Genomic DNA, 115,343 nt, shown 5'->3' on the forward strand with positions numbered 1-115,343 from the left:
GACCTTGCCCCAGCCGAGCGGATTGCCCCGGCTGTCCTGCCACTCACCGCCGATCGCCGGGGCGGTCGGCTGACCGGCCCGGCCGCCGCGCGCTCGGCGGGGCCGGTGACGGTCCGTCAGCCGAAGGACTTCTTGGCGCTCCATCCTCCGCTGATGACCTCGGTGCCGGTTCCGGCCGAGGTCTTGGTACCGGCGTAGAACCTGACGGTGCCCGTGCCGGTCAGCGCCCAGATGTCGGGGATTCCGTCAGCGTTCACATCAGGTGTGCCGGTCAGCAGCGGGAAGTTGGCAGCGCTCCATCCCGTGCCGTACTCGGCGTCGGTGCCGTTCAGAGAGTTCGCGGCGCTGGCGAGCGATTCGAGGGTGGTGCCGCCGCCGGCGTCGGGCCTGCCGAGCCGGAGCAGCAGCCGGTCGCTGGCGAAGGTCCGATAGACAAGGTCCATTTCCCCGTCGCGGTTGACATCGCCGACGGTCACCAGATCACGCACGTCCCAGGAAGTGGAAGTGAGCTGTGTGGCGCTGGTGAAGGTGCCTCCCGTGTATCCCAGAAACGCCCACAGTGCGGTTCCCGAGGTCACGAACAAGTCGGGCCTCTTGTCGTTGTTCACGTCTCCTGCGGCAAGAATCTGGGTGAAACTCGACGGGTCCGGGGCGTTGTCCGGCAGAAGGAGTTCCGTGCGCTGGGAGATGTCCACGCTTCCGTAGCCGTCACCTCGGTAGGCATACAGTTTTCCGTCAGGCATCCGGGCGACGAGATCCTGGACCCCGTCGCCCGGCAGGAAGTCGCCGTTGTGGGTGATGAGGGCGGGATCGCCGTCGGCGTTCATCCAGTAGCCGGGATGGTCGGGCTGTTCGTCGCCGTCGGTGTCGGCCGTCAGGTTGATTCCCTTGTCATGCGCGGCCGGCAGGGACACGTGGATGTCGCCCGCGGCGCGATTGCCGGGATAGAGGCGCAGATTCCCGCCCTCGTCGACGACGAAGAGGTCCGCCTGGGCGTCTCCGGTGACATCGCCCGCGGTGTCGGCGGTGTCCCTGGGTGTCACGTAGAAGACGTACTTGGTCGCGGCGGACGGGTTGCCGCCGGCGTCGACGGACCGGGCGTACAGGACGTTGGGACCCGCGACGGGCGGCTGGAGTGAGCGAGTCACATCGGCCCCGGCGGTCACCGGGGCGCTGGCGCCGTAGGTACCTCCGTTGAAGGAGTATTCGATCTTGGTGACGTCCTTGGCGCCCTCGGGGCTGAAGGTGAAGGAACCCGCGGTGCCGAACTTGATGGCGGACCACTTGCCGCCGCTCCCGTCGTCCTCGGGGAAGCCGGCCGAGGTGACCACCGGAGAATTGGGCGCGGCGCTGTCGTAGACGAAGCGGCAGGCGGTGGCTCCGGGCGGGGCATAGGTGGAAGCGGCGCCGGTGGAGTCCAGTGAACGCACCTGCCAGACATAGGTCTTGCCGTTGGCGAACTTGGTGCTGTCCACCGTCACACTCGCGTGCCCGGAGGAGTCCACGGACCTGTTGGAGTCGAGGATCTTGGTGCTGGAGCCGTCCAGCCAGACCTCGAAGTCCAGGTATTTCAGGTCGCCGTCGGGATCGGAACCGGTGGCGGCGAAGGTGAGACTCGACTTGCCGACGGACTGGTAGGGAGACGCGGTGTCGCAGTCCGGTCCCGGTGTCATCGTGTACTTGACCGGCTCCTTCGGCTTGCGGTTGTACGTCGCCTTCAGATAAGGCGCACCCGAGCCGTCGGCCTGGAACTTCTTCCACGCCTTGGCGGACTCCTCGTCGGCCGCGCGCAGACCCACCGTGATGTTCGGCCAGGCGCCGTCGGCAGCCTGCTGGGCCACTGATGTCGCGGTGAACTTCACATAGTTGTCCGGACATCCACTGTTGTAGCCGTGGGCGACGTCCTGGGAGTCGATCGGCGTCCGCCAGGCCGGCTGATTGTTCCAGGTGGTCTTGGAAGTGACGCTGCCGGTGAGCCAGAGCTCCACCGTGCGGCCCTCGCACGACCAGGCGTAGGTCTCCTTGGCGTAGAAGGACGCGGAGGAGACGTGCGCGCCTTTGAGCGCCGGGTTCCAGTCGAGTTGGAAGAACGAACGTGACAGACCGCCGGTTGTGGACTCGTAACCGACGCGCGCGGTGTCGGTGCCGTCGTTGAAGTTGGTGCCGTTCCAGAAACTGGACGAAGGGAACGTCCTGTAGGCGGTGGTCCAGTTGTCCGTACCGGCGGTGAAGGACGGGTCGATGAAGACCGGGAAGACCGTCGACGAGGCTTTGAGGAGCCTGGTGTCAGGAACGATGGCGAGCGTGCCGTCCTTCAGGTCGGCCTCGGCGATGGCGTCGTGGGTGCCGGGCTGCGGCCCGGCGAGGCCGGGCCGCGAGAGGGTCGCCGGAGCGTCGCCACTGCCCTCCCGGGAGAACAGGACTCGGTGCGCGAGGGACGGGGCGCCGGTGTCCGGTGCGTCGGTCTCCGGTGTGGGGCCCGGTGTCGGTGCCGCGGTGTCGTCGGACTCGGAAGGACCGCTGCCGGTCGGCGCTTCACCAGGCTCCTCGGAGAAGTCCGGTGCCGGTTCCTCGGCGGGCGGCGCGGGCTCCGGGTCGTCGCCCTGCGTCACGGCGGGCTTGCCGGCGGAGTCCCACATGTATGGACTCGGCGAGACAGCCGCCTCGTTCCCCAGAGAGTCCTTGGCGGTGACGGCCTGGCTGACGGGATCGAGGAAGAATGTGAGGTCGGGTGAGGTCAGCCCATAGGAGAGCTGGGCCAGCGCCGGGTCGGCCGCCGCCTGTGCGTCCTTCACGACCAGCAGGTGGGAGAAGCCTGAATCCCGGGCCGTCAGCAGGAGATCGACGCCGGGCAACACCTCTTCGTAGAGCGCGCGCGGGCCCGCGATGACCGGCTCCGGCAGTGTGCCCGGCCATGTCACAGTGAGTTCATGGCCGCCGGTGGAGAGAGTGACCAGCGGAGTCGTCGGTGCGGAGGCATCGCCGAAGGCGGCGCGGCGAGTTGTACGCGAGGACCGGTGAGCGCTTCCCCCGGAGAAGACGGCCGGGTGGTTCACGGCGGCGGCTGCCCAGCCACCACCCTTCACCGGTTTGAGGGTGGTGTCTATGTCCTTCCAGACACCGTGGACCTTCGCGCGGACCGGCAGGCTGTGCGCGGTCAGTTCGAAGGAACCGTCGGGGCGAGCGAAGGTGGTGTCGGTCGCCGTACGCAGCGCGGTGACTTCGACAGGCTTCCCGCTGTGGCGCGCCTTCTCCTGGGCGCCGTCCTCGTCGAGGACCCTCGGCGACCGAGCTGTAGGCGGCTTGGCTGAGGCCGGTTTCTCGGAGGAACCGACAACGGTGGTCAGCGTGGCGCCCAGAGCCAGCGCCGCCACTGTGGCGGTCACCGCGGTGGCGGTACGTCCTGGCCTTCGGCGGCCTCGCCAACGTCCCACTTCTTACCCCTCCCCAATTCGCCGGCGTATGCCGGTGTCAAGTCCCACCTTGCAAAGAATTCGTAGAGATTTTTTTGCTGCTATGAGCGCGTGCGGCGTGAGATGTGGGCGCGGCCCAGATCATGGTCCATTGCGTTTCCCGAGCCAAGCGCCATACGGGCGCGAGGTGCCGGCCCGGTTTTTCTGAGCAGGGCTCGTCGACGTGCTGAACGGTGCCATCTTCCCTGGTCAGCCGTGTGATCAAAAAGGGCGTAACGCGCCAAAGGGTGCCGTTGGCGGTGCCTCTCGGGGGCTCTTGATCCGCTTTTCCGTTCTGTGTCACCAATGGGTTCCAGTATCCGCTTGGGGAGATCATTTTCATGTGTGTGATGGTCGCTGCCCATTGCGCACCTTTTCATTTCCTTTACGTCGTGATCAAGATCTCATCACGGAATCTTCATTTGACGTTCAGGTCCTTCACGTTCAAGGATTCGCTCGATCTTGCTGTCTGTGGAGCGTGGGCGCATCGTGCGTTGCCGCTGGTGGGCTGGGGGGCTTTGGCGTGATTTCTTCGCTGTCGTGGTGTGGCAGGGGCTCATTGCTCCGGACGTCTGCCGCGCGCCTACGTGCCCGGCGGACGCGACTCGCTCTGGGCACGGCCACCGCTGCCGCACTGCTGGTCGGCCTGCTGCCCGCGCAGGCTGTCGCCGCTCCACCACCGGCTCCCAGGGCCGATGTCGGCCTGATCGACCTCCAGACAGAGAAGATCGCGGAGGACGCGGACGCGGGTGACCTCTCCGAACTGACCGGGGAAGCGTCCGTACCGGTGACGGAGTACGAGCCCGCCAACACGGCCGCTCCCGAAGGTGGCCCGGGAGCCGCGGCCCTGAGCGATCCGGCGGCCGGAGTCCTGGTTCGTGCCGGCGATCTGCCTGTGCTGATCGGACCGCCGGAGGACGCCACGGCCGCTGAGGCCGATGCCCTCCAGGGCGACTGGCAGGTGGAACTGGCCTCCCCGGAGCAGACGTCCGAGGCGGAGGTCGACGGCATGCTGCTCAGTGTCGTCCCACCTGCCGGTGCGTCCGGTGATGTGGAAGTGGCCCTGGACTATTCCGAGTTCAAGCAGCTCTACAGCGCGGACTGGGCCGACCGGCTGCGGTTCGAGCAGTTTCCCGAGTGTTTCCTGACCGCGCCGGATGACGAGGCGTGCAACGGCTCCGTACCGCTGTCGACCGACAATGACGACCCGAGCGGCCGGCTGACGGCCACCTTCGACGTCTCGGGCCTGGCCGCGGTGAACGCCGCGGCCCGTAAGGCTTCCGCCTCGTCGGGAGGCTCATTCCGCGACGCGGTCTACCGTCCCTCGGGTGGCGCGGGCCCGCTGCGGGCTTTGCTTCCCGCGGCCGCCGGAGGCGCCGTCGGCGTCCTCGCGGCGGTCGACTCGGGTTCCGGCGCCAAGGGTGACTACTCCGCGACCCCGCTGGTCAGCGCCGGAAGCTGGACGGCGGGCAGCAGCGCGGGCGGCTTCAACTACACCTACAAGGTCACCGTTCCGCCGGTGCCCGCAGGACCCGTCCCCGATGTCACCTTCCGCTACAACTCGCAGATCGTGGACGGCCGCACGTCGGCCACCAACAACCAGGCCTCCTGGCTCGGTGACGGCTGGGAGTACAACCCCGGTTCCATCGAACGCACCTATCGTGGCTGCGCCGACGACACGGACGGCGGAGCGAACAACGCCTCACACAAGACTTCCGACATGTGCTGGGGCAGCTACAACGCCGTTCTCAGTCTCGGCGGCTCCACGACGGAACTGGTCAAGGACGACAAGACCGGCCAGTGGGACACCGCCTCGGGGGACGGTTCGAAGGTCGAGCTGATCAAGGACACTGTCCGGGCCAACGGCGACGAGGACGGGGAGTACTGGGTCGTCACCACTCGGGAGGGCACCCGTTATTACTTCGGCCTCAACAGGCTGCCCGGCTGGAGCAGTGGCGATCCCACCACGGGCTCGGTACTCACCGTGCCCGTCGCCGGGAACCAGACGGACGAGCCGTGCCACGCCGCGACCTTCGCGGCCTCTTTCTGCGACCAGGCGTGGCGCTGGAGCCTGGACTACGTCGAGGACGTTCACGGCAACGCGATGTCACTGTGGTGGAAGCAGGAGTCCAACCACTACGCCAAGAACGCGAAGTACACCAGTCCCGCCGACTACCAGCGCGGCGGGTACCTCACACGCATTGACTACGGCCAGCGCGCCGGCACCCTCTTCGACGCCGCTCCGGTGGCCCGGGTCAACTTCACCACAGCGGAGCGGTGCTTCGCCGAGGGCGATCTGAAGTGCACCGACGAGGCGTTCGCCTCACGGGACTACGGCCAGTACCGCATCTGGTACGACACTCCGGCACATCTGTACTGCTCCGGCGAGAGTGGCAAGCGCTGTCCCGTGGGGTCTCCCACCTTCTGGACCCGGAAGCTGCTCTCCTCCGTCACCACCGAGTCGCAGCGCACCAAGGGATCGACCGCTCTGTCCAAGGTCGACAGCTGGAATCTGGAACAGTCACTGCCGAGGACCCTCACCGACGGCTCGCCGCCGCTGTGGCTGGAGTCGATCACCAAGACCGGCTACGGGCCCGACGAGGACGCGCCGGACGGGGACTCGCTGCACCTCAACGCCGTTGAGTTCTCCCACAACAACGAGGCCATGCCCAACCGCGTGGTCGAGGGCGCGTCCGACCCCCGGCCGGCCTTCGACCGGCTGCGCATCCGCCGTGTCGTCAGCGAGTACGGAGGCGAGACCGACGTCACCTACTCGACGCCGACCGGAGCCTGCGCCACCGGCAGCGGGCATCCCGCTCCCGAGAGCAACACCAGCCTCTGCTATCCGGTCTACTGGAGCCCGGACCCGGACGAGGAGACGACTGACTGGTTCAACAAATACGTCGTCGACAAGATCGAGGAGAAGCCGCGCATCGACGGCGTTCCCGACGTCCTGACCCAGTACCAGTACGTGGGCGGCGCCGCCTGGGCCAAGAACGACACGGAGTTCTCCAAGAAGAAGACCCGCGGCTACGACCAGTGGCGTGGTTACGGAGAGGTGGACGTCCTCACCGGCACGACGGACCCGGTCGCGGGAACGGTCCAGGGCAAGTCGGCCACCCGCTACTTCCGCGGCATGGACGGCGACCCGTTGCCCGGCGGAAGCCGGTCCGTCGAGGTCAAGGACTCCACCGGAGCGAAGATCGCCGATGACCATCCCGCGCTCCAGGGGACGGCCGCGGAGACCATCACCTACACCCGGGCCACGGACGGCCAGGTCGCGTCCCGAACGGTCAGCTATCCGTCCGCACACCTGCTCGCCACCAGGGCACGTGAGGGAGATCTGCCGCCGCTGAAGGCGTACAGGACGCAGGTCGACAGGACCAGCACGACCACCCCGGTCAGCGGCACGGGTGACGACAACCGCGCTTTCCGGACGGTGGACGTCCGCACTGAGTACGACTCCGACGGTCTGCCCACACAGATCGAGTCCCTCGGTGACACCGGCGCAGCCGGTGACGAGTCCTGCACCCGTAACGAGTACGCGAACAACACCTCCGCTTACCTCATCGGCGTCGTCAAGCAGGTCCGCACCACGGCCGGCACGTGCGACGCGGCGGCGACGGCCGACGTGGTGACGGCCACGCGCAGCTATTACGACGGCGGCGGCTACGGGGCGACGCCCACCAAGGGACTGGCGACCGAGGAGTACGCGGTCGACGACACGGGCAAGAACTGGATCCGCACGGCGAAAACCGGCTACGACACCTACGGTCGTGTCAGATCGGTCGAGGACGCGGCCGGCAACACGGCCTCCACCGACTTCTCGCCGTCCACTGGCCAGGTCTTCTCAACCACCGCGACCAACGCTCTCGGCAGCTCTTCGACCACGGCTGTCGAACCGGGGCGAGGTACCGCGCTGACCGTCACCGACGTCAACGGCAGGGTCACGACGTACGCGTACGACGCCCTCGGACGCAACACGGCGATGTGGACCCCGCCACAAGATCCGTCGCACGACGATCCGATGACGAAGATCGCCTACCGCACCACCTTCGGCAAGCCCACCGCGGTGACCACTTCCGGCCTCCGTGACAACGGCACCTACGCGGACAGTGTGGCTCTCTATGACGGGCTCGGCCGCGAACGGCAGTCCCAGACCGAGGCCGTCGGCGCCGGCCGGCTGATCACCGACACCCTCTACAACGCCAACGGCACGGTCTCCCGGACCAACAACGGCTACCTCGCCGACGGGGAGCCGCAGACGGAGATCTTCGAGAAGAAGAGCGACTTCGCGGTTCCCAACGCCACAGTCACCGTGTATGACGGACTGTCACGCCCGCTGGCCATCACGCCCTACTACGCCGGTGCCCCGCAGGCCGACAAAACCACGACCTACACCTATGGGTGGGACTACACCACAACCGTCCCGCCGCGCGGGGCCGCCGCAGTGCGCAGCTTCACCGACGCCCTGGGCAGATCGGTCCGCCTCGATTACTTCACTGATCCCGGACGTACGGCGTTCACCTCCACGAAGTACCGCTACGACACCCGGGGCAACCGGATCGGCGCAGACGACACCAAGGGCAACTCCTGGGCCTGGACCTATGACGCGCGCGGCCGGCTGACCAGTACGACGGACCCGGACACCGGTACCTCATCCATCACCTACAACAATCTCGACCAGCAGGTCACCACAACCGACGCCCGGGGCGTCACCGTCTGGACCGGATACGACAAACTCGGCCGCACCACCGGCCAGCGTCTGAACAACGCAACCGGCACCGTGCTGACATCGTTCGCGTACGACAACGTCATCGGCGCGGTGGGGCAACCGTCCTCGTCCACCCGCTACACCGACGGAGTGGCCTATACCACCACCGTCACTGGTTACGACGCCGAATACCGGCCCACCGGCAAAAAGATCACCATCCCGGATCTGGCCGCGACCAAGGGCATCTCCGGCACGTACGACTACTCCTACGCGTACACGCCCACGGGCAAACCGAAGTCGGTCACCGTACCCGCGGCGGGTGGTCTGCCGGCTGAGAAAGTCGTCACCCGTTACAACGCGGACGGGCTGCCCACCTCCAACTCAGGTCTTGACTGGTACACCGCCGAGACCACGTACAGCCCTTACGGCGAGGTCCTGCGGGCGGTCACCGGTGAACAGCCTTACCGCGTGTGGACAACCAATGTCTTCGACGAGAGCAGCGGCCGTCTGGCCCGCTCGCTGACCGACCGTGAGACGGCCAGTGCGCACCGGGTCAACGACCGCTCCTATGCCTACGACTCCGCCGGAAACATCACCGGCATGGCTGACGCCGTCCCGGCCTCGGACGCCACAGGCGCCCCGATCAGCACGGACCGGCAGTGCTTCACCTACGACACGCTCGGCCAACTGACTCAGGCATGGACATCGGCGTCCACTACCTGTGCGACGAAGACCGACGGCACACCGGACGCGGTGACGGCAGGCGACGCGGCCGACGGTTACCGCCAGACCTACCGGTACGACTCGATCGGCAACCGCACCGAGTTGGTCGAGCACTCCGTGGTACTCCAGGGCGGTACCACCGTCCAGGACCCGTCCAAGGACGTGACCACCACCTACACCTACGGCATCGATCCAACCGGCTCAGGCCGGACCGTGCAGCCGCACACGCTCACCGGCATAGCGAGCGACAGCCAGGCGATCGACACCGACGCCGACCTGCGCTACGACTCGGCGGGCAACACCACCACCAGGACCTACGGCGGCGACACCCAGACGCTGTCGTGGACCTGGGACGGCAAGGTCGAGAAGGTCTCCGGCTTCGGCCAGGACGGCGCGGGCCAGGTGACAGGCCCCGCAGGCAAGTGTCTCGACCTCGCTGGAGCCTCCACGACGGCAGGCAATCCGGTGCAGCTCTACGCGTGCAACGGCACCAAGGCGCAGAGGTTCCAGTTGGACCCCGCCACCACGACCGATCAGACGACCGGGGCTCTGAAAATCCTCGGTAGCTGTGTGATGCCGTCGGCCGGCGCGTCCGCGGATGGCACGGCTATCACGGTCGGGGCGTGCACGGGCGTGGCCAACCAGAAGTGGACCGAGACACCGACGGGCACTTTGAAGCACGTCGCCTCCGGTAAGTGTCTGACGCTTCCAGGTGGCAACACCGCCGACTCGACGGATCTCCAGCTCGCTGTGTGCACCACGGGCGGCTCCGACCAGAAGTGGGCGTTCGCCGACGAGACGTCATATGTGTACGACGCGGCAGGCAACCGTCTGATCGCTTCTACGGCGGGCTCCCGCACGCTCTACCTGGACGAGACCGAGCTGAGCGCCGACGCCAACGGGGCCGTCGCGTACTGCCAGCGCTACTACGGCCTCGCCGGCGCTCCCGCCGTGCTGCGTCATTCCAGCCGGGGTTCGGCGGCCACCACTCTGGTCGCGATGGTCACGGACCAGCACGGCACCGCTGTCGCCAGTGTCAATCTCGCCGCAGGACAGACTGTCCAGCGGCAGAAGACCGACCCGTTCGGCGTCGAACGCGGCAGTGGCTCCGGAACGTGGCTCTCGCACCGTGGCTATGTCGGAGGCGGGGACGACAACGGGAGCGATCTGACCCATCTTGGTGCCCGCGAATACGACGCCTCCACGGGCCGGTTCATTTCGGCCGACCCGGTACTCGACATCGGTGATCCGCTGAGCCTCAACGGCTACGCGTATGCCAAAAACAATCCGGTCACACTGAGTGACCCGACCGGCCGCACCATCTGCGACGTCAATCCCGAGCTCTGCAATCATCCGACATCGTCCGGATCTTCCAGTGGGGACAGTGGGGAAAGTGATGGCGATGCGGGCAACGGCAGCAGCAGCGCCGCGCAGACAATTACCATCACCGTCACAAAGACGATCACGGTCACCAAGCCTCCGCCGGACTGCAACTGGTTGTGCAAGGCAAAGGGCTTTCTGGTAAAACACCGGGAAGTTGTCAGCTTCACCACCGAGATCATTGTCGGCGCCACCTGCGTCGGCGCCGCCACTGCCACCGGCGTGGCCACGGGTGGAGCGGGTTTCGCCCTTGCGGCGGGCTGCGGCGCAGTCGCCGGAGCGGCGGGCGCGGCCGTCAATAACGGACTGGACCCCAACGCCGATCACAGTGCGCTCGGCACCTTGCAGGCCTCGGCCGAGGGAGCTGTTGTCGGCGCGGCGGAAGGCGTCATCGGCGTGGGCGTCGGTCACCTCGCGGCCAAGGGTGCCGAAAAGGTCGCCGGCAAACTCCTCGGCAACAAGGCCGCGAAGACGATGCGTTCCGAAGGCGATGGCGGTGGCGGCGGTGGTGGCGGCGGTTCCTGTCCCATCAAGCACAGTTTCCTGCCCGGCACCGGAGTTCTTCTGGCCGATGGGACGCACAAGGCCATCGAAGACGTGACCACTGGCGACACTGTCCTCGCCACGGATCCGGACACCGGAAAGACGACCAAGAAGAAGGTCGTCGCCACCATTACGACAGAGGACGACAAGGACTTCACCGAGCTCACCATTGCCGTTGGGGACAGCAATGCCTCAATCGTGGCGACGGACACCCATCCTTTCTGGGTTCCGGAACTGAAGGACTGGATCGACGCCGGCGACCTTCACCCGGGCCAGTGGCTTCGTACCGGCACCGGTACACATGTCCAGATCACCGCGGTCGAGCACTTCACCAAGCTCCAGCGGACGCACGACCTGACCGTCGAAGGCATCCACACGTACTATGTGCTGGCGGGGCAGACGCCGGTCCTGGTTCATAACTCTGGCGGATGCCCGACGGTGGGCCTCGGGAGCCCGTCGCACCAGGCCATCGGTGATCCCAATGCTAGGGGCGGCGTCTATGCGTTGGTATCGGAGAACGGAACGGTGATGCGCACGGGTATGGCCACGAACCTGCAGTCTCGTCTCGCCACGCACCGACGGGACTATCCCGGTCTGACGGGCGTGGTCCTCTATAGGACGGATAATCGGGCTGCAAGGCGAGGCTTGGAGGAGATGGCTGAGAATTGGTACACGCCAATCTTGGCCAATCAACGGGCAATACGTCTCGACAATCCGCGACGCCAAGAATACTTGCAATCTGCGCGTGACTTTCTGGATCAATGGAGGTGAGTGGGCGACATGAGCGCTTCCGGTGTAGGCCCCTTCGAGAACGACTCTGCGATGGATCTCCTCGATGAGCTGCGAGAACTTCATGAGGGCGAGGTGATCGATGCGCTGCGTGAGGCGCTATCGGCCACGACTGACGTGGAGCCCGGGGGGTATCTGGATCGCGATCTGGGTGAGCCGGCGGTAGCTGCTTCGGCAGTTGCTTTGGCGAAGATCAAGGGAAGAATTGACGTCCTCGAAAAGGTAGAACTGGCGGATGTCATTCCCGAGATTCCATCGCCCTTCTTCTCGCTGGTTGTTTCAGCTCTTTCCAGGGTGCTGCAAGAGGATTCCGAGGCGTATGGCCTGTGGATCGATGCAGGCCGCGGAGATGAGTGGAAGGCAGAAGTGGAACGTCTCCTGAACGAAGCTGGCGAGGTTACTCAAGGCGCATCAAGCTGATGGCGTTCTAGGTTCTCCTGCCGCCTCCTATTGGGATAGTCGCGCAGAATACAGAAGCCCCACCGAAGAATTTCGGTGGGGCTTCCTGCGCGTTTGACGGCAACGCTGACGGCAACGTCAGCGGACGACGGCTGCGGTGGGTGGGTCGTCGGGGACATCGTCGGCCTGGCCGAGGGCGTTGCCAAGAGTGTCGATGGCCTGACGCTGGAGGCGGAGGCGGAGTCGGACGTGGGCGTAGACGCCGGCGGTGACGCCGATGTGGGCGTGGCCGAGGAGTTCCTTGATGACGACGAGGTCGATGCCCTGTTCCAGGAGCAGGGTCGCGGTCGAGTGTCGAAGGTCGTGGAAGCGGATGGTCCGGAGCTGCGCGCGGTGGAGGAGACGGCGGAAGCGGCGGGTGAGGTTGGTGGGATCGAGCGGTCTACCGGTGGGGGTGGTGAAGACGAGCCCGTTGTCTGTCCAGCCTGTTCCCGCTGCCCCGCGTTCTTCCTGCTGTAGTTCCTGGTGGGTCTTGAGGGAGTTGATGCATTCAGAGGGGAGGGCGATGCGGCGTTCGGAGGCGCGGGTCTTCGTGTGAAGGATCGTCAGGCCACCGGTGGGAGTGCGCTGGAGGGAACGGTGGATGCTGGCGGTGCCACTGTCGAGGTCGAGGTCTTCCCAGTGCAGCCCGAGGAGTTCGCCCTTGCGGAGTCCGGTGCGCAGGGCGAGTTCGTACAGCGCGTGGAGCCGATCGCCGTTGGCAGTATGGAGGAACTGCCGGGCCTCGCTCGCGGTGAAGGGCCTAAAGCGCCGAGGGCGGGGTGCGGGGGTCTTGATGTTCCGGGCGACGTTGCGGGGCAGGTCGTCTTCGCGGACGGCGTGTTCCAAGGCGGACTTGAGGACCGAGTGGACGTAGGTCACGGTCAGCGGGGAGAGCCGCTTGTCACAGCACTGGCCGATGGCGCAGCACTGCCGCCGGGCCGTATCCCGTTTCTGGGCGCAGCACTGGCAGGTGGTGCGGAGTCCGTCGAGGAAGGTGCGGACGTCGCGGGCGGTGAGGCGGGCGAGCTTCTTGGCCCCGAGGCCGGGGTTGAGATGGAGGCGGACGCAGGCGGCGTATCGGGTGTGGGTGTTCTCCCGTACCTGGTGTGCGGCGACGCCGTTCAGCCAGTACGTCAGGTACGTGCTGACGGTGCTGTCGGCCGCTGCGACAGGCAGGCCGAGATTGCTGGCGGCGATCTTCTCGGTGAGCTTGGCGAGGGCCTCCTTGCGGGTGGCGCCGTAGACACGGATGCGCCTTCGGGTGTTGCCGGGGGCCAGCACGTATCCGGCGGCTTCCCAACGGCCGTCCTTGCGCTGGTAGATGGTTCCGTCGCCGTTGGCGCGTGAACGGGTGCGGCGGGATGAGGCGGGGCGCGGTGTGGTCATCAGGCGGCGGCTTCCTGTTCGAGGCGGGCGTGGATGAAGTCGGTGAGCGCATGGGTGGGGATGCGGCGGGCGCGGCCGAGGGTGATCGAGGCGAGCTGGCCGGTGCGGAGCAGGTCGTAGACGGCGGAGCGGCCGAGCTGGAGGCGGGCCATCACCTGGGGCACCGTGAGCAGATCCAGGACAGGGGTCGCCTCCTTGCGGAGGACGGTGGGCGGGGGCGAGATCATCAGCAGCCCCCTTCCGCGATGAACTGCCGTTTCAGTTCCTTGCGGTGCCATACGCCGGCCGCGAGGAGCGCGGCGCCGGGGCTGTAGCCCGAGCCGAGGTAGTCCCAGTGACCGACGACGAGCGTGGTCGTCGTGTCGGACTCGGGCAGGCCGGCGTGGGCGCGGGCCTGTTCGGTGAGCCAGGCTCGGCGGGCGTCGCGCAGCGCGCCCAGGGTGGTGGAGTAGCTGCGGGACTTGGTTGAGAAGTGGCCCGGAAGCCGAGCATGTGCGCCCACTTCCAGAGCTTGAGGTGGGCGAACTCCGGCAGCCTGCCTAGTTTCCAGCAGGTGTGGATCATCTGCCGGACGTGCCGGGCGACGGCGAGCCGGGTCGGCGGCCGGGCCTGTCCGGTGCCGTCGTAGGCGGTGCACGGGAGTGGGGTGCCGTGGGGTAGGAGGGTGGCGCCGCGTCCCTGGCAGCGGCGGCAGTACAGGGCGCGGTCGAGGGCGCCGAAGGCGTCGGCGGATTTGGTGGCGTACTTCGCCACGTAGGTGGCCACGGCCTGGTCGGTGAATTCGGCGTCGGTGCCGAAGGCGGCGATCTCGCGTACGTCGAGCTGTTCGCCCCAGGCGAGTTCGCGTTCCCCGACAGCGTCCGATGCCACGGAGATGCGGGCGCGGGGTGCGGCGGCGCGGATGGCGTCGGTGAGCGCGGTGGCGGTGGCGTACGCGGGTGGCGGCTGGGCGCTGCCGTCGGGGCCGTCGAGCCGGATGACGGCGTGGAAGTGGACCAGGCCCCGCTTCTGGTATTCGGCGACCTTGGCGAAGGACATGCGCAGGACCGAGCGGGCGGCTTTCTGGGGCATGCCGAGCCGGGCGGCGAGTTCCCGGCGCAGGTAGGTGGTGAAGCGGGCCCACAAGGCTCCGGCGTGGGCATTGAAGAGGACTTCCCCTGCGTAGTCGTACGTCGCGGGGTTCAGCGGCGTGCCGAGCAGCGGGTCCGTGGGGTCGTGGAGCTTGCGGCAGCGGCAGGGCCGGATGTCGCCGCTGGGGGTGGTGGGGCGGTTGTGGACGGGGCCGAAGGAGGGGGCGGTGAGGGTGGCGAAGACGCGGGGGTGGGCGCGGACGGTGTCGGGGACGGTCTTGCCGCCGGTCAGGCTGGCGCGGATGAGGTGGTAGGTGTCGGCGGCGTAGAGGCGGGAGCAGGCCGGGCAGCGGGAGGCGCGGCGGTTCCCGCACGTGGTGAGCAGGCTGCCCGTGGGTTCGGCGGAGGAGGTGTAGGAGCGCAGTACCTCGCCCGTTGTGGTGTCGACGGTCGTGCTCTGGCTGGTCAGGCGGACGGGTTCGGTTCAGCCGCCGAGGTGCTCGATCTGCTGCTGTGCGCGGTCGAAGTCGGGGTGATTGACGAGGTGGATCAGGTCCCGCACGGCGGGGCTTGCCACGTGGCGCAGGTCCAGGGTGACCATTCGGGGCGTGTCCCTTCTGTTCGGGTGGGCAGCCCCGAGCAGCAACCAGCGGGTCAGGGAGGCGTGTTGGTGCTGCTCGGGGCATGACGAACTAGGCCCAGGGGCGGGCGTGGTTTCAGCGAGGGGGATTCGGCCGGCGAGGGCCGGGGCTCAGAGCTGAGCGAGCGCGGCGGTGGCGATTGGCAGGGCGACGCCCATGCGGGTCCCCAGCTGGGCGGCGGTGATGGGCTGGCCGTGCTCGGCGTGGTGGGTGTCCGCGATGCGCCGGGCGGCGTTGAGCAGGGCGGCGGGCAGGGCCGGGCGGGAGGCGGTCACGTTTGTTTTGGCGATGGCGACCGGGGCGGTGGCCTGGGACGGAGCGGGGTTGGGCTCTGGTGCTTCGATGGTCGGGGTGACCGGAGCTGGATCAGGGGCCGGGATGGGGTCGGTGACCGGTGCAGGGGTTGGGGATGGTGCGGCAGGGGTGAAGGCCCCAGCGGGTCTCAGCGGCGGGGATGCGGCCCTTCTTGACCAGGTCTTCGACCAGGCGCGCGTTGTCCGCCGTCAGCGCCGCCAGGCGCTTGGTCTCCGGGTCGGTGCCCTTGTAGTCCCGGAAGTAGGTGTGGGCCTCGTCGATGATCAGCACGGTCAGCGGCCAGACCTCCGAGGGACCGACGTGCCACATCTTCTTCACACCGAGCACGTCACGGATCGCCGAGGACCGGGTACGCCGCAGCGCGACCAGGCGCTTGAACAGGGCGTTCGCCTCGTCCAGATCGTCACCGACGAACGCAAACAGACGGGTCCGCAGGTCGGCGTAGTCACCCTCATGGGCGGCCGACACCTTCCCGTCGGCCCCCGCGAACTGCACCGCGCGCGACGGCGCGAGGTCACAGACGAGCCAGTTGATCAGCGAGGTCTTGCCCGCGCCGGGGACACCAGCCACGGTCACGCCGGGCACGTTGGCCAGCGACACGCACACGGGGGCGGCGTACTCGTCCACGCCCAGTTCCCACCGAGAGAGGTCGGCCGGTGGGCGGCCGGTGGGACGGTGCTCGGTCTGCGTGACCAGCGGATCCAGGCGGACGCCCCGGATCACCACCCGGCCGGGGCCGTCCGGCAGCACGGACACCCGCGTGCACCGCCACGAGTCGGCCAGGAACCGGGCCGCCCGCTGGAACTCCTCCAACCCGACCTTCGGCAGGCACTTGGCCCGCACGACCACACCGAACTGATCAGCCGTCACCTTGATCCTCGGAGTCAGCACACGCGGCGGGGATGTCGTGCCTTTCGGCGCGGCCATCTGCCCCAGCAGGCCGGGGGTCTTGTCAGTGACAGTCAGGCGCGCCATCCGCGCCAGGCGCATCCAGCCACAGCGCACCCGCACGGCCTGACGCGGGCCGCCGCGCGCCGGCGGCCGGTGCCCGCCGCCCGCTCCTGTCTACCGCCCCGCTGGCGACGCCCACCGTCCACTCGCCGCGCACCCCCGGCACCCACGGACCTGACCGGCAGAGAAGCGAAACCCCGACTCGGCCGAACCACCGTTCCGTACGCCTGGGCCCGTCGCTGCCTCAGGCCGTGACGGCATGGACAGCGTGTCTGGTGCCGGTGGGGGCTGAGGGCTGAGCGAGACATACGTGACAGGTGACCGTCCGGCGCACCCGCCGCCGTGGCTGACGGTCGGCGGCTGAGGCCCGACCACCTGCCATTGGGCGGGCCGAGGAGCCGAGGGCTTGCTACGGGAGCAGGGTGAAGGCGGGCACGTGGATGGGTCGGACGATGTTGAAAGTGGCGGCGGTCCAGCGTCGCGATGTTGACCGCGCGGAACTTCTCCGCCACGGCCACGACGAAGGCGTCCGCCGTCCCGAGGGGGAGATCTGCGTACCGTTCCACCAGGTCGGCGGCCCGCGCGGCTTCGGAGGAGGTGACTGGGACCAGGTCGTACACGCCGTCGGCCACATCGCGGAGGAAGTCGGCTTCGGCCTTCACTCCTGCCCTGCTGGAGAGCATGTAGCCGATCTCTGCCACGAGCGGGGACGGCAACAGCAGCGGTCCTGGGTGGTTCTCCAGTAGGCGCACACAAGCGGCGTGCTGATCATCCTTGCGGTTGGCCGCCGCGACGACGGGGCCAGTGTCGATCACGATCACGCGCTGCGCCGCTCCTGATCATCCCACGCCTCACGCACGATGTCCTTGGCGCGCGCTCCGAGGTCAGGGTCACCGTCGAAGGAAGCGGTCGTGCGGAAGCGCCGACGCGGGCGCTCACTACGCTCCACCTCGGCCCACACGCGCAGCAACTCTATGGCGTCCATCAGCCGGTCCTCCGGCAGAGCATCCAGCAGGCGGTGCGCTTCGTCGCGAACGGTCATACCAGCCAGTGTACGGTCCGCGAAGCCGCCCAGCCCGGGTCTTTCAGGCGCTTCGGCAGCCTCGGGAGAGATGGAATCGGCTGACGGCAGTAGCTGACGGCAACAACCACGCACAACCACGGACACACACGCACCTCCCCGGACGGGAAAATGTGACCTGACCTGCGAAAACGCAGGTAGAGGGGTTCGCGTAGCACACGTACTACGTGCTGGCGGGGGCCACGCCGATCTTGGTGCATAACTGCGATGGTGGAACTGCTCCGAATGGAGCTGCCTGCTCCTGCAATGGCTCGACGAACCCTTCAAATGCGGAGCTGGCCCAAGCCATCGCCACTCGTGGCCATCGCCACTCGTGCTCAAGCTCGATTGGGTGGCAGCGGGGCGGTCTCGGGAACCGCTAAGCATGCGTATGCCGATACTCTCCTTACTCGCTACCAGGGCATCTACGGGAATCGTGGTTTGATTACCGAACAAAGCTACTTGAGAGGATTGCCCATCCCAAGAGGCACGGCGGGAAGCGCACGGCCAGATGTCTTCGATCCGGCTGGGGGTATGGTGTTATGACTATAAGTTCGTCAAGAACCCCGGCCTGGGGATTGGGAAGTGGCAGGCGGATAAAAACGCCCTAAACGTCCCAGGTGTGATTCTGACGGTCGAGGTGAACCCCGTGAGCAAGGTAGATGCAGCGACAGTCAAGCGGGTTACAAAGGACTGGGCAAGTGTGTACTCAGAGTTCGATGTATGGCGGCCTCTGAGACTGCTCAGGCGCATCGGCCCGGTGCTCCAAGGCGTCACGCTCGACCGATCTACCTCGGGTGATGCGTACTTCCCGACCGTGCACATCCATGCGCTGACCCGAGAGTTCCCCGTCATCTCCCTGGCTCTTGGTCAGCGTCTCGTCACGAGTTCTGGGGTGCAGGAGGCTGTCAAATTCTCTCGTCATGTGGAGGATTACCCCGACGCTTCTAGGCGTCTGGCCGAGCAGGCTGGCCTGAGCCTAGATGTAAGGCCGACGCTCAAGGACATTGTCCGGGAGCTTCGCGCCTTTTCTATCTCTCGGCAGGCCCAAGGTAACCCACCTGCAGTGAATGAAGTTGAGGACAGCGTCCTGATCCCTGCTGCAAATGGATCTGTTGGTATTGCCGAGGAGGGCTTGCAGCTAGCCCGGGACCTTCTGGATAGTTGGCCCAAAGTGCGACTTCCGCTGAATTGGACTTCGGGGGAGGAATGGTTTGATGGGCTAGTTGCAAAGGCGGGGAATGTTGATTCTCTTTGTGAGACCGTAGATAGCCAGATCGCCTTTCACAAGCTTGCAGAGGTTCGAGATGATTAGCCGGTAGGGATATGAAGTTGGTCCCACCGGATTTTATTCCGGTGGGACCTCTTGGGTGTCTGACGGCAGTAGTTGACGGCAACGTCAGCGGACGGGTGCGGCACAGAGGGGTGATTCGTCGCCGTCGTCGGGCCTGCCTGTGGTCTCGGGGGAGTTGCGGAGGGCGTTGCCAAGAAGGTCGGTGGGGTCGCGCTGGAGGCGGAGTTGCGAGCGGGTGTCGTCGGCCGTGGAGGTGGATGCGGCGGGCTCCGGCGCTCTCGATGAGGCGTCGGAGGCAGGTGATACAAAGAGTTCTTTTGCGTGTTCCATGCCTGTGAGAGAAGAAGGTCGAAGTGTCAGTCACCACCGGTGTGATTTCTGAAAGATCGAGTCGCTTCCTGGAGGAAGGCGAAACGGTCAGGCGCGTCTATCTGGCGCAGGGCGGTATCAAGCCCTGGGCCCAGGTCGGGTTCTTCGTCGCCGGGCTGGTGCTCGTACGCGTGGTGGCCATGGCCGCCGGAGCGGATGGCAATCTCGGGCTCTTCGGCGGCGTCCTCGGCGGTGTGCTGGGCGCGGCCGTGGCCGCCGCGCTGACGACCCGTCGCGTTGTCGCCGTCACCGACCGGGCCGTTCTGCTCCTGTCGTACGGCCGCTTCGGCGCCGTGAAGCCGAACTCGGTGGTCGCCAGGCTCCCCAAGGGGACGCGGATCGGGGAGCTTTCAGGCACATGGGCCAAGACCGAGATCGCCGGAGAGAAGCTGTGGATCCACAAGAAGTGGCACGGTGACGCCGCCGCCTTCGAGCCGCGCATCGGCTGAGCTTCCGACACGTGAGCGCCCGGCACCCGGGCCGGCCGACGCGTTCGCGCGGCTGCCCGGAGTGCGGTACGGGACAGCCCTGAGCCCGGGCCGGGCGGCGGCCGGGGCGGTCGCTGACGGTTCGTCAGTGGCCGCGCCCGCGCCGGGGCCCCTACAGCCGTTCCGCCACCCGGAACCTCTCCACGACGACCAACGTCCCGTCGTGGACCGTGAACTCCGGGTCGCCCAGCGCCTCGCGCATCTCCTCGCTGTGCCAGAACCTCTCGTGCGCCGCGCGCCAGTCCGCCACCGTGGTGTGGCCCTCGCCTTCGTCCAGCGCGTGCCGGAGGTCCACCTCGCCCAGCGGCAGCACCCGTACCTCCGTGAGTTCGATGACCGCGACCTCGCGCCCGGCCGAGTCGATCAGTGCCAACCGCTCACCGACCGGGGGCAGTTCCTCCCGCTCCGCCTCGTACTCCGCGAGCAGTCCGGTCGTCGAGACCTTCTTCCCGGCGAGGACGGCGGCGACCAGTCCGTCCCGGAGCGGGCCGGGAAAGGCGAGCAGGAACGGCGGCAGCGGTTCGCGGTTCTCCATGGGGCCACCTTACGAGTCACGGTGGCCGAAACGCGTCCGAGCTGGGGCGCGGCAGCCGCACGCGGTCCTCCAGCGGTACGGGACGGCTCAACCACGGCCGCTTGCCTGGACAGTTGACCGCATCGTGTAACAAGTCAGCTCTTGACGGGAAGCCTTGCCTACCGATTGGCTGTGCGCGATCATCGCTCATTCGTGCCCTGGAGGATTTCGCGGATGTCTCCGCCTCCGCCACCCCTGGGCCGCTCGCGAAGACGTGGTTCTCGTTCCGACCAGTTCTTCGATCCGGCCCTCGATGACGCCGAACTCGGCGCTGTAAGAGATCAGCTCGCTCAGGGCCGCTGGTCCGAGGCCCGCACGCTGCTCGCGGACACCGGCGACGACTGGGACCGGCGCGGCCACCGCGTTGTCGTCCTCGCGCAGGCCCCCGGCGCCCTCGCCTGGACCCGCGACTGGCTGCTCGTCGAACCGGAGAGCCCCGACGCGGCCACCCTGCTCGCCTGCGCCACCGTCTTCGGCGCCCTGCGCGGCAAGGAGCGCGAACAGCAGGCGCGGGACACCTGCCGCGACGCGATACGCCGGGCCCCCGCCGACCCCACGCCCTGGCTCGGACTGCTGCTTCTGGCCCGCACGCTCGGTACGGAGGAAGAGACCTCGCAGCTCTTCGACGAGGTCAGGACCCGGCACCCGCACTATCACCACGCACATCATCTGATGGCGGCGCGGCTCGCCGAACGGCACGCCGAAGCCGGACAGGACCCGCTCCACGAGGTCTACGACTTCGCGGCCTGGGCCGCCGAACAGGCGCCCGCCGACTCGCCGCTCGCCATCCTCCCCGTGGTCGCCCACGCCGAGCGGTACCGGGTACTGGCCGCCGCGGGCCACGAACCGGCGGACCCCGCGGCCTCCGCCCACTGGACCGGCCGCCGCGCCCGCCAGGTGCTGAAGGCCGCCTTCGACTGGTGGCTGGAATGGGAGAGCGAAGACCATCCGCGTAATCGCGTCGATCTCAACTTCCTCGCCCACGCCCAGTTCTACGACGGGCGGATCGCCGAAGCCGCCGCGCTGTTCCACCGGATTGGCCCTCACCTCACCCGCGCCCCCTGGTCATATCCCGACCGGGACCCCCACAAAGCCTTCCTCGCCGCCCGCGAAGCGGCGCTCGGCTCCGGCTGAGCGACTCGTCCGCCGATGCGCACCGCCCCCAGGACAGCACCATCGATGCGCCCCACCGATTCCCGAAAGGAAACCCCTGTCATGTCGACGGGCAGTTCGAGTACGAGCGAGATCAATACCTACAAGGGGCAGGAACGGGCACTGCGCGCGAACCGTCTCGGCACAGTGGGCCTCCTGCTGTCCGTGCTCGCCGCGAGCGCGCCGATGCTGGTCGTCGCCGGCGTCATGCCCACCGTCTTCGGGGTCATCGGAGTCGTCGGTCAGCCCCTGCTCTATGTGATCCTCGGCGTCGTCCTGGTGCTGTTCAGCTTCGGCTACGCGGAGATGAGCCGGCATGTGCACAACGCGGGTGCCTTCTACGCGTACATAGCGCGCGGGCTCGGTCCCACGGCGGGCGCCGGTGCCGCGCTGGTCGCCCTGGTCGCGTACAGCGCCATGCAGGTGGGCATCTACGGCATCCTCGGCTTCGAGATCTCCGGGCTCTTCGCCACGTACCTCGACCTCACCGTCGCCTGGTGGGTCCCGGCCCTGGTGGCCGCCCTGGCCGTCGGTCTTCTCGGCTGGCTCAAGATCGACCTCAATGCCAAGGTGCTCGGCGTCCTGCTGCTCATCGAGTGTCTGCTGGTCGTGATCTTCGACATCGCCGCTGTCGCCGATCCGGGCAAGGAAGGCGTGTCCCTGGCGGCGTTCAACCCCGACACCCTGGCGGGCGCCGGCCTCGGTACGGCCCTCTGCTTCTGCATCGCCGCCTTCGTCGGCTTCGAACAGGCCCCGGTCTACGCCGAGGAGACCAGCCGCCCCCATGTCGTCGTCTCCCGTGTGATGTTCCTGGCCGTCGGCTACGCCGCGCTGTTCCTGGCGTTCAGCGCCTGGGCGGTGACCGTCGCCACCGGTCCGGGCTCCGTGGTCGCCGAGGCCGGAAAGCAGGGCCCCGGGCTCCTCTTCGGACTCACGGAGAGCCGTCTCGGTACGACGTTCACGGACGTGCTGCATGTCCTCTTCGTGACCGGCATGTTCGCGGCGCTGCTCAGCTTCCACAATGTCGTCGCGCGCTACGCCTTCGCGATGGGACGGGAAGGTCTGCTGCCCGCCGCCTTCGGCCGGACCAGCAAGTCGAGCGGCGCGCCCGCCTCCGGCTCCGTCCTCCAGTCCGTGGTCTCCGTCGCCGTCATCCTCGCCTTCGCCCTCACCGACGACAAGCCGACCGGTGATCCCACGGCGCCGGTACTGCGGCTGTTCACCTGGATGGGCAACGTCGGCGCGCTCGGGGTCATCCTGCTGATGGCCGCGGCGGCGTTCGCCGTCATCGCCTTCTTCGTACGCCGCGGAGCCGGCGGCCCGCAGGCGCCGCGGCTGGTGGCGTCCGGCCTGTCCGGTGTCGCGCTCGTCGCGATCGCCGTCTACACGGTGAAGGACTTCGATGTGCTCGTCGGCGCCGGCCCCGGCTCCGCGCTGAACTGGGTGCTGCCCGGGATCATCGTCCTCGCCCTGGCCGGCGGTGTGGTCTACGGACTGGTGCTGCGTGCGGTCAAGCCGGAGGTGCACGCCCGCATCGGGCTCGGCAACGAGGCGTTCCAGCTCGAAAAGGCCGCCGAGTCGGAGACGGCCGCCGTCTGACGACAATGTGGCGAATCTGACGAAAGCCCGGCGAACACCCGCGGCCCCTGGCTTCTGGAGGCCGCGGGTGTTCGAATCAGTAGGTGAACCCTCAACAGAATGAGCCCGAGGGCACGCCGGTCGGGCGGCGTGTGGTGCTCTCCATGCTCGGCCTCGGCGCCGCCGGACTCGTCACGGCGCCCTATCTTCAGCGCGGCCTCGAAGCGTTCCTCGGTTCGGCCGCCGACCGGGACCCGACGGGCCTGACCGGACTGCTGCCCAACGGCGGCGGCTTCCGCTACTACTCGGTGACGGCGTCCGTACCGCGCAAAGGCCCGGACAACTACCGGCTGACGATTGACGGCCTGGTCGACTGCCCCGCCACCTACACCCTCGACGCGCTGCGGAGGCTTCCGCAGACCCGGATCGTCCACGACGTCCAGTGCGTCACCGGCTGGCGCGTCCCCGGTACGCCGTTCGAAGCGTACGGCTCTCGCAGCTCCTCGACGCCGCGGGGGTGCGCCCCGGCGCCAAGGCGATCCGCTTCACCTGCTTCGACGGCGCGTACAGCGAGAGCCTCACGCTCCAGCAGGCCCGCAGGGACGATGTCATGGTGGCGCTCAAGATGCAGGACGAGCCCATCGGGCACCCGCACGGCGGCCCGGTCAGGCTCTATGTGGCCCCGATGTACTTCTACAAGTCGGCGAAATGGCTCTCCGGGATCTCCGTCACCTCCGACGTCCAGCCCGGCTACTGGGAGGAGCGCGGTTATGACGTCGACGGCTGGGTCGGCCGGTCCAACGGACGCAGTGACACCCCCACCGTCTGACCCCACCGACCGGACACGGCGGCGCTTCAGCCGCGCCGAGCGCTGGGTGCACCGCACCACCGGCGTCCTGATGCTGGTGTGTGTGGTGAGCGCGGCCTGTCTGTACATACCGCAGCTCGCCGAACTCGTCGGCCGCCGCTATCTCGTCGTCACCGTGCACGAGTGGTCGGGGCTGCTGCTTCCGGCGCCCGTCCTGCTCGGTCTCGGCTCCCGCGCGTTCCGCGCGGATCTGCGCCGGCTGAACCGCTTCCTGCCGCACGACCGTGAGTGGCTGGGCGCCGTACGGCGGCGCGACGCCCGGCCCGGCTCCCGGCCGGCCGGGAAGTTCAACGCCGGGCAGAAGATCTACGCGGCCTGGATCGCGGGCGCCGTGCTGGTCATGCTCGGTACGGGTCTGCTGATGTGGTTCACCGGGTTCGGGCCGCTCCTGTGGCGTACGAGCGCCACCTTTGTGCACGACTGGCTGGCCCTCGCCATCGGCATCGTGCTCATCGGGCACATCGGGATGGCGTACGGCGATCCGCAGGCGCGGCGGGGGATGCGCACCGGGTCCGTGGAACGCGCGTGGGCGGAGCGGGAGCACTCCCTGTGGAAGGAGGAGGACTGACCCGCCCCGCCCGGCGCGCGTGCGGCGCCGTACCGCCCGCCCGCGCTACAGGATCAGCGAGAGCAGCAGGACAAAGCCGAGGCCGACCACGGAGATGATCGTCTCCATCACCGACCAGGTCTTGATCGTCTGACCGACGTTCATGCCGAAGTACTCCTTCACCAGCCAGAACCCGGCGTCGTTGACATGGCTGAAGAAGAGCGAGCCGGCGCCGATCGCCAGGACCAGCAGCGCGGCGTGCGTGGTGGACATGTCCGCGGCCAGCGGCGCCGCCAGACCCGCCGCGGAGATGGTCGCTACCGTCGCCGAGCCGGTGGCCAGCCGGATCGCGACGGCGATCAGCCAGGCCAGCAGCAGGGCCGGGATCGACCAGTCCTTGGAGATGTCGAGGATCATCTGGCCCACACCGGCGTCGATCAGCGTCTGCTTGAAACCGCCGCCCGCGGCGACGATCAGCAGCACACTGGCGATCGGAGCGAGGGACTTCTCGACGGTCGAGGAGATCCGCCCCTTGGTGAACCCGGCCGCGCGGCCCAGGGTGAAGATGCCGACGAGTACGGCGGCGAGCAGCGCGATCAGCGGCGATCCGACCACGTCGGTGACCCTCTGGAGGGTGTTCTCCGGATCGTCGACGACGATGTCCACGAGGGCCTTGACCAGCATCAGGACCACGGGCAGCAGGACGGTCGCGATGGTCGCGCCGAAGCTTGGACGCTTCTCCAGATCCTCCGAGGCGCGCTGCGGGATCATCCGGTCGGGGGCCGGGATGTCGACCCAGCGCGCGGCGTAGCGGGAGAACAGCGGCCCGGCGATGATCACGGTCGGAATGGCGACGACCACACCCAGCGCCAGCGTGATGCCCAGGTTCGCGCCGATGGCGTCGATCGCGACCAGCGGTCCGGGGTGCGGCGGGATCAGACCGTGCATCACGGAGAGCCCGGCCAGGGCGGGGACGCCGATCCGCATCAGGGAGTAGTTGCCGCGCTTGGCGACCAGCAGCACCACCGGGATCAGCAGCACGATGCCGACCTCGAAGAAGAGGGGCAGCCCGATGACCGAGGCGATCAGCACCATCGCCCAGGGCATGGCCCGTCCGCTCGCCTTCGCGAGAATCGTGTCCACGATCTGGTCCGCGCCGCCGGAATCGGCGAGCAGTTTGCCCAGGATCGCACCGAGCGCGATGAGCACGCCGACGCCCGCGACCGTGGAGCCCAGACCGGCGGAGAAGCTGGTGATGACCTTGTCCAGCGGGGCACCCGCGAAGGCACCGAGCGCCAGTGAGCCGATGGTCAGCGCCAGAAAGGCATGCAGTTTGAAGACGGTGATGAGGACGACGATGACGGCGATGCCGGCGAGGACCGCTATGCCCAGTTGCGCGTTGCCCGCCGAGGTGATCGGTTCGGCGGCGTCCGCTGCCAGCGTCTCGACGCTGAGACTGCTCACGGAGACTTCCTTCAGTTCTTGAGCCGGCGCAGCGCGGCGACGGCCCGTTCGGTGATTTCTTCCGGGGTGCCGGACACATCGACGGCGACGCCCGCCTCGTCGGCCCCGAGGTCCTCCAGCGCGGCGTACTGCGAGTCCAGCAGCGCGGTCGGCATGAAGTGCCCCTTGCGTTCCGACATCCGCCGCTCGATCAGCGCCCGGTCGCCGGTGAGGTGGAGAAAGACCGCGTCGGGCGCGGCGGCCCGCAGCCGGTCGCGGTAGACGCGCTTCAGCGCGGAGCAGCTCACCACCCCGCCGAGCGTGGCCCGGCCGTGTGCCCAGGCGCCGATGGCGTCCAGCCAGGGCCACCGGTCCTCGTCGCCGAGTGGTGTGCCGGCGGACATCTTGGCGATGTTCTCCGGCGGGTGGAAGTCGTCGCCCTCGGCGTACGGGACGCCCGTCGCGGCGGCGAGCAGGGGGCCGACGGTGGTCTTGCCGGTCCCTGCCACGCCCATCACCACAACGACGTGGTGGGTGCTCATTGCTGCCTCGCTGTCCTCGTCGACATCGGTCCGTCGCGCTACTGAAACGCATTAGGTACGACTTATTCAAGGGACTGTGATGAAAACGTCGTACTTTTTGGCGGTGATCCACGCACCGTAGGCTTGCCCCATGACCACAGAAGGCCGGGGCCTGCATACCCGTGTGCTGGACACCCTCGGTCTCGCCATCACGGCGGGCGAATACCCGCAGGGCAGTGTTGTACGGACCGACGAGGTGGCTCAGCGCTTCGACGTCTCGCGCACCGTGGTCCGCGAGGTGGTCCGCGTCCTCGAATCGATGCACCTCGTCGAGTCCCGGCGCCGGGTGGGCGTGACCGTACGGCCCACCGAGGAGTGGAACGTCTACGATCCGCGGGTCATCCGCTGGCGCCTCGCCGGCACCGACCGGCCCCGCCAGCTCCGCTCGCTGACCGTGCTGCGGTCCGCCGTCGAACCGGTCGCCGCGGGACTCGCCGCCCGCCACGCCACGCCCGAGCAGTGCGCCGCCCTCACCGAGCAGGCACTCGGGATGGTGGCCACCTCACGCGGCCGCAGGCTGGAGGAGTATCTGGTCCATGACATCGCCTTCCACCGGGTGGTGCTGAACGCGTCGGGCAACGAGATGTTCGCGCGGCTCGGCGATGTGGTCGCCGAGATCCTCACCGGCCGGACGCACCATCAGGTGATGTTCGACGATCCGGATCCGGCCGCCGTGACCCTGCACGTCGGGGTCGCCGAGGCCGTCCGGGAGGGCGACGCGGCCCGGGCCGAGGAACTCACCCGGGAGATCGCCGTCGGCGCCCTCCAGGAACTGGACGTACTGGCCCCCTGACGGGCCCCGCCGCACCCGCTCGGCTCTACCCCGCGCGTACGTTCCGTCACTCGGTGGTGCTCCGGCACGGGATAGTGGGGGTCGACGAACCGTATGACGAAAGGCAGGTCCTGGCATGGCGCAGCAGGTGCGAGGGGTCATCGCTCCCGGCAAGAACGAGCCGGTGCGGGTAGAGACGATCGTCGTGCCCGACCCCGGCCCCGGCGAGGCCGTGGTGAAGGTGCAGACGTGCGGCGTCTGTCACACCGATCTGCACTACAAGCAGGGCGGTATCAACGACGACTTCCCCTTCCTCCTCGGCCATGAGGCCGCGGGCGTGGTGGAGTCGGTCGGCGAGGGGGTCACCGAGGTCGCGCCGGGCGACTTCGTCATTCTCAACTGGCGTGCGGTGTGCGGTAGTTGCCGGGCCTGTCTGCGCGGCAGGCCCTGGTACTGCTTCAACACCCACAACGCGCGGCAGAAGATGACGCTGACCGACGGCACGGAGCTCTCCCCGGCGCTCGGTATCGGCGCCTTCGCCGAGAAGACCCTGGTCGCCGCGGGCCAGTGCACCAAGGTCGACCCGGATGTCTCGCCGGCCGTGGCGGGCCTGCTGGGCTGCGGTGTGATGGCCGGCATCGGCGCGGCCATCAACACGGGCCAGGTCGGGCGCGGCGACTCCGTCGCGGTCATCGGCTGCGGCGGCGTCGGTGACGCGGCCGTCGTCGGCGCACGCCTCGCGGGCGCGGCCCGGATCATCGCCGTCGACATCGACGACCGCAAGCTGGAGACTGCCAGGGCGATGGGCGCCACCCACACCGTCAACTCCCGCTCCACGGACCCGGTCGAGGCGATCCGCGAGCTGACCGGAGGGTTCGGCGCGGATGTCGTCATCGAGGCGGTCGGCCGCCCCGAGACGTACCAGCAGGCTTTCTACGCCCGCGATCTGGCCGGGACCGTCGTCCTGGTCGGCGTCCCCACCCCGGAGATGAAGCTCGAACTGCCGCTGCTCGACGTCTTCGGCCGCGGCGGCTCCCTCAAGTCCTCCTGGTACGGCGACTGTCTGCCGTCCCGCGACTTCCCGATGCTCGTCGACCTCCATCAGCAGGGCCGTATCGACCTGTCCGCCTTTGTCACCGAGACCATCGGCCTCGGCGATGTGGAGAAGGCCTTCGCCCGGATGCACGAGGGTGACGTCCTGCGTTCGGTCGTGGTGTTCTGATGACCGCTCGTATCGACCATCTCGTCACCTCCGGTACGTTCTCGCTCGACGGCGGCACCTGGGACGTCGACAACAACGTCTGGATCGTCGGCGACGACTCCGAGGCGATCGTCATCGACGCCGCCCATGACGCCGAGGCGATCGAGGCCGCCCTCGACGGCCGTACCCTGCGCGCCATCGTCTGCACCCACGCGCACAACGACCACATCGACGCCGCTCCGGCCCTCGCCGCCGCGACCGGCGCGCCCGTCCTGCTGCACCCCGCCGACATCCCGCTCTGGAAGCAGACCCATCCGGAGCGGCTCCCGGACGGTGAGCTGGCCGACGGCGCCACGCTCACGGTCGCCGGGATCACCCTGACGGTCCTCCACACACCGGGGCACGCGCCGGGCGCGGTCTGTCTCCACGCACCCCGGCTGACCACGGTCTTCACCGGCGACACGCTCTTCCAGGGCGGCCCCGGCGCCACCGGGCGGTCCTTCTCGGACTTCCCGACGATCATCGACTCGATCCGTGACCGGCTGCTTGTGCTGCCGCCGGAGACCGTGGTGCGTACCGGCCACGGCGACACGACCACCGTCGGCGCCGAGGCACCCCATCTGGCGGAGTGGATCACCCGGGGTCACTGAGGAACGGGCCGCTCCGGCCACCGGGCGAGCCGCAGCCGGCTCTCGAAGCGGAACGGCTCGCCCGTCACCGGATCGGTGAACTCCAGCACCTTAGCCAGCAGTTGAAGCGGCCGGGAGTAGTCCTCCGGCCCGGGCGGCAGGACGACCGGATAGACGGGGTCGTCGACAAGCGGCAGCCCCAGGCTGTTCATATGGACACGAAGCTGATGGGTGCGGCCGGTGGCGGGCAGCAGCCGGTACCGGCCGAGGCCGCCCCGCCGCTCGACCAGTTCGACACGGCTCTCGCTGTTCGGCTCGCCGGGCACCTCCCGGGCGGCCATCACCCCGGGCTCCTTCTCGATCCGGCTGCGCACTGTGACCGGCAGCGCCGCTCCCGGGTCGTACGCGGCCACCGCCTCGTACTCCTTGCGCACCCGCCGGTCCCGGAAGAGCGTCTGATACGCCCCCCGGTCACCGGCCCGTACGACAAAGAGCGCGAGCCCCGCCGTCAGCCGGTCCAGGCGGTGGGCCGGCTGGAGCTCCGGCAGGCCCAGATCGCGCCGTAGCCGGGCCAGCGCGGTCTCGGTGATGTGCGACCCGCGCGGTGTGGTGGCCAGGAAATGAGGCTTGTCGGCGACGACGATCCGCTCGTCCCGGTGGACGATCCCGATCTCGAACGGCACCCGCTGCTCGGCGGCGAAGTCCCGGTGAAACCAGAGATACCGCCCCGGGGTGTACGGCTCGTCCGCGGCGACCGGCCCGTCCGCCCCGACGAACCGCCCCTCCCGGAACATCGCCTCGACCCGCCCGGCCCCGATCGCCGAGCCGAACCGGGCCACCAGATGGTCCCGCACCGTCGGCCAGGCGCCACCGGGATCCGCCGGCAGCCGCAGGCGCACCGGATCGATCCCGTCCCGCTGGGGGAGGGGCGAGGCCGGCGGGGTTCGGTGTCTGCGTCCCACGGTCCCCGTATCCTTTCCGGCCCACCGGGCGTCGAGCCCGCCGAGTCTACCGGCCGGATCCCCACCGCCGGGGCGGGCCCGGAGCGGCGGGGTCCATTCGGCCGCCACTCGGCAGGGCGGACCAGGATGAGAGCGCCTCCAGTGCCGGGCGGTCGCATGATGGAACGGTGATCAGTGTCCTGTTCGCCGTGCTGACCGCGATCAGCAACGGCTCCGCCTCGGTGCTCCAGCGCCGGGCCGCCTCCACGGTCCCCGACACCGCGGCCATGCGTCTCTCGCTGATCGGCCATCTGCTGCGGCAGAAGGTGTGGCTGGCCGGGATCGGTCTGGTGCTGGTGGCGGCGGGCTGCCAGGCCGTGGCCCTCGCCACCGGACCGATCGCCGTGGTCCAGCCGATCTTCGTCATCGAGCTGCCCGCCACGCTGCTGATCGCCAGCACCGTCTTCCGGGTCCGGCTGCCCCGCTCCGCCTGGTACGGGGTCGCGGCGGTGACCTGCGGGCTGGCCCTGGGCATGGCCAGCGCCGCGCCCGGCGGTGGCCATGAGACCGTGCGCGGGACGGCCTGGATCCCGGCACTGATCGCCACCGGGATCTTCGAGGCGGTCCTGATCGCCTGGTCGCTGCGGCTGCGGGGCAATCCGCGGGCCGCGCTCCTCGGGCTCGCGGCGGCCTGCGGGTACGCGCTGACCGCCGCGCTGATGAAGGACGCCGTGGCACGTCTCGACGACGGTGGCGGCGCGGTGGCGCTGTTCACCTCGTGGCAGCTCTACGGCACCGCTGTCGCCGGGGTGGGAGCGCTGTTCCTGCTGCAGAACGCGCTCCAGGCGGGCTCGCTCGCGGCGTCGCAGCCGATGCTCACACTGGGCGACGCGCTGATCAGCATCACATACGGTGTGACGCTGTTCCACGAGACCCTGAACGTCGGCTGGTGGCTGCTGCCCGAGCTCGTCGCCATCGCCCTGATCGCGGTGGGCTGCATCGAACTGGCCCGCTCTCCGCTGGCTTCCGGCGCACCCATGCCCCAGCCCCGCGTCCGCTGAGGGCGCCGGATCAGCCGGTCTGCTTCAAGGGCGGCGCGCCCACGGCGGTTTCCGTTCCGGGAGTGCTGTCCGGGGCGGCGCCGGCGTTGTCCGGGTCCGTCGCGGCGGGTGCCCCGGGGACCCGTCCGGTGCGGCCCTGGGACAGGTCCAGCAGGCTGGTGGACGTCAGATGCAGCACATTCACCACCAGAATCGCCGGCGCGGCGACGGCGACGGCGTCGGGCAGCAGCGGCTGGAGCAACAGCGCGAGGATGATCGCGGTGATGCCGTTCTGCTGGCTGAGGCACAACGACACACGGTCGCGGCGGGAGAAGCCCCAGGACACGGCGGCACTCACCACCATCTGAGCCGCGAAGGTCGCGCATCCCAGCACGATCCCGACACGGAGGTCGATGCCCCGCGCCAGCAGCACCCCCACCAGGAACGTCGCCACGAACAGGGCCAGATTGGTCAGGCGCCCGATCCAGCGTCCCAGCGAGGGCCGGAAGAACAGCGCGGAAAGGGCCAGCCCCAGCATCAGGAACTGCCAGGTGGCGACGACGGCCAGCAGGGCCACCAGAGCGGCGATCTGCACGGCCCGGCGGGCTCCGCCGGCCGCCGCGCGCCGCCCGAGCAGCACCCAGACCACCGCCGCCGCGAGCAGGAACACCAGATTGCCCACCAGCGTCTGGGCGTAGGAGGCGGTGCCGGCGGCGGCGCCATCGGCACCGGTCAGCACCATCGAGCTGATGACGACCACCAGGACGGTGGTGACGGGGTCGTCGAAGGACGCCCAGGCGGCGAGGAGGGACTTCGCGCGCGGTGACATGTCGCGCCGCTGGTCGGCGGTGGGGCCCCGGAAGAACTGGCCCAGCGCCGGATGACGGAAGACATCGGCCGTGCAGGACGTGTTCGGATCGCCGTAATACGCGACGTAGTGCAATCCGCGCACATCGAGCGCGGCCTGCACTATGTCCGACGCGCCGGTAATTCCCTCGGGTTTCCGCGAGACATAGCCGGCGGTCTCCTCGGATTCCCCCGGACCCTCCTCCTCGGCCGCGGGAGAGGACCCGGGGCGCCCGGCCGGCGAAGCGGCCACGGGCCTGCTCGCCCTGCTGAAGAAAGCTCCGAAGTCCAGGGGGCTGTACCGCACCGCGGTCCTGAGCTCATTGACGCTATCCGCCAGCATCAGGTCCAGCTCGTCGAGCCGGTCCACGGCGGGTGTGGCTCCGTAGAGGTGAAATCCCTGTTCGATGAGGTAATAGAAGACCGCACCGGAGGGCACCCGCAGCACCGTACGAATAAGCGCTCCGGTGCGGAGTTCGGCGAAATCGGGTCCGAGCTCTTCGAGTATGTAGTAGAGCTGCCGGCCCGTCCGCTCGTGCGCCCTGGAGAGCGGCCGAAAACCGGGGCCGTCCCCGGCCGCCTCCGTGGCGGCGTCCAGGACGACCTTGGCCGTGTCACGGTCGTAGAGAACGAGATGAGCCAGCCCCCCCCGAGTCCAGCAACTGACGCAGTCTGGTGGCCAGATCAGTCATCTGTGGATTCTCCCCATCCGGATACCGCACAGCGGATCCCTCCGTGATCTCCGTGCGCTCAGACATCCAGCCCCTGACACTCAGACCGCGGGGTCGCCGCCGCCGACGCCCAGCATCAACTCCGGTTCCCGGACGCCCGCCAGCCGGGCGAAGCCGATCACATACTCCCGGGTGTGCGCCTGCGCGCGGCGCAGTTCCGACCGGCATTCCGCCGCGTACGGCCAGGCGGACTCGGGGAGTTCGGGATGGGCGTTCTCGAACTCCCGCAGCCGGGGGTGCCACTTGGACAGGATGGGCCTGAGCTCCCGATTGAGCAGGTTCACCGCCAGATACTCGACGGTGAGGCCGTCGCCGGGCGCGGAGGGACGCGCGGCCCTGAGGATGTCGCGGGTGGTGGTGAACAGTCCGTACAGCGAGGTGAGCGCTTCCCTGATGAGCCCCTCGTCGTCCTCCAGCCGCTGTATCGAGACGCGGGTCACCGACTCCACGAACAACTGCCAGGAGACCCGCTGCGCGTCGTCGTTCACCACGAAGGTGAGTTCGCTGAACTGCGGGATGCTGATCCGTACCTCGGTGAGACGGGCGGTCCGCCGGTAGAGGTCGATTCCCAGGGCGGTCAACGCGCCGAGGACGGCTCCGACGAGAACGAAGGCGTAGCCGCTGCCGGCTTCGTTGAGCGTGTAGAGGGCCGTCGCGCCGCCGGCGCCCAAGACCGCGGCGGCGGCGACGCGTAACGTACGCCATCTGGCGGTCCTGCTGATCATCCGGGGATTCTATCGGCGAACTCCCCTTTTAAAAAGAGGAGTTCACCCCGGTCGGAGTGGTTGCGAGGGCCCTGTCCCGGTGTGTCCGCACCGGGTGCCGGCGGAAGCGGTACCGGCGGGCGGGAGTGCGCACAGAGAAACGGGCCCCACCAGGGCTTCTCGCCACTGGATGAGACCCGTCTCACAGGCTGGTGTCCGAGGGGGGACTTGAACCCCCACGCCCGATAAAGGGCACTAGCACCTCAAGCTAGCGCGTCTGCCATTCCGCCACCCGGACAAGGTGTCTGCCGTCGGCCCTGGGCCGTTCCGACGTGGAAAACCATAGCAAACATTCGACGGTGCCCGATCACGCCCCGTCCCGGGTGACGGGCGCCCGAAGGCGGCCGGGGCCGCCCTTGGGGTACGGGGGCCGTCCGCGGGAGAATACAAGGACCACCAGCAACGACCGTGGGAGTGAGCAGCGTGAGCGAGCCGAGCGCGGGCAGGACCGTATCGGGCGAGGACGAGGTCGTGGACCTCTGCCGTGACCTGATCCGGATCGACACCAGCAACTACGGCGACCACTCGGGGCCGGGGGAGCGGGCCGCCGCCGAGTATGTGGCGGAGAAGCTCGCCGAGGTGGGTCTCGAACCGCAGATCTTCGAGTCCCACAAGGGCCGCGCGTCCACCGTGGCACGGATCGAGGGCGAGGACCCTTCCAGGCCCGCCCTGCTCATCCATGGCCACACCGATGTCGTCCCCGCCAACGCCGACGACTGGAAGCACCATCCGTTCTCGGGCGAGATCGCGGACGGCTGTGTGTGGGGCCGGGGGGCGGTCGACATGAAGGACATGGACGCCATGACCCTCGCGGTCGTGCGCGACCGGATGCGCAGCGGGCGCAAGCCCCCGCGCGACATCGTGCTGGCCTTCCTCGCCGACGAGGAGGCGGGCGGCACCTACGGGGCGCGGTATCTCGTCGACCATCACCCGGGCCTCTTCGAGGGCGTCACGGAGGCGATCAGCGAGGTCGGCGGCTTCTCCTTCACCGTCAACGAGAACCTCCGGCTGTATCTGATCGAGACGGCGCAGAAGGGCATGCACTGGATGCGGCTGACCGTGGAGGGCACCGCCGGGCACGGCTCGATGACCAACAACGACAACGCCATCACGGAGCTGTGCGAGGCCGTGGGGCGGCTGGGCCGCCATCAGTGGCCGGTGAGGGTGACCAAGACCGTACGGTCCTTCCTCGACGAACTGTCCGACGCCCTGGGCACCCCCCTGGACCCGGAGGACATGGAGGCGACGCTCGCCAAGCTCGGCGGCATCGCGAAGATGATCGGGGCGACCCTGCGCAACTCCGCCGCCCCGACGATGCTCGGCGCCGGCTACAAGGTGAACGTCATCCCCGGCCAGGCGACGGCCCATGTCGACGGCCGCTTCCTGCCGGGATACGAGGAGGAGTTCCTGGCCGACCTCGACCGGATCCTCGGCCCGCGGGTCAGGCGCGAGGACGTGCACGGCGACAAGGCCCTGGAGACCAGCTTCGACGGGAAGCTGGTGGAGGCCATGCAGACCGCGCTCTCGGCGGAGGATCCGATCGCCCGCGCCGTTCCCTACATGCTCTCCGGCGGCACGGACGCGAAGTCCTTCGACGACCTCGGTATCCGCGGCTTCGGATTCGCGCCGCTCAAGCTCCCGCCGGAGTTGGACTTCGCCGGGATGTTCCACGGCGTGGACGAGCGGGTACCTGTGGAGGGGCTGACCTTCGGTGTGCGCGTACTGGACCGGTTCATCGACCAGAGCTGAACGGGCGGCCACTGAACCGGCGGTGGTGGAAAACGGCCTGATGAATGGGCCAACACCGGTGCGGTGCAGGGCTATTCGCCAACGCGTGCGTATTTGACTGAAAAGAGTGAATGCGACCATAGGCTCGTAGCCTCATTACTCCCTCCTCGTTACAGATGTGCGGTCCGCGGCTGGGACCGTGTGTTTGCCAACAAGGAGGAATAATGATCAAGAAGGTCGTCGCTGCTGCGGCAGTCACTGGTGGGCTGGTGCTCGCGGGCGCGGGCATGGCCGTCGCCGACTCGGGTGCCCAGGGTGCCGCGGTGAACTCCCCCGGCGTGATTTCGGGCAATGCCATTCAGGCGCCCGTCAGCGTGCCGGTGAACGCGTGCAGCCTTACGGTCTCCGCGATCGGGCTGTTGAACCCCGCCTTCGGCAACACCTGCGTCAACGTGTGACGTTGTTTCAGCCCCTCAGGGGCTGAACTGGCCTGGTGGCCTCGGAGTGCGCCCCACGTACTCCAGGGTCGCCGGGCAGCCTGCCCCGGCACCGAAGCCCGGAGGCAGTCCGGAAGGCAGAAGGCAGGGATCGAAGTTATGAGGCAGGTCACGCGCAAAGGCCTGATCACCGTGGCGGCAGCGGGCGGCGTGCTCGCGCTCGGCGGCGGCTACGCGCACGCGGACTCCGAAGCCGGAGCCACCGCGGCGAATTCTCCGGGCGTGCTGTCCGGAAACAACATTCAAGTTCCGGTGCATGTCCCGGTCAATCTGTGCGGGAACACCGTCAATGCCGTCGGGCTGCTCAATCCGGCCCTCGGCGGTAACTGCGCCAATACGTCGGACAACACGTCCGACGACGGCGGATTCGCGGGAGACGGGGACGACGCGGGATACAACGGATCCCACGGCGGTGTTTCCCTCGGCGGCGGCTCGCAGGCCGGCGGGTCCCACACGGGCGGCGGCGCGGTGAATTCCCCGGGCATCGGCTCGGGCAATTCCATCGAGCTGCCGATCGACCTTCCCGTGAACGTCTGTGGGAACGGCATCAGCGTCGTCGGCCTCGGCACTTCGGCGTCGGGTGGCGACTGCGAGAACGAGTCGCCCGTGGTCACCCCGGAGCAGCCCGAAGAGCCGGTCACCCCGGAGGCGCCGCCGGCCGGCGAGGTCGTCCCGCCCGCCCCGGAACCGCAGACAGCGGCGCCCCAGGAGCTGGCCCACACCGGTGCCGGTTCGCTCGGCATCGCCATCCCGGCGGCCGCGGGGCTGCTGCTCGCGGGCAGCGTCATCTACCGTCGCAGCCGAGCCGCGGCGTAGGCGAGCGCGTACGGACAGGGGCGGGCCTCGCGACAGCGGGGCCCGTTCTGTCGCTCTCACCAGGTGGCGCGCACCTGACGGATGATGCGCCGGCGCAGCCGCACTCTGCGGCTGCCGTCCCGGTGGAGGCTCAGACGGTCCAGTTCCCAGTGTCCGTACTCGGCGTGGTCGGTCAGCAGACGCGCCGCTTCCTTGCGGGAGACCCCGCGCGGCACGTACACGTCGACAAATTCGTATTCCGGCATCGCATCTATTGTGCGGGCAGAGCCCCGGTACGGATAGCGTCTGCTCTATGTCTGATGCTGCCCAGCCCACCGCTGCCGAGGTACGCGCCGCCGCCGAGGCGGTCAAGGTCGCCCTGGACCGCCACCTCGCGGCGGTCGAACGCCGCTCGGGTGAGGACGACCCGGCTGTCTCCGAGGCGTTCAACGCCCTCGCCGTCGCGGCCGAGGTCTACGACGAGCGGCTCTACAACCGGTACGACGAAGTCACCCCCTTTGAGATCCCCGAGCCGGACGACTCGCTGCCGCCGTACAACGGCCCCGAGGAGCCCAACGCCCTCACCGTGCTGAGCAGGCGCGATTACGCGGTGGTGGAGCCGCAGCGGCTGCTCGCCCAGGCGCAGCGCATCGCCGCTGTGGAAGGGGACGCCGACACCGGAGCTGTGGTGGGCAGCAGTGTGCATGCCGCCCTCGGCGTGCTCTTCGGTGAGTACGAACCGGACGAGATCGCCTCCAGGCACAAGGAATTCGGACTCGAAGAGGGTGATTCCACCCTTTGGGTGGCGGCGGCCGAAGATCTCCCCGAACCGGGGGAGTGGCTGAGCGCCCCCTTCGACCAGGCCGACCCCCAGCAGGTGGTCTGCCGGTTCGATGTGAGTTCGGTCTTCGACGAGGACGACCTCGACGCGGATCTGGACGATCTGGAGGAGCAGGACGCCTGATCCGGGCCGCCTGTGGCCATGGCCCGCGCCGGCGGTGACCGGCGCGGGCCGTCACTCCGGCCGGGCCGCCGGGGCGAGCAGACCCTCGATCAGAGGCCGCAGCCGGGTCGTGCGCTCCTGGGAGGGGATGCCGGCCACCGCCTTCGGCAGCGCCTGGTCGACGCCGTGGACGACGGACAGATGGCGCTCTCCCCGGCTGAAGGCCGTATAGACCCAGGGGCGGCTCAGCCCCTGGGCGGCGTCGCCGGGGAGCACCACGACCGCCGCGGGCCAGCGCATGCCCGCGGCCTGATGCGCGGTGAGCGCCCAGCCGTGGCGTACCGCCGACTCGACCCGTTCCCTGGGCACGACGACCGCCAGGCCCTCGCAGTCGAGCCGGAGCCCCTCGGTGTCCGCGGAGACCACCGAGCCCTGCTGTGTCCTGCCGGGCGAGGGGACATACGCGATCCTGTCCCCGGGGTCGAAGCCCCCGAACCGGCCGGGTCCCGGATTGAGCCGCTGCTTGAGCGCCGCGTTGAGCGCGCGGGTGCCGGCGGAACCGCCATGGCCCACCGTGATCACCTGTGTCTGCCCGGCGGCGACCCCGAAGGCGCGCGGCACTGAGTCCGCGACGAGCTGCACCGTGCGGTGCACCGCCTCGCCCGCGTCCCGCACCGGGACGATCACGACCTCCTTGCCGGGCGCCTCCACCGGAATCAGCTCACCGGCGCCGACACCGGAGACCAGCTCGCCGATCGGTCCGGGGTCCGGCGTGCGAGAGGCGATCCGCGGGCACACCCGGGCACCCAGCAGATCGGCGAACACCCGGCCCGCGCCCGCGGACCACAGCACTCCGGGATCACCGCTGAGCACCAGCCGGCTGCCGTCCGGCAGCGACTCCACGATCATCGCCGCCGTCTCCACGTCGAGCTGCGGCGCGTCGAGCACCACCAGAAGATCGAGCGCGAAGGTGCCGTCCGTGTCCCGCCCCGGGCCTTCCGTGCCGGCGAGCAGCCCGGACACGGTAACCGCCGCCGCGCCCAGCCGGTCGCGGCCGTTCTCACTGTGGACCGCGACGACCGCGCGCAGCCCGAGCGCCCCGGCGGCCTCTGCCAGGGCGACCGGCTCGGCGCGGGCGCCCTCACCGCCTGTGTGCAGGACGAGCCCATGGCCGGCGGAGGCGCGGATCAGCTCGGCCGCCGACTGACCGGCGGACGCCGCGGCCTCCTCCCAGGAGTCCTCGGGACCGGTCTTGACCAGCCGCGCGAGTCCGTCGGCCAGGCTTTCCTCGGCGAGGGCGTACCGGTCGAGGCCCAGCAGCACCGGCACCGGTGCCCCGGCCGGCTCCGCGCCGCCTTCTGTGCCCTCTGTGTCCGCCGTGTCGTCCTCGCCGCCCTCCGCCTCCGCTTCGAGGCCGTCCTGGAACACCAGCACGGCGCCTTCGGCGACGGCGTGCTGCACCGCCTCGTCGGGATCGGGCACCGCGTGCCCGGCCAGCGCGCCGCGCACCGCCGACGCCTCCAGCGCGGTGTGGCCCTGGAGCGCGGCCCGCTCCAGCAGCCAGCCGACGAGCGCCGCCGCCCGCCGCTCGTCGCCCGGACCGGTCGCCGCTCCGAGCAGGGCCCGCGCGAAACCGTCCGCCTGCTCCGGCCGCACGCCGGGCACGGCGAGCAGCCGCCAGGGGTCTGCGCGCAGCGCGTCCGCGGCCTGCTCGCCGAGCGTCGCGGAGAGCGGCCCCGCGAGCGCCTCGGGCGCGCCGCCCTCGGAGAGCACCGCCCGCACCGCGGACACGGTCCCGGCCGGGGCGGTCCGGGGCGCCCCGGCGGCTTCCTGGGGGCGTGGCGAGCCCTGCGCCGGCCGGGACGGCGCGGGCCCCGGAGCGGACGCGCGCAGCAAGGACGTGTCCACCGGGGCGCCGCTCTCGACCGCGCGCACGGCGGCGAGCAGATCGGCGGCCTGACCGCTCAGCTTGGCGCCGGCGGAGATGGGCCCGGCCTTCTCGGCCTTCCGCTGTTCGATCCGCTCCCGCAGCTCCCGCTGCGCCGCCAGCTCGGCCTCGGCCTCGGAGGGCGCCGGGGCGGCGGCCTCGGCCGATTCGGCGCCGGCCTCGCCCGTGCCCGCCGGGTCGCCCTCCGCGCCTCCTCCTTCCGCGCCGCCCGAGTCGTCCCTTTCGGCGTCGGTGTCGGCGTCGGTGTCGTCGCCGGCCTCGCTGTCGGTCCCGCCGTTCCCGGGGGGCGCCGCCGCTGCGGCCGTCCCCGCGGGCTCCGAGCCCGGGTCCGGTGCCGGGGCCGCGGGAGTCCGGCCTGTGTCGTCGGCCATGGGTCCGGCCTCCTCCTCGGCGGCGGTGTCGCGGTCCGTACTCACAGCGTGCTCCAGTCCTGGTCGGGATAGCGGTGCACGGGCGCCGACACATCGTCGAGCGCCTGGCAGATCTCGTCAGGAAGACTAAGGCTCTCCACTGACAGCGCGGCCGTGAGCTGCTGTATGTTGCGCGCGCCGATGATCGGGGCCACGACCCCCGGACGGTCCCTGATCCAGGCCAGCGCCACCCCCAGGGGTGTGGTGGCGAGGCCGTCCGCCGCCGTCGCGACCGCGTCCACGATCCGGCTCGCGGACTCGTCGAGGTAGGGCTCGACGAAGGGCGCCATCTGTTCGGAAGCGCCGCGCGAGTCCGGCGGAGTGGTGTGCCGGTACTTGCCGGTGAGCACTCCGCGCCCGAGCGGTGACGACGGCAGCAGTCCGACCTCCAGATCGATCGCGGCCGGCAGCACCTCGCGCTCCACCCCGCGCTGCACCAGGGAGTACTCCATCTGAGTGCTGGCCAGCCGGGTCCGTATGCCGGGGGCGGCGAGCTGCCAGGTGGCGGCCTTGGCGAGCTGCCAGCCGCAGAAGTTGGACACCCCCGCGTACCGGGCGCGTCCGCTGGTGACGGCGATGTCCAGCGCGTGGAGCGTCTCCTCCAGCGGTGTCGCGCTGTCGAAGGCGTGAATCTGCCACAGGTCGACGTAGTCCGTGCCGAGCCGCTCCAGCGACGCGTCCAGCGCGGCGAGCAGATGCCCCCGGGAGCCGTTGAAGCGCCGGTACGGATCCGGCACACTGCCGGCCTTGGTCGCGATGATCAGATCGCGCCGCGGTATGAGCCGTTCGACGAGCTTGCCGAGCAGATATTCGGCCTCCCCGCCGCCGTATACGTCGGCCGTGTCGACCAGCGTTCCGCCCGCCTCCCAGAATGTCTTCAACTGGTCGGCGGCGTCGTGCTCGTCGGTGTCCCGACCCCAGGTCAGGGTGCCGAGCCCGATCCGGGACACGCGCAGGCCGGTACGGCCGAGTTGCCTCTGCTCCATGGCTGCTGAGATTACTGGCCAAGACCCCACGCGGAGAGAACCTGTGGACAACCCACACCTGACGAATGCCAGTTCCGCGCGCTAGAGTCCCCGGCACAGGGCGACGTTACTGATCAGTAAGGGAGTGGTTATGCGGCTCGGCATCAACCTCGGGTACTGGGGCGCGGGGATGGACGGCGACAATCTCGCGGTCGCGCAGGAGGCCGACCGGCTCGGTTACGACGTCTGCTGGGCCGCCGAGGCGTACGGCTCCGACGCCCCGACCGTACTGAGCTGGGTCGCCGCGCAGACCGAGAGCATCGACGTCGGCTCCGCCATTCTCCAGATCCCGGCACGCCAGCCGGCGATGACCGCCATGACGGCGGCCACGCTCGACTCCCTCTCCGGCGGCCGTTTCCGACTCGGTCTCGGGGTCTCCGGCCCGCAGGTCTCCGAGGGCTGGTACGGCGTGACGTTCGACAAGCCCCTGGCCCGCACCCGGGAGTATGTCGAGATCGTCCGCAGGGCGATGTCCCGCGAGCGGCTGTCGTACGAGGGCGAGCACTGGACCCTCCCGCTGCCCGGCGGCCCCGGCAAGCCGCTGAAGCTCACCGTGCATCCGGAGCGTGAGCACATCCCGCTCTACATCGCCGCGATCGGCCCCAAGAATTTGGAGCAGACCGGTGAGATCGCCGACGGCGCCCTGCTGATCTTCCCTGCGGCGGAACACCTGGAGGACACGGCGATCAGGTATCTGCGGGCGGGCCGGGAGAAGGCCGGACTGACCATGGACGGTTTCGACGTGTGCCCCACGGTGCCGCTCGCGGTCGGCGACGACATCAACGCCCTGGCCGACGGCTTCCGTCCGTACACCGCGCTGTACGTGGGCGGCATGGGCAGCCGCAGGCAGAACTTCTACAACCAGCTCGCCCAGCGCATGGGGTACGAGAAGGAGGCCGCCGAGATCCAGGACAAGTACCTCTCGGGCGACAAGGACGGCGCGGCGGCGGCCGTACCGCACCAGCTCATCGACTCGACCACACTGCTCGGTCCGGTGGAGCGGATCGCCGACCGGATGCAGGCGTACGCCGCCGCCGGTGTCACCACGCTCACCCTCGCCCCGGCCGGCCTCACCCTCGACGAGCGGCTCGCCGCGCTGCGGGTCGGCACCGGCGCGCTGGAGCGGGCGGGTCTGGTGTCCTGACCCGCCGAGGGCCGGGCGGGAAATGCCGGACAGGGCCTGGCCGCGGGAGCCCCGGCCGGAGGTTCTGGGCCGTGGTGGGGGCTCGGGGGCCTCCCCGCCACGGCCGTCAGGTACAACAACGCGACCGGGGCCGCCCGGTTACGCGCCGGACGCCCCCGTGCGCTCCTTCTTTCGGCTCAGTCGGGCGCCGTCCCTGTTGCCTGTTGCCCCGCACCCCATTTGACTCGGTTTCTGCGGATGTCTGTATGGAGGTGCCCGTGATGCTCTCGGCCCGAAGCCTGTTCCAGGAAATCCTGGACGACGATCGTTCCTTCCGGCTCTTCTGCTCCATCGCGGCCAGCGGCGAGGCCCAGGGAGGCTGGGAGAACGGCCGGATCGCCGCTCTGGTGCCCCCGAGCATGCGCGATCTCGCCCCGAAGATCACCCGGCACGGCGCCGACGAGGACAAGCACGGGCGGATCTTCCACGCCCTGCTGAGGAAACGCGGTCTGGATCCGGTGGAGGTCCCGCCGGAGACCGACTACACGATGCTGCTGGAGCGCCGGGGCATCGGCCTCGCCCACGAGAAGCTCCACCGCGACGAGCCGCTGACCGAACAGGACATCCTCATCTATCTCGCGCACAGCCGGATCACCGAACAGCGGGCCGCCGACCAGATGGTGATGCTGATCAAGTACTTCGGCGACAACGCCGAGGTCGGCCGGGCCATCAGGATGATCAGCAACGACGAGGACAACCATCTCGCCTACTGCCACGAGGAGTTGCTGAGGCTGGCCGGGGAAGGACACGGCCGGACCATCCAGCGCGTCCTGCGGGAGTGCGCCCTGGTCGAGATCCAGGTCTACCACCAGGTCGGGCTCGCGGTGATGGAGCGGATGGGCCGGCTGCTCGGCTGGCCCGCGCCCAAGGCCGCGCTGCTCGCCGCGGGGATCCACAGCGTGTACGCGTACGAACGGCTGGCCGGCTGGCGCAAGATGGTCACCCTCACGATGCCGGAGCGGCGCGACGCCCTGGGCGGACCGGCGACCGTGGCGCCGGTCATCTAGCGTCCGTGGGGGCGGAAGGGGTGCCGCGGCGTCAGAGCCAGCCGCGGCGTTTGAATGTGCGGTGCAGCCCGATGATCAGGGCGATCATCAGGCAGAGCACGGCGGGATACCCCCATACCGTTCCCAGCTCCGGCATGTGCCGGAAGTTCATGCCGTAGATTCCGGCGATCAGCGTGGGGACGGCGGCCATGGCCGCCCACGCGGAGATCTTCCGCATGTCGTCGTTCTGCCGCACGCCCATCTGCGCGAGATGCGCCGACAGGATGTCGGTGAGCAGCCGGTCGAGCCCCTCCACCTGTTCGTTGGCATGCAGCAGATGGTCGTTGACGTCCCGGAAGAACGGCTGCGAACGCTGGTGGACGAACGGCACGCCCGCGCTCGCCAGCCGGGCCATCGGCGCCGCCAGCGGTCCGCTGGCGCGGCGGAACTCCAGCACCTGCCGCTTGAAGCCGTAGATGCGCGCGGCGGTCGGTGTACCGGAGGCCGATGACGTCCCCCGGCCGCCGCTGTCGGGCGCGAAGACCTCCGCCTCCAGCTCCTCCAGGTCGACCTGGAGCTCCACGGCCACCTCGATGTAGTGGTCCACGATCGCGTCGCTGATCGCGTACAGGACCGAGGTGGGGCCGTGCTTGAGGACCTCCGGCTCCGCCTCCAGCCGCTGCCGTACGACGCTGAGCGCCGCTCCTTCGCCGTGTCTGACCGTCACGACGAAGGAGTCGCCTATGAAGACCATCAGCTCACCGGTGGTGACCGTGTCGGTCTCCGACTCGTACGCCACCGGCTTGAGGACCACGAAGAGCGAGTCGTCGTAGACCTCCAGCTTCGGCCGCTGATGGGCGGTGAGCGCGTCCTCCACGGCCAGCGGATGCAGCCCGAACTCGCTGCTCACCATGCCGAACTCCTTCTCCGTCGGCTCATGCAGCCCGAGCCAGAGAAACGCGTCCCCCTCGGCCCGCGCCTCGTCGAGGGCATCGGAGAAGTCGGCGGGTCCGTCGGTGCGGCGCCCGTCCCGGTAAATGGCACAATCCACGATCACGGCGCGCATTCTTCCCCCTCTTGGGCCCGGCCGCACCTCCGGACCGCCGGAGGCTTACGCTGGCGGGCATGGCCACGTTGATCCTCGTACGTCATGGACGGTCCACCGCCAACACCGCGGGTCTGCTCGCGGGCTGGACACCGGGGGTGGCCCTCGACGAGCGGGGCAACGCCCAGGCGGCCGCGCTGCCCGCACGACTGGCGGACGTGCCGATCGCCGCCGTCGTCACCAGCCCCCTCCAGCGCTGCCGGGAGACGATCCAGCCGCTGCTGGACGCCAGGCCCGGTCTGGAGGCACAGGCCGACGAGCGGATCGGCGAGTGCCACTACGGCGACTGGTCGGGCCGCAAGCTCGCCGAACTGACCGACGAGCCGCTGATGAAGGTCGTACAGCAGCACCCCTCGGCGGCGGCGTTCCCCGGCGGCGAGTCGATGCGCGCGATGCAGGCGCGTGCCGTGGAGGCGGTACGCGACTGGAACGCCCGCGTCGAGGAGGAGCACGGCGAGGACGCCGTCTTCCTGATGTGCTCGCACGGAGACATCATCAAGGCGATCGTGGCGGACGCCCTGGGCATGCATCTCGATCTCTTCCAGCGGATCCATGTCGACCCGTGTTCGGTGACGGCTGTCCGGTACACCCGCCTGCGTCCTTATCTGACACGGCTCGGGGACACGGGCGATCTGGCCGGACTGGCACCGCGTGAGGACGCGACCGGCGGGGCCGGGGCCGTAGGAGGCGGCGCGGGAGCACCGTGATCGCTCCGCGCAGTAGGGTGGACGCGCCGTCCGCGCGATCCAGGGTGACCTCCCGGGACACCCGGTCCGCCCCAGCCCGTTTCCGCCGATTCCCAAGGGAGACAGAACGTGTCCCGTCAGGTGTACCTCTACGACCCACCGGACCGTTTCGTGGCCGGTACGGTCGGGCTGCCTGGACGCCGTACGTTCTTCCTGCAGGCTTCCGCCGCAGGGCGCGTCACCAGCGTCGCCCTGGAGAAGACTCAGGTCGCCGCGCTCGCCGAGCGGATCGACGAACTGCTCGACGAGGTGGTACGCCGTACCGGTGGCAACGCCCCCGTACCGGCCATGGCGCCCTCCGACGTCGCTGACTCCGCTCCGCTCGACGCGCCCGTCGAGGAGGAGTTCCGGGTCGGCACGATGGCGCTGGCCTGGGACGGCGACGAGCAGCGCATGATCGTCGAGGCCCAGGCGCTCGTCGAGCTCGACGCCGACACCGACGAGGATCTCGCCGAGGCCGAGGAGCGACTGCTCCAGGACGAGGAGAACGGTCCGCCGATGCTCCGCGTGCGGCTGACCGGCTCCCAGGCCCGCGCGTTCGCCAAGCGCGCCCTGGACGTGGTCAACGCGGGCCGGCCGCCGTGCCCGCTGTGCAGCCTGCCGCTCGACCCGGAAGGACACGTATGCCCGCGCCAGAACGGATACCGCCGGGGAGCGTGACCGTGACCGATCTGCTCGCCAAGGGCGAACTGACCGTTCGCGGCCGGATCCGTGAGGCGTCCAACGCGGTGCTCTACTGCTCCGTCGCCTACGAGGGCGTGGAGGCGCACTGCGTCTACAAGCCCGTCGCCGGGGAGCGGCCCCTGTGGGACTTCCCCGACGGGACTCTCGCCCAGCGTGAGGTGGCGGCGTACGAGGTCTCCGAGGCGACCGGCTGGGCCCTCGTGCCGCCCACCGTGCTGCGGGACGGCCCGTACGGCCAGGGGATGTGCCAGCTCTGGATCGAGGCCGACACCGGCGAGGACGCCGCGCAGTTGCTCGCCCTCGTCGAGGAGGACGAGCCGGGCGAGGGCTGGAAGGCGATCGGCTTCGCCGAGGTCGAGGAGGGGCGGACGGCCCTCCTGGTGCACGCCGACGACGAGCGGCTGCGGCGCCTCGCCGTGCTCGACGCCGTCATCAACAACGGTGACCGCAAGGGCGGTCATCTGCTGGCCGCGCCCGAGGGCCGGCTCTACGGCATCGACCACGGCGTCACCTTCAACGTGGACGACAAGCTCCGCACCCTGCTGTGGGGCTGGGCCGGTGAACCTCTGACCGACGAGGTGCTGCGGGTGCTGGAGCGGCTGGAGGACGCGCTGGCGGACGGCTCGCCGCTGGCCACCCGGCTGGCCGAACTCATCACCGCGGCCGAGACCGAGGCCGTCCGGGCGCGGGTCCGTGAGCTGCGCCGGACCGGCCGTCACCCCGAGCCCTCCGGCCAGTGGCCGGCCATTCCCTGGCCTCCTGTCTGAGACCCGCGGGGGCCCCCTGTCCGAGACCCGTGAGTGAGGGCCGACCGGCCCACGGCGCGTCGCACGGAAGGGGCCCGACGGCCGGACACCCCATCCGGTTCGTATCCGGAACTTCCATCCGGTTACGCTCAGGACATGCATGCCTGGCCCGCTTCCGAGGTCCCCGCCCTGCCTGGCAAGGGCCGCGACCTCAGGATTCACGACACCTCGACCAATGGCCGAGTCACCCTCGAGCCTGGTCCCGTCGCCCGTATCTACGTCTGCGGCATCACACCGTACGACGCGACCCACATGGGTCACGCGGCGACCTACAACGCGTTCGACCTCGTTCAGCGCGTGTGGCTCGACACCAAGCGGCAGGTTCACTATGTCCAGAACGTGACCGATGTCGACGATCCTCTGCTGGAGCGGGCGCAGCGCGACGGAGAGGACTGGGTCGGGCTCGCCGAGCGTGAGACGGCGCTCTTCCGCGAGGACATGACGGCGCTGCGGATGCTGCCGCCCCAGCACTACATCGGCGCCGTCGAGGCGATACCGGGCATCGTGCCGCTGGTGGAGCGGCTGCGCGAGGCCGGGGCCGCGTACGACCTCGAAGGTGACGTCTACTTCTCGGTGGAGGCCGATCCGCACTTCGGTGAGGTCTCCCGTCTCGACACCGAAGCCATGCGGCTGCTCTCCGCCGAGCGCGGCGGCGATCCCGACCGCCCCGGCAAGAAGAACCCGCTGGACCCGATCCTCTGGATGGCCGCCCGTCCGGGCGAGCCGAGCTGGGACGGGGGCACCCTGGGCCGTGGCAGGCCCGGCTGGCACATCGAGTGCGTGGCCATCGCCCTCGACCATCTCGGCATGGGCTTCGACGTCCAGGGCGGCGGCAGCGATCTGGCCTTTCCGCACCACGAGATGGGCGCGTCCCACGCCCAGGCGCTGACCGGTGACCATCCGTTCGCGCGGACCTATGTGCACGCCGGCATGGTCGCCCTGGACGGCGAGAAGATGTCGAAGTCCAAGGGCAATCTGGTCTTCGTGTCGACGCTGCGCCGCGACGGGGTGGATCCGGCGGCGATCCGTCTCGCGCTGCTCGCGCACCACTACCGCTCCGACTGGGAGTGGACGGACCAGGTCCTCCAGGACGCCGTGGACCGGCTGGCCCGCTGGAGGGCGGCGGTGTCGCGGCCCGACGGCCCCTCGGCGGACGCGGTCGTGGAGGAGATCCGCGAGGCGCTGGCGGACGATCTGGACGCTCCTTCGGCGCTCGCCGCCGTCGACCGCTGGGCGGAGCTCCAGGGCTCCACGGGCGGTACGGACGAGGGAGCGCCGGGCGTGGTGTCGCGCTCGGTCGACGCCCTTCTCGGAGTGGCGCTGTAGGGTCTGTTGCGAAAAAACGGAGCGGGGCGGCGCCGGAAGGCACCGCCCCGCTCCGTCGTGAGGCTGTCCGTTGTGAGGCTGTCAGGGCTCCGTTGCCGGGCCGCTGTCCGGGCTCAGTCCTCCGATGAATCTTCCCCGTCGTCCGGCTCGGCACCGGATCCGGACTCGGGACCCGGCTCCGGGTCCGTACCCGCCTCCGGGCCGCCGCGCGAGGGCCGCTGGGGCCTGCCCCGGCCGCCCGACGCGTCGCGCAGATACGACGAGCCGTCACCGCTCTCCGTGGCGTGGCCGCCGGGCGCCTGGCCCGGACCGCCGTCCCGCCGCCGCAGATACCGCTCGAATTCCCGTGCGATCGCCTCGCCGGACGCCTCGGGCAGCTCGGCGGTGTCCCGCGCCTCCTCCAGCGTCTGGACGTACTCCGCCACCTCGCTGTCCTCGGCGGCCAGTTGGTCCACACCGAGCTGCCAGGCGCGTGCGTCCTCGGCCAGCTCACCCAGCGGGATACGGAGGCCGACCAGGTCCTCAAGGCGGTTCAGCAGCGCCAGCGTCGCCTTGGGGTTGGGCGGCTGCGACACATAGTGCGGCACCGCGGCCCACAGACTCACCGCCGGTACGCCCGCGTGCGTGCACGCCTCCTGGAGGATGCCGACGATGCCGGTCGGCCCCTCGTACCGGGTCTCCTCCAGGTCCATCGTCCTGGCCAGGTCCGCGTCCGAGGTGATCCCGCTGACCGGCACCGGCCGGGTGTGCGGGGTGTCGCCGAGCAGCGCGCCCAGGATGACCACCATCTCCACGCCCAGCTCATGGGCGAAGCCCAGCAGCTCGTTGCAGAACGACCGCCAGCGCATGGACGGCTCGATGCCGCGGACCAGCACCAGGTCACGGGGTTTCTCCCCGCCCACCCGCACCACGGAGAGCCGGGTGGTCGGCCAGGTGATCTTCCGTACGCCGCCGTCCAGGTAGACCGTGGGCCGGTTGACCTGGAAGTCGTAGTAGTCCTCGGCGTCCAGCGCCGCGAACACCTCGCCCTTCCACTCCCGGTCCAGATGCGCGACCGCTGTGGAGGCTGCGTCGCCCGCGTCGTTCCAGCCCTCGAACGCGGCCACCATGACCGGGTCGATCAGCTCGGGAACCCCCTCGAGCTCGATCACCCAGTGCCTCCTTCCGAAGTTCCCTTTCGTACGCACCAACCTTACGGCTTTCCCGCAGCTCGCCCGCAGCCCGTGTCCGCCGGGGTGAACTTCGCCGTACGGGGGCATAGGTCCGGGAGCCGGGGCTTCTCCACCCGCATTCATCCGAGCTGTGATCGTAAATTTACTCCCGCCCCTGGACTATCGGGTCTCAACGGCGCTATACATCGGATGACCAGAAGAGGTCCGATGTTCTTCTCAGGGGGGCGTGCATGAGTCAGACCGTCACGGGGTTCGAGGTTCACGACATCCGTTTTCCCACCTCGGAACAGCTCGACGGCTCCGACGCCATGAACCCGGATCCCGACTACTCCGCCGCCTATGTGGTCCTGCGTACCGAGGACGGCGCCGAGGGCCACGGTTTCTGCTTCACCATCGGGCGCGGCAACGAGGTGACGGCCGCCGCCATCGAGGCGCTGCGGCCCTATGTCGTCGGGCGCCGGGCCCCGCACACCGCGGCCGATCTCGCCGCGCTCTCCTTCGAGCTGACCCATGACTCGCAGCTCCGCTGGCTCGGCCCGGAGAAGGGCGTGATGCACATGGCGGCGGGCGCCGTCATCAACGCCGCCTGGGACCTGGCCGCCAAGAACGCGTCCAAGCCGGTCTGGGAGTTCCTCGCCGGGATGACGCCCGAGGAACTCGTCTCGCTCGTCGACTTCCGCTATCTCTCCGACGCGCTCACGCCGGACGAGGCGCTGGCCATCCTGCGCGCCGCCGAGCCGGGCCGCGAGGAGCGGGCCGCCCGGCTGAGAGCCGAGGGATACCCCGCGTACACGACGTCGCCGGGCTGGCTCGGCTACTCCGACACCAAGCTGGTCACGCTCGCCGAGCAGGCGGTCGCCGACGGCTTCGAACAGATCAAGCTCAAGGTGGGCGGCGACCTCGACGACGACGTGCGCCGGATGAAGCTCGCCCGCGCGGCGGTCGGCCCCGGGATCCGGATCGCCGTCGACGCCAACCAGCGCTGGGACGTGTCCGACGCGGTGCGCTGGATGTCCGCCCTCGCGCCCTACGAACCGCACTGGATCGAGGAGCCGACCAGCCCCGACGACATCCTCGGGCACGCCGCGATCAGGGCCGGTCAGCCCGTCAAGGTGGCCACCGGCGAGCATGTCGCCAACCGGGTCGTCTTCAAGCAGCTTCTCCAGGCCGGAGCCGTCGACTTCGTCCAGATCGACGCCGCGCGCGTCGCGGGCGTCAACGAGAACCTGGCGATCCTGCTGCTCGCGGCCAAGTACGGGGTGCCCGTCTGCCCGCACGCCGGCGGTGTCGGACTCTGCGAACTCGTCCAGCACCTCTCGATGTTCGACTACGTCGCCGTGTCGGGGAGCCGGGAGGACCGCGTCATCGAGTATGTCGACCACCTCCACGAGCACTTCGCCGACCCCGTCGTGATCGAGTCGGGGCACTACACCGCTCCGGTCGCACCGGGCTTCTCCGCAAGGATGCTGCCCGAGTCGATCGCCGAACACAGCTATCCGGACGGGCCTGTGTGGCAGGCTCGCCGCACCATCGAGGAGATCAGTTCATGACGGCGGTACAGGTACGCGATTTCGAGGGGCTCGCCGCCCTGGTCACCGGCGGTGCCTCGGGCATCGGCGCGGCCATCGCGACGCTGCTGCTGGAGCGGGGCGCGCGGGTCGCCGTCCTCGACCGCGAGACCGCGGGCGCCCCCGCCGGGACGCTGGCACTCAAGGCCGACGTCACCGACGACGCCGCCGTGCGCGCGGCGGTGGACGCGGCGGCCGAGGAGTTCGGCGCGCTGCACACGGTCGTCTCCAACGCGGGCATCGGCGCCATCGGCACGGTCGTGGACAACTCCGACGACGAGTGGCGGCGGGTCCTCGACATCAATGTGCTCGGGATGGTCCGTACCGCCCGGCACGCCGTGCCCCATCTGCGCCGCGCCGCCGCCGGCCGGCCGGGCTGTGTCTCGATCACCCAGACCTGCTCCATCGCCGCCACCGCCGGTCTGCCCCAGCGCGCCCTGTACAGCGCCAGCAAGGGCGCGGTCCTGTCGCTGACCCTGGCCATGGCCGCCGACCATGTGCGCGAGGGCATCCGGGTCAACTGCGTCAACCCCGGTACCGCCGACACTCCCTGGATCGGCCGACTGCTCGACCAGGCCCAGGACCCGGCGGCCGAACGCGCCGCACTCGAAGCGCGCCAGCCCACGGGACGGCTGGTCGGCGCCGACGAGGTGGCCGCGGCCGTCGCCTATCTCGCCAGCCCCGCCGCAGCCGCCGTCACGGGCACGGCGCTCGCGGTCGACGGTGGAATGCAGGGCCTGCGCCTGCGTCCCGCCACCTGAGCCGACACTCACCTAAGGACGGACATCCATGCCGCGACAGACCGTGGGGCGCCTCCCACTCGGCAGATTGCGTACAACCAGTGCCTCGGCCTGCGCTTTGCTTGTGGCCGTCACGGCCCTGGCAGGCTGCAACCGTGACCAGGAGGCCGGCGCCGACGGCGGCGGCAAGGTCGGTATCGACCTGCCGCGCAATGACAGTGACTTCTGGAACTCGTACCAGCAGTACGTGGAGAAGGGCGTCACGGCCGGCGAGGTCGACGCCCTTCCGCTGACGAACTCGCAGAACGACATCGGCAAGCTCGTCTCCAATGTGCAGGTGTTCACCGATCAGGGTGCCAAGGCGGTGATCATGGCGCCGCAGGACACCGGCGCGATAGCCGAGACGCTCCAGACGCTGAGCGAGAAGAAGGTCCCGGTCATCAGCGTGGACACCCGGCCCGACAAGGGCGATGTCTACATGGTCGTACGCGCCGACAACCGCGCCTACGGCGAGAAGGCCTGCCAGTACCTGGGCGAGCAGCTCAAGGGCAAGGGCAAGGTCGTCGAATTCCAGGGCGACCTCGCCTCCATCAACGGCCGTGACCGGTCGGAGGCGTTCAAGTCCTGCATGGACCAGAAGTTCCCGGGCATCGAGGTCTTCGAGCTGGCCACGGACTGGAAGGGCGACGTGGCGTCGGCCAAGCTCCAGTCCACGCTCGCCGCGCACCCGGACATCAACGGCATCTACATGCAGGCGGGCGGTGTCTTCCTGCAGCCGACGCTGGCGCTGCTGGAGCAGAAGAAGCTCCTCAAGGCCCCCGGGGCCCCGGGACACATCACGATCATCTCCAACGACGGCATCCCCGAGGAACTGGACGCCATCCGCGAGGGGAAGATCGACGCCACCGTCTCCCAGCCGGCCGACCTGTACGCCAAGTACGCGCTGTACTGGGCCAAGGAGGCGCTCGCGGGCACGGCTCCCAAGGAGGGTGCGACCGACCACGAGTCCACGGTCATCAAGATCCCCAACGGCTTCGAGGACCAGCTCCCCGCGCCCCTGGTGACCAAGGAGAACGTGGACGACCCGAAGCTGTGGGCCAACCAGCTGGAGAAGAAGAGCTAACCATGGAGCCCAATGAGCCCATGGAGCCCGCGCGGCGCGAGGCGCCGGCCGCGGTACACGCGGAAGGCATCGTCAAGCGCTTCGGCCCCACCGTGGCGCTCGACGGTGTCCGGCTCACCGTGCGCCCCGGCGAGTCACACGCACTCGTCGGGCGCAACGGAGCGGGCAAGTCCACTCTGGTCAGTGTCCTCACCGGGCTGCACAGGCCCGACGCGGGACAGGTCAGCTTCGGGGGCGAGCCCGCGCCCGCCTTCGGTGACACCACGGCCTGGCAGTCGAAGATCGCCTGTGTCTACCAGAAGTCGATGGTCGTCCCCGATCTGACCGTCGCCGAGAACCTCTTCCTCAACAACTACGGCCTGGACCGCTCGGGCAGCGGTGGCCGTTTCATCGGCTGGCGCGGGCTGCGGCAGCGCGCGCGGGACCTGCTCGCCGGCTACGGGGTGGATGTCGACCCCAATGTCCGGGCGAAGGATCTCCCGGTCGAGCAGCGGCAGTTCGTCGAGATCGCGCGGGCGCTGTCCTTCGGCGCCCGGCTGATCATCCTGGACGAGCCGACCGCGCAGCTCGACGCGCGCGGTATCCAGCGGCTCTTCGACAAGCTGCGCGAACTGCAGAGCCAGGGGGTGGCGTTCCTCTTCATCTCCCACCATCTGCAGGAGGTGTACGAACTGTGCACCGCCGTCACCGTCTACCGCGACGCCCGCCATGTGCTGACCGCCCCGGTCGCCGAACTGTCCAAGGCGGACCTGGTCTCGGCGATGACCGGCGAGTCGGCGGGCGCGGCGGCCGCCTGGCACGCCGCGGGCGCGGTCGCGCCCGGCCCGGAGACCGAGCCCGTCCTGCGTACCGAGGGGCTGGCCCTCGACGGCGAGTTCGAGGCGCTCGACCTCGCGGTGCGGCCGGGTGAGGTGCTCGGGGTGGCCGGGGCGGCGGCCAGTGGTGCCACCGCTCTCGGGGAGGTCCTGGTCGGTATGCGCAGAGCGACCTCGGGACAGGTCGCGGTGCGCGGCCGTACGGTGAAGCCCGGCAGCGTGCCGCACGCGCTGGACGCCGGTATCGGCTACATCCCCGAGGACCGCCATCTCCAGGGCCTCGTCGCGGACCGCAGCGTCGCGGAGAACGCCACGCTCACGGTCACCGACCAGCTCGGCCCCTGGGGGACCGTACTGCCGTCACGGACCAGGGAGTTCGCCCGGTCCATGATCGAAAAGCTGGACATCAAGACACAGGGCCCCGAGCAGCCGGTCTCCGGTCTGTCCGGCGGCAATCAGCAGAAGGTCGTCGTCGCCCGCGCCCTGGCGCGCGGGCCCAGCGCGCTGGTGGCCCTGCGGCCCACCGCGGGCGTCGACGTCAAATCGAAGGACTCGCTGCTCGGCGTGGTGCGCAGAGTGGCGGACGAGGGCAGCGCGGCCGTGATCATCTCGGACGAGCTGGACGATCTGCGGGTCTGCGACCGGGTGCTCGCCCTGTTCCACGGGCGTGTGGTCGCTTCGTTCGGGAGCGGGTGGACCGACCGGGAGCTGGTCGCCGCCATGGAAGGTGTGGGGGAGCGGGAATGACCGAGACCATACGGCCGCCGGTGGCCGACGCGACCGCGAGCGCGAGTCCGCCCAGCCGGCTGCGGCTGATCAGGTGGAGCGACTTCTCGCTCGTACCGGTGATCCTGGTGCTGATGGTGATCGGCTTCATCGTCTCGCCGGTCTTCCTCACCTCCAACAACCTGATCAGCGTGGTCCAGCAGTCCTCCGAACTGAGCCTGCTGGTGCTGGGCCAGGCGCTGATCCTGATCTGCGGCCGGATGGACCTGTCGCTGGAGTCGACGATCGGCATCGCGCCGGTCGTCGCCATGTGGCTGGTGCTGCCCACCGAGGGCGGCCGGTTCGCCGGGCTCGAACTGCTGCCGACCTGGACGGCGATTCCGCTCTGTCTGCTGGTCGGTGTGGCCGTCGGAGCGGTCAACGGCTTCCTGATGCTCAAGCTGCGGGTGAACGGCTTCATCGCCACCCTCGGCATGCTCACCATGCTGCGCGGGCTCCACATCGGTATCACCGAGGGCAAGTCGATCACCGATGTCCCGGAGTCCTTCCGGTACTTGGGCAAGACGGACTGGCTGGGCGTCCCGGCCGCGGTGTGGATCTGCCTGGCGCTGTTCGCCATCGGCGGCGCCGCCCTGGCCTGGCTGCGCCACGGACGCTCGCTGTACGCGATCGGCGGCAACCCGGAGGCGGCCCGCGCCGCCGGCATCCGGGTGGACCGGATCACCTGGATCGTCCTCGCCGTGGGCGGGCTGCTGGCGGCCTTCGCCGGTGTCCTCTACACCGGCCACTACGGCTCGGTCGCGGCCACCCAGGGCAATGGCTGGATCTTCCAGGTCTTCGCCGCGGCCGTCATCGGCGGTATCAGTCTCAAGGGCGGGCGCGGCACGCTCTTCGGGGCGCTGACGGGTGTGCTGACCCTGCAGCTCGTGGTGAATGTGATGACCCTCGGCGGTGTACCGGCCCTGTGGAACCAGTTCCTCAACGGCGCGATCATCATTGTGGCGCTGGTCATCTCGCGCTTCGCGAGCGGTGAGAAGCAGGACTGAGCGAGGCACCGGCGGAACGCGGGGAGCCCCTACGGACATTCCGTAGGGGCTCCCCGCGTTCCGTGACCCCGGCCGGCGGCGTGTGCCTACGGCCGGGGCTCCCGCGTCTCAGAGCGTCGACCGCAGCCACATCTCCACGCTCGCGATGTGCACCGTCGCCCAGGATCTCGCCGCCTCGGCGTCCCGGTCGCGCAGCGCCGCGAGGATCGCCCGGTGCTCGTGGAGCGTACGGCTGACCGCGTCCTCCTGGGTGAGCCCGCGCCAGACCCGGGCGCGGGTGGTGGGCCCGGAGAGCCCGTCGAGGAGCGAGCAGAGCACCGAGTTGCCCGAGGCCTGCACGATCCCCCGGTGGAACTCCAGATCGGAGGCGACAAGCTGCTCCACCGAGGGATCCGACCCGAGGGCGTCCAACTGGCCCGCGAGTGCCTCCAGTTGGGCCTCGGTGAGCCGGGAGCTGGCCATCGCCGTGGCGGCCGGCTCCAGGATGCGGCGTACGGCGAGGAACTCCAGCACCGTGTCGTCGCGGTGGAAGTCCACGACAAAGCTCATCGCCTCCAGCAGGAGCTGGGGATCGAGGCTGGTCACATACGTGCCGTCGCCCTGCCGTACGTCGAGGATCCGGATGAGCGAGAGCGCGCGCACCGCCTCGCGCAGCGAGTTCCGGGACAGGCCCAGTTCGGCGGCGAGTTCGCTCTCCTTGGGAAGACGGTCGCCGGGGCGCAGCGCGCCGGAGACGATCATCTCCTTGATCTTCTCGATGGCCTCGTCAGTGACAGCCACGGGCGACCTCCAGACATCCGATGTATCGGCCCCCATTATGCGTCCCGGGAGGCGCCGGTGGCACGCTTCCGTATGGTCCTGATCATCGCCCGGTGCGCTCCCGGACAGACGGAAAGGGCGGCCCCGCACCGGGGACCGCCCCTTGACCGCTCGGACACCCCGGTCGTCCGCCTCAGCCGCGCCGGCCCAGCACGTCCTCGACCCCGGAGCGGATCTCGTCCGTGGCCAGGCCGCGGATCGTCAGTGTCGTACGGCGGCGCAGCACGTCGTCCGCCGTCTCGGCCCATTCGTGGTCACGGGCGTAGACGACCTGCGCCCAGATCTCCGGGGCGTCCGGATGGATCCGCCGGCCCAGCTCCGGGTGTTCGTTGGCCAGCCGCACGATGTCGAAGGACAGCGAGCCGTAGTGGGTGGCGAGATGGCGCGCGGTGTCCGGAGCCATGGAGGGCCCCGTGCCGCCGGCGTCGATCAGCAGCCGGTGGGCGACCGCGTTCGGGTTGGAGATCCCGGGCAGCGGAAGCTTCTTCGGCAGCTCCGAGATCGGCTCGATGTTGTCGCCCAGCGGGTGTCCCGGCAGCGCCGCCAGCTTGTTCATCACCGTACGGCCGATATGACGGAACGTCGTCCACTTGCCGCCGGCGACCGAGAGCATCCCGCCCCTGCCCTCGGTCACGACGGTCTCGCGCCTGGCCTTGGAGGTGTCGCCGGGCCCGCCGGGCAGCACCCGCAGACCGGCGAAGGAGTAGGCGATCAGATCGCGGGAGAGCTGCTGGTCGCGGACGGACAGCGACGCCTCGTCCAGGATCTGGGTGATGTCCCGCTCGTTGACCGAGACATCGCCGGGGTCGCCCTCGTACTCCTCGTCGGTCGTACCGAGCAGCAGCATGTCCTCCCAGGGCAGGGCGAAGGTGATGCGGTACTTGTCTATCGGGGTCGCGAGCGCGGCCCGCCAGGGAGCGGTGCGCCGGAGGACCAGGTGCGCGCCCTTGGAGAGCCGGATGGAGGGCGCGGCGCCGGGGTCCTCCATCCGCCGCAGGTGGTCGACCCACGGCCCGGTGGCGTTGAGGACCAGCCGGGCGTCGACGCCGAACTCGGTGCCGTCCACGCGGTCGCGCAGATCGGCGCCCGTCACCCGGCCCTGGGTGAAGCGCAGCCCGGTGACCTCGGCGTGGTTGAGGACGGTGGCTCCCGACTCGACCGCCGCGCGGACCGTCATCAGCGCCATCCGGGCGTCGTTCATCTGGTCGTCGCCGTACACGGCCACGGCCTTCAGATGGTCCGTACGCAGCTCGGGCACGGCGCGCCGGGCCCTGGCCGGGCCGATGACATGCCCGACGCCGTCACCGAAGGCGGAGAGCGCCGAGTACGCCAGGACACCCGCGCCGAGCTTCGCCGCGCCGTGCGGGCCGCCCTTGTAGACCGGCAGATAGAAGGTGAGCGGATTGGCGAGATGCGGTGCCACCTGCTGGGACACCGCACGCCGCTCGAAGTGGTTCTCCGCCACCAGCCGGACCGCGCCGGTCTGCAGATAGCGCAGACCGCCGTGGAGCAGCTTGGAGGAGGCGGAGGAGGTGGCGCCCGCGAAATCGCCACCGTCCACCAGGGCCACCCGCAGTCCCGACTGGGAGGCATGCCAGGCGGTGGATATGCCCAGAATGCCGCCGCCTATCACCAGGAGGTCGTACGTCGCCTTGGACAGTTGCTCCCGGGTCTCGGCGCGGCTCGGCAGCGAACCGCCGGCCGGGTGCGTCCCCAGGGCGGGGACGCTCTGCAGGGTGCTCATTCCTACTCCTCTTCAGCTCTTGTCGGCTCTTCGGCCCGGTCAGCTGTCGTCGTCGTCCAGCCAGCCCATGGTCCGGTCGACGGCCTTGAGCCAGTTCTTGTACTCACGTGCGCGGGTCGCCTCGTCCATCCGGGGCGTCCACTCGGCGGCCCTGCGCCAGTTGGCGCGCAGCGCGTCGGTGTCCGGCCAGAAGCCCACGGCGAGACCGGCGGCGTAGGCGGCACCGAGGCAGGTGGTCTCGGCGACCATCGGGCGCACCACCGGTGCGTCGAGGACGTCGGAGAGCGTCTGCATCAGCAGATTGTTGGAGGTCATGCCGCCGTCGACCTTGAGCGCGGTCAGCTCGACGCCCGAGTCCTTGGTCATGGCGTCACTGATCTCGCGGGTCTGCCAGGCGGTCGCCTCCAGCACCGCGCGGGCGATGTGCGCCTTGGTGACATAGCCGGTCAGGCCGGCGATCACACCACGGGCGTCCGGGCGCCAGTGCGGTGCGAACAGACCGGAGAAGGCGGGCACGAAGTACGCGCCGCCGTTGTCCTCGACCGAGGACGCCAGCGTCTCGATCTCGGCCGCGGATTTGATCAGGCCCATCTGGTCGCGCATCCACTGCACCAGCGAACCGGTGACGGCGATGGAGCCCTCCAGGGCGTACACCGCCTTCTGGTCGCCGATGCGGTAGCCGACCGTCGTCAGCAGGCCGTTGTAGGAGTTGACGGGTTTGTGGCCGGTGTTCAGCAGCATGAAGGTGCCTGTGCCGTACGTGGACTTGGCCTCGCCCTCGGCGAAACACGTCTGCCCGAACAGCGCCGCCTGCTGGTCGCCCAGCGCCGAGGCGACCGGCACCCCGTCCAGCACGCCGCCCTTGGCGGTGCCGTAGACCTCCGAGGAGGAGCGGATCTCCGGCAGCATCGCCGCCGGTACGCCGATGGAGGCACAGATCTTCGGGTCCCACTGGAGCGTGTCCAGCCGCATCAGCAGCGTGCGGGAGGCATTGGTCACGTCCGTGACATGCACACCGCCCTCCGTGCCACCGGTCAGATTCCAGATGACCCAGGAATCCATCGTGCCGAAGAGGATGTCGCCGCTCTCGGCGCGCTCGCGCAGCCCCTCGACGTTGTCCAGCAGCCAGCGCGCCTTGGGCCCCGCGAAGTAGCTCGCCAGCGGCAGACCGGTCTCCCGGCGGAAGCGGTCCTGGCCGACATTGCGGCCGAGCTCCCGGCAGAGCGCGTCGGTACGGGTGTCCTGCCAGACGATGGCGTTGTGGACGGGCCGGCCGGTGTTCTTGTCCCAGAGCAGCGTCGTCTCGCGCTGGTTGGTGATGCCGATCGCCTTGACGTCGGCGGAGGTGATGCCCGCCTTCTCGATGGCGCGCGCCACCACCTCCTGGACATTGGCCCAGATCTCCAGGGCGTCGTGCTCCACCCAGCCCGGCTTCGGGAAGATCTGCTCGTGCTCCTTCTGGTCGACCGCGACAATGCGGCCGTCCCGGTCGAAGACGATGCAGCGGCTGGAGGTGGTGCCCTGGTCGATGGCCGCGATGAACGGCCCCGCCCCGTGGGAGGAGGTGCCTGCGGTGTTGTCGTCGCTCACGGTGTCTGCTCCTGCTCAGTGCGTAGGGGAGGGGGGCTTACGCGAAGACCCAGTTGTAGTAGCCGCCGGCCAGCGCGGCGCCGATCACGGGGGCGACCACCGGGATCCAGGCGTAGCTCCAGTCCGAGCCGCCCTTGTTGGGCAGCGGCAGGAGCGCGTGCACGATGCGCGGGCCCAGGTCCCGGGCCGGGTTGATGGCGTACCCGGTGGGACCACCGAGCGAGAGACCGATCGCCACCACGACGAACGACGTGATCAGGACGCCCAGGACGCCGAGGCCGTTGCCCTGGTCGTTGAGGCCCTGCGTGAGAATGGCGATGACCAGGACAAAGGTCCCGATGACCTCCGTCAGCACGTTCTGGAAGACATTGCGGATCTCGGGTCCCGTGGAGAAGATGCCGAGGACGGGACCCGCCTTGGGGGCGGACGTCTGGTCGACCAGGCCCTCGATCTGCGGCTGCGCCGCGAGGATCTCCGGATCGGTCAGATGGGCCTTGAACTGGCCCATGTATGTCACCCAGACCAGGAAGGCGCCGACCATCGCACCCAGGAGCTGGGACCCGATGTAGAGCGGTACGTCGCCCCACTTGACGCCGCCCTCGATCGCGAGACCGATGGTGAGAGCGGGGTTGAGCAGGGCGCCGGAGACGCCGGCCGAGAGATACGCGCCGACCATGACCGCGAAGCCCCAGCCGAAGCTGATGGCGAGCCAGCCGGCGTTCTGTGCCTTGGAGCGCTTGAGCACGACCCCGGCGACCACACCGCCGCCGAGCAGGATCAGCAGGGCGGTACCGGTGAACTCGCCGATGAAGATGTCGAAGTTGGACACCCGAGACTCCTTCGTCCAGGGGGAGGCGGACCTCCGGCTCGCGCCACAGGTCCGAGCCCTCAGGTGAGGGCGTGACCGGCCCTGGCGTTGTCACACACTAACTCGTATTGCCGGTAAGTGTTCGACAATGCCGAACCGGTAGACGGCAGTTTTGTCCTGTGGCCAACATGCCGTCAAGGGTTCAGCGCGCAAGACCTTCCAATAATTCGACCAATTCGGCTCATCTCGACCACTACAGATGATCCGCCATCCGGTTCAAAAGCGCCCGGCGCCGATGTCCCTGGAGACCGAACGGGCGCACTCGCGCACGGCGGCGACCAGCTCGGACCGCAGTTCCCCGGCCGCGCAGAGCCGCTCCACCGCCCCGGTGATGGCGATGGCGCCGACGGGCATCCGCCGGCGGTCGTGGATGGGCGCGGCCACCGCGGCCACGCCTTCCCAGGTCTCCTCGACGTCCGCCGCCCAGCCGCGTGCCCTGGTGAGATCCAGCACGGACTCGAACTCGGCCAGCTCGGTGATCGTCCGCGGGGTGAAGAGCGCGCGATCGCTCTCGACGGCCTCGGTGTGCGCCACCGGGTCGTACGCCGAGAGCACCTTGCCCAGCGCGGTGGAGTGCAGCGGCTGCATCGCCCCCACTTCCAGCACCTGCCGGCTGTCGTCCGGGCGGAAGACATGGTGGACGATCAGCACGCCCTGCTGGTGGACGACCCCCAGATGGACGCTCTCGCCGCTGGAGCGGGCCAGGTCGTCCGTCCAGACCAGGGCCCGTGCCCGCAGCTCGTGGACGTCCAGATAGCTGTTTCCGAGCCGCAGCAGCTCGGCCCCGAGCTGGTAGCGCCCCGACGTCGCGTCCTGCTCGACGAAACCCTCCGCCTGGAGGGTGCGCAGAATGCCGTGTGCCGTCCCCTTGGCCAGGCCGACGGACGAGGCGATGTCGGAGAGGCCGAGCCGCCGCTCGCCGCCCGCGAGCAGCCGCAGCATCGCCGCCGCCCGCTCCAGCGACTGGATGTTCTTCGCCATCGGCGGACCTCCACTATGTTCGACAATGCTGAACACTATCGGTCGATGCCGACCTTTTCTCGCAATGAGAAACATCTGTCAAGACCGCGTGCCCCGGATGTTCCCGCGGATCAGGATGCCGTCCGGTCGGCGGGATGCCGCACCGTAACCGGACGCGCCCGGCTACGCTGGCCGGGTGCGCCCGCCTCAGCGGACGCAAAGCCGACAGCCGTCGCAGCCCCGGGAGTACATTCATGGCCTCGTCGCCGACCCCCTCCACCGACAGCCGGACTCGAATCGAAGCCCTGCGCGAGGCTCTCGCCACCCGTGTGGTGGTGGCCGACGGCGCCATGGGCACGATGCTCCAGGCCCAGGACCCGACGCTCGAGGACTTCCAGGACCTGGAAGGCTGCAACGAGATCCTGAACGTGACACGCCCGGACATCGTCCGGTCCGTGCACGAGGAGTACTTCGCGGTCGGCGTCGACTGTGTGGAGACCAACACCTTCGGCGCGAACTTCGCGGCGCTGGGGGAGTACGACATCCCGGAGCGGGTCTTCGAGCTCTCCGAGTCGGGCGCCCGGATCGCCCGCGAGGTGGCGGACGAGTTCACGGCCTCCACCGGTCAGCAGCGCTGGGTGCTGGGCTCGATGGGCCCCGGCACCAAGCTGCCCACCCTGGGCCACGCCGCGTACGTCACACTGCGTGACGCCTACCAGCGGAACGCCGAGGGGATGATCGCCGGAGGTGCGGACGCGCTGCTGGTGGAGACCACCCAGGACCTGCTGCAGACCAAGGCCGCGGTGCTCGGGGCCCGCCGGGCGCTGGCGGCCACCGGCACCAATCTGCCGGTCATCTGCTCGGTCACGGTCGAGACGACCGGCACGATGCTGCTCGGCTCGGAGATCGGCGCGGCCCTGACGGCGCTGGAGCCGCTGGGCATCGACATGATCGGCCTCAACTGCGCCACCGGCCCCGCCGAGATGAGCGAGCATCTGCGCTATCTCGCCAGGCACTCCCGGATCCCGCTGTCCTGCATGCCCAACGCCGGCCTCCCGGTGCTCGGCAAGGACGGGGCGCACTACCCGCTGTCGGCCGCCGAGCTGGCCGACGCCCAGGAGACCTTCGTCCGCGAGTACGGCCTGTCGCTGGTCGGCGGCTGCTGCGGTACGACGCCGGAACACCTGCGCCAGGTCGTCGAGCGGGTCCGCGGCGCGGCCCGTACGGAGCGTGCGCCGCGCCCCGAGCCCGGCGCCGCCTCCCTCTACCAGACCGTGCCGTTCCGCCAGGACGCCGCGTTCCTCGCCATCGGCGAGCGGACCAACGCGAACGGGTCGAAGAAGTTCCGCGAGGCCATGCTGGACGGCCGCTGGGACGACTGTGTGGAAATGGCCCGCGACCAGATCCGCGAAGGCGCCCATCTGCTGGACCTCTGTGTCGACTACGTCGGCCGGGACGGCGTCGCGGACATGGCCGAGCTGGCGGGCCGCTTCGCCACCGCCTCCACCCTGCCGATCGTGCTGGACTCCACCGAGCTGAACGTCATCCAGGCCGGACTGGAGAAGCTCGGCGGCCGGGCCGTCATCAACTCGGTCAACTACGAGGACGGCGACGGCCCGGAGTCGCGCTTCGCCAAGGTCACCGCGCTGGCGGTCGAGCACGGCGCCGCGCTGATCGCCCTGACCATCGACGAGGAGGGCCAGGCCCGTACCGTCGAGCACAAGGTCGCCGTCGCGGAGCGGCTCATCGAGGACCTGACCGGCAACTGGGGCGTCCACGAGTCGGACATCCTCATCGACACCCTGACCTTCACCATCTGCACCGGTCAGGAGGAGTCCCGCAAGGACGGCATCGCCACCATCGAGGCGATCCGCGAACTCAAGCGCCGCCACCCGGACGTGCAGACCACCCTGGGCCTGTCGAACATCTCCTTCGGCCTCAACCCGGCCGCCCGGATCGTCCTCAACTCCGTCTTCCTCGACGAGTGCGTCAAGGCGGGCCTGGACTCCGCGATCGTGCACGCCTCGAAGATCCTGCCGATCGCCCGCCTGGAGGAGGAGCAGGTCAAGGTCGCTCTCGACCTGATCTACGACCGGCGGTCCGAGGGATACGACCCGCTGCAGAAGCTCATGGAGCTGTTCGAGGGCGTCAACACCAAGTCCATGAAGGACGGCCGGGCCGAGGAACTCCTCGCCCTGCCGCTGGACGAGCGGCTCCAGCGCCGCATCATCGACGGTGAGAAGAACGGCCTGGAGGCCGACCTCGACGAGGCCCTCACCAGCCGTCCCGCACTGGAGATCGTCAACGACACCCTGCTCAAGGGCATGAAGGTCGTCGGCGAGCTCTTCGGCTCCGGCCAGATGCAGCTTCCGTTCGTGCTCCAGTCCGCCGAGGTCATGAAGACCGCCGTCGCCTACCTCGAACCGCACATGGAGAAAGTCGCCGACGGCGAGGATGCCGTCGGCAAGGGCACCATCGTGCTCGCCACCGTCCGCGGCGACGTCCATGACATCGGCAAGAACCTGGTCGACATCATCCTCTCCAACAACGGCTACAACGTGGTGAACCTGGGCATCAAGCAGCCCGTCTCCGCGATCCTGGACGCCGCGGAGGAGCACCGGGCGGATGTCATCGGCATGTCCGGTCTGCTGGTGAAGTCGACCGTGATCATGAAGGAGAACCTCCAGGAGCTGAACCAGCGGCGCATGGCGGCCGACTACCCGGTGATCCTCGGCGGCGCCGCGCTGACCCGGGCCTATGTCGAGCAGGACCTGCACGAGATCTACGAGGGCGAAGTCCGCTACGCCCGCGACGCGTTCGAGGGCCTGCGCCTGATGGACGCCCTGATCGCCGTCAAACGCGGTGTGCCGGGCGCCACGCTCCCCGAGCTGAAGCAGCGCCGGGTCAAGGCCACGGCCGGCACGGTGGTGGAGGAGCGCCCCGAGGAGGGCGCCGTCCGTTCTGACGTCTCCGTGGACAACCCCGTCCCGGAGCCGCCGTTCTGGGGCACCCGGGTCGTCAAGGGCATCCAGCTCAAGGAGTACGCCTCGTGGCTGGACGAGGGCGCGCTCTTCAAGGGCCAGTGGGGCCTCAAGGAGTCCCGCAAGGGCGGGCCCAGCTACGAGGAACTGGTGGAGAGCGAGGGCCGGCCCCATCTGCGCGGCTGGCTGGAGCGGATGCACACGGAGAACATGCTGGAAGCCGCCGTCGTCTACGGCTACTTCCCGTGTGTCTCCAAGGGCGACGACCTCATCCTGCTCAATGACGACGGCTCCGAGCGCACCCGCTTCACCTTCCCGCGCCAGCGCCGGGGCCGCCGGCTGTGCCTCGCCGACTTCTTCCGCCCGGAGGAGTCCGGCGAGCGGGACGTCGTCGGACTGCAGGTCGTCACCGTCGGCTCCAAGATCGGCGAGACCACCGCGGAGCTCTTCGAGCGGAACGCCTACCGCGACTACCTCGAACTGCACGGGCTGTCCGTCCAGCTCGCCGAGGCCCTCGCCGAGTACTGGCACGCCAGGGTCCGCTCCGAGCTGGGCTTCTCCGGCGAGGACCCGGCCGATGTCGAGGACATGTTCGCCCTGAAGTACCGGGGCGCGCGCTTCTCGCTCGGCTACGGCGCCTGCCCGGACCTGGAGGACCGCGCCAAGATCGCCGAGCTGCTGGAGCCCGAGCGGATCGGCGTACAGCTCTCCGAGGAGTTCCAGCTCCACCCCGAGCAGTCCACGGACGCCATCGTCATCCACCATCCCGAGGCGAAGTACTTCAACGCGCGCTGACCCGGGAGGGGTGCCGACCCGGTCGGCCGCGGACGAGTCGGCGCGGCGGGCGGACGAGTCGTACACTCGTTGGTCCAGCGCAGGCCGGTCGCCTGTCCCCGAGGGGAAACCCGAAGGGACAGGTGACCGGCCTTCTCGTCCCTCACGGAGGTGTGCCGATGACCAGTACGGTCCCCGCGTCCCTGACCCGAACGGCCGAGGGCTCCGCCCTGCAGGCCGTCCTGCTCGACATGGACGGAACCCTGGTCGACACCGAGGGCTTCTGGTGGGACGCGGAGGTGGAGGTCTTCAAGGACCTCGGCCACGTCCTCGACGAGGCATGGCGCGATGTGGTGGTCGGCGGGCCCATGACCCGGAGTGCCGGCTTCCTCATCGAGGCCACCGGCGCCGTCGTCACCCTCGCGGAGCTGACCGTACGGCTCAACGACAAGTTCGAGGAGCGCATCGGACGCGGAGTGCCGCTGATGCCGGGCGCCACCAGGCTGCTCACCGAGCTGGCGGCGCACGGCGTGCCCACCGCTCTGGTCTCCGCCTCGCACCGGCGCATCATCGACCGGGTCCTGGCCTCGCTGGGCCCCGAGTACTTCGCGCTCACCGTCGCGGGCGACGAGGTGCCCCGCACCAAGCCCCACCCCGATCCCTATCTGCTCGCCGCGCGCGGACTCGGCGCCGACCCCGCGCGGTGCGCCGTCGTCGAGGACACCGCCACGGGCGTGGCCGCCGCCGAGGCCGCCGGCTGCCGGGTCGTCGCCGTCCCCTCCGTCGCTCCGATCGCGCCCGCCGACGGACGGATGATCGTCGGATCTCTGGAAGAGATCGACCTGGTATTTCTGCGCGGTCTGATGACGCACGGGTACTGATACGGGCACCGAGCGTGGCGATGGGAAAGCGCCGGAGACTCTCGGCATTGGTACGGACATTTTCCGTGACGTCCGCACGGAGGATCCCGGCGCCGTAAAACGGCTCCAGGAGTGACCTTTATCACCCGTCCTTTCATCGACAGGGCCGGGCGAGGCTGATCCATGCCCGGCCGCGAAGTGTCTTCCCGTGCCCTTGTGTCCTGATTGGTGGAGGCGTGTACGAAACATGCACGGAGGCGGATATCCACACGCCGCTATTGGTGATCACTGTGTGATTACGTTTCAGTTCGGGCCCGTTCCGGCATTCCCGGTGCCTCCGACTAATCTCGTCGCGAGTACTTCGCCGCATCAACGACGTGTCCCGACGGCCATCAAGTCGCCATGCACACAGGACCGATCGCCCTGTATCCCGGCCCGATCGCACTGCCCCGAACGGGTGGACGCGGCGGAGTCTCCCGCTTACACCGCTGTATCTCAGTGCCGGATGAGGGAGTACGTCCAGGATGAACCGCAAGACTTTGGTGCTGTCGGCCGTGATCGGCCTGCTCGCGCCCGTGCTCGCCGGTTGCGGTGGGTCGGAGGGCGGCTCCGACGGCGCTGACGCCATTGTCGTGGGCACCACGGACCAGGTCATCGCCACGAAGGACGCCCAGGCCCCCCTGGACCCCGCCTTCACCTATGACACAGCCACCTGGAACCTCATCCGCAACACCATCCAGTCGCTGATGCATGTGCCGCGCGGTGGCGGGGCCCCGGTGCCCGACGCCGCCTCCAAGTGCGAGTTCACGGACCGGCAGAACGAGAGCTACCGCTGCACCCTGCGCAGCGGGCTGAAGTTCAGCAACGGCGACCCGGTGACCGCGGCGGACGCGAAGTTCTCCATCGAGCGCCTGGTGAACATCAAGGACCCCAACGGCGCGTCCGGTCTGATGACCAACATCGACACGATCGACACCAACGGCGACTCCGAGATCGTCTTCCATCTCAAGACGCCCGACGCGACGTTCCCGTACAAGCTCTCCACCCCGGTGGCCGGCCTGCTCAACCCGAAGACATACTCGGCGAACAAGCTCCGCAAGGGCTTCGCGGTGGACGGCTCGGGTCCGTACACCTTCAAGGCCGAGGTCAGCGGCGACGTCATGACCAAGGCGGTCTTCACCAGGAACCCGAACTACAAGGGCGACCTGAAGCTCCAGAACGACAAGGTGGAGGTCAGGACCTTCACGGACGCCAACGTCATGGGCAAGGCGCTGGACTCCGGCGACATCGACATGATGACCCGTGCCATGACGCCGGAGCAGATCAAGTCCCTGGTCGAGAACCCCAAGGAGGGCATCGCCCTCACCGAGATCCCCGGCCTGGAGATCCGCTATCTCGGATTCGACACCTCCGCCCCGTCCGTCAAGGAGAAGTCGGTCCGCCAGGCCATGGCGTACGTCATCGACCGCGGCGACCTGGTCACCAAGGTGTACGGCGCGATAGCCGAGCCCCTCTACTCGCTCATCCCGGCGACCATCGCCACCCACACGAACTCGTTCTTCAACAAGTACGGCGAGCCGAACCGGGCGAAGGCGGCCCAGCTCCTGGAGGACGCCGGCATCAGCACGCCGGTGAAGCTCACCCTGAACTACACGACGGACCACTACGGCGCCGCCACCGCCAAGGAGTTCGAGACCCTCAAGGCTCAGCTCAACGCCAGCGGGCTCTTCGACATCACCGTCAAGGGCGCGGAGTGGAAGAGCTTCCGGCCGAACCAGACAAAGGGTGACTACGCGGTCTACGGAATGGGATGGTTCCCGGACTTCCCGGACCCGGACAACTACATCGCGCCGTTCCTCGACAAGGACAACTTCCTCAACACGCCCTACGCCAACCCCACTCTGCGCAACAAGCTGATCCCGGACTCGCGCCGCGAGGCCGACCGCAGCGCCGCCACGAACACCTTCTCGGAGATCCAGGACATCGTCGCCGAGGACGTCCCCGTGCTGCCGCTCTGGCAGGGCAAGCAGTACGTCGCCTCCCGCGACGACATCGCGGGTGTGGAGTGGGCGGTCAACTCGTCGGCGGAGCTGCTCCTGTGGGAGCTGCACCGCGGCACCAGCAAGGCCTCCTGAACCGGCGGCCGTGCGCGGCATTACCCGCACGGCCGGAACACGAGCACCGCCCTCCGGGGCGGTGCTCGCCGCGTTCGCGCCGGCCGCTCCCCGGGGCCGTCACTGGGCGCCGGGGCGCACCAGGCCGCTCTCGTACGCGTAGACGGCGGCCTGCACCCGGTCGCGCAGGCTCAGCTTCGTCAGCACATGACCCACATGCGTCTTGACCGTCGTCTCGCTGACGAAGAGGTCCGCGGCGATCTCCGCGTTGGACAGCCCGCGGGCCACCAGCTTGAGCACCTCGACCTCACGCTCGGTCAGTGTGTGCAGCGCGTCGGGCACCGGCTCCTCGCCGGACGGAAGATGATCCGCGTACTTGTCGAGCAGCCGGCGCGTGATGCTCGGCGCCAGCATCGCCTCGCCCGCCGCCACCACCCGGATGGCCTGCACCAGCTCATTGGCGGGCGCGTCCTTCAGCAGAAAGCCGCTGGCCCCCGCGCGCAGCGCCTCCACCACGTACTCGTCGAGGTCGAAGGTCGTCAGGACCAGCACCTTCGCCGGGCCGTCCCGGCCGGGACCGGTGATCTGCCGGGTCGCCTCGACCCCGTCCATCCTGGGCATCCGGATGTCCATCAGCACCACATCGGGCTGGAGCGCCCGGACCTGGTCGATGGCCTGAAGGCCGTCCCCGGCCTCGCCCACGACCGCGATGTCCTGCTCCGCCTCCAGAATCATCCGGAATCCGGTGCGCAGCAGCGGCTGGTCGTCGACCAGTAGGACGCGGATAGCCACAGGGAGCTCCTTCACTAGACCGGCCCCAATTCTGCCCTGAGCGTCCCGCGCCGGTCCCGGCGGGCGCCGGCGGCGCTACTCGGCCGCCCGCGCGGTCTCCAGCCCGCTCGCCACGCTCTCCGTGCTCTCTGCGGCCGGCGGCACCCCCGGCGCCGGCACGGCCAGGGGCGGAACGCTCAGCGGATACACGGGAGGTGTGCCGCCGAATTCCGGGCAGACCGCCTGGTGGTCGCACCAGCCGCAGAGCTTGGTGGGCCGCGGCCGCCAGTCACCCGTCTCGGTGGCGAGCCTGATCGCCTCCCACAGCGCCAGCAGCTTGCGCTCCACCCGCTCCAGGTCGGCCTCCACCGGGTCGTACGTCACGACCTCGCCGCTGCCCAGATAGACGAGCTGGAGCCGGCGCGGCACCAGGCGCCTGAGCCGCCAGATCACCAGGGCGTAGAACTTCATCTGGAACAGCGCCCCTTCGGCGTACTCGGGGCGGGGGGCCTTGCCCGTCTTGTAGTCGACGATCCGCACCTCGCCGGTGGGCGCCACATCGACGCGGTCGATCACCCCGCGCAGCCGCAGCCCCGACTCCAGCTCCGTCTCGACGAACAGCTCCCGCTCCGCCGGCTCCAGCCGCGTCGGATCCTCCAGCGAGAACCAGCGCTCCACCAGCCGCTCCGCCTCCGCCAGCCAGCGCGTCAGCCGCTCCCCCTCCTCGTCCCCCGCGAACAGCTCGCCCAGCTCCGGCCTGGACTCCAGCAGCCGGTCCCACTGACCGGGGATCAGCGCCTTGGCCCGCGGCGCGGTGCGCTCGACGGCCGGGGCGTCGAAGAGCCGCTCCAGCACGGCGTGCACCAGCGTGCCCCGGGTCGCCGCCTCGCTCGGCTTCTCCGGAAGCTTGTCGATCACCCGGAACCGGTACAGCAGAGGGCACTGCATGAAGTCGCTCGCACGCGACGGCGACAGCGAGGAGGGGGGCACGCTCGTACTCATGACGCAGACCCTACGGCCCTCGACTGACAGTGAGCCGAATACCATCGACTACAGAGCCTCTCGCACTGCATGATCGACTGAGCGACACCGCCGCCGACGAAGGGAACCCGTGAAAGAGGACGACGAGAGCGGCGGGACCAGGCGGTCCGGGCCCGGGGACACGGGCACCGGCGGGAAGCCGCCGAAGCGCGAGAGCCCCGGTGGCGGCATCCTGATGGGCCGCCCCTTCGGTGTGCCGGTGTATGTCGCCCCGAGCTGGTTCCTGGTGGCCGCTCTCATCACCTGGATCTTCGGCGGCCAGCTCGAACGGGTGCTGCCCGAGCTCGGCGGCCTGCGGTATCTGGTCTCGCTGTTCTTCGCGGTGGCCTTCTACGCCTCCGTCCTCGTCCACGAACTGGCCCACACGGTCGCCGCGCTGCGCTTCAAACTGCCGGTGCGCCGGATCCAGCTCCAGTTCTTCGGGGGGGTCTCCGAGATCGAGAAGGAATCCGAGACCCCCGGCCGCGAATTCGTCCTCGCCTTCGTCGGGCCGCTGCTCTCGCTGGTGCTCTCCGGTGTCTTCTACCTCGGCCTGCTGGCCGTCGAGCCCGGCACGGTGCCCGGCGTCCTGCTCGCCGGTCTGATGGTCTCGAACCTGATCGTCGCCGCGTTCAACCTGCTGCCCGGCCTTCCGCTGGACGGCGGCCGGATGCTGCGCGCGGTCGTCTGGAAGATCACCGGCAAACCGATGAGCGGCACCGTCGCCGCCGCCTGGGTCGGCCGGGCGCTGGCCGTCGCCGTCCTCTTCGGCCTCCCGGTGCTCACCCAGACCGGCGCCCTCGGCCGGTCGGCCGAGTCCGTCAGCGGCACCGAGACCGTCACCGACGCGCTGCTCGCCGCCATCCTCGCCGCGATCATCTGGACCGGCGCGGGCAACAGCCTGCGGATGGCCAGGCTCCGCGAGCACCTTCCCGAGCTCCAGGCCCGCGCGCTCACCCGGCGCGCGGTGCCGGTCGAGTCCAGCACCCCGCTCTCCGAGGCGCTGCGCCGGGCCAACGAGGCGGGAGCCCGCGCGCTGGTCGTCGTCGACGGCCACGGCGACCCGACGGGGATCGTCCGGGAGGCCGCGATCGTCGGCGTCCCGCAGCACCGGCGGCCCTGGGTCGCGGTGAGCGGACTGGCCCAGGACCTCACGGACGCCATGAAGGTCCCCGCGGAGCTGGCGGGAGAGGCGCTCCTGGACCGTCTCCGGGCCAGCCCCGCCACCGAGTACCTGGTGCTCGAGGAGACCGGTGAGATCTACGGCGTGCTGTCCACCGCCGACGTCGAGCGTGCTTTCGTGGCCGCGATGGCACGGCCGCACGCGGACTGATCGCCGGGCCCGGAGTACGGGGCGCCCGAGGCGACAGAGGCCCCCGAAAAAGCGGCTAGGCTGGTCACATGTCCGAACCGACCGGTGCCGCCCGCCGACGCGGGCCCTTCAAGGTCGGGGACCAGGTCCAGCTCACCGATCCCAAGGGACGCCACTACACCTTCACGCTCGAAGCCGGGAAGAATTTCCACACCCACAAAGGGTCCTTCCCGCACGACGAGCTGATCGGTGCTCCCGAGGGCAGTGTTGTCCGTACCACGGGAAACGTCGCCTACCTCGCGCTGCGCCCCCTGCTCCCCGACTATGTCCTGTCCATGCCCCGCGGCGCCGCCGTGGTCTACCCGAAGGACGCCGGCCAGATCCTGGCCTTCGCCGACATCTTCCCCGGCGCGCGCGTCGTCGAGGCGGGGGTGGGCTCCGGCTCGCTCAGCAGTTTCCTGCTGCGCGTCATCGGCGACCAGGGCATGCTGCACTCGTACGAGCGCCGCCAGGACTTCGCCGAGATCGCCCAGCAGAACGTGGAGCGCTACTTCGGCGAGCCCCACCCCGCCTGGCAGCTCACGGTCGGTGACCTCCAGGACAATCTGTCGGACACGGACGTCGACCGCGTGATTCTGGACATGCTCGCCCCCTGGGAGTGCATCGAGGCCGTCTCCAAGGCGCTTGTCCCCGGCGGCATCCTCTGCGCCTATGTCGCGACGACCACTCAGCTCGCCCGCACGGTGGAGACGATCCGGGAGTTCGGCACGTTCAACGAGCCCGCCGCCTGGGAGTCGATGATCCGCAACTGGCACGTCGAGGGCCTGGCCGTACGGCCGGACCACCGGATGATCGGCCACACCGGCTTCCTGGTCACCGCCCGCCGGCTCGCGGACGGTGTCGAACCCCCGCTGCGCCGCCGCCGTCCCGCCAAGGGCGCCTACGGCGACGACTACGACGGCCCCGGGAGCGGCAGCGGCTCGCGGGGCTGATCAGCCCCGCCGGCCACCGCCCGCCGCCCGCCAACCTCACGACGCCGCCACCGAGTTCTCCCCTCCGGCCGGGGAACTCGGCGGCGGCATTGTCATGTTGTGTTGACGGACCCCGCTGTTCCGCCCGACTGTGACGTGTGGCACGATGCTGTCTCCCTCCCACCCCAGGTCACTCGCCGGCACCCCTCACAGGAGACACTCCGCGTGCAGCTCTCCGATGTCCCGGACCTCGCGCACACCCGGCCCCGCCCCGTGCACTGGCTCGCGACGGCCGCCGCGATGGCCGCTGTCGTGGCGCTGGCGGGGCTGCTGCAGCCCGACGCCGCCAAGGCGTCCCAGTCGGGCACCGGCGCCCACGGCGCCGCCGCCGGGGACCGTGCCCCGCTTCCCGCTCCCGATCCGTCCGGTGTGGACTTCCCCCTGGAGTGCGGGGGAGCGGCCCAGGTGGTCACCGCCCGGGCCGCCGGCGACCTCGACGGGGACGGCAGCCCCGAGACCGCTGCGGTCGTGCGCTGCGCCGCCGGTTCCGGCACCCCGCCGAGCGGCGTGTACGTGCTGAGCGCGACGGCGAAGTCCGGGCCCCGTGTAGTGGCCACGCTGGTCGATCCCCAGGACAAGAAGAGCGTCGGGGACGACTTCGCGATCCGGGACGGGGCGGTGCTGGCGACGCTGCTCGGCTACTCGGGCCCCGAGGTGCCGAGCTGCTGCCCCGACGAGGAGCAGAGGCTCTCCTGGCGGTGGGAGAACGGCGCGTTCGTACGGAGTGAGCGGCCCGCCGCGCAGAGCGTCTGACCGCTCACCCCGGGTGACTTCGGGCCTACTCCGCGTCGGGGCCGTACACCTCGATCCGGTCCGAGACCCGGCGCACATGGATGCAGTCGCCCGGGCACTCCCTGGCCGAATCGACCACGTCGCGCAACAGCGGCAGCGGTACCGGTGTTGTCGCGCCGGGTGACTGGAGCAGCTCGTCGTCGGAGCTCTTCACATAGGCCAGGCCGTCAATGTCCAGTTCGAAGACCTCCGGGGCATACTGGGCACAGATCCCGTCCCCGGTGCAGAGGTCCTGGTCGATCCAGACCTCCAGCGCTTCACCGGACCCGGTGATGCCTTCGGTGGGAGCCTCCTGCTGCACGGTCATCTCTCCTGCCGTTTCCTGCGCCGGGTGACGCGATCTGAAGTAAGTCGCGCAAGCCCTGACGGGTGTTGAACACTTCGACGATACAACCGGCCGCTTTCCGATGTTGATCGGTGGGTATTCCCCTGGCGTGAGGGAGAGCGCAAGGGTGAAGATCGGACACACTCCGACAGTCTTTGTGATCTAGGGGTTTCAATCATCACCCACCCAGGTAGGGTCAGGAAGCGTCCAGCTCCCCATGGAGGAGGTGAGGACCGTGGCAGCCCACGACGACGACATCAACCGCGGCATCCGGCCGGGGCGGGGGTCTGAAGACCCAGCCGGCCAGGTTGCCTATCTCGAGCAGGAAATCGCCGTCCTGCGACGTAAGCTCGCCGACTCTCCGCGGCACACGAGGATTCTCGAAGAGCGGATCGTCGAGTTGCAGACGAACCTGGCGGGCGTGTCCGCGCAGAACGAGCGGCTCGCCAATACGCTGCGTGAGGCCCGCGACCAGATCGTGGCCCTCAAGGAGGAGGTCGACCGGCTCGCACAGCCGCCGGCCGGCTTCGGGGTCTTTCTGCAGTCGAATGAGGACGGCACGGCCGACATTTTCACCGGGGGCCGCAAGCTCCGGGTTAACGTCAGCCCCGGCGTCGAGCTTGACGAGGTCAGGCGCGGCCAGGAAGTCATGCTCAACGAGGCACTCAATGTGGTCGAGGCCATGGAGTTCGAGCGTGCCGGGGACATCGTCACCCTCAAGGAGATCCTTGAGGACGGCGAGCGCGCCCTGGTGGTCGGGCACACCGACGAGGAACGGGTGGTGCGGCTCGCGGAGCCGCTGCTGGACATCACCATCCGCCCCGGCGACGCCCTGCTGCTCGAACCCCGCTCGGGCTATGTCTACGAAGTGGTTCCCAAGAGCGAGGTCGAGGAACTGGTCCTCGAAGAGGTCCCGGACGTCGACTACGACAAGATCGGCGGTCTGGGCGGCCAGATCGAGATGATCCGCGACGCGGTCGAGCTCCCGTACCTCCACCCGGACCTCTTCAAGGAGCACGAGCTCAGGCCGCCGAAGGGCATCCTGCTCTACGGGCCGCCCGGCTGCGGCAAGACACTGATCGCCAAGGCCGTGGCGAACTCCCTCGCCAAGAAGGTCGCCGAAGTGACCGGGCGGCCGGCGGGGAAGAGCTACTTCCTCAACATCAAGGGCCCCGAGCTCCTCAACAAGTACGTCGGTGAGACCGAGCGCCATATCCGCCTGGTCTTCCAGCGTGCCCGGGAGAAAGCGAGCGAGGGCACCCCCGTCATCGTCTTCTTCGACGAGATGGAATCCCTCTTCCGCACCCGTGGTTCCGGTGTCAGCTCGGACGTGGAGAACACCATCGTCCCCCAGCTGCTCGCCGAGATCGACGGTGTGGAGGGCCTGGAGAACGTCATCGTCATCGGCGCCTCCAACCGCGAGGACATGATCGACCCCGCGATTCTGCGGCCCGGCCGGCTCGATGTGAAGATCAAGATCGAGCGTCCGGACGCGGAGGCGGCGAAGGACATCTTCGCGAAGTACCTGACGCCCACGCTGCCGCTGCACGCGGACGACCTGTCCGAGCACAACGGCTCCAAGGCCGCCGCCGCGCACGGAATGATTCAGTCCGTCGTGGAGCAGATGTACGCGGAGTCCGAGGAGAACCGCTTCCTCGAAGTCACGTACGCGAATGGCGACAAGGAAGTCCTCTATTTCAAGGACTTCAACTCCGGCGCGATGATCCAGAACATTGTCGACCGGGCCAAGAAGATGGCCATCAAGGATTTCCTCGACCACAACCAGAAGGGCCTCAGAATCTCCCATCTCCTCCAGGCTTGCGTGGACGAGTTCAAGGAGAACGAGGACCTGCCGAACACCACCAACCCGGACGACTGGGCCAGGATCTCCGGAAAGAAGGGCGAGCGGATCGTGTTCATCCGTACCCTTGTCACCGGAAAGCAGGGCGCGGACACCGGACGCTCCATCGACACGGTGGCGAACACCGGTCAGTACCTCTAGAGCCGGCCCCGGCTGCGGATGTCCGGACGGGCATCCGCAGCCGGTTGCTTTACCCGCACCTGCCACCACACCAGGCCAATGACGGAAATGATCTCCCCACCGGCGCAAAGGCGTTCTAGGCTCTTTCGTACCGCCGCGTCGCGCAGTGCGGGGACGGGCACCGCACACGCATCTGAGAGACAGCGGTACTTGAGCGCCGCTCCCGGAGGGGAGTGCCGCCGGGCAAGGAGGGCCGCATGACCGTACGGCGAGTAATGGGCATCGAGACGGAGTACGGCATCTCCGTTCCGGGCCACCCGAACGCCAATGCCATGCTCACCTCGTCCCAGATCGTCAACGCCTACGCGGCGGCGATGCACCGGGCGCGACGAGCCCGCTGGGACTTCGAGGAGGAGAATCCGCTGCGGGACGCCCGCGGCTTCGACCTCGCCCGCGAGACGGCCGACTCCAGCCAGCTCACCGACGAGGACATCGGCCTGGCCAATGTGATCCTCACGAACGGCGCACGGCTCTACGTGGACCACGCGCACCCGGAGTACAGCTCTCCCGAGATCACCAATCCGCGCGACGCGGTCCTCTGGGACAAGGCCGGCGAGCGCATCATGGCCGAGGCAGCCGAGCGCGCCGCGCAGCTTCCGGGCGCCCAGCCGATCCATCTGTACAAGAACAACACCGACAACAAGGGCGCTTCCTACGGCACGCACGAGAACTACCTGATGAGACGGGAGACGCCGTTCTCGGACATCGTGCGCCATCTGACACCGTTCTTCGTCTCCCGGCAGGTGGTCACCGGCGCCGGCCGGGTCGGCATCGGACAGGACGGCCACGAGCACGGCTTCCAGATCAGCCAGCGCGCCGACTACTTCGAGGTCGAGGTGGGTCTGGAGACGACCCTCAAGCGGCCGATCATCAATACGCGCGACGAACCGCATTCGGACGCGGAGAAGTACCGCCGGCTGCATGTGATCATCGGCGACGCGAATCTGTCGGAGATCTCCACGTACCTCAAGCTCGGTACGACCTCGCTCGTCCTCTCCATGATCGAGGACGGCTTCATCAACGTCGATCTGGCCGTCGACCAGCCGGTGCGCACGCTGCACCAGGTCTCGCACGACCCCGGCCTCCGCCAGCTCGTCACGCTGCGCAGCGGCCGGACACTGACCGCCGTCCAGCTCCAGATGGAGTACTTCGAGCTGGCCAGGAAGTATGTCGAGGAACGGTACGGCGCCGACGCCGACGAGCAGACCAAGGACGTCCTGGGCCGCTGGGAGGACACGCTCAACCGGCTGGAGAACGACCCGATGAGCCTGTCCGGGGAGCTCGACTGGATCACCAAGCGCGAGGTCCTGGAGGGGTACCGCCGCCGGGACGGCCTGGAGTGGGACGCGGCACGGCTGCACCTCGTGGACCTGCAGTACGCCGACGTACGGCCCGAGAAGGGCCTGTACAACCGTCTGGCGGCCCGTGGCAAGATGCGCCGCCTCCTGGACGAGCAGGACGTCGAGCGGGCCAGGACAAAGCCTCCGGAGGACACCAGGGCCTACTTCCGGGGCCGCTGCCTTGAGCAGTACGCGGACGATGTGGCCGCTGCCTCGTGGGATTCGGTCATCTTCGATCTGCCGGGCCGGGACTCGCTGCAGCGGGTGCCCACCCTGGAGCCGTTGCGCGGCACACGCAACCACGTCAAGGAGCTGCTCGACCGCTGCCGCACCGCTGAGGAGCTGGTCCGGGTGCTGTCCGGAGGCTGAAATGGTTCCCGTACGGGAATCATGGAGGTGGCCGCCGGACGTTGTAGCAAGTGCGGGGCCGATGTCGGACCCTGCTTGTAGGGTCGGATCTTGAAGGTCACATCGAGCGGGGCGAACCGAGCGGGGTGAGGGATATGGCGACCAAGGACACCGACGGCGGACAGCAGAAGGCGACGCGTTCCACGGAGGAGGTCGAGGAGCAGGCGCAGGACGCGCAGGCTTCGGAGGACCTCAAGGAGCGCCAGGAGAAGCTGTCCGACGACGTCGACTCCGTCCTGGACGAGATCGACGACGTACTCGAGGAGAACGCGGAGGACTTTGTGCGCTCCTTCGTCCAAAAGGGCGGCCAGTAGCGGCCGTTGTCCGTCCCGGGGCCGCCGGCGAAAGCCGGTCGCACCGGGGCGGATGACCGGCGACGGCGCGGGTAAGGTCCGTGCACAGCTCTAATGATCGGCCCGGCCCGAGCGGCGGGCCGCCGCCCATCCGGAAGGAAACGTGTGGAAGCCAACCCTCGTAGCACCGGGCGTCTGCCGGCAGCCTTCCTGACGCCCGGCTCGTCCTCGTTCATGGACTTCCTGTCCCACCACTCGCCGGACATGCTCCCCGGCAAGCGCTCGCTGCCGCCGCTGCAGGGCGCGATCGAGGCCCCGCACGGCACGACGATCGTCGCGGTGACCTTCCCCGGCGGTGTGGTGCTCGCCGGTGACCGGCGGGCGACCATGGGCAACATGATCGCCCAGCGCGACATCGAGAAGGTCTTCCCGGCCGACGAGTACTCGGCCGTGGGCATCGCGGGCACCGCCGGTCTCGCCGTGGAGATGGTCAAGCTCTTCCAGCTCGAACTGGAGCACTTCGAGAAGGTCGAAGGGGCGCAGCTCTCCCTGGAGGGCAAGGCCAACCGGCTCTCCACGATGATCCGCAGCAATCTGGCCATGGCCATGCAGGGCCTGGCCGTCGTTCCGCTCTTCGCCGGCTGGGACGTGGACCGCGAGCGGGGCCGCATCTTCTCGTACGACGTGACGGGCGGCCGCTCCGAGGAGCTGGGCTACGCCTCCACCGGTTCCGGCTCGATCTTCGCGCGCGGGGCGATGAAGAAGCTCTTCCGCGAGGACCTGACGGAGGAGCAGGCCACCACCCTGGTCATCCAGGCGCTGTATGACGCCGCGGACGACGACTCGGCGACGGGCGGCCCGGATGTGGCCCGGCGGATCTATCCGATCGTCACTGTCATCACCGAGGACGGCTTCCGCAGGCTCACCGACGCGGAGTCCTCCGAGATCGCCCGCCAGATCCTGGAGCGCCGGATGGAGCAGCCCGACGGCCCGCGTGCCGCCCTGCTCTGACGCCCCCCTCTTCTGAACCGATATGCCACTGACAGAAAGGGACGGATAGCCGGTGTCGACGCCGTTCTACGTCTCACCCCAGCAGGCCATGGCCGACCGGGCGGAATACGCCCGCAAGGGCATCGCCCGCGGTCGCAGCCTGGTTGTGCTGCAATACGCCGACGGCATTGTCTTCGTCGGCGAGAACCCGTCCCGCGCGCTCCACAAGTTCAGCGAGATCTACGACCGGATCGGCTTCGCGGCCGCCGGCAAGTACAACGAGTACGAGAATCTGCGCATCGGCGGTGTCCGGTACGCCGATCTGCGCGGCTACACCTATGACCGTGACGATGTGACCGCACGGGGCCTCGCCAACGTCTACGCCCAGACGCTCGGCACCATTTTCTCCAGCGCCGGTGAGAAGCCCTACGAGGTGGAACTGGTCGTGGCCGAGGTGGGTGCCACTCCGGACGGCGACCAGATCTACCGGCTGCCCCACGACGGCTCGATCGTCGACGAGCACGGCTCGGTGGCGGTCGGCGGCAGTTCGGAGCAGATCAGCACATTCCTCGACCAGCAGCACCGCGAGGGCATGTCCCTCGCCGAGGCGCTGAAGCTGGCCGTCCAGGCGCTGTCAAGGGACACCAACGGCGGTGAGCGGGAGATCCCCGCGGAGCGGCTGGAAGTGGCGGTCCTGGACCGTACCCGCCCGCAGCAGCGCAAGTTCAAGCGGATCGTCGGCCGGCAGCTCTCCCGGCTGCTGGAGGCGGACGGCGCGGCCTCCACCCCCACGGACGCCCCCTCGGACACCGAAGAGGCGGACGACGCCGACGAGTGAGCGGTACGCCCCGACCGTGCCCCGGCCCGCGCGGCCGGGGCACGGTCATGTCCGGGCCGGCGCGCCGTACAGGCCCGGGACGGCGGCCGGAGGGGCCGTGGAGCCCCGGACCACCAGGGACACCGGCAGGTCGCCGGCCTCGGGGGTGCGGCCGTCCAGGACCGCCAGCAGCGCCGACATGCCGCGCCCGCCCACCGCCTCGGCCGGCAGCCGTACCGTGGTCAGTTCCGGCTCCACCGCCGTCGCGAGCGCCAGATCGTCGAAGCCGGTGACGGACACGTCCTCGGGCACCCGCAGCCCCAGCCGCCGTACCGCCTTGCAGGCCCCCGCGGCCAGGATGTCGCCGTCGCAGACCAGCGCGGTGGGCCGGGGCCCGGGTCCGGTGAGCGCGCGCTCACCGGCCGCGCGCCCGGCCTCCACCTCCAGCGGCGCGGACACCGTCCGTACGACCGCGTCGGGCACCCTCCGTACGGCCTCGGCGACGGCTCCGGCGCGTACGTCGAACGTCCAGGAGCCCACGGCGGAGGCGAGATGGACTAGACGGCGGTGGCCGAGACCGAGCAGATGCTCTGTCACCTGCCTCATGCCGTCGGCGACGTCGAGATTCACCCGGGCGGCGGCTCCCGGCGCCGCCGGATCGCTGTCCAGCATCACCAGCGGCAGATCCGCGCCGTCCCCGCGGAGGGCGTCCAGCGCGTCGGTGGCCATCGAGGAGGCGATCACCCCGTCCAGCGCGGCCCGTGCCGAGGCGAAGGGGTCCCTGGCGGGCCCGATCCCCTCGGGCGAGGGGTAGAGGACCACGCCGAAGCCGTGCTCGGCGGCGACCCCGGCCGCGCCCGTGTAGACCCGGGCGAAGAACTCGTTGGTGAGCGCGGGGACGACCAGCAGGGCGGTCCTGGTGCGGCCCAGCCGCAGATTGCGGGCCGCGAGATTGGGCCGGTAGCCGAGTTCCCGCGCCGCGTCCCGCACCAGCCCCGCGGTCCGCTCCGAGACCCGCCCGCGCCACTTGCCGCCGAGCACCAGGGAGACCGTCGCCTGGGACACACCCGCGGTCCGCGCCACGTCCCGGCTCGTGGTGGGCCTGACGGGTTGCTCTGTCATGGCTGCCACTCTCCGTCGTGTTGTCCGGTGGTCCGGCATCCGCCGCGGCGCCGGGCGGTGGACCTGCGGACAACGCACATGGTACGTATGACGGCGACGTTATACGTAAAACCTCGGCGCGCCGGGGGAGAGGGGCGGGACATGGCCGCAGGAGCCGGGGCCACCGGGGCCACCGGATATGCAGACATCCTCAGGGCGCCGCACGCGGCGCGGCTGCTCACCGGCACGCTGGTGGGCCGGCTGCCCAACGCCACCGGCCCGATCGCCATCGTCCTGCTCGTGCGGGCCGGCGGCGGCAGCTACAGCCTCGCGGGCGCGCTCGCGGCCGTGTACGGCGTCGCCAACGCCGTGGGACAGCCGCTGCTCGGCCGGGCCGTGGACCTGTACGGCCAGCCCAGGGTGCAGCTCCCCGCCGCCGTCGTCTCGGCCCTCGGCGCGGTGCTGCTCGTGGCCGCCGGGACCGGCTCACCACTCCTCGCCTACGCGGCCGTGGCCGTGTCGGGCCTGTTCACCCCGCCGCTGGAGGGCGGGCTGCGGGCGCTGTGGCCGAATGTCCTCGGCAGCGAGGAGCGGGTGCACCGGGCGTACGCCATGGACGCCGTGGCCCAGGAGGTCATGTTCACGGTCGGCCCGCTGCTCGTCACCCTGCTGGTCGCGCTCTGGTCCCCGGCCGCCGCGCTGCTGGTCATCAACGCGATCGGCGTGCTCGGCGCGCTCTCCGTCGTCCTTTCCGAGCCCTCACGCGGCTGGCGCTCCGCACCCCGCGAGGCGCACTGGCTCGGCGCCCTGCGCTCACCCGGGCTGCTCGCCCTGCTGGGCGCCTTCCTCTTCGTCGGCATCGCACTCGGCTCGATCACCGTCGCGGGCGTCGCCTATGCCGATGACCACGGCCGTGACTCCGTGTACGGCTGGCTGATGGCGGCTCTCGGCCTCGGTGCTCTGGTGGGCGGCACGGTCTACGGGGCCCGGCAGTGGACCGGCGCCCCCGAGCGCCGACTCCGCGGCATCGTCGCCCTGCTCGCGCTCGGCTACCTGCCGCTGACGCTCACGCCCGGCGTGGTCGCCATGACCGCGCTCGCCGCCGTCGCCGGGATCTTCCTGGCGCCCGCCATCGCCTGCGCCTTCATCGTCGTCGACCGGCACGCGCCGCGGGGCACCGTCACCGAGGCGTTCTCCTGGCTCGTCACCACCTTCGGCGTCGGCGCCGCGCTGGGTACGGCGGCGGCGGGCCCGGCCGTGGAGATCGGCGGTACCTCCGCGAGCTTCGCCGTGGCGGGGGCCGGGGGCATCGCCGCGCTGCTGGTACTGCTGGCCACCCAGCGGGTACTCGCAGCTCCCGGTGGTCCGTCCGATGCCACCATCCGGACGGAAAATGATCGAAGCGGTGCGGCCGAACCCGGTTTCAGCTCCGGTCATCAGGCGTAATGTTCAGACATGGACCGCCGCATTTTCGGGCTGGAGAACGAGTACGGCGTCACGTGCACGTTCAGGGGACAGCGCCGACTGTCACCTGACGAAGTGGCGCGCTACCTCTTCCGCCGTGTTGTCTCATGGGGCCGCAGCAGCAATGTCTTCCTGCGGAACGGCGCCCGTCTCTACCTCGACGTGGGTTCGCATCCGGAATACGCAACTCCCGAATGCGACAACGTGACCGAACTGGTCACCCACGACAAGGCGGGCGAGCGCATTCTCGAAGGCCTGCTCGTCGACGCCGAACGCCGCCTGCACGAGGAGGGAATCGCGGGCGACGTCTATCTCTTCAAGAACAACACCGACTCGGCGGGAAACTCCTACGGCTGCCACGAGAACTATCTCGTCGCACGCCACGGAGAGTTCTCCCGGCTCGCGGACATCCTTATCCCCTTCCTCGTCACCCGGCAGCTCCTCTGCGGCGCCGGCAAGGTGCTGCAGACCCCGCGAGGCGCGGTGTACTGCGTCAGCCAGCGCGCCGAGCACATCTGGGAGGGCGTCAGCTCCGCCACCACCCGCTCCCGTCCCATCATCAACACCCGTGACGAACCGCACGCCGACGCGGAGCGCTACCGCCGTCTGCATGTCATCGTCGGCGACTCCAACATGTCCGAGACCACCATGCTGCTCAAGGTCGGTGCCACCGATCTCGTGCTGCGCATGATCGAAGCCGGCACGGTGATGCGCGACCTCACCCTGGAGAACCCGATCCGCGCGATCCGCGAGGTCAGCCATGACCTCACCGGACAGCGCAAGGTGCGGCTGGCGAGCGGACGCGAGGCCTCCGCCCTGGAGGTCCAGCGGGAGTACTACGAGAAGGCGGTGGACTTCGTGGAGCGCCGGGGCATCCGCACCGGCACCGTGGACCAGGTCCTCGAACTCTGGGGCCGTACGCTCGACGCGATCGACGCGGAGGATCTCGACCGGATCGGCACCGAGATCGACTGGGTCATGAAGTACAAACTGATCGAGCGCTACCGGGCGAAGCACAACATGACCATGTCCCATCCCCGAGTCGCCCAGATAGACCTCGCCTACCACGACATCCACCGCCGTCGCGGTCTCTACTACCTGCTGGAGAAGCGCGGACAGGCCGCCCGGATCTGCAACGATCTGAAGATCTTCGAGGGCAAGTCCGTGCCCCCGCAGACCACCAGGGCGCGGCTGCGCGGCGATTTCATCCGCCGGGCCCAGGAACAGCGCCGGGACTTCACCGTCGACTGGGTGCATCTCAAGCTGAATGACCAGGCCCAGCGCACCGTCCTCTGCAAGGACCCGTTCCGTTCCGTGGACGACAGGGTGGAAAAGCTGATCGCCGGTATGTGACACGCGCCGGCCGAATGCGACCCGGGCCCCGTAGGTATCCCGTACGGGGCCCTCGGCGCGCCCCGGGGGGCGGCACGTAATCCCCGGTGGATCAGCGCGCGGGGCCGGACGCGGGGCGCCGCGCGTCCGGAGGCACATCCGCATATTGGCGGTATACGGGCGTTCCGGCGACACCGCGAGGTGCGGTAATTGTTCGTCGCGCGCCCGCCGGGGATTAGGGGACAGCCCTTAGAGTGTCGGGCAACTACTGTGCCGTCTGAGATCTGAGGAACACGTGCGCCGACTTGCCGGCCTGATCGTCGTCCCCTTGCTGCTGTTGTCGACAGCGGCGTGCGGCGACGACGGAGGCTCCGACTCCACCGCGTCCAAGAACGGACTTCCCGCGATCAGCGCGGGGGAGAAGTTCGGTCAGAAGCCGACCCTCGAAAAGGGGGAGGGGACCCCGCCCAAGGAGCTGAAGGTCGACGTCCTCAGCAAGGGTGATGGCGCGACGGTCAAGAACGGTGACTCGGTCCAGGTCAACTACCTGGGCCAGAGCTGGGATTCGACCAAGCCCTTCGACAACAGCTTCGACCGCAAGCAGCCTTTCGACCTGACGCTCGGCGCAGGCATGGTCATCAAGGGCTGGGACCAGGGCCTCGAGGGCCAGAAGGTCGGCAGCCGCGTCGAGCTGGGCATCCCGCCGGAGCTGGGATACGGCGCCCAGGGCCAGGGCGACATCAAGCCCAACGCCACCCTGGTCTTCGTTGTCGACATTCTGAAGGCCACCACCGTTCCGAAGTCCGCCGAGGGTGCCAAGGTCGCCCAGGACGACGCCGGCCTGCCCAAGGTGGGGACCAACACGGACGGCAAGGAGCCGACGGTCACGGTCCCCAAGGCCGATCCGCCCAAAAAGCTGGTCTCCAACTACGTGCTGGAGGGCAAGGGCGACGTCGTCAAGGACTCCGACACGGTCGTGCTGAACTACTCGGCGTTCCTCTGGAAGGACCGCAAGCAGTTCGACAGCACGTACAAGGCCGGCAAGACGGTCACCTTCCCGCTGCCGCAACTGACGCTGAAGGGCCTCAAGACCGGCATCGTCGGCAAGAAGGTGGGCAGCCGGATCCTGGTCGTGATCCCGCCGGACCAGGCGTTCGGCAACCAGGAGCAGCAGGGCATCCCGAAGAACTCCACGCTGGTGTTCGCCGTGGACATCCTGGCGAAGGTGTAAGACTGTCCCGGTTGCGCAGTTCATCATGTGGAGGAGCAGTTCAGTGAGCATCGACAAGCCCGAGATCGACTTCCCGGGTGGAGAGCCGCCTGCCGACCTGGAGATCAAGGACATCTGGGAGGGCGACGGCCCGGTGGCCAAGGCGGGCGACACCGTCTCCGTCCACTACGTGGGCGTGGCCTTCTCGACCGGTGAGGAGTTCGACGCCTCCTGGAACCGTGGCACCCCGCTCCAGTTCCAGCTCGGTGTCGGTCAGGTCATCTCCGGCTGGGACCAGGGTGTGCAGGGCATGAAGGTCGGCGGGCGCCGCCAGCTCACCATCCCCTCGCACCTCGCGTACGGCGAGCGCGGCGCCGGTGGCGGTGCCATCGCGCCCGGTGAGACGCTGATCTTCGTCTGTGATCTGGTCGCTGTCTGATCACATCCGGACACCCGAGGGCCCATGCTGTTCAGCATGGGCCCTCGGCTTTGGCCCGCGACACCCCGGGGCGGTACGGTCAACGAGCGGAGGCGGCACGATCAAGGGGGTAGGGCGTCGATGGCGATTGCCAAAGCCGAGCGACTGATGAACCTGGCCCTGTGCCTGCTCGGGACGCGGCGGCCGCTGAGCAAACGCGAGCTGCGCGGCTCCATCGAGGCATATCTGGAAGCGGGCACCGACGACTCGTTCAACCGGATGTTCGAACGGGACAAGGACGATCTGCGCGAGCTCGGCCTCGTCATCGAGACGGTGGAGAACCTCGACGGTGAGACCGGCTATCTCGCCCGGCGCGACAGCAACCGGCTGCCCGCCATCACGCTCGACGCCGAGGAGGCCGCCGCCCTCGGCCTCGCCGCGAAGGTCTGGCAGCAGGCCCGGCTGGCGGGCGCGGCCAGCGGCGCCCTGCAGAAGCTGCGCGCGGCCGGGATGCCGGAGGCCGAGGACACCTACGAGGCACACCACAGCGCCCTCGAACCCCGCATCCCTGTCCACGAGGCCGCCTTCGAACCGCTGATGCTCGCCTGCCGGGACCGGCGGCCCGTCGTGTTCGACTACCGCAAGGCCAACGCCGCCCGGCCCGAGCAGCGCCAGGTCGAACCCTGGACGCTGGAGTGCTGGCGCGGCCACTGGTATCTGGCCGGCTGGGACCGGGACCGGGGGGCCGAGCGGGTCTTCCGGCTGTCCCGCATCACCGGCCGGGTCCGCTCCCGCGCCGGGGCCTTCAGCGCGCCCGTACCGGACGTGGTCACCGTGCGGGAGACGGTGGAGAGCTGGGCGGGGGAGACCGCGACCCGCTCCGCCCTGATCAGGCTGCGCTCCGGGTGCGGCTATCCGCTGCGGGCCAGGGCGCTGTCGTCGAGGGAGCTGGGCGGCGGCTGGGACGAGCTGGAGGTGCCGTACGGACACGGCCTCGACGCCTGGCTGGTGGAGTTCGGTCCGGACGTGGTCGTGCTGGAACCCGCGGATCTGCGGGCCGATGTCGTCGACCGGCTGCGTGCCGTGGCCAAGGGCTGAGGGGACGCGTACACCATGGCAGTCAACGCCATCGACCAGACCCGGCGGATGCTCTCGCTGGTGACCTATCTGCGGGAGCGCCCCGGCGCGCATGTCAGCGATGTCGCCCGGGCCTTCGGGATCACCGAGGACGAGCTGATCTCCGACCTCGATGTCCTCCCCATGTGCGGGACCAGCTTCCGCGGCGGTGATCTGCTCGACATCGACACCGACGGCGACCGCATCTGGTGGCACAACGCCGACGATGTCGCCGAGCCGCTCCGGCTCGCCGCAGACGAGGCGACGGCCCTGCTGGTCGCGGCCCGCGCGGTGGCCACTCTGCCGGGTCTGCGTGAGGGCGACCGGCAGGCGCTGCTGCGCGCCACCGCCAAGCTGGAGACGGCGGCCGGGGAGGCCGCCGGCGCCAGCTCCCGGCTCTCGGTGACCTTCGAGTCCGAGGGCGGGGTGTTCGCCGAGGTCGACCGGGCCATCTCCGAGCGGCGCAGGCTGTGGCTGCGTTACTACTCACCGGCGCGCGACGAACTGACCGAGCGCGAGGTCGACCCGATCCGGCTGTTCGCCGTGGGTCACACCTATATGGAGGCCTGGTGCCGGCTCTCCGAGGCCCGGCGCACGTTCCGGCTCGACCGGGTCGCCGAGGTCAGGCTGCTGGACGCCCCGGCGGCGCCTCCGGAGCTCGAACTCCGGGATCTGTCCGAGGGGCTGGTGCAGCCCGCGGCGGAGGATCCCGAGGTGGTCGTCGAGGTCGGTCCCGGCGGCCGGTGGGTCGCGGAGTACTACCCGCACGACAGCGCGGTCGAACTCCCCGACGGAGGTCTGCGGATCACGCTGCGCACCCCGGCGCCGGCCTCACTGCGGCGGCTGGCGCTGCGGCTCGGCGGGGACGGCCGGATCGTCTCCCCGAGGGAACTGGCGGAGAGCGCGCGGCTGGCGGCGGACGAGGCCCTCGCGGCCTATGACAGTCACGGATGAACGGCGAAGAGCCGAAGAGCGGACAGCGCAGCGGGAACGGCCGGGAATGGCCACCAGAGGACCCAGAGGACAGGGAGAACCAAGGAATATGTCGGCGATGTCTGATCTGTCGGAACTCTCAACGGTCGTCCCGGTCCTCTTCAAGGCGGCCTGCCCCGAGTGCCGTGCCCGCTTCGAGCTGTCCGCGGGCGCGCTCTGCCTGGCGATCGGGGCCAGCCGGCGCACCACGTTCTACTCGTTCACCTGCCCCGAGTGCGAGAAGGCGGTGCGCAAGCCGGCCGGTGAGCGGATAGTCGAACTCCTCACGGGCGCCGGTGTGCGGACGCTGCGCCTCCACTCGACTCCCGGAACGGTCTAGTCTCAGCCCATGTTCTGGCCCATGCTCGCCATCGCCCTGGGTTTCTGCGGCATCGCCGTGCTCGGAGTCCTGGCGGTCCGTGTCTTTTTCGAAGCGCGACGCCTCGGACGGCAGGTCGCCGCCACCGCGGAGCGGATCAACCGGGCCGCGGAGGATCTTGAGCGCGCGGCCGAGCGGCTGGCCGGGACGGGGCACACGCTGCGGTAGCCCGGTGACACACAGCGGTCGCCGACGCACCCTCCTCCGCCCGCTGTCCGGACGGTACGCTGATGATCGCGGCCCCGGACATGGAGGCGCCGGGCGCCGCCGGGAGTATGCACAGGCATTGCCCCGCGTTTACTCCTCCGGGTTACGATCGCTGCCAGCACCATGGCCGGGCACCCGTCCGGTCGTACGGGCACCTCCAGCCCCAGCCGCCTCAGTGAGAAGGAAGCCGCATATGATCGGCAATCTGAAGCCCCTCGAGATCGTTCTGATCATCGTTGTCATCCTGCTCCTGTTCGGTGCCAAGAAGCTTCCCGACATGGCCCGCTCCCTCGGCAAGTCGGCCCGCATCCTCAAGAGCGAGGCCAAGGCCATGAAGAAGGACGACGAGCCTCCGGCTCCCGCTGCCGACCAGGCGGCCGACGCGACCGCTCAGCCGGGCGCCGCCCCCCGTACGATCCAGGCCGCTCCCGGCGATGTCACCAGCGCCCGCCCGGTCAACGAGCAGAACCGCACCCCCCAGAGCTGACGTACTTCACCGACGGCTGCTGTAACGAGACGAGGGACGTGGGTTGCTCAAGTCTGCCCGCAAGCAGGAGAGAGATGTGGAGGGGCGCATGCCCCTCGCCGAGCACCTGCGTGAACTGCGAAACCGCCTGCTGAAATCAGTCCTGGCGATCATGGTCATCACCATTGTCGCCGCGTTCTACTACAAGGACCTGATCGACTTCATGCTGAAGCCGATCCTCGACTCGGTCGGCTGTGTCGACGGCGCGCTGAAGCAGAGGAACGGCGCACCCTGCGCGGACATGACCGTGAACGGTCTGATCGCTCCCTTCTCCATCGCGCTCAAGGTCTCCCTCGTTTCGGGCGTTGTGCTGTCCACACCGGTCTGGCTGTACCAGCTCTGGGGTTTCCTGGCGCCCGGTCTGCACAGCCACGAGAAGAAGTACGCGCTCTCCTTCGTCGGAGCCGGTGTACCGCTCTTCCTCGCCGGTGCCGTCCTCGCGTACAAGATCCTCCCGCAGACCGCCACGATCCTGCTCGACTTCACCCCGGACAACGCCCGCAACCTGCTCCCGGTCGACGAGTATCTCGACCTGGTGGTCCGCATGGTGATCGTCTTCGGTATGGCCTTCGAGCTGCCGCTGCTGCTCGTCCTGCTCAACTTCACCGGGGTACTGACGGCGAAGCGCCTCGCCTCCTGGTGGCGGATCATGGTGCTGGGCATCACGCTCTTCGCCGCCTTCGCGACCCCCACGGGCGATCCGCTCACCATGCTGACGCTGGCGGCTCCGATCGTCCTGCTCTACTTCGTCGCCCTGGGTGTCTGCCTGCTCAACGACCGGCGGCGCAGACGCAATGACCCGGACGCGGGCCTCGACGACGACGAGGCCTCCGATCTGGACCTGACGCCGGAGAGCGTCGGGGCCATCGAGCCCGTCTCCCCGCCGTCCTCCCTTCCCGAGCAGGCCGACGGCGGCCGGGGGAACCGGCTGAACGGCTACGACGACATCACCTGACCTCGCGGGGGGCCGCCGGACGACAGAGCCGGGGCCCTCGTCGCCGGACGGGTGCCGGGCGCGGTGCGCGCGCTCTGCACAGCAGATTAAAGATCAGGCTGACTGTCAGAGGTGACGGGTAGGCTCGACAACAACATGACAGAGGACCTCTCACCAGCCGAGCGGTACGCCGCTGCCCGGATCCGCGCCGCAGAGCAGGCCACGGCGCTCGCTCCTTTCCAGGAGATGTACGAATTCGGCCTGGATCCCTTCCAGATTGAGGCATGCCGGGCCCTGGAGGCCGGAAAGGGCGTGCTGGTCGCCGCGCCCACCGGCTCGGGCAAGACCATCGTCGGCGAGTTCGCCGTGCACCTGGCGCTCGCCGAGGGCCGCAAGTGCTTCTACACCACGCCGATCAAGGCGCTGTCCAACCAGAAGTACGCCGACCTGGCCAAGCGCTACGGCGCGGACAAGGTCGGCCTGCTGACCGGGGACAACAGCGTCAACGCCGACGCTCCGGTGGTCGTCATGACCACCGAGGTGCTCCGCAACATGCTCTACGCGGGCTCCCGCGCCCTCCTGGGCCTCGGCTATGTGGTGATGGACGAGGTGCACTACCTCTCCGACCGGTTCCGGGGCGCCGTCTGGGAAGAAGTGATCATCCACCTTCCCGAGTCGGTCACCCTGGTGTCCCTCTCGGCGACCGTCTCCAACGCCGAGGAGTTCGGCGACTGGCTGGACACCGTCCGGGGCGACACCGAAGTGATCGTCTCCGAGCACCGGCCCGTGCCGCTCTGGCAGCATGTGCTGGCCGGACGCCGGATGTACGACCTCTTCGAGGAGGAGACCGACCACGGCGGCCGCGGCGGCGCCAGGCGCGAGGTCAACCCGGACCTGGTCCGGATGGCCCGGATGGAGAATCAGCGCACGTACAACCCGCGCGAACGCCGGCGCGGCAAGATGGTGCGCGAGGCCGACCGGGAGCGGGAGCGCAGACAGCGCAGCCGCATCTGGACGCCCAGCCGCCCGGAGGTCATCGAGCGGCTCGACTCCGAGGGCCTGCTGCCCGCCATCACCTTCATCTTCAGCCGGGCCGCCTGCGAGGCCGCCGTACAGCAGTGCATGTTCGCCGGGCTGCGGCTCAACGACGACGACGCGCGCCGGCAGGTGCGCGAGCTGGTCGAGGAGCGCACGGCCTCCATCCCCGGCGAGGATCTCCATGTCCTCGGCTACTACGAGTGGCTGGAAGGGCTGGAGCGCGGCATCGCCGCGCACCACGCCGGGATGCTGCCGACCTTCAAGGAGGTCGTCGAGGAGCTGTTCGTCCGCGGACTGGTCAAGGCGGTCTTCGCCACGGAGACACTGGCGCTCGGCATCAACATGCCGGCCAGATCCGTGGTGCTCGAGAAGCTCGTCAAATGGAACGGCGAGCAGCACGCCGACATCACTCCCGGCGAGTACACCCAGCTCACGGGCCGGGCCGGCCGGCGCGGCATCGATGTCGAAGGCCACGCCGTGGTGCTCTGGCAGCGGGGCATGGATCCGGGGGCGCTCGCCGGACTGGCCGGGACCCGGACGTATCCGCTGCGCTCCAGCTTCCGGCCCTCGTACAACATGGCCGTCAATCTGGTGCAGCAGTTCGGCAGGCACCGCTCCCGCGAGCTGCTGGAGACCTCCTTCGCCCAGTTCCAGGCCGACAAGTCGGTCGTCGGCATCTCCCGGCAGGTGCAGAAGAACGAAGAAGGGCTCGACGGCTACCGCGCGGGCATGACCTGCCATCTCGGAAACTTCGAGGAGTACGCGCGGCTCCGCCGCGACCTCAAGGACCGCGAGACCGATCTGGCCAAACAGGGCGCGGCGCAGCGCCGGGCCGCGGCTGCCGCGTCGCTGGAGAAGCTCAAGCCGGGCGATGTCATCCATGTGCCGACCGGGAAGTTCGCCGGTCTCGCGCTGGTCATCGACCCCGGCGTGCCGGCCGGACGCTCCAACGGACACCGCGGGCTCGAATACCAGGAGGGGCCGCGCCCGCTGGTGCTGACCGCCGAGCGCCAGGTCAAACGGCTGGCCTCGATGGACTTCCCGGTCCCGGTCGAGGCGCTGGAGCGGATGCGGATCCCCAAGTCCTTCAACGCGCGCTCGCCGCAGTCCCGCCGCGATCTGGCGTCCGCGCTGCGCACGAAGGCCGGGCACATCGTGCCCGAGCGGCACCGCAAGGAGCGCGCGGCCGCCGCCGACGACCGGGAGATCGCCCGGCTGCGCACGGAGCTGCGCGCCCACCCCTGCCATGGCTGCGACGAGCGCGAGGACCACGCCCGCTGGGCGGAGCGCTACTACCGGCTGCAGCGGGACACCCGGCAGCTCGAACGGCGGATCGAGGGCCGGACGAACACCATCGCCCGCACCTTCGACCGGATCGTCACCCTCCTGACCGAGCTGGACTATCTGCGCGGCAACGAGGTCACCGAACACGGCAAGCGGCTGGCCCGGCTCTACGGCGAGCTGGATCTTCTCGCGAGTGAGTGCCTGCGCGACGGGGTGTGGGAGGGGCTCGGCCCGGCCGATCTCGCGGCCTGTGTCTCGGCCCTGGTGTACGAGGCGAGGCAGGCCGACGACGCGGTGGTGCCCAAGGTCCCCTCGGGCGCGGCCAAGGCGGCGCTGGGCGAGATGATCCGTATCTGGGGCCGGCTGGACGCCCTGGAGGAGGATCTGAAGATCAGCCAGACGGAGGGCGTGGGCCAGCGCGAACCGGATCCGGGCTTCGCTTGGGCGGTCTACATGTGGGCGTCGGGCCGGGGCCTCGACGAGGTGCTGCGCGAGGCGGAGATGCCGGCCGGGGACTTTGTGCGCTGGTGCAAGCAGGTCATCGATGTACTGGGCCAGATCGCGGCGGCGGCGCCGCGCGAGGGCAGCACGGTCGCCAGGAACGCCCGCAAGGCGGTCGACGCGGTGCTGCGGGGAGTGGTGGCGTACAGCTCGGTCGGCTGACGGCCGGCCGAGCTGTACGCCACCACTCCGCACGTCCTCCGCCGCCGGGACGTCGCGATCTTTGGTCACCGGGTCGTTCGGCGCCGGAACCAAGGCGGTCGGCTGACTCACCCGCAGGGAGGAAAAGCCGTATGACCGGAAGAGGGACCGCGCCGAGCGCCAGTCATGTGCCGGTCAGGAGCCGTGTCAGGTCGGCCCGGGTGCGTCCGGGGGCCCGGTGGTGCGCCCGGGGACGGCTTCCCGGACGGCCGGGGCCGCCGGTCCGGGCGGGGCGTCCCGCTCGGACAGCGCCTCCAGCGCGGGCAGCGCCGCGACCAGCGAGCGCCGCTGGGCTTCGGTCAGCCGGTCGATCCGCCCGGCGAGGAGCCTGGTGGCCTCCCGGCGCATCGAGTCGAGCAGGCCCCGGCCGGTCTCGTTGAGGGTGATCAGACTGGCCCGCTGGTCCAGCGGATCGGGGCCGCGTGCGATCCATCCCGAGCCGTCGAGCAGATCCACCATCCGGGAGGCGGTGGACACGGTGATGCCCATCCGCGCGGCGAGGTCGCTGACGCGCAGCGGGCCATGGGCGGCGAGCATCGCCATCGCGGCCCGTCGGCTCGGCGTGAGGTCGCGCTGGACGCTCTGCTCACGCAGTACGGGGACGAGGTGCTGGATCGCCGTACGGAGCCGGTCGGCGAGGTCCGCCGGCGCCGCCGCACCCGGTTCGGAGGGGGACATCATGACCCTTTCGACGGCCCCGGACCCGGCCTTCGCTCCGGCGGCGGGGATGTCCGCCGCGCGGCGGCCGGGAGCCGGTGGGGCGGGGTGTTCGGCCGGGGCCCGGCCCGGTCGTCGTGGATGTACCGGCCGCCCCGGAGGAGGGAGGCGACGGCTGCCACCAGACAGGCGGCGATCGCGAAGTCGAAGGCGACGGAGAGGCCGTCGGAGAACGGCCGGGAGATCAGCTCCGGGAAGAAGGCCCGGCCCGTGAGGTACCGCGCGTGGCCCGGCGGCAGGGCGGCGAGCACATGAGGGCCGAGCAGGCTCTGGACCGGGTTGTAGCCGAGGAGCGAGGCGAACAGCACGCCGACCGGTGGAAGAGCGGCGACCTTGGCGGCGTCGGCGGCGGGGACCCCCTGGGCGGTGAGGCCGTGGGTGAGCGCGGCGGGCAGCGAACCGGCCAGTCCGGCGATCATCAGGGAGAAGAAGATGCCGATGGACAGCACCGTCGCCGTGTTCTGGAAGGTCGTGCTGATCCCGGCGCCCACCCCCCGCTGGTCCGGCGGCAGGCTGTTCATGATGGCTGCCCGGTTGGGCGACGCGAACAGGCCCATGGCCAGCCCGTTGAACAGCAGGATGACGGCGAACACCGGATAGCTGAAGTCGACCGGCAGCGCCTCCAGCCCGGCGAAGGTGGCGGCGGCCAGCACCATGCCGCCGGTGGCGAAGGTCCGGGCGCCGAACCGGTCCGAGGCCCAGCCGGAGAAGGGACCCGCGACCAGGAAGCCGACGGTCAGCGGGACCATGTAGATACCGGCCCACAGAGGGGTCCGTTCGAAGTCGTAGCCGTGGCGGGGCAGCCAGATGCCCTGCAGCCAGATGATCAGGATGAACATCAGGCCGCCGCGGCCCAGCGACGCCAGCAGATTGGCCACGTTCCCGGCCGTGAAGGCACGGATCCTGAACAGCGACAGATGGAACATGGGCGCGGGCACCCTGGTCTCCACCACGCAGAAGACGATCAGAACCGCGATGCCGCCCGCGATGGCACAGATCACCCACGGGTTGGCCCAGCCCATGGTGTGGCCGCCGTAGGGCTGGATGCCGTAGGTGATGCCGGCCAGCACGGCGATCAGGCCGACGGCGAAGGTGAGATTGCCCCACCAGTCCAGCCGGGCGGGCGCCCGTATGCCCGTGTCGTGCAGCTTCAGATAGGCCCATACCGTGCCGAACACGCCGAACGGTACGGATACCAGGAACACCAGATGCCAGTCGATCGGACCGAGGAGACCGCCGAGGATCAGGCCCATGAAGGACCCGGCGATGGCCGCCACCTGGTTCAGCCCGAGCGCGAGACCGCGCTGACGGGCGGGGAAGGCATCGGTGAGGATGGCGTTGGAGTTCGCCAGGAGCATGGCCCCGCCGACACCTTGCAGGACCCGCATGCCGATCAGCCAGAGGGCGCCCGCCGTGCCGTGCGCCCAGGTCGCCGACAACAGCACCGAGAACACGGTGAAGACCGCGAAGCCCATGTTGTACATCCGCACCCGGCCGAACATGTCCCCGAGCCGGCCGAAGCTGACCACGAGCACGGCGGTGACCACCAGATAGCTCATGATCAGCCACAGCAGCAGGCTCGTGTTGCCCGGCCGCAGCGGATCGACACCGATCCCGCGGAAGATGTCGGGCAGCGCGATCAGCATGATCGACATATTGATCGTCGCGATCAGCACGCCCAGGGTGGTGTTGGTCAGCGCGATCCACTTGTAGTGCGGCCCCGGTCGCCGGGGACGGGCCGGCCGCGCGGTGGCCGGTTGCGCGATGTCGCTTCCCACGGGCTCTCACTCCCATCGGGGAGTTACTTGTATGACCACAACCAATCTAATCCTCGCGGGCCCGGAACGGGCACGGGCCGGTGGCTGCCCCGCCCGCCACCGGCCCGGCGGGTATACGCGGGACGGTGCCGAGCCCGCCGTATAAGTGCGGGCCGTCCTGGGAGACGGCCGTCTCAGCCGAGTCCCCGGGCCCGGGAGAAGCGGGCCCGGCCCTCGGCGAGATCCACGATCGGATCCGGATAGCCGAGCCGTGCCCGGTCCGGGGCCGCCAGCTTCCAGGGCTGATGGACGGCCGCGCCCTCCAGGTGGGCCAGCTCGGGGACCCAGCGCCGGACGTAGTCGCCGCGCGGGTCGAACCGCTTGGCCTGGGTGAGCGGATTGAGGATCCGGTTGGGACGGGTGTCGGTGCCGGTGCCCGCCGTCCACTGCCAGTTGAGCTGGTTGTTGACGAGGTCGCCGTCGACGAGGAGATCCAGGAAGTGGCGCGCGCCGACGCGCCAGTCCACGTACAGGGTCTTGGTGAGGAAGCTCGCCGTCAGCAGCCGCCCCCGGTTGTGCATCCACCCCTCGTACAGCAACTGCCGCATCGCGGCGTCGACCACCGGATAGCCGGTACGCCCCTCCCGCCAGGCGGCGATCTCCTTGTCGTCCGTGCGCCACCGGTCGCCGCGCGCGCGGTAGTCGGACCACGCGGCTGCCGGGCGGGCCGCCAGCACCTGGTGGTGGAAGTCCCGCCAGGCGAGCTGGCGCGTGAACGCCTCCGCGCCCGCCCCGCCCCGCTGCCGGGCCCGCCGGACCAGCTCCACCGGGGAGAGGCAGCCGAAGTGGATGTACGGGGAGAGCCGGGAGGTGGCGTCGCCCGCCAGGTCGTCGTGGCGGTCCTCGTACGCGTCGATCCCGCCGGCGAGCCATGACGCCAGCCGCTCGCGCGCCAGGTGCTCGCCGCCCTCGGCGAGGCCGGGGGAGACCCCCTCGACCGCCGTCGCCGAGGGCGGCGGATCGCCGTCGACGGCCGGGACCCGTACCGTCCGGGGCGGGGCCATCACCTCGCGGGTCCCGGCCGCCTCCCAGCGGCGGAAGTAGGGGGTGAAGACCGCGAAGTGGTCACCGCCCACAGGGGTGACGCCGCCCGGCGGCACAGCGGTGATCACCGCGTCGTGCGCCACCAGCGCGCACCCGGCGCGGGCCAGCTCGGCGCGCAGCTCCTCCTCTCTGCGCACCGCGTACCGGCTCACCCCCGCCGCGACATGGACCTGCTGGGCGCCGCACTCCCTCACCACCCGGCAGACCTGCTCGACGGCCGCGCCCGTACGGATGACGAGCCGGCCGCCGCGCTCGCGCAGCCCGGCGTCCAGCGAGGTGAGACACCCGGCCAGAAAGGCCCGGCGGTTGGGCGCGTCGAAACCCGCGGCCGAGATCCCCCGGTCGAGGACGAACAGCGGGACGACCTCGTCCGCGCCGCGCAGGGCCGCGCGCAGCACCGGCTGGTCGTGCACGCGCAGATCGGAGGTGTAGAGCGCCACGGCAACGCTCATGTGCGTGTCCTTACGCGGTCGGGAACCTCATCAGGGCCAGCGGGTCGGAGGCGGGCCGCGAGGAGCCGCCCGCCGGTTCCAGGGTGATGCCCATGCCCGAGGCCGCGCCAACGGAGCCGGCCATCAGTACGGCATCCGAGCCGGCCGTGGAGTCCGGCAGGCCGTCCAGCGGGTCGGCGGCGCGCACCGTCCGCCCTCGTCGTATCAGAGATGCTGGACCGTGCCGCTGCGCGGTTTCGGCAGTACGGAATCCCGGCGCGGGCACACGGCCCTCGCCGGGATCCAGGAGCGGTGGCCGAACGCGGCCGCCGCCCTCAGCCGGTGGTGACTTCCTGCTCGCGCTCCACCTGCTCGTTCCACTCGCGCTTGACGGCCCGCCACGCCTCGTCGCTCTGACCGAGCCGCCAGTATCCGGAGATCGACAGCCGCTCACGCGGGATGTTCCGCTCCAGCCGCAGATGGCGGCGCAGCTCCTTCACGACTCCGGCCTCGCCGTGCACAAAGGCGCTGACCTCGCCGGCCGGGAAGTCCAGCCCGCGCACGGCCTCCAGCAGCGCCTCGCCCACCGGGCGGTCCCCGCGGTGCAGCCAGGTGATCTCGATCCCGTCCGGGGCCGCGATCTTCTGCTCCTCCTCGGGGCCGGAGATCTCGACGAAGGCGTGGACGACCGCGCCGGCCGGGGCCCGCTCCAGCGACGCGGCGACCGCGGGCAGGGCGCTCTCGTCACCGGCCAGCAGATGCCAGTCCGCCGCCGGGTCGGGTGCGTACAGACCGCCGGGGCCGAGGAACCGTACGGTGTCGCCGGGCTGCGCGCGCGCCGCCCACGGGCCCGCCAGACCCTCGTCGCCGTGCACCACGAAATCGACGGTCAGCTCCAGGGCGGCCGGGTTCCAGCCGCGCACGGTGTACGTACGGGTGGTGGGCCACTGGTCGCGCGGGAACTCCGCGCGGATCCGCTCCATGTCGAAGGGCTCGGGATAGGTCACGCCCTCGGCCGCGAACAGCAGCTTGATGTAGTGATCGGTGAACTCACCGGCCTCGAAACCGGTCAGTCCTGCCCCGCCCAGGACGAGGCGCACCATGTGCGGAGTGATCCACTCGGTGGTGACGACCTGCGCTTCGCGGGCCTTCGGTGTCCTGCGGGCCGGCTGTTCTGCCACGGCGGTCTCCCCTGACTCTCGCGCCCGATACTTAGGCTTACCTAAGCTAGCACTTCACCGCTGGAGCGTCGCCAGGAGCCGTCGCACCGCTCCGCCGAGTCCCCAGCGCGCGGCCAGCGCGTCGAGCGCGGCCGGATCGCGGGGCGCGGAGGGCAGCGCCGGGTCGAAGTCCGGCAGCGGCACGTCGCCGGCGACCCGGACGACCGTGGGCGCGACCGCCACATAGGCACGGGCCTCGTCGAGCCGTTTGCGCTGCGAAGGAGTGAGCTTCGAGCGCGGATCGTCGACGGCCGCCATGATCCCGGCCAGATCACCGAAGGTGTCCAGCAGCTTGGCCGCGGTCTTCTCGCCGATGCCGGGCACGCCGGGCAGCCCGTCGCTCGGGTCACCGCGCAGCAGCGCCAGATCGACATACCCGCGGCCGTCGACGCCGTACTTCTCCCGCAGCGCCGCCTCGTCCGTGAGCTGGAGCGTCCCCACGCCCTTCAGGGGATAGAGCACCCGCACGCCCCGGGCGTCGTCGACGAGCTGATACAGATCGCGGTCCCCGGTGACGATGTCCACCGGCCCCGCTGCCCGGCCGGCCAGCGTGCCGATCACATCGTCGGCCTCGTATCCCGCGACGCCGACGCGGGCGATGCCCAGCGCGTCGAGGACCTCCTCGATCACCGGGACCTGCGGTGCGAGCGTGTCCGGCGTCTCCTCCTCGTCCGGGCCCTCCGCGTGCGCCTCCGCCACCCGGTGGGCCTTGTAGGACGGGATCAGATCCACCCGCCACTGGGGCCGCCAGTCGGCGTCCATGCAGGCCACCAGCTCGTCGGGGCGGTGGTCCAGGACCAGGCGCCCGATGAAGTCGAGCAGGCCGCGCACCGCGTTGACCGGCGTGCCGTCCGGGGCCCGTACGGAGTCGGGGACCCCGAAATAGGCCCGGAAATAGAGGGAGGCGGTGTCGAGGAGCATCAGGCGTCGCGTCACCTGCCCGATGATGCCCCATGCCACTGACAGCGCCCCGGGCTCCCGCGCGGCCCGGGGCGGTCACCGGGGGACCGCGTGGCGGCTTTTCGCAGCAGCAGCAGCAGCAGCAGCAGTAGCAGCAGCGGCGGCTTTCCCTGCGGCGTGAGCTGGATCACTTACCTGTTTGGTATGCGTAAGTGCGGGCAGGGGCGCGGCCGGAGCGGACCGGGTTTGCAGTCTCAAATATTGCGGGCCAGGGCAAAGCGGGCCGAACCCGCCTCGCTCCCCGGCCCGCCCGCGGGGGTGGCGGGCCGGTTTCCGTTCAACCCGTGAGGTGTATGTGTCCAGGCTGCAAGCCGAACACCTGTACAAGGTCTTCGGCAGACGACCAGACGAAGCCATGACGAAGCTCGAAAACGGTGAGAACCGTGACCAGCTTCGCGCCGACGGTACGACCGCGGCGGTGATCGACGCCTCGTTCTCGGTCGGGCCCGGCCAGATATTCGTCGTGATGGGGCTGTCCGGATCCGGCAAGTCCACCCTGCTGCGCATGCTCAACGGCCTGCTGGAACCGACCTCGGGCCGGGTCCTCTTCGACGGCCAGGACCTCACCGCCCTGAGCCCGCGCGAGCTGCGCGAGGTCCGCTCCACCAAGGTCAGCATGGTGTTCCAGCACTTCGCGCTGTTCCCGCACCGCAGCGTCCTGGAGAACGCCGCGTACGGCCTCGAAGTGCAGGGTGTGCCCCGCGCCGAACGGGAGAAGCGCGCCGCCGAGGCGCTGGAGCTCACGGGCCTGGGCGGCTGGGAGGAGTCCTGGCCCGACGAGCTCTCCGGCGGTATGCAGCAGCGTGTCGGCCTGGCCCGCGCGCTCGCCACCGACGCCGGCCTGCTCCTGATGGACGAGTCCTTCAGCGCGCTCGACCCGCTGATCCGGCGCGATATGCAGGATCAGCTACTCCAGCTCCAGAAGCGGCTGAAGAAGACCATCGTGTTCATCACCCACGACCTCAACGAGGCCATGCGCCTCGGTGACCGGATCGCCGTGATGCGCGACGGGGAGATCGTCCAGATCGGCACCGCCGAGGACATTCTCGTCACTCCGGCAAACGACTACGTGGCGTCCTTCACGCAGGACGTCGACCGCTCCCGGGTGCTCACCGCCGGCGCGATCATGGCCGAACCGGAGACCGCCTTCGGCGGCAGGACGGACAGCGGCGCGGAGCTCCGTACCGCCGCCGACGTGCTCGCCGCGGCGCCCGCCAGCGTCGCCGAGTCCACCCCGGTCATCGAACTCTTCACACCCTCCTCCACCAGCGGGGTGCCGGTCGCCGTCACCGGCGACGACGGCGAGCTGGTCGGAGTCGTCCCGCGTGCCCGGCTGCTCGCCGTCCTCGGGGAGCCGATGAAGCCGTCCGCCCGGACGGACGTGGCCGGGCAGAGCGCCGTCTCCGCCGACAAGGCGGTGGCCAGTGCCTAGGCTGCCCCTCGGCGACTGGGTCGACAGCGCGGTCGACTTCCTCCAGCGCCATCTCTCCTGGCTGTTCGACGCGATCGGCTCGATCGTCTCCGGCATGTACGACGGCATCGACGCGGTGCTCTCCGCGCCGGAACCGCTCCTGCTCGCGGGCATCCTCGCCGTACTGGCCTGGTGGCTGCGCAGCCTGCTCGCGGGCGTCCTCACCTTCGCCGGGTTCGCGCTGATCGACGCCATCGAGCTGTGGGAGGACTCGATGGCGACGCTCTCGCTGGTGCTGGTCGCGACGATGGTGACGCTGCTGGTCGCGGTGCCCCTCGGGATCTGGGCCGCGCGCTCCAGGACGGTCAGTTCCCTTACCCGGCCCGTACTCGATTTCATGCAGACCATGCCCGCGATGGTCTATCTGATCCCCGGCGTCTTCTTCTTCGGCGTCGGTGTGGTCCCCGGGATCATCGCGACGATCATCTTCTCGCTGCCGCCCGGTGTCCGCATGACCGAGCTGGGCATCCGCCAGGTCGACGGTGAGCTGGTCGAGGCCGCCGAGGCGTTCGGCACCAGTCCGCGCAACACCCTGCTGCGGGTCCAGTTGCCGCTGGCACTTCAGACGATCATGGCCGGCATCAACCAGGTGATCATGCTGGGCCTGTCGATGGTGGTCATCGCCGGCATGGTCGGCGGCGGCGGGCTCGGCGGCGCCGTCTACCGCGCCATCGGCAATGTCGACATCGGCCTCGGCTTCGAGGCGGGTGTCTCCGTCGTCATCCTGGCGATGTACCTGGACCGGATCACCGGCTCGCTCAGCCTCCAGGTGTCCCCGATCGGCCGCCGCGCGCTGGCCAAGGCGCGGGAGCTGACCGGCGGACCGAAGATCTGGAACCACCGCCCGGCGCCCGTCGTCGCGATCGTCGGTGTGGTCGTCCTCGCGCTCGCCGCGGGCGGCATGGGCGTGTTCGGCGGCTCTCCGGCGGGCACCACCCCGGAGGCCGGCGATGTCGGCCAGGGCAAGAAGATCAGCATGGGGTACATCCCGTGGGACGAGGGCATCGCCTCCACCTTCCTCTGGAAGGAACTGCTGGAACGGCGCGGTTACGAGGTCGACGCCAGGCAGTACGAGGCAGGCTCGCTCTACACCGGCCAGGCGGGCGGCCAGATCGACATCCAGACCGACTCCTGGCTGCCGGTCACCCACGCCACCTACTGGGCGAGGTACAAGGACCGGCTGGAGGACATGGGCTCCTGGTACGACCAGACGTCCCTGGAGCTCTCCGTGCCCTCCTACGTGAAGGGCGTCGACTCCCTGGACGACCTCAAGGGCAAGGGCTCCCTTTTCAAGGGCCGGATCATCGGCATCGAGCCCAGCGCCGGCGAGACGGGCATCCTCAAGGACAAGGTCCTGCCGGGTTACGGGCTGGACAAGGAGTACAAGGTCGTCGACGGCTCCACGCCCGGCATGCTCGCCGAGCTGAAGCGGTCGTACGACAAGAAGGAGCCCGTCGTCGTGGTGCTCTGGTCGCCGCACTGGGCGTACGACACCTATGGCCTGACCAAGCTGAAGGACCCGAAGGGCCTCTGGGGCAAGGGCGACGGCATCCACACGCTGACCCGTAAGGGATTCTCCGCCGAGAACCCGCGCGTCGCGTCCTGGCTGAAGAACTTCAGGATGAGCGAGAAGCAGCTCACCAGCCTGGAGGCGAGGATCCAGTCGACGGGCAAGGGCAAGGAGCGGGAGGCCGTCCGTGCCTGGCTGGAGGACAACCCGGGGGTCGCCGACCGGTGGACCCCGGTCGGCGGGGCGGCCGGGACGGCGGGCGGCACGGACGAGCGGAAGCGGCCGCTGGAGGTCGCCTGGTTCCCGTGGGAGGAGGACATCGCCGCCACCTATCTGTGGAAGGCTGTCCTGGAGGAGCGCGGCTACACGATGAACCTCAAGCAGTTCGAGGTCGGGCCGATGTACGCGGCGATGTCCCGGGGGCAGATCGACGTCCAGTTCGACGGCTGGCTGCCGCACACGCAGAAGCGGTACTGGGACGCGTACCACGACAGCCTCACCGACCTCGGGTCCTGGTACGGCCCGACCTCGCTGGAGATCGCCGTCCCCTCATATGTGAAGGGCGTCGCCTCGCTCGGTGACCTCAAGGGCCGGGGGGACGAGTTCAAAGGCCGGATCGTCGGCATCGAGCCCGGCACCGAGACCATGAACATCCTCAAGGACAAGGTCCTGCCGGGTTACGGACTCGACAAGGAGTACACGGTCGTCGACAGTTCCACGCCCGGCATGCTCGCGGAGCTCAAGCGGGCGTACGCGAAGAAGGAGCCGGTCGCGGTGATGCTGTGGACCCCGCACTGGGCCTACAGCGAATACGGCCTGACCAAACTCAAGGACCCGAGGAAGGCGTTCGGCACGGGTGACCGGATCACCACCGTCGCCGCCAAGGACTTCCCGCGGAACTACCCGCGGCTCACCCGGTGGTTCAAGAACTTCGAACTGAGTGAGCGGCAGCTCGCCGGTCTGGAGAACGAGATCCAGAAACGCGGTACGGGACACGAGGAGGAGGCCGTGAACGCCTGGATGGAAGACAACCCCGGCATCGCGGACAGGATGGCTCCGCTGTAGCGGAGCGCTCTCCAGGAAGGTGGGCGTCGCGTGGACCGCGGCGCCCGCCCTTCGCGATTCCACTTCGGCGCGCATCATGGAACCGAGGGCGGCACTGCCCTTCTCGTCCTTCTGTTCGTACTATTGAGGGTTCGGCAGCGGGTGAGGCAGGACAGCTCTTGTACCGGCGTCAACTCTGAGAAGATGACGATCCGGCCGGGAGGGAGCCCAGACATGGACGACAAGGAAGCGCTCAGGGTGGGCGCGGCCGTCCGCAGGCGGCGCAGGTCACTGGGCCTGACCCTGGCGGCGGTCGCCGCCCGCAGCGGACTGTCCGTGCCCTTTCTGAGCCAGATCGAGAACGAACGCGCCAGACCCAGCACCCGCTCACTGGAGCGGGTGGCCGAGGCCCTGGAGACCACCCCGGCCAAACTGCACGCGGCCGCCGACTCGGCGCGCACCGTCGATGTCGTGAGGGCCGGCGACGGCGGTCCCGGTGTCCGCCGGGTGGCGCGTGGCGGACACCAGCTCAACGCGAAGGAATTCACCGGCGAGCAGGACACCGGCCAGGAGTACCAGCACCGCAACGACGAGGTGATGTACATCGCCGACGGCGCCGTCGAGGTCGAGGCGGAGGGACGGGCGTACCGGCTGGAGCGCGGCGACACCCTGTATCTGTCGGGCGGCGTACGGCATCGCTGGCGCGCCACCGAGCCCGGCACCCGCATCCTGGTCGTCTCCGTCGCCGAACACATCGACGCGACCGTCGACCCCCGGCGCTGAGAGCGGCGGCGGGGCCGTGCCGCTCTCCTCGGGGGCCGCGCCGCGTCCGGCGGCGCGGCGCCCGCGTGTTGTCTCGCTCGTCCCCTCGCTCACCGAGGCCGTCGCCGTCAGCGCGCCCGGCCTGCTCGTGGGGGCCACCGACTGGTGCAGCCGTCCGGCAGATCTCGATGTCGTACGGATCGGCGGAACGAAGAATCCGGACGTGGCGGCGATTGTCGCGCTCCGTCCCGGGCTGGTCCTCGCCAACGAGGAGGAGAACCGCGCCCCGGACATCGCCGCGCTCCGGGCGGCCGGACTCGATGTGCTGGTCACCGAGGTCAGGACCCTGCACCAGGGCTTCGCCGAGCTGGAGCGGGTGCTGGTGACGGGCTGCGGGCTGGCCCGGCCGCGCTGGCTGGACGAGGCCAGGGCCGCCTGGGCGTCCCTGCCGCCTCCGGACGGCCCCCGGCGGGCCGTCGTACCGGTGTGGCGCAGGCCCTGGATGGTGCTCGGACGCGACACCTTCGCCGGAGACCTGCTCGCCCGGCTGGGCGTGGCCAATGTGTACGCGAACCATCCCGAGCGCTATCCGCGCGTCCCGCTCGGCGAGCTGCGGAGCGCGGGCGCCGATCTGGTCGTCCTGCCGGACGAGCCGTACCGCTTCACCGCCGACGACGGCCCCGAGGCGTTCCCCGGGCTGCCCGCCGCACTCGTCGACGGGCGCCTCCTCACCTGGTACGGGCCGTCGCTGGCCGAGGCACCCGCGGCGCTGCGAGCAGCGCTCCGCTGAACAGCCCGCGCAGCGTGCCCCAGGCCGCCACCGACCAGCCCGACAGCAGCAGCGTGAACAGGCCCGCCGCCAGCCACTCCAGCGCCACCAGGCCGGTGTGCCGCGCCAGCACCTCCGCGCCCGTCACACAGGTACCGACCGGGAAGGTGAAGGCCCACCAGGTCATCGTGAACCGCATCCCGCCCCGCAGCGCGCGCACCACCAGCGCCGCCGACAGCGCCAGCCACAGCAGCGCGAAACCCATCACCGGCACGCCGTACACCACGGCGAAGGCGCCCAGGGCGCGCGCGTACGCCCCGCCGACCGCCGTGGGCGCGACACCGGCGAGCTGACCGACCGCGGTGGTCGACTGCCCCAGCGGGCCGAGGACGAGGAAGAGCGCCGGGGTCAGCGCGAGCGGCAGCGGGCCGTGCGCCACCAGCCGGCCGAAGATCAGCGGCAGCATCGTCAGCGTGGCGAGCAGGCTCAGCCCGAACAGCGCGTAGCAGCCGAGCAGCAGCGCCTCGCGGCCCTGGCCGGCCGGCAGATGCGGCACCAGCAGCGAGCCGACCGCCGCCGAGACCATGGGGCTCACGATCGGCAGCAGCCACACCGGCGACGCGCCGGCCGGCTCCGGCCGGTGGCGTACGACCATCAGATACGGGATCGCCACGGCGATCACCAGCCCGAGCAGGGTGCCCGTCCCGAACAGCACCGCGTCCACGGCGACCGCGGTCCGCACGCCGAGCACATCACGGCCCACGACAAGGGTGGCGCCGCCGACGGCCAGCAGCGCCATCGCGAGACATCCGTAGAACGGTGCCACCGCCGGGTCCAGGAGATGGGCGCGCGCCTGGTCGCGGTGGTACAGCCAGTGCCCGGCGCGGGCGGTCAGCAGGACGGCGAGCAGCGCCGCCGACAGCGCCCACACCACCACGCAGACGGCCCGCAGCCCCGGAACGGCGAACGGGAGCCCGGCGCCCGCGCTCGCGACGATCGCCGTCCCCATCACCGTGGCGTACCAGTTGGGGCCGAGGTGCCGGAGCGAGGGCAGCCGCGCGGCGGCCGGGACGTCCGGGCCGCGTGCGGGCGAGACCGCCGGGGTGTGCGTGAGGAGGGCCATGCCCTCACCCTCACGCTCCGGTACGGCCCCCACCAGCCCCGTTGTCCCTATGAGGTCATAACCTGAATTTATGACCGATGCCTCCGCGGGTGCCCCGCTCGCTCACCGGGTGCCCGACCTCGGCGCGCTGGAGCTGCTGCTGGCGGTCGCCAGGCTCGGCAGCCTGGGCCGGGCCGCCCGCGAGCTGGGTATCTCCCAGCCTGCCGCCAGCAGCCGGGTCCGGGCCATGGAACGGCTGCTCGGAGTGGCCCTGGTGGACCGCTCGCCGCACGGCTCCCGGCTCACCGACGCGGGCACGCTGGTCACGGACTGGGCCCGGCGCGTCGTGGAGGCGGCCGAGGCCTTCGACGCGGGAGCGCAGGCGCTGCGTGGCCGCCGGGACTCCCGGCTGCGCGTCGCGGCCAGCATGACGATCGCCGAGTATCTGCTGCCGGGCTGGCTGACCGCGCTGCGCAGGGCCCGGCCGGACACCGCGGTCTCGCTGCACGCGGGCAACTCCGTCACCGTCGCGGAGCGCCTCCTCGCCCATGAGGCGGACCTCGGCTTCGTGGAGGGCCTGTCCACGCCCGAGGGGCTCGACTCCGCCGTCATCGGCCATGACCGGCTGCTCGTGGTGGTGGGCCCCGGACATCCCTGGGCGCGCCGCCGCGCGCCGCTCGATCCCGCGGAGCTGGCCGGGACCTCGCTGATCCTGCGCGAACCGGGGTCCGGCACCCGGCAGGTGCTGGACGCCGGGCTCGCCGCGTACGGCGGGCTCGCCGAGCCGCTGCTCGAACTGGCCTCCACCACCGCGCTGAAGGCCGCCGTGGTCGGCGGCGCGGGGCCCGGTGTGCTCAGTGAACTCGCGGTGGGCGAGGAGCTGGCGTCGCGCCGGCTGGTCCGGGTGGCGGTGGAGGGCATTCGGCTGCGCCGTGATCTCCGCGCGGTCTGGCCGGCCGGTGCCCGGCCCGCGGGTCCGGCCCGTGACCTGCTGTCGCTGACCCGGCACCAGGAGATCTGACCGGCGGCCGGGCCCGGCGGCACGGTCAGGAGGCGGCCAGGACCAGCGCCCTCATCACCCGGGTGTCCTCGGCCATCTCCGGATGCCACTGGACGCCCAGCGCCCACTGGGGGTCCGGCAGTTCGACGGCCTCCACGGTGCCGTCCGCCGCGAACGCCGAGACGGTGAGTCCCGTGCCGAGCCGGTCGACCGTCTGGTGGTGGTGCGTGGGCACCTCGCACTCCTCCGGCACCAGATCCCCGTAGCGGGTGCCGGGCACCGGCTTGACCGGATGCCGGCCGAAGGCGCCGGGGACCCGCGAGGTGTGCCCGTCGAGATGCTGGAGGAGCGTGCCGCCGAGGGCCACATTGAGCAGTTGCATGCCCCGGCAGATCCCCAGCAGCGGGGTGCCGGAGGCCAGCGCCGCATCGATCAGGGCGAGCTCCCAGGCGTCCCGTTCCCGGGCGGGCGGGCCGGTGCGCGGGTCCGGTTCGGCGCCGTACCGCACCGGCTCCACATCGGGGCCGCCCGCGATCACCACACCGTCGAGCCGGGCCACCACCTCCGCCGCCGCGGCCGGACGGTCCGGCGGCAGCAGCGCGGCCAGCCCGCCGGACCGCTGGACGAGCCGGGGATAGCCGGCGGGCAGCAGCGCGGCCGGCAGGTCCCAGGTGCCCCAGGCCGCCGACGCCTCCAGATAGGTGCTGACACCGATGAGCGGCTTCACAGGTCGGTCCTCCGTCGTGCTGTGCTGTGCTTGCGCGGGTGCCGGTCAGCCGCGTTCGAGTTCGGCCTCGGCCTCGGCCAGCGCCGCGAACTCCTCCTCGGGAGCCGCCGCGACCAGCCGGTGCCGACTGTAGAACGTGAAGTAGGCGAGGGCGACCGCGTACACCCCCAGGGCGATGAACGCCGCGTCCCTGTCCACCAGGAAGGTCGCGACCAGCGCCGACAGGGCCAGGACGAAGGCCACACCGGAGGTGAGCATGCCGCCGGGCGTGCGGTAGGGCCGGGGCAGTCCCGGTTCGCGGCGGCGCAGCACGAGATGGGACAGCGCCATCAGGGCGTACGAGATGGTGGCGCCGAAGACGGCGATGTTCAGCATGCGTCCGCCGTCGCCGCTGCCCGCCGCGAGCGCGAAGCCGATCGCGCCCGGGATCAGCAGACCAAGGTAGGGGGCCTTGCGGCGGCTGGTCAGCGAGAGGAAACGCGGCAGATAGCCCGCCCGGGAGAGCGCGAAGAGCTGCCGGGAGCCCGCGTAGATCAGGGAGAAGAAGGAGGCCACGAGACCGGCCAGACCGGCGTAGTTCACAAACCGGCTCAGCGCGGTCGGGTCGCCGTCCCCCTGGAGCGCGACCACCAGCGGGTTGCCCGCGTCCTGGACGGCGGCCGAGCCGCGCGCGCCCGTCGCGGCGAAGAAGGTGATCAGGGCGAGCAGCACCAGCACACCCAGGGAGATCGACAGCGCCCTCGGCATCGAACGGACGGGGTCCTTGGCCTCCTCGGCGGCCAGCGGTACGCCCTCGACGCCCAGGAAGAACCACATGCCGAAGGGGAAGGCCGCCCAGATGCCCAGCACGCCGAACGGCAGCCAGGAGCCCGCGCCGAAGGCGTCCCTGTCGACCGGGATGTCATTGAGGCCGCTCGCGTCGAACTCGGTGAAGGCACCGACCGCGAAGATCAGCAGCGCCGCCACCGCGACGGCCGTCACCACCAGGCTGAAGCGCAGCGCCTCGCCCACACCCCACAGATGGATCCCGATGAAGATCACGAAGCAGGCCAGATACACCGGCCAGCCGGCGGTCAGGCCGAAGAGATCGAGGGACTCGACATAGTCGCCGATGAAGATCGAGATCGCGGCCGGCGCCAGGATGTACTCGATGAGGATCGCCGTACCCGTGAGAAAGCCGCCCCAGGTGCCGAGCGCGCGCCGGGCGAAGCCGTAACCGCCGCCCGCGGTGGGCAGGATGGCGGAGAGTTCCGCGAGCGAGTAGACGAGACAGGCGTACATGACACCCATCAGCAGGGTGGCGATCGCGAGACCGCCGAAGCCGCCTTCGGAAAGGCCGATGTTCCAGCCGGAGAAGTCCCCGGAGACCACATAGGCGACCCCCAGCCCGGTGAGCAGCAGCCAGCCGGCGCTGCCGCGGCGCAGCGCCCGCCGCTGGAGGTAGGCGGCGGCGTCCCGCGCGGCGCTGTCGGACGCGGCGCTGTCGGCGGCGGTGTGATCGCGCGGGGTGTCTTCCGGCGCGGTGCCATCGGGCGCGGTGGAGGGCGGGACGCGCGAGTCGGTGCCGTCGGACATGAGCAGCTCCTGCCTCTGGGCAATGGTGTGACGCGGTAATGGTGTGACGCCACACCATTACGGCCGCGACCGCCAGGCGCAAGACCCGTGTGTCAAAAGGCTGTTACGGATCGCCGCCGGCCGGCCGCGGCTCCGCCGGCCCGCAGGGCCCGGCCCCGCCCGGCTCTCAGGCCAGAAATCCCCGCAGCAGCGCCGCCGTACCGCCGCAGTGCTCGCGCATCATCTCCCGCGCCCCGTCGGCGTCCCCGTCCAGGACCGCCTCCACCAGCGCGGTGTGCTGGCGCTGCGAGTGCTCCAGATTCCTCACGAGCAGCGGGATGCAGTCCAGCAGATCGTTCACCGTCGCCCGCACGGCGGCGTACTGCGCGGTCAGCGTCGCGGAGCCGGACAGCTCGGCGAGCGCGAGATGCAGCAGCGTGTCCTGCCTGCGGTACTCCGCCAGCGGCGCGTCCCGTGTCGCGGCGAGCGCCGACCGCAGCCGCTCCGCCCGCTCCCCGGCCAGACCGTGCGCCGCGCACAGCCCCGCCGCGCCGACCTCCAGCACCTCGCGGAAGAGCAGCACGTCCTCGATGTCCACCCCGGCCACCCGCCGCCGCAGCTCCTCCTCGGCGCCCCCGGCCGGAGTGCCGGGCCTGGACAGGACGAAGGTCCCGCCGTACCTGCCCCGCCGGCTCTCCACCAGCCCCTGGTCCTGGAGGACCTTGAGCACCTCGCGGAGCGTCACCCGGCTGATCCGCAGCCGGTCCGCCAGCTCCCGCTCGGCGGGCAGCCGCTCCCCGGCCGCCACCAGGCCCAGCCGTACCACCTGGAGGATCTGCTCCAGCGCCTCCTCGAAACCGTTCCCCGCCCGCACGGGACGCAGTACCGGAGTCAGCGGGTCCATCGGCTGGTTCTTCTTGGCCATGTCACCGTTTCCCCCTTCCCAACAAAGGTCTCCAGGAATACCTTATGGCTTCCGGCTGACCGAAGGAGGAGTAATCCCGTGGCAGACCGCACACCCCCGCTCGCCCTCGACAGGCTGCGCATCCTCGTGGAGGGCGGCGAGATCGACACGGTCGTTCTGGCCTTCCCCGACATGCAGGGCCGGCTCCAGGGCAAGCGGTTCGCCGCGCCCTTCTTCCTCGACGAGGTCCTGGAGCACGGCAGTGAAGGCTGCAACTACCTCCTCGCCGTCGACACCGACATGAACACCGTCGACGGATACGAGATGTCCTCCTGGGACCGCGGCTACGGCGACTTCGTGATGCGTCCCGATCTCTCCACCCTGCGCCGCCTGCCCTGGAACGAGGGCACGGCACTGCTCATCGCCGACCTCGCCTGGAGCGACGGCTCGCCCGTCGTCGCCGCGCCCCGCCAGATCCTCCGCCGCCAGCTCGAACGCCTCGCCGGACACGGCCTCACCGCCCACGTCGGTACCGAACTCGAATTCATCGTCTTCAAGGACACCTTCGAGCAGGCATGGGACAGCGGCTACCGCGGACTGACCCCGGCGAACCAGTACAACATCGACTACTCCGTCCTCGGCACCGGCCGCATCGAACCCCTGCTCCGCCGGATCCGCAACGAGATGGCCGCCGCGGGACTGACCGTCGAATCGGCCAAGGGCGAGTGCAACCCGGGCCAGCACGAGATCGTCTTCCGGTACGACGAGGCCCTGGTCACCTGCGACCAGCACGCCATCTACAAGACCGGCGCCAAGGAGATCGCCTCGCAGGAGGGCGTCTCGCTCACCTTCATGGCCAAGTACAACGAGCGCGAGGGCAATTCCTGCCATGTGCATCTCTCGCTCCGCGACGAGGGGGGCGCCGGCGTCATGGCCGGAGACGGGCCCGGCGGCATGTCTCCCGTGATGCGTCACTTCCTGGCCGGCCAGCTCGCCGTCCTGCGGGAGTTCTCCCTGCTGTACGCGCCCACCGTCAACTCGTACAAGCGCTTCCAGCCCGGCTCCTTCGCGCCCACCGCCGTCGCCTGGGGCTACGACAACCGCACCTGCTCGCTGCGGGTCGTCGGCCACGGCCGGTCGCTGCGCTTCGAGAACCGGCTGCCCGGCGGAGACGTCAATCCGCACCTCGCCGTCGCCGGCATGATCGCCGCCGGGCTGTACGGGATCGAGAACGCCCTGGAACTCCCCGAGCCCTGCGCGGGGAACGCCTACACCGCCGAGTACGACCACGTCCCCACCACCCTGCGCGAAGCCGCGGAGCTCTGGGAGCAGAGCCCCGTCGCCCGCGCGGCCTTCGGCGACGACGTGGTCGCGCACTACCGCAACATGGCGCGGGTCGAAGTCGAGGCCTTCGACGCCGCGGTGACCGACTGGGAGCTTCGCCGCTCCTTCGAACGCCTGTGAGGAACGACGTGCACGAGCCACCCGCAGCCGGACATCAGGTCCTCAACCCCGCCACCGGCGAGCTGGTCGCCACCGTCGCGGCCACCACCGCCGCGCAGGTCGACGCGGCGGTCCGGCGGGCCGCCGGGGCCCAGCGCGGCTGGGCCGCCGCCGCCCCCGCCGACCGCGCCCGGCTGCTGCGCCGCTTCGCCGCGGTGGTCGACGCGCACCACGAGGAACTGGCCCGGCTGGAGGTCCGCGAGGCGGGCCACACCCTGGGCAACGCCCGCTGGGAGGCGGGCAATGTGCGTGATCTCCTGGACTACTGCGCCGGCGGGGTGGAGCGGCTGAGCGGCCGGCAGATCCCCGTCGCCGGCGGCCTCGACATCACCCTGCTGGAACCGCTCGGCGTGGTCGGAGTGATCGCTCCCTGGAACTTCCCCATGCCGATCGCCGCCTGGGGCACGGCACCGGCCCTCGCGGCCGGCAACGCCGTCCTCCTCAAACCGGCGGAGACCACTCCGCTCACCGCGCTGCGCCTGGCCGAACTGGCCCTGGAAGCCGGACTTCCCGAGCATCTCTTCCAGGTCCTGCCCGGCGCGGGCGATGTCGCGGGCAACGCGCTGGTCGAGCATCCGGGCGTCGCGAAGATCGTGTTCACCGGTTCCACCCGGGTCGGCAGGCAGATCATGGCGCGCGGCGCCTCCCTGGTGAAGCGCGTGACCCTGGAGCTCGGCGGCAAGAGCCCCAATATCGTCTTCGCCGACTCCGACGTCGAACAGGCCGCCGCCGCCGCGCCGATGGCCTTCCTCGACAACTCCGGCCAGGACTGCTGCGCCCGCACCCGCATCCTCGTCCAGCGCGAGATCCACGAGCGGTTCCTCGAACTCCTCGCGCCCGCGATCGAGTCGGTCGTCGTCGGCGACCCGTCCGACGAGCGCACCCAGATGGGCCCGCTGATCTCGGCGGTGCAGCTCGCCCGCGTACGGTCCTATGTCCCGGACGGCGTGAAGGGCATTCGCGGCTCCGCACCGGAAGGCCCCGGCTTCTGGTTTCCGCCGACCGTGCTCACCGACGCCGACGCGGACTCGCCGGTGGCGACCGAGGAGGTCTTCGGGCCGGTCGCCGTCGTCCTGCCCTTCGAGGACGAGGCGGACGCCGTCCGGCTCGCCAACGCCACCGACTACGGCCTCGCCGGGTCGATCTGGACCCGGGACGTGGGCCGCGCCCTGCGGGTCTCGCGCGCCGTCGCCGCGGGCAACCTCTCCGTCAACTCCCACAGCAGTGTCCGTTACGGGACACCGTTCGGCGGTTACAAGCAGTCCGGACTCGGCCGCGAGCTGGGCCCCGACGCCCTCGCCGCCTTCACCGAAACCAAGAACGTCTTCATCAGCACGGAGGCCTGAGCACCTTGACCGAACCCATGACCGAACCCATCGTCTGCCGCCGGCTCGTCGGCCGTACCGCCGTCATCACCGGAGCCGGCAGCGGCATCGGTCTCGCCACGGCGCGCCGGCTGGCCTCCGAGGGCGCGCACATCGTGTGCGGCGACATCGACGAGGCATCCGGCAAGCTCGCCGCCGAGCAGGCCGGGGGCACCTTCGTACGGGTCGACGTCACCGACGCCGACGAGGTCGAGGCGCTGTTCAAAACGGCCTACGAGACCTACGGCAGCGTCGACATCGCCTTCAACAACGCGGGCATCTCGCCGCCCGACGACGACTCGATCCTCACCACAGGGCTGGACGCCTGGAGGCGCGTCCAGGAGGTCAACCTCACCTCGGTCTACCTCTGCTGCAAGGCGGCCATCCCTTACATGCGGCAGCAGGGCCGGGGTTCCATCATCAACACCGCGTCCTTCGTCGCCGTGATGGGCGCGGCCACCAGCCAGATCTCCTACACCGCGTCCAAGGGCGGGGTGCTGGCGATGTCCCGGGAGCTGGGAGTGCAGTTCGCCCGCGAGGGGATCCGGGTGAACGCGCTGTGCCCGGGGCCCGTCAACACCCCGCTGCTGCGGGAGCTGTTCGCGAAGGACCCGGAGCGGGCCGCGCGCCGGCTGGTGCACATCCCGGTGGGCCGGTTCGCCGAGGCGGACGAGATCGCGGCGGCCGTCGCGTTCCTCGCGAGCGACGACTCGTCCTTTGTGAACGCCACGGACTTCCTGGTCGACGGCGGTATCTCCGGGGCCTATGTCACGCCGGTCTGACGCCCCTGTCCACGGGCGCCGCTGACGGACCGTTCAAGGGCCTCCACCACGGTGGAGGGCCTTGAACTCCACGGCTCAGAGGTACGTACGGCCCTCGCCCCGGTAGGTGGGCGCCGGCGCCACCAGGCGGTCGCCCTCGACCAGCAGCAAGGTGTCGAAGCGCTCGCACAGTTCACCGGCCTTGGCGTGCCGGAACCACACCTTGTCGCCGATCAGCAGATCGTCGGCGGCGGAGCCCAGCAGCGGCGTCTGCACCTCGCCGGGGCCCTCCTGCCGGTCGTAGCGCAGCCCTTCGGGCAGGTACGGCACGGGCAGCCGGTCCGCGCCCGCCGCGCCGGACGCCGGATAGCCACCGCCCAGCACCGTCACCACACCGACACCCGGCCTGCGCACCACGGGCTGGGCGAACAGCGCGGCCGGACGGCCCGAGAACGACGTGTAGTTGTCGAACAGACGCGGCACGAAGAGCCCCGAACCGGCCGCGATCTCGGTCACCGCCTCCTCGGCTGCCGTGTACTGGACACTTCCCGTGCCGCCGCCGTTGACGAACTCCAGCTCGGGCGCCACCGCCCGGACCGCACGCACCACCGCCGCGCGCCGCTCCGCCAGCTCCTTGCGGGCCACCGACTGCATCAGACGGACCGCCCGCGAGCGCAGCGGCTGTCCCGCCGGGGCGTCGCCCACCCCGGCCACATGGCCCTCGTACGCCAACAGTCCCACCAGCCGGAAGCCCGGACGCCGGGCGACCGACCTGGCCAGCTCGGCGAGCTGGGCCGGCTCGCGCAGCGGCGAGCGCAGCGCGCCGATCCGTACCCGGCCGCCGAACAGCCGCAAGGCCGTGTCCAGTTCCAGACAGACCCGGATCTCCTCGCGCCCGCCGTCGCGCGCCGCGTCGATGAGATCGAGATGGGCCGTGCTGTCGATCATCACGGTGACGGCGGCGGCCGACTTGGGATCGGCGGCCAGCTCCGCGTAGGCGGCGCGGTCCACCGACGGATAGGCGAGCAGTACGTCCTCGAAACCGGCCCGTGCCAGCCAGAGCGACTCCGCCAGGGTGAACGACATGATCCCCGCGAAGCCCTCCCGGCCGAGGACCCGCTCCAGCAGCGCCCGGCAGCGCACCGACTTGCTGGCGACCCGGACCGGCTTGCCTCCGGCCCGCCGGACGAGATCGTCGGCGTTGGCGTCGAAGGCGTCCAGATCGACAAGGGCGAGCGGGGCGTCGAGATGGGCGGTGGCCCGGTCGTACCGGGCACGGTCAGTGGCACGCGGATTCATGGGCCGAGCCTGCCAGAGCCGAATACCGAGGGGTAGGGGGATGATTTGGGCAGATCCACCCGTGCCCGTGTTCCCGTTCCCGCCGGGTGTGCTCCAGCCCGTAGAGTGACGCCCACGCGACGACGGACGGGGCCTGTCCCGCACGGCGGCCGGCATACGGGTGGACCAGTCCGTAAGGGCAGGACGGGGGGCGGATGAACACCGAAGCACGAAACGCTCCGATACCGCCCCGCCCCACGGCGCCGCCGCCTCCGCCCGGTACGGGCGAGCCCGACGGGGCGGCGGATCCGGCGGGCGCACCGGGCTCACGCATCACCGACGCGCTGCTTCCCGCCGGGCCTCCGCGCATACCTCCGCGGCCGTCCGGACCGCCGCCCGGTGACCACCGGCCCGAGGACCGGCGGCCCGGGGCCGGCCGTGACCAGGGCCCGGACGACCGGCGCCCCGGCGGTGACCGGGGCCCCGCCTCCGATCCGCCGCCTGCCGAGACCACCACCAGGCTGCGGCGGGTGTCCCCGGCGGATCCACCACCGTCCGAGACCACCACGCGGCTGAGGCCGGTGCCGCCGGATCCCCGGCTGCCACCGGTACCCGCGGCCCGGCCGGGCGAGGCCCCGGCCCCGCCCGCCTGGCAGCGGCCCGCCGGAGCCGCCGGTCATCGCGCCGGGCACCATCCCCCCGCCCACCGCCGTCCCTGGGCGGACGTGCCTCCCGAGACGCCCGCGGAGACCACCACACGGCTGCGGCCCGTGCCGGCCCGCCATCCCGTCAGGGTCGCCGCCGCCGCGGCCTGCGTCGTACTCGGACTCGGACTGATCGGCGGCGCCGCCACCGGTAGCTGGCTGACCGGGGACTCGGCCGCCGAGCCCGCCGCCCGCGACGAGTACGCGACGGCGCGCGCGCTCTGGCACAGCGTTCCCGTCGACAGCATCTTTCCCCGCACCCTCAGCGGGGACGGGGCGGGCCCCGGAGGCGCGGACCGCGAGTGGACCCGGATCGGCGTCGCGCCCGACAGCGGCTGCGCCACCGTCCTGGACCCCCGGCTCCTCGACGTACTGCGCCGGACCGGCTGCGCGCGGGTACTGCGCGCCACCTACGCGGACGCCACCTCCAGCAGCGTCACCACCGTCGGGCTCGTCTTCACCCAGGGCGATCCGGCCGCGATGTACGCCCTGCGCACCCGCTTCCGGCAGGAGCGGCTCGCCGAACGCGCCGGTCTGATGCCCCGTACCTTCCCGGTCGAGGGCACACTCGCCGCCGGATTCGGCGACGCGCAGCGCGCGAGCTGGACGGTGAACGTCCTCACCGACGCACCCGTGGTCGTCTACGCCGTCTCGGGCTTCGCCGACGGACGAGCCGTCACCGCACCCCAGCCCGCCGGAAAGGCCATGGTCGCGGGCGCCACCACCGCGCCCGCCCAGGCCGGTCTCGGCCATGAGGCCAAGGGCATCGCGGACCGGGTCGAACGAGGGCTCCGCAAGACCGTCGACGTCGCCACGGTGGCGCCCCGGTGAATCCCGCGCCCCAGGTGACCACGCTCCCGGTGCCGACCGGCATCCCGACGAGGCCGAGGACCCGATGACATCGAGGCGCCGTCACAGGCTCGCCGCCGCGTTCGCCGCGTTCGCCGCCGTTTCCTCCGTGCTGCTGTCCGGCCCGGCGGCGCACGCGGACGCGATCCGGGTCCAGCAGTGGGCCCTCGACGCCATGCACACCCAGCAGGCCTGGCGCACCACCCAGGGCAAGGGCATCACGGTCGCGGTCCTCGACACCGGTGTCGACGACACCCACCCCGACCTGGCCGGACAGGTCCTTCCCGGCAAGGACCTCGTCGGCTTCGGCGCCACCGACGGAGACCGGCCCTGGGCCCGGCACGGCACCGCCATGGCCGGCATCATCGCGGGCCACGGCCATGGACTCAACCGCTCCGAGGGGGTCCTCGGAGTCGCGCCCGAGGCGAAGATCCTGCCCGTCCGGGTGATCCTCGAAGGTACCGACCCGGCCCGCGACAAGGCCCGCACCTCCCGGGGCAGCGCCCTCGCCGACGGCATCCGCTGGGCCGCCGACCACGGCGCCGACGTCATCAACCTCTCCCTCGGCGACGACAGCGAGTCCGCGCACCCCGAACCCGCCGAGGACGCCGCCGTCCAGTACGCGCTGGCCAAGGGCGCCGTCGTCGTCGCCTCGGCCGGCAAC

Annotated in this window: 96 protein-coding genes, 1 tRNA gene and 2 pseudogenes (1 of these 99 running past the window's edge); 59 read left to right on the forward strand and 40 right to left on the reverse strand. The window is 70.0% G+C overall.

The window, feature by feature from the left end; all coding sequences use genetic code 11:
* Window positions 1-116: 116 nt before the first annotated feature.
* The gene (locus tag ABZ707_RS26495) at window positions 117-3,386 is read right to left on the reverse strand and encodes an FG-GAP-like repeat-containing protein (protein ID WP_360179611.1); all 3,270 of its coding nucleotides are present in this window, start codon (window positions 3,384-3,386) and stop codon (window positions 117-119) included.
* A gap of 625 nt (window positions 3,387-4,011) precedes the next feature.
* Here ABZ707_RS26495 and ABZ707_RS26500 point away from each other — a divergent pair.
* Both ABZ707_RS26500 and ABZ707_RS26505 read left to right on the forward strand, forming a co-directional pair.
* Entirely contained in the window at window positions 4,012-11,583 is a 7,572-nt protein-coding gene (locus tag ABZ707_RS26500) for a ricin-type beta-trefoil lectin domain protein (protein ID WP_360179613.1), read from the forward strand.
* Window positions 11,584-11,592: 9 nt separating this feature from the next.
* The gene (locus ABZ707_RS26505; RefSeq protein ID WP_360179615.1) at window positions 11,593-12,021 is read left to right on the forward strand and encodes a DUF4259 domain-containing protein; all 429 of its coding nucleotides are present in this window, start codon (window positions 11,593-11,595) and stop codon (window positions 12,019-12,021) included.
* Window positions 12,022-12,138: 117 nt separating this feature from the next.
* Here ABZ707_RS26505 and ABZ707_RS26510 read toward each other — a convergent pair whose 3' ends face one another.
* The 7 genes and pseudogenes from ABZ707_RS26510 to ABZ707_RS26540 form a co-directional block, all read right to left on the reverse strand.
* Window positions 12,139-13,428, reverse strand: a complete 1,290-nt coding sequence (locus ABZ707_RS26510) for a tyrosine-type recombinase/integrase (protein WP_360179617.1) — start codon at window positions 13,426-13,428, stop codon at window positions 12,139-12,141.
* Window positions 13,428-13,655, reverse strand: coding sequence for a helix-turn-helix domain-containing protein (locus tag ABZ707_RS26515; protein WP_360179619.1), 228 nt, complete (start codon window positions 13,653-13,655; stop codon window positions 13,428-13,430). Before ABZ707_RS26515 ends, ABZ707_RS26510 begins: the two co-directional genes overlap by 1 nt.
* A pseudogene (locus ABZ707_RS26520) lies at window positions 13,655-15,099 on the reverse strand (replication initiator). Before ABZ707_RS26520 ends, ABZ707_RS26515 begins: the two are co-directional and overlap by 1 nt.
* A 150-nt stretch (window positions 15,100-15,249) precedes the next feature.
* The gene (locus tag ABZ707_RS26525) at window positions 15,250-15,414 is read right to left on the reverse strand and encodes a hypothetical protein (RefSeq protein WP_360179621.1); all 165 of its coding nucleotides are present in this window, start codon (window positions 15,412-15,414) and stop codon (window positions 15,250-15,252) included.
* Window positions 15,415-15,505: 91 nt separating this feature from the next.
* Window positions 15,506-16,429 carry an AAA family ATPase gene (locus ABZ707_RS26530; RefSeq protein WP_360179623.1) on the reverse strand — a complete coding sequence of 308 codons (924 nt, stop codon included), beginning with the start codon at window positions 16,427-16,429 and terminating at the stop codon, window positions 15,506-15,508.
* Window positions 16,417-17,226 carry a PIN domain-containing protein gene (locus ABZ707_RS26535; RefSeq protein WP_360179625.1) on the reverse strand — a complete coding sequence of 270 codons (810 nt, stop codon included), beginning with the start codon at window positions 17,224-17,226 and terminating at the stop codon, window positions 16,417-16,419. The genes ABZ707_RS26530 and ABZ707_RS26535 overlap by 13 nt, the downstream gene beginning before the upstream one ends.
* Window positions 17,223-17,447, reverse strand: coding sequence for a hypothetical protein (locus tag ABZ707_RS26540; protein WP_360179627.1), 225 nt, complete (start codon window positions 17,445-17,447; stop codon window positions 17,223-17,225). Before ABZ707_RS26540 ends, ABZ707_RS26535 begins: the two co-directional genes overlap by 4 nt.
* 529 nt (window positions 17,448-17,976) lie before the next feature.
* On the opposite strand from ABZ707_RS26540, the gene ABZ707_RS26545 reads away from it, so the two are divergent.
* Both ABZ707_RS26545 and ABZ707_RS26550 read left to right on the forward strand, forming a co-directional pair.
* Window positions 17,977-18,780, forward strand: coding sequence for a hypothetical protein (locus ABZ707_RS26545; RefSeq protein ID WP_360179629.1), 804 nt, complete (start codon window positions 17,977-17,979; stop codon window positions 18,778-18,780).
* 332 nt (window positions 18,781-19,112) lie between these two features.
* A complete protein-coding gene (locus tag ABZ707_RS26550) occupies window positions 19,113-19,577 on the forward strand; it encodes a hypothetical protein (protein WP_360179631.1) in 465 nt (154 codons plus the stop codon).
* A 151-nt stretch (window positions 19,578-19,728) separates the two neighbouring features.
* Here the strand turns inward: ABZ707_RS26550 and ABZ707_RS26555 are convergent, their stop codons facing one another.
* Complete coding sequence (locus tag ABZ707_RS26555) at window positions 19,729-20,151, reverse strand: ASCH domain-containing protein (protein ID WP_360179633.1); 423 nt, start codon at window positions 20,149-20,151, stop codon at window positions 19,729-19,731.
* 213 nt (window positions 20,152-20,364) lie between these two features.
* Between ABZ707_RS26555 and ABZ707_RS26560 the strand changes: the two genes are divergently transcribed.
* The 4 genes and pseudogenes from ABZ707_RS26560 to ABZ707_RS26575 all read left to right on the forward strand — a co-directional run bounded on the left by ABZ707_RS26560 (window position 20,365) and on the right by ABZ707_RS26575 (window position 24,356).
* On the forward strand, window positions 20,365-21,324 hold the full coding sequence (locus ABZ707_RS26560; protein WP_360179635.1) for a hypothetical protein: 960 nt from the start codon (window positions 20,365-20,367) through the stop codon (window positions 21,322-21,324).
* 81 nt (window positions 21,325-21,405) lie between these two features.
* Window positions 21,406-22,941, forward strand: a complete 1,536-nt coding sequence (locus ABZ707_RS26565; protein ID WP_360179637.1) for an APC family permease — start codon at window positions 21,406-21,408, stop codon at window positions 22,939-22,941.
* A 143-nt stretch (window positions 22,942-23,084) separates the two neighbouring features.
* A pseudogene (locus ABZ707_RS26570) lies at window positions 23,085-23,749 on the forward strand (molybdopterin-dependent oxidoreductase).
* On the forward strand, window positions 23,691-24,356 hold the full coding sequence (locus tag ABZ707_RS26575; RefSeq protein ID WP_360179639.1) for a cytochrome b/b6 domain-containing protein: 666 nt from the start codon (window positions 23,691-23,693) through the stop codon (window positions 24,354-24,356). Before ABZ707_RS26570 ends, ABZ707_RS26575 begins: the two are co-directional and overlap by 59 nt.
* Before the next feature lie 45 nt (window positions 24,357-24,401).
* Here the strand turns inward: ABZ707_RS26575 and ABZ707_RS26580 are convergent, their stop codons facing one another.
* Complete coding sequence (locus ABZ707_RS26580) at window positions 24,402-25,799, reverse strand: gluconate:H+ symporter (protein ID WP_360179641.1); 1,398 nt, start codon at window positions 25,797-25,799, stop codon at window positions 24,402-24,404.
* Between the two features lie 11 nt (window positions 25,800-25,810).
* Complete coding sequence (locus ABZ707_RS26585; RefSeq protein ID WP_360179643.1) at window positions 25,811-26,320, reverse strand: gluconokinase; 510 nt, start codon at window positions 26,318-26,320, stop codon at window positions 25,811-25,813.
* A 130-nt stretch (window positions 26,321-26,450) separates the two neighbouring features.
* Between ABZ707_RS26585 and ABZ707_RS26590 the strand changes: the two genes are divergently transcribed.
* The 3 genes from ABZ707_RS26590 (at window position 26,451) to ABZ707_RS26600 (ending at window position 28,982) form a co-directional block, all read left to right on the forward strand.
* Window positions 26,451-27,152 carry an FCD domain-containing protein gene (locus ABZ707_RS26590; protein ID WP_360179645.1) on the forward strand — a complete coding sequence of 234 codons (702 nt, stop codon included), beginning with the start codon at window positions 26,451-26,453 and terminating at the stop codon, window positions 27,150-27,152.
* Window positions 27,153-27,267: 115 nt separating this feature from the next.
* A complete protein-coding gene (locus ABZ707_RS26595; RefSeq protein ID WP_360179647.1) occupies window positions 27,268-28,353 on the forward strand; it encodes an S-(hydroxymethyl)mycothiol dehydrogenase in 1,086 nt (361 codons plus the stop codon).
* A complete protein-coding gene (locus tag ABZ707_RS26600) occupies window positions 28,353-28,982 on the forward strand; it encodes an MBL fold metallo-hydrolase (protein ID WP_360179649.1) in 630 nt (209 codons plus the stop codon). Before ABZ707_RS26595 ends, ABZ707_RS26600 begins: the two co-directional genes overlap by 1 nt.
* Here ABZ707_RS26600 and ABZ707_RS26605 read toward each other — a convergent pair.
* Window positions 28,976-29,923, reverse strand: a complete 948-nt coding sequence (locus ABZ707_RS26605; protein ID WP_360179651.1) for a pseudouridine synthase — start codon at window positions 29,921-29,923, stop codon at window positions 28,976-28,978. The genes ABZ707_RS26600 and ABZ707_RS26605 overlap by 7 nt on opposite strands.
* Before the next feature lie 167 nt (window positions 29,924-30,090).
* On the opposite strand from ABZ707_RS26605, the gene ABZ707_RS26610 reads away from it, so the two are divergent.
* Window positions 30,091-30,963: a DMT family transporter gene (locus ABZ707_RS26610; RefSeq protein ID WP_360179653.1), complete on the forward strand. Its 873-nt coding sequence runs from the start codon at window positions 30,091-30,093 to the stop codon at window positions 30,961-30,963.
* Between the two features lie 10 nt (window positions 30,964-30,973).
* On the opposite strand, the gene ABZ707_RS26615 is transcribed toward ABZ707_RS26610, so the two are convergent.
* From ABZ707_RS26615 to ABZ707_RS26625, 3 genes are all read right to left on the reverse strand, one after another.
* Complete coding sequence (locus ABZ707_RS26615) at window positions 30,974-32,227, reverse strand: hypothetical protein (protein WP_360179655.1); 1,254 nt, start codon at window positions 32,225-32,227, stop codon at window positions 30,974-30,976.
* Between the two features lie 333 nt (window positions 32,228-32,560).
* Window positions 32,561-33,244 (reverse strand): hypothetical protein, encoded by a 684-nt coding sequence (locus ABZ707_RS26620; RefSeq protein WP_360179657.1) that lies wholly within the window; start codon window positions 33,242-33,244, stop codon window positions 32,561-32,563.
* Window positions 33,245-33,433: 189 nt separating this feature from the next.
* Window positions 33,434-33,521: transfer RNA gene (locus ABZ707_RS26625), tRNA-Leu, on the reverse strand.
* Between the two features lie 185 nt (window positions 33,522-33,706).
* Here ABZ707_RS26625 and ABZ707_RS26630 point away from each other — a divergent pair.
* The 3 genes from ABZ707_RS26630 (at window position 33,707) to ABZ707_RS26640 (ending at window position 36,324) form a co-directional block, all read left to right on the forward strand.
* Window positions 33,707-35,032: a M20/M25/M40 family metallo-hydrolase gene (locus tag ABZ707_RS26630; RefSeq protein WP_360179659.1), complete on the forward strand. Its 1,326-nt coding sequence runs from the start codon at window positions 33,707-33,709 to the stop codon at window positions 35,030-35,032.
* Between the two features lie 203 nt (window positions 35,033-35,235).
* Window positions 35,236-35,469 carry a chaplin gene (locus ABZ707_RS26635; RefSeq protein ID WP_360179661.1) on the forward strand — a complete coding sequence of 78 codons (234 nt, stop codon included), beginning with the start codon at window positions 35,236-35,238 and terminating at the stop codon, window positions 35,467-35,469.
* 138 nt (window positions 35,470-35,607) lie between these two features.
* Window positions 35,608-36,324 (forward strand): chaplin, encoded by a 717-nt coding sequence (locus tag ABZ707_RS26640; protein ID WP_360179663.1) that lies wholly within the window; start codon window positions 35,608-35,610, stop codon window positions 36,322-36,324.
* A 56-nt stretch (window positions 36,325-36,380) separates the two neighbouring features.
* Here ABZ707_RS26640 and ABZ707_RS26645 read toward each other — a convergent pair whose 3' ends face one another.
* Window positions 36,381-36,569 (reverse strand): DUF5703 family protein, encoded by a 189-nt coding sequence (locus ABZ707_RS26645; RefSeq protein ID WP_030354641.1) that lies wholly within the window; start codon window positions 36,567-36,569, stop codon window positions 36,381-36,383.
* 47 nt (window positions 36,570-36,616) lie between these two features.
* Here ABZ707_RS26645 and ABZ707_RS26650 point away from each other — a divergent pair, with 47 nt between their 5' ends.
* Complete coding sequence (locus tag ABZ707_RS26650; RefSeq protein ID WP_319679320.1) at window positions 36,617-37,267, forward strand: hypothetical protein; 651 nt, start codon at window positions 36,617-36,619, stop codon at window positions 37,265-37,267.
* A 51-nt stretch (window positions 37,268-37,318) separates the two neighbouring features.
* On the opposite strand, the gene ABZ707_RS26655 is transcribed toward ABZ707_RS26650, so the two are convergent.
* Together ABZ707_RS26655 and ABZ707_RS26660 are read right to left on the reverse strand one after the other, a co-directional pair.
* A complete protein-coding gene (locus ABZ707_RS26655) occupies window positions 37,319-39,565 on the reverse strand; it encodes an ATP-dependent RecD-like DNA helicase (RefSeq protein WP_360179846.1) in 2,247 nt (748 codons plus the stop codon).
* A gap of 41 nt (window positions 39,566-39,606) precedes the next feature.
* The gene (locus ABZ707_RS26660; protein WP_360179665.1) at window positions 39,607-40,590 is read right to left on the reverse strand and encodes an aldo/keto reductase; all 984 of its coding nucleotides are present in this window, start codon (window positions 40,588-40,590) and stop codon (window positions 39,607-39,609) included.
* Between the two features lie 130 nt (window positions 40,591-40,720).
* Here ABZ707_RS26660 and ABZ707_RS26665 point away from each other — a divergent pair, with 130 nt between their 5' ends.
* A complete protein-coding gene (locus ABZ707_RS26665) occupies window positions 40,721-41,773 on the forward strand; it encodes an LLM class F420-dependent oxidoreductase (protein ID WP_360179667.1) in 1,053 nt (350 codons plus the stop codon).
* Between the two features lie 260 nt (window positions 41,774-42,033).
* Complete coding sequence (locus ABZ707_RS26670; protein WP_360179848.1) at window positions 42,034-42,819, forward strand: ferritin-like domain-containing protein; 786 nt, start codon at window positions 42,034-42,036, stop codon at window positions 42,817-42,819.
* A gap of 31 nt (window positions 42,820-42,850) precedes the next feature.
* On the opposite strand, the gene corA is transcribed toward ABZ707_RS26670, so the two are convergent.
* Entirely contained in the window at window positions 42,851-43,864 is a 1,014-nt protein-coding gene (corA, locus tag ABZ707_RS26675; RefSeq protein ID WP_360179669.1) for a magnesium/cobalt transporter CorA, read from the reverse strand.
* A 59-nt stretch (window positions 43,865-43,923) separates the two neighbouring features.
* On the opposite strand from corA, the gene ABZ707_RS26680 reads away from it, so the two are divergent.
* The 4 genes from ABZ707_RS26680 (at window position 43,924) to mshC (ending at window position 47,465) form a co-directional block, all read left to right on the forward strand.
* A complete protein-coding gene (locus ABZ707_RS26680; protein ID WP_360179671.1) occupies window positions 43,924-44,610 on the forward strand; it encodes a histidine phosphatase family protein in 687 nt (228 codons plus the stop codon).
* A gap of 108 nt (window positions 44,611-44,718) precedes the next feature.
* Window positions 44,719-45,309, forward strand: a complete 591-nt coding sequence (locus ABZ707_RS26685) for a DUF3090 domain-containing protein (protein WP_360179673.1) — start codon at window positions 44,719-44,721, stop codon at window positions 45,307-45,309.
* A complete protein-coding gene (locus ABZ707_RS26690) occupies window positions 45,273-46,100 on the forward strand; it encodes an SCO1664 family protein (RefSeq protein WP_360179675.1) in 828 nt (275 codons plus the stop codon). Before ABZ707_RS26685 ends, ABZ707_RS26690 begins: the two co-directional genes overlap by 37 nt.
* A 135-nt stretch (window positions 46,101-46,235) precedes the next feature.
* A complete protein-coding gene (gene mshC, locus ABZ707_RS26695) occupies window positions 46,236-47,465 on the forward strand; it encodes a cysteine--1-D-myo-inosityl 2-amino-2-deoxy-alpha-D-glucopyranoside ligase (RefSeq protein ID WP_360179677.1) in 1,230 nt (409 codons plus the stop codon).
* A gap of 113 nt (window positions 47,466-47,578) precedes the next feature.
* On the opposite strand, the gene ABZ707_RS26700 is transcribed toward mshC, so the two are convergent.
* Window positions 47,579-48,616 (reverse strand): PAC2 family protein, encoded by a 1,038-nt coding sequence (locus tag ABZ707_RS26700; protein ID WP_360179679.1) that lies wholly within the window; start codon window positions 48,614-48,616, stop codon window positions 47,579-47,581.
* 251 nt (window positions 48,617-48,867) lie between these two features.
* Between ABZ707_RS26700 and ABZ707_RS26705 the strand changes: the two genes are divergently transcribed.
* From ABZ707_RS26705 to ABZ707_RS26725, 5 genes are read left to right on the forward strand one after another with little or no spacing between them, the layout of a single operon-like run.
* Complete coding sequence (locus tag ABZ707_RS26705) at window positions 48,868-50,187, forward strand: enolase C-terminal domain-like protein (protein WP_360179681.1); 1,320 nt, start codon at window positions 48,868-48,870, stop codon at window positions 50,185-50,187.
* A complete protein-coding gene (locus ABZ707_RS26710; protein ID WP_360179683.1) occupies window positions 50,184-50,966 on the forward strand; it encodes an SDR family oxidoreductase in 783 nt (260 codons plus the stop codon). The genes ABZ707_RS26705 and ABZ707_RS26710 overlap by 4 nt, the downstream gene beginning before the upstream one ends.
* A gap of 28 nt (window positions 50,967-50,994) precedes the next feature.
* Window positions 50,995-52,068: a sugar ABC transporter substrate-binding protein gene (locus ABZ707_RS26715; protein ID WP_360179685.1), complete on the forward strand. Its 1,074-nt coding sequence runs from the start codon at window positions 50,995-50,997 to the stop codon at window positions 52,066-52,068.
* Window positions 52,069-52,088: 20 nt separating this feature from the next.
* Entirely contained in the window at window positions 52,089-53,630 is a 1,542-nt protein-coding gene (locus ABZ707_RS26720; RefSeq protein WP_360179850.1) for a sugar ABC transporter ATP-binding protein, read from the forward strand.
* Complete coding sequence (locus tag ABZ707_RS26725) at window positions 53,627-54,655, forward strand: ABC transporter permease (RefSeq protein ID WP_360179687.1); 1,029 nt, start codon at window positions 53,627-53,629, stop codon at window positions 54,653-54,655. The genes ABZ707_RS26720 and ABZ707_RS26725 overlap by 4 nt, the downstream gene beginning before the upstream one ends.
* Window positions 54,656-54,763: 108 nt before the next feature.
* Here ABZ707_RS26725 and ABZ707_RS26730 read toward each other — a convergent pair whose 3' ends face one another.
* The 5 genes from ABZ707_RS26730 to ABZ707_RS26750 form a co-directional block, all read right to left on the reverse strand.
* Entirely contained in the window at window positions 54,764-55,435 is a 672-nt protein-coding gene (locus ABZ707_RS26730; protein ID WP_360179689.1) for a FadR/GntR family transcriptional regulator, read from the reverse strand.
* Between the two features lie 172 nt (window positions 55,436-55,607).
* Window positions 55,608-57,218 (reverse strand): glycerol-3-phosphate dehydrogenase/oxidase, encoded by a 1,611-nt coding sequence (locus ABZ707_RS26735; RefSeq protein WP_360179691.1) that lies wholly within the window; start codon window positions 57,216-57,218, stop codon window positions 55,608-55,610.
* 39 nt (window positions 57,219-57,257) lie between these two features.
* Complete coding sequence (gene glpK / locus ABZ707_RS26740) at window positions 57,258-58,808, reverse strand: glycerol kinase GlpK (protein ID WP_360179693.1); 1,551 nt, start codon at window positions 58,806-58,808, stop codon at window positions 57,258-57,260.
* A gap of 37 nt (window positions 58,809-58,845) precedes the next feature.
* Window positions 58,846-59,637, reverse strand: a complete 792-nt coding sequence (locus tag ABZ707_RS26745) for an MIP/aquaporin family protein (RefSeq protein WP_360179695.1) — start codon at window positions 59,635-59,637, stop codon at window positions 58,846-58,848.
* A gap of 255 nt (window positions 59,638-59,892) precedes the next feature.
* On the reverse strand, window positions 59,893-60,657 hold the full coding sequence (locus tag ABZ707_RS26750) for an IclR family transcriptional regulator (RefSeq protein WP_360179697.1): 765 nt from the start codon (window positions 60,655-60,657) through the stop codon (window positions 59,893-59,895).
* Window positions 60,658-60,890: 233 nt separating this feature from the next.
* Here ABZ707_RS26750 and metH point away from each other — a divergent pair, with 233 nt between their 5' ends.
* From metH to ABZ707_RS26765, 3 genes are all read left to right on the forward strand, one after another.
* Entirely contained in the window at window positions 60,891-64,412 is a 3,522-nt protein-coding gene (metH, locus tag ABZ707_RS26755; RefSeq protein ID WP_360179699.1) for a methionine synthase, read from the forward strand.
* Window positions 64,413-64,570: 158 nt separating this feature from the next.
* Entirely contained in the window at window positions 64,571-65,272 is a 702-nt protein-coding gene (locus ABZ707_RS26760) for an HAD family phosphatase (protein ID WP_360179701.1), read from the forward strand.
* A 503-nt stretch (window positions 65,273-65,775) separates the two neighbouring features.
* Window positions 65,776-67,386, forward strand: a complete 1,611-nt coding sequence (locus ABZ707_RS26765) for an ABC transporter substrate-binding protein (RefSeq protein WP_360179703.1) — start codon at window positions 65,776-65,778, stop codon at window positions 67,384-67,386.
* Between the two features lie 99 nt (window positions 67,387-67,485).
* Here the strand turns inward: ABZ707_RS26765 and ABZ707_RS26770 are convergent, their stop codons facing one another.
* Window positions 67,486-68,157 (reverse strand): response regulator transcription factor, encoded by a 672-nt coding sequence (locus ABZ707_RS26770; RefSeq protein WP_319679298.1) that lies wholly within the window; start codon window positions 68,155-68,157, stop codon window positions 67,486-67,488.
* Window positions 68,158-68,232: 75 nt separating this feature from the next.
* Entirely contained in the window at window positions 68,233-69,183 is a 951-nt protein-coding gene (locus ABZ707_RS26775) for a PD-(D/E)XK nuclease family protein (protein ID WP_360179705.1), read from the reverse strand.
* A 64-nt stretch (window positions 69,184-69,247) separates the two neighbouring features.
* On the opposite strand from ABZ707_RS26775, the gene ABZ707_RS26780 reads away from it, so the two are divergent.
* The 3 genes from ABZ707_RS26780 (at window position 69,248) to ABZ707_RS26790 (ending at window position 72,252) form a co-directional block, all read left to right on the forward strand.
* Window positions 69,248-70,489, forward strand: coding sequence for a site-2 protease family protein (locus ABZ707_RS26780; RefSeq protein WP_360179707.1), 1,242 nt, complete (start codon window positions 69,248-69,250; stop codon window positions 70,487-70,489).
* Window positions 70,490-70,557: 68 nt separating this feature from the next.
* Window positions 70,558-71,460 carry a tRNA (adenine-N1)-methyltransferase gene (locus ABZ707_RS26785; protein ID WP_319679295.1) on the forward strand — a complete coding sequence of 301 codons (903 nt, stop codon included), beginning with the start codon at window positions 70,558-70,560 and terminating at the stop codon, window positions 71,458-71,460.
* A 204-nt stretch (window positions 71,461-71,664) separates the two neighbouring features.
* Window positions 71,665-72,252: a hypothetical protein gene (locus ABZ707_RS26790; protein WP_360179709.1), complete on the forward strand. Its 588-nt coding sequence runs from the start codon at window positions 71,665-71,667 to the stop codon at window positions 72,250-72,252.
* Window positions 72,253-72,277: 25 nt separating this feature from the next.
* Here ABZ707_RS26790 and ABZ707_RS26795 read toward each other — a convergent pair whose 3' ends face one another.
* Window positions 72,278-72,598 carry a ferredoxin gene (locus ABZ707_RS26795; protein WP_360179711.1) on the reverse strand — a complete coding sequence of 107 codons (321 nt, stop codon included), beginning with the start codon at window positions 72,596-72,598 and terminating at the stop codon, window positions 72,278-72,280.
* A 253-nt stretch (window positions 72,599-72,851) separates the two neighbouring features.
* Between ABZ707_RS26795 and arc the strand changes: the two genes are divergently transcribed.
* The 5 genes from arc to prcA all read left to right on the forward strand — a co-directional run bounded on the left by arc (window position 72,852) and on the right by prcA (window position 78,526).
* Window positions 72,852-74,618 (forward strand): proteasome ATPase, encoded by a 1,767-nt coding sequence (gene arc, locus ABZ707_RS26800; protein WP_360179713.1) that lies wholly within the window; start codon window positions 72,852-72,854, stop codon window positions 74,616-74,618.
* A gap of 236 nt (window positions 74,619-74,854) precedes the next feature.
* Window positions 74,855-76,366: a depupylase/deamidase Dop gene (gene dop, locus ABZ707_RS26805; RefSeq protein WP_360179715.1), complete on the forward strand. Its 1,512-nt coding sequence runs from the start codon at window positions 74,855-74,857 to the stop codon at window positions 76,364-76,366.
* 134 nt (window positions 76,367-76,500) lie between these two features.
* On the forward strand, window positions 76,501-76,719 hold the full coding sequence (locus ABZ707_RS26810; protein WP_319679291.1) for a ubiquitin-like protein Pup: 219 nt from the start codon (window positions 76,501-76,503) through the stop codon (window positions 76,717-76,719).
* 144 nt (window positions 76,720-76,863) lie between these two features.
* Window positions 76,864-77,709 (forward strand): proteasome subunit beta, encoded by an 846-nt coding sequence (gene prcB, locus ABZ707_RS26815; RefSeq protein WP_360179717.1) that lies wholly within the window; start codon window positions 76,864-76,866, stop codon window positions 77,707-77,709.
* Between the two features lie 52 nt (window positions 77,710-77,761).
* Window positions 77,762-78,526 carry a proteasome subunit alpha gene (gene prcA / locus ABZ707_RS26820; protein ID WP_360179719.1) on the forward strand — a complete coding sequence of 255 codons (765 nt, stop codon included), beginning with the start codon at window positions 77,762-77,764 and terminating at the stop codon, window positions 78,524-78,526.
* 45 nt (window positions 78,527-78,571) lie between these two features.
* On the opposite strand, the gene ABZ707_RS26825 is transcribed toward prcA, so the two are convergent.
* Window positions 78,572-79,627 (reverse strand): LacI family DNA-binding transcriptional regulator, encoded by a 1,056-nt coding sequence (locus ABZ707_RS26825; protein ID WP_360179721.1) that lies wholly within the window; start codon window positions 79,625-79,627, stop codon window positions 78,572-78,574.
* Window positions 79,628-79,768: 141 nt separating this feature from the next.
* Between ABZ707_RS26825 and ABZ707_RS26830 the strand changes: the two genes are divergently transcribed.
* The 11 genes from ABZ707_RS26830 (at window position 79,769) to ABZ707_RS26880 (ending at window position 91,149) form a co-directional block, all read left to right on the forward strand.
* Window positions 79,769-81,052, forward strand: a complete 1,284-nt coding sequence (locus tag ABZ707_RS26830) for an MFS transporter (RefSeq protein WP_360179723.1) — start codon at window positions 79,769-79,771, stop codon at window positions 81,050-81,052.
* Between the two features lie 9 nt (window positions 81,053-81,061).
* Window positions 81,062-82,423: a Pup--protein ligase gene (gene pafA / locus ABZ707_RS26835; protein ID WP_319679286.1), complete on the forward strand. Its 1,362-nt coding sequence runs from the start codon at window positions 81,062-81,064 to the stop codon at window positions 82,421-82,423.
* 274 nt (window positions 82,424-82,697) lie between these two features.
* Window positions 82,698-83,633 (forward strand): FKBP-type peptidyl-prolyl cis-trans isomerase, encoded by a 936-nt coding sequence (locus ABZ707_RS26840; RefSeq protein WP_360179725.1) that lies wholly within the window; start codon window positions 82,698-82,700, stop codon window positions 83,631-83,633.
* Between the two features lie 43 nt (window positions 83,634-83,676).
* Window positions 83,677-84,051, forward strand: a complete 375-nt coding sequence (locus ABZ707_RS26845) for an FKBP-type peptidyl-prolyl cis-trans isomerase (RefSeq protein WP_360179727.1) — start codon at window positions 83,677-83,679, stop codon at window positions 84,049-84,051.
* A 120-nt stretch (window positions 84,052-84,171) separates the two neighbouring features.
* Window positions 84,172-85,128, forward strand: a complete 957-nt coding sequence (locus tag ABZ707_RS26850; RefSeq protein WP_360179729.1) for a WYL domain-containing protein — start codon at window positions 84,172-84,174, stop codon at window positions 85,126-85,128.
* A 15-nt stretch (window positions 85,129-85,143) separates the two neighbouring features.
* Window positions 85,144-86,100 (forward strand): WYL domain-containing protein, encoded by a 957-nt coding sequence (locus tag ABZ707_RS26855; protein ID WP_360179731.1) that lies wholly within the window; start codon window positions 85,144-85,146, stop codon window positions 86,098-86,100.
* A gap of 88 nt (window positions 86,101-86,188) precedes the next feature.
* Window positions 86,189-86,458 (forward strand): hypothetical protein, encoded by a 270-nt coding sequence (locus ABZ707_RS26860; protein ID WP_360179733.1) that lies wholly within the window; start codon window positions 86,189-86,191, stop codon window positions 86,456-86,458.
* Between the two features lie 9 nt (window positions 86,459-86,467).
* Window positions 86,468-86,665 carry a hypothetical protein gene (locus tag ABZ707_RS26865; protein WP_360179735.1) on the forward strand — a complete coding sequence of 66 codons (198 nt, stop codon included), beginning with the start codon at window positions 86,468-86,470 and terminating at the stop codon, window positions 86,663-86,665.
* A gap of 232 nt (window positions 86,666-86,897) precedes the next feature.
* Complete coding sequence (gene tatA, locus ABZ707_RS26870) at window positions 86,898-87,191, forward strand: Sec-independent protein translocase subunit TatA (RefSeq protein WP_360179737.1); 294 nt, start codon at window positions 86,898-86,900, stop codon at window positions 87,189-87,191.
* A gap of 43 nt (window positions 87,192-87,234) precedes the next feature.
* A complete protein-coding gene (gene tatC, locus ABZ707_RS26875) occupies window positions 87,235-88,185 on the forward strand; it encodes a twin-arginine translocase subunit TatC (protein WP_360179739.1) in 951 nt (316 codons plus the stop codon).
* 135 nt (window positions 88,186-88,320) lie between these two features.
* On the forward strand, window positions 88,321-91,149 hold the full coding sequence (locus ABZ707_RS26880; RefSeq protein ID WP_360179741.1) for a DEAD/DEAH box helicase: 2,829 nt from the start codon (window positions 88,321-88,323) through the stop codon (window positions 91,147-91,149).
* A gap of 186 nt (window positions 91,150-91,335) precedes the next feature.
* Here ABZ707_RS26880 and ABZ707_RS26885 read toward each other — a convergent pair whose 3' ends face one another.
* The 6 genes from ABZ707_RS26885 to ABZ707_RS26910 form a co-directional block, all read right to left on the reverse strand.
* Window positions 91,336-91,869, reverse strand: a complete 534-nt coding sequence (locus ABZ707_RS26885) for a MarR family transcriptional regulator (protein WP_360179743.1) — start codon at window positions 91,867-91,869, stop codon at window positions 91,336-91,338.
* A complete protein-coding gene (locus ABZ707_RS26890) occupies window positions 91,866-93,683 on the reverse strand; it encodes an MFS transporter (protein ID WP_360179745.1) in 1,818 nt (605 codons plus the stop codon). The genes ABZ707_RS26885 and ABZ707_RS26890 overlap by 4 nt, the downstream gene beginning before the upstream one ends.
* A 173-nt stretch (window positions 93,684-93,856) precedes the next feature.
* Window positions 93,857-95,218, reverse strand: a complete 1,362-nt coding sequence (locus ABZ707_RS26895; protein ID WP_360179747.1) for a deoxyribodipyrimidine photo-lyase — start codon at window positions 95,216-95,218, stop codon at window positions 93,857-93,859.
* A 10-nt stretch (window positions 95,219-95,228) separates the two neighbouring features.
* A complete protein-coding gene (locus ABZ707_RS26900; RefSeq protein ID WP_360179749.1) occupies window positions 95,229-95,405 on the reverse strand; it encodes a hypothetical protein in 177 nt (58 codons plus the stop codon).
* A 127-nt stretch (window positions 95,406-95,532) separates the two neighbouring features.
* The gene (locus tag ABZ707_RS26905; RefSeq protein WP_360179751.1) at window positions 95,533-96,378 is read right to left on the reverse strand and encodes a siderophore-interacting protein; all 846 of its coding nucleotides are present in this window, start codon (window positions 96,376-96,378) and stop codon (window positions 95,533-95,535) included.
* A gap of 54 nt (window positions 96,379-96,432) precedes the next feature.
* Entirely contained in the window at window positions 96,433-97,338 is a 906-nt protein-coding gene (locus ABZ707_RS26910; protein WP_360179852.1) for a 5'-3' exonuclease, read from the reverse strand.
* A gap of 394 nt (window positions 97,339-97,732) precedes the next feature.
* Here ABZ707_RS26910 and ABZ707_RS26915 point away from each other — a divergent pair, with 394 nt between their 5' ends.
* The 4 genes from ABZ707_RS26915 (at window position 97,733) to ABZ707_RS26930 (ending at window position 102,954) form a co-directional block, all read left to right on the forward strand.
* The gene (locus tag ABZ707_RS26915) at window positions 97,733-98,809 is read left to right on the forward strand and encodes a betaine/proline/choline family ABC transporter ATP-binding protein (protein ID WP_360179753.1); all 1,077 of its coding nucleotides are present in this window, start codon (window positions 97,733-97,735) and stop codon (window positions 98,807-98,809) included.
* Entirely contained in the window at window positions 98,802-101,423 is a 2,622-nt protein-coding gene (locus ABZ707_RS26920) for an ABC transporter permease/substrate binding protein (protein WP_360179755.1), read from the forward strand. The genes ABZ707_RS26915 and ABZ707_RS26920 overlap by 8 nt, the downstream gene beginning before the upstream one ends.
* Before the next feature lie 213 nt (window positions 101,424-101,636).
* Window positions 101,637-102,185 carry an XRE family transcriptional regulator gene (locus tag ABZ707_RS26925; protein WP_360179757.1) on the forward strand — a complete coding sequence of 183 codons (549 nt, stop codon included), beginning with the start codon at window positions 101,637-101,639 and terminating at the stop codon, window positions 102,183-102,185.
* A gap of 16 nt (window positions 102,186-102,201) precedes the next feature.
* Window positions 102,202-102,954 carry a helical backbone metal receptor gene (locus ABZ707_RS26930; RefSeq protein WP_360179759.1) on the forward strand — a complete coding sequence of 251 codons (753 nt, stop codon included), beginning with the start codon at window positions 102,202-102,204 and terminating at the stop codon, window positions 102,952-102,954.
* Here the strand turns inward: ABZ707_RS26930 and ABZ707_RS26935 are convergent.
* Entirely contained in the window at window positions 102,893-104,056 is a 1,164-nt protein-coding gene (locus ABZ707_RS26935) for a TDT family transporter (RefSeq protein ID WP_360179761.1), read from the reverse strand. The two genes, ABZ707_RS26930 and ABZ707_RS26935, sit on opposite strands and share 62 nt — an antisense overlap.
* A 70-nt stretch (window positions 104,057-104,126) precedes the next feature.
* Between ABZ707_RS26935 and ABZ707_RS26940 the strand changes: the two genes are divergently transcribed.
* Window positions 104,127-105,056 carry a LysR family transcriptional regulator gene (locus ABZ707_RS26940; protein ID WP_360179763.1) on the forward strand — a complete coding sequence of 310 codons (930 nt, stop codon included), beginning with the start codon at window positions 104,127-104,129 and terminating at the stop codon, window positions 105,054-105,056.
* A gap of 25 nt (window positions 105,057-105,081) precedes the next feature.
* Here the strand turns inward: ABZ707_RS26940 and ABZ707_RS26945 are convergent, their stop codons facing one another.
* The 3 genes from ABZ707_RS26945 to ABZ707_RS26955 form a co-directional block, all read right to left on the reverse strand.
* Window positions 105,082-105,762: a gamma-glutamyl-gamma-aminobutyrate hydrolase family protein gene (locus tag ABZ707_RS26945; protein ID WP_360179765.1), complete on the reverse strand. Its 681-nt coding sequence runs from the start codon at window positions 105,760-105,762 to the stop codon at window positions 105,082-105,084.
* A gap of 45 nt (window positions 105,763-105,807) precedes the next feature.
* Window positions 105,808-107,337 carry an ethanolamine permease gene (eat, locus tag ABZ707_RS26950; RefSeq protein ID WP_360179767.1) on the reverse strand — a complete coding sequence of 510 codons (1,530 nt, stop codon included), beginning with the start codon at window positions 107,335-107,337 and terminating at the stop codon, window positions 105,808-105,810.
* A 166-nt stretch (window positions 107,338-107,503) separates the two neighbouring features.
* On the reverse strand, window positions 107,504-108,241 hold the full coding sequence (locus ABZ707_RS26955; RefSeq protein ID WP_360179769.1) for an FCD domain-containing protein: 738 nt from the start codon (window positions 108,239-108,241) through the stop codon (window positions 107,504-107,506).
* A gap of 78 nt (window positions 108,242-108,319) precedes the next feature.
* Here ABZ707_RS26955 and ABZ707_RS26960 point away from each other — a divergent pair, with 78 nt between their 5' ends.
* Genes ABZ707_RS26960 through ABZ707_RS26970 form a run of 3 tightly spaced genes read left to right on the forward strand, consistent with a single transcriptional unit; the run spans window position 108,320 to window position 111,869 of the window.
* On the forward strand, window positions 108,320-109,684 hold the full coding sequence (locus tag ABZ707_RS26960; RefSeq protein WP_360179771.1) for a glutamine synthetase family protein: 1,365 nt from the start codon (window positions 108,320-108,322) through the stop codon (window positions 109,682-109,684).
* An 8-nt stretch (window positions 109,685-109,692) separates the two neighbouring features.
* On the forward strand, window positions 109,693-111,069 hold the full coding sequence (locus ABZ707_RS26965; RefSeq protein WP_360179773.1) for an aldehyde dehydrogenase family protein: 1,377 nt from the start codon (window positions 109,693-109,695) through the stop codon (window positions 111,067-111,069).
* 17 nt (window positions 111,070-111,086) lie between these two features.
* Window positions 111,087-111,869 (forward strand): 3-oxoacyl-ACP reductase, encoded by a 783-nt coding sequence (locus ABZ707_RS26970; protein WP_360179775.1) that lies wholly within the window; start codon window positions 111,087-111,089, stop codon window positions 111,867-111,869.
* A gap of 75 nt (window positions 111,870-111,944) precedes the next feature.
* Here ABZ707_RS26970 and ABZ707_RS26975 read toward each other — a convergent pair whose 3' ends face one another.
* Window positions 111,945-113,147, reverse strand: coding sequence for an amino acid deaminase/aldolase (locus ABZ707_RS26975; protein WP_360179777.1), 1,203 nt, complete (start codon window positions 113,145-113,147; stop codon window positions 111,945-111,947).
* A 704-nt stretch (window positions 113,148-113,851) separates the two neighbouring features.
* On the opposite strand from ABZ707_RS26975, the gene ABZ707_RS26980 reads away from it, so the two are divergent.
* On the forward strand, window positions 113,852-114,661 hold the full coding sequence (locus tag ABZ707_RS26980; RefSeq protein WP_360179854.1) for a hypothetical protein: 810 nt from the start codon (window positions 113,852-113,854) through the stop codon (window positions 114,659-114,661).
* Between the two features lie 64 nt (window positions 114,662-114,725).
* On the forward strand, window positions 114,726-115,343 hold the 5' portion of the coding sequence (gene mycP, locus ABZ707_RS26985) for a type VII secretion-associated serine protease mycosin (RefSeq protein ID WP_360179779.1). 573 nt of this gene lie beyond the right edge of the window; the window shows 618 of its 1,191 coding nt (coding positions 1-618); the start codon lies at window positions 114,726-114,728; the stop codon falls past the right edge of the window.

The sequence above is a fragment of the Streptomyces sp. NPDC006923 genome, from assembly GCF_040635655.1.
Taxonomy (GTDB): Bacteria; Actinomycetota; Actinomycetes; order Streptomycetales; family Streptomycetaceae; genus Streptomyces.

Coding starts and splice junctions, on each gene's coding strand:
- ABZ707_RS26505 (WP_360179615.1), top strand. CDS start 11,593: ATGAGCGCTTCCGGTGTAGGCCCCTTCGAGAACGACTCTGCGATGGAT.
- ABZ707_RS26510 (WP_360179617.1), bottom strand. CDS start 13,428: ATGACCACACCGCGCCCCGCCTCATCCCGCCGCACCCGTTCACGCGCC.
- ABZ707_RS26515 (WP_360179619.1), bottom strand. CDS start 13,655: ATGATCTCGCCCCCGCCCACCGTCCTCCGCAAGGAGGCGACCCCTGTC.
- ABZ707_RS26530 (WP_360179623.1), bottom strand. CDS start 16,429: ATGGCGCGCCTGACTGTCACTGACAAGACCCCCGGCCTGCTGGGGCAG.
- ABZ707_RS26540 (WP_360179627.1), bottom strand. CDS start 17,447: ATGACCGTTCGCGACGAAGCGCACCGCCTGCTGGATGCTCTGCCGGAG.
- ABZ707_RS26545 (WP_360179629.1), top strand. CDS start 17,977: ATGTCTTCGATCCGGCTGGGGGTATGGTGTTATGACTATAAGTTCGTC.
- ABZ707_RS26555 (WP_360179633.1), bottom strand. CDS start 20,151: ATGGAGAACCGCGAACCGCTGCCGCCGTTCCTGCTCGCCTTTCCCGGC.
- ABZ707_RS26560 (WP_360179635.1), top strand. CDS start 20,365: ATGTCTCCGCCTCCGCCACCCCTGGGCCGCTCGCGAAGACGTGGTTCT.
- ABZ707_RS26565 (WP_360179637.1), top strand. CDS start 21,406: ATGTCGACGGGCAGTTCGAGTACGAGCGAGATCAATACCTACAAGGGG.
- ABZ707_RS26575 (WP_360179639.1), top strand. CDS start 23,691: ATGACGTCGACGGCTGGGTCGGCCGGTCCAACGGACGCAGTGACACCC.
- ABZ707_RS26585 (WP_360179643.1), bottom strand. CDS start 26,320: ATGAGCACCCACCACGTCGTTGTGGTGATGGGCGTGGCAGGGACCGGC.
- ABZ707_RS26590 (WP_360179645.1), top strand. CDS start 26,451: ATGACCACAGAAGGCCGGGGCCTGCATACCCGTGTGCTGGACACCCTC.
- ABZ707_RS26595 (WP_360179647.1), top strand. CDS start 27,268: ATGGCGCAGCAGGTGCGAGGGGTCATCGCTCCCGGCAAGAACGAGCCG.
- ABZ707_RS26600 (WP_360179649.1), top strand. CDS start 28,353: ATGACCGCTCGTATCGACCATCTCGTCACCTCCGGTACGTTCTCGCTC.
- ABZ707_RS26620 (WP_360179657.1), bottom strand. CDS start 33,244: ATGATCAGCAGGACCGCCAGATGGCGTACGTTACGCGTCGCCGCCGCC.
- ABZ707_RS26635 (WP_360179661.1), top strand. CDS start 35,236: ATGATCAAGAAGGTCGTCGCTGCTGCGGCAGTCACTGGTGGGCTGGTG.
- ABZ707_RS26640 (WP_360179663.1), top strand. CDS start 35,608: ATGAGGCAGGTCACGCGCAAAGGCCTGATCACCGTGGCGGCAGCGGGC.
- ABZ707_RS26645 (WP_030354641.1), bottom strand. CDS start 36,569: ATGCCGGAATACGAATTTGTCGACGTGTACGTGCCGCGCGGGGTCTCC.
- ABZ707_RS26650 (WP_319679320.1), top strand. CDS start 36,617: ATGTCTGATGCTGCCCAGCCCACCGCTGCCGAGGTACGCGCCGCCGCC.
- ABZ707_RS26655 (WP_360179846.1), bottom strand. CDS start 39,565: ATGGCCGACGACACAGGCCGGACTCCCGCGGCCCCGGCACCGGACCCG.
- ABZ707_RS26660 (WP_360179665.1), bottom strand. CDS start 40,590: ATGGAGCAGAGGCAACTCGGCCGTACCGGCCTGCGCGTGTCCCGGATC.
- ABZ707_RS26665 (WP_360179667.1), top strand. CDS start 40,721: ATGCGGCTCGGCATCAACCTCGGGTACTGGGGCGCGGGGATGGACGGC.
- ABZ707_RS26670 (WP_360179848.1), top strand. CDS start 42,034: ATGCTCTCGGCCCGAAGCCTGTTCCAGGAAATCCTGGACGACGATCGT.
- corA (WP_360179669.1), bottom strand. CDS start 43,864: ATGCGCGCCGTGATCGTGGATTGTGCCATTTACCGGGACGGGCGCCGC.
- ABZ707_RS26680 (WP_360179671.1), top strand. CDS start 43,924: ATGGCCACGTTGATCCTCGTACGTCATGGACGGTCCACCGCCAACACC.
- ABZ707_RS26690 (WP_360179675.1), top strand. CDS start 45,273: ATGCCCGCGCCAGAACGGATACCGCCGGGGAGCGTGACCGTGACCGAT.
- mshC (WP_360179677.1), top strand. CDS start 46,236: ATGCATGCCTGGCCCGCTTCCGAGGTCCCCGCCCTGCCTGGCAAGGGC.
- ABZ707_RS26705 (WP_360179681.1), top strand. CDS start 48,868: ATGAGTCAGACCGTCACGGGGTTCGAGGTTCACGACATCCGTTTTCCC.
- ABZ707_RS26710 (WP_360179683.1), top strand. CDS start 50,184: ATGACGGCGGTACAGGTACGCGATTTCGAGGGGCTCGCCGCCCTGGTC.
- ABZ707_RS26715 (WP_360179685.1), top strand. CDS start 50,995: ATGCCGCGACAGACCGTGGGGCGCCTCCCACTCGGCAGATTGCGTACA.
- ABZ707_RS26720 (WP_360179850.1), top strand. CDS start 52,089: ATGGAGCCCGCGCGGCGCGAGGCGCCGGCCGCGGTACACGCGGAAGGC.
- ABZ707_RS26725 (WP_360179687.1), top strand. CDS start 53,627: ATGACCGAGACCATACGGCCGCCGGTGGCCGACGCGACCGCGAGCGCG.
- ABZ707_RS26735 (WP_360179691.1), bottom strand. CDS start 57,218: ATGAGCACCCTGCAGAGCGTCCCCGCCCTGGGGACGCACCCGGCCGGC.
- ABZ707_RS26750 (WP_360179697.1), bottom strand. CDS start 60,657: ATGGCGAAGAACATCCAGTCGCTGGAGCGGGCGGCGGCGATGCTGCGG.
- metH (WP_360179699.1), top strand. CDS start 60,891: ATGGCCTCGTCGCCGACCCCCTCCACCGACAGCCGGACTCGAATCGAA.
- ABZ707_RS26760 (WP_360179701.1), top strand. CDS start 64,571: ATGACCAGTACGGTCCCCGCGTCCCTGACCCGAACGGCCGAGGGCTCC.
- ABZ707_RS26765 (WP_360179703.1), top strand. CDS start 65,776: ATGAACCGCAAGACTTTGGTGCTGTCGGCCGTGATCGGCCTGCTCGCG.
- ABZ707_RS26775 (WP_360179705.1), bottom strand. CDS start 69,183: ATGGTATTCGGCTCACTGTCAGTCGAGGGCCGTAGGGTCTGCGTCATG.
- ABZ707_RS26785 (WP_319679295.1), top strand. CDS start 70,558: ATGTCCGAACCGACCGGTGCCGCCCGCCGACGCGGGCCCTTCAAGGTC.
- ABZ707_RS26795 (WP_360179711.1), bottom strand. CDS start 72,598: ATGACCGTGCAGCAGGAGGCTCCCACCGAAGGCATCACCGGGTCCGGT.
- dop (WP_360179715.1), top strand. CDS start 74,855: ATGACCGTACGGCGAGTAATGGGCATCGAGACGGAGTACGGCATCTCC.
- ABZ707_RS26810 (WP_319679291.1), top strand. CDS start 76,501: ATGGCGACCAAGGACACCGACGGCGGACAGCAGAAGGCGACGCGTTCC.
- ABZ707_RS26825 (WP_360179721.1), bottom strand. CDS start 79,627: ATGACAGAGCAACCCGTCAGGCCCACCACGAGCCGGGACGTGGCGCGG.
- ABZ707_RS26830 (WP_360179723.1), top strand. CDS start 79,769: ATGGCCGCAGGAGCCGGGGCCACCGGGGCCACCGGATATGCAGACATC.
- pafA (WP_319679286.1), top strand. CDS start 81,062: ATGGACCGCCGCATTTTCGGGCTGGAGAACGAGTACGGCGTCACGTGC.
- ABZ707_RS26850 (WP_360179729.1), top strand. CDS start 84,172: ATGGCGATTGCCAAAGCCGAGCGACTGATGAACCTGGCCCTGTGCCTG.
- ABZ707_RS26855 (WP_360179731.1), top strand. CDS start 85,144: ATGGCAGTCAACGCCATCGACCAGACCCGGCGGATGCTCTCGCTGGTG.
- ABZ707_RS26860 (WP_360179733.1), top strand. CDS start 86,189: ATGTCGGCGATGTCTGATCTGTCGGAACTCTCAACGGTCGTCCCGGTC.
- ABZ707_RS26865 (WP_360179735.1), top strand. CDS start 86,468: ATGTTCTGGCCCATGCTCGCCATCGCCCTGGGTTTCTGCGGCATCGCC.
- tatA (WP_360179737.1), top strand. CDS start 86,898: ATGATCGGCAATCTGAAGCCCCTCGAGATCGTTCTGATCATCGTTGTC.
- ABZ707_RS26880 (WP_360179741.1), top strand. CDS start 88,321: ATGACAGAGGACCTCTCACCAGCCGAGCGGTACGCCGCTGCCCGGATC.
- ABZ707_RS26885 (WP_360179743.1), bottom strand. CDS start 91,869: ATGATGTCCCCCTCCGAACCGGGTGCGGCGGCGCCGGCGGACCTCGCC.
- ABZ707_RS26895 (WP_360179747.1), bottom strand. CDS start 95,218: ATGAGCGTTGCCGTGGCGCTCTACACCTCCGATCTGCGCGTGCACGAC.
- ABZ707_RS26910 (WP_360179852.1), bottom strand. CDS start 97,338: ATGCTCCTCGACACCGCCTCCCTCTATTTCCGGGCCTATTTCGGGGTC.
- ABZ707_RS26915 (WP_360179753.1), top strand. CDS start 97,733: ATGACGAAGCTCGAAAACGGTGAGAACCGTGACCAGCTTCGCGCCGAC.
- ABZ707_RS26925 (WP_360179757.1), top strand. CDS start 101,637: ATGGACGACAAGGAAGCGCTCAGGGTGGGCGCGGCCGTCCGCAGGCGG.
- ABZ707_RS26935 (WP_360179761.1), bottom strand. CDS start 104,056: ATGGCCCTCCTCACGCACACCCCGGCGGTCTCGCCCGCACGCGGCCCG.
- ABZ707_RS26940 (WP_360179763.1), top strand. CDS start 104,127: ATGACCGATGCCTCCGCGGGTGCCCCGCTCGCTCACCGGGTGCCCGAC.
- eat (WP_360179767.1), bottom strand. CDS start 107,337: ATGTCCGACGGCACCGACTCGCGCGTCCCGCCCTCCACCGCGCCCGAT.
- ABZ707_RS26955 (WP_360179769.1), bottom strand. CDS start 108,241: ATGGCCAAGAAGAACCAGCCGATGGACCCGCTGACTCCGGTACTGCGT.
- ABZ707_RS26970 (WP_360179775.1), top strand. CDS start 111,087: ATGACCGAACCCATCGTCTGCCGCCGGCTCGTCGGCCGTACCGCCGTC.
- ABZ707_RS26975 (WP_360179777.1), bottom strand. CDS start 113,147: ATGAATCCGCGTGCCACTGACCGTGCCCGGTACGACCGGGCCACCGCC.